The organism is Faecalibacterium sp. AF27-11BH (genome assembly GCF_003603005.1).
GTDB lineage: Bacteria > Bacillota > Clostridia > Oscillospirales > Ruminococcaceae > Faecalibacterium > Faecalibacterium taiwanense.
In genome coordinates this window covers 114,764-227,287 of record NZ_QVGS01000002.1, presented here as the reverse complement: position 1 = coordinate 227,287, position 112,524 = coordinate 114,764, and the positions used below count along the sequence as shown (strand labels likewise).

Annotated in this window: 117 protein-coding genes and 5 tRNA genes (2 of these 122 only partly in view); 20 read left to right on the top strand and 102 right to left on the bottom strand. The window is 56.6% G+C overall.

All coding sequences use genetic code 11. The annotated features are described in order from the left end of the window. Window positions 1-340, bottom strand: partial view of a glutamine--tRNA ligase/YqeY domain fusion protein gene (locus tag DWY76_RS03705; RefSeq protein ID WP_120079878.1) — the start only. 1,319 nt of this gene lie to the left of the window's left edge; the window shows 340 of its 1,659 coding nt (coding positions 1-340); its start codon is at window positions 338-340; its stop codon lies beyond the left edge, outside the window. Window positions 341-783: 443 nt separating this feature from the next. On the opposite strand from DWY76_RS03705, the gene DWY76_RS03700 reads away from it, so the two are divergent. The 4 genes from DWY76_RS03700 to DWY76_RS03685 all read left to right on the top strand — a co-directional run bounded on the left by DWY76_RS03700 (window position 784) and on the right by DWY76_RS03685 (window position 4,052). Further along, window positions 784-1,632, top strand: coding sequence for a YitT family protein (locus DWY76_RS03700; RefSeq protein ID WP_243111908.1), 849 nt, complete (start codon window positions 784-786; stop codon window positions 1,630-1,632). Window positions 1,633-1,718: 86 nt separating this feature from the next. After that, window positions 1,719-1,791, top strand: a tRNA-Pro gene (locus DWY76_RS03695). A gap of 440 nt (window positions 1,792-2,231) precedes the next feature. Beyond that, window positions 2,232-3,590, top strand: coding sequence for a citrate/2-methylcitrate synthase (locus DWY76_RS03690; RefSeq protein ID WP_120079876.1), 1,359 nt, complete (start codon window positions 2,232-2,234; stop codon window positions 3,588-3,590). 12 nt (window positions 3,591-3,602) lie between these two features. Next, on the top strand, window positions 3,603-4,052 hold the full coding sequence (locus DWY76_RS03685) for a winged helix DNA-binding protein (RefSeq protein ID WP_120079874.1): 450 nt from the start codon (window positions 3,603-3,605) through the stop codon (window positions 4,050-4,052). A 133-nt stretch (window positions 4,053-4,185) separates the two neighbouring features. Here DWY76_RS03685 and DWY76_RS03680 read toward each other — a convergent pair whose 3' ends face one another. The 3 genes from DWY76_RS03680 to DWY76_RS03670 all read right to left on the bottom strand — a co-directional run bounded on the left by DWY76_RS03680 (window position 4,186) and on the right by DWY76_RS03670 (window position 5,868). Then, on the bottom strand, window positions 4,186-4,893 hold the full coding sequence (locus tag DWY76_RS03680; protein WP_005942631.1) for an LrgB family protein: 708 nt from the start codon (window positions 4,891-4,893) through the stop codon (window positions 4,186-4,188). Beyond that, window positions 4,874-5,206: a CidA/LrgA family protein gene (locus DWY76_RS03675; protein WP_242702883.1), complete on the bottom strand. Its 333-nt coding sequence runs from the start codon at window positions 5,204-5,206 to the stop codon at window positions 4,874-4,876. Before DWY76_RS03675 ends, DWY76_RS03680 begins: the two co-directional genes overlap by 20 nt. Before the next feature lie 230 nt (window positions 5,207-5,436). Then, complete coding sequence (locus tag DWY76_RS03670; protein ID WP_005942625.1) at window positions 5,437-5,868, bottom strand: RrF2 family transcriptional regulator; 432 nt, start codon at window positions 5,866-5,868, stop codon at window positions 5,437-5,439. A 222-nt stretch (window positions 5,869-6,090) separates the two neighbouring features. On the opposite strand from DWY76_RS03670, the gene cysK reads away from it, so the two are divergent. Both cysK and DWY76_RS03660 read left to right on the top strand, forming a co-directional pair. After that, window positions 6,091-7,023 carry a cysteine synthase A gene (cysK, locus tag DWY76_RS03665; RefSeq protein ID WP_005942619.1) on the top strand — a complete coding sequence of 311 codons (933 nt, stop codon included), beginning with the start codon at window positions 6,091-6,093 and terminating at the stop codon, window positions 7,021-7,023. Window positions 7,024-7,116: 93 nt separating this feature from the next. After that, complete coding sequence (locus DWY76_RS03660) at window positions 7,117-8,061, top strand: tRNA-dihydrouridine synthase family protein (RefSeq protein WP_120079870.1); 945 nt, start codon at window positions 7,117-7,119, stop codon at window positions 8,059-8,061. 198 nt (window positions 8,062-8,259) lie between these two features. Here the strand turns inward: DWY76_RS03660 and DWY76_RS03655 are convergent, their stop codons facing one another. Next, window positions 8,260-8,505, bottom strand: a complete 246-nt coding sequence (locus DWY76_RS03655) for an IreB family regulatory phosphoprotein (protein WP_097774456.1) — start codon at window positions 8,503-8,505, stop codon at window positions 8,260-8,262. Between the two features lie 161 nt (window positions 8,506-8,666). Between DWY76_RS03655 and DWY76_RS03650 the strand changes: the two genes are divergently transcribed. The 4 genes from DWY76_RS03650 to DWY76_RS03635 all read left to right on the top strand — a co-directional run bounded on the left by DWY76_RS03650 (window position 8,667) and on the right by DWY76_RS03635 (window position 11,499). Continuing rightward, the gene (locus DWY76_RS03650; protein WP_120079868.1) at window positions 8,667-9,074 is read left to right on the top strand and encodes a 4'-phosphopantetheinyl transferase superfamily protein; all 408 of its coding nucleotides are present in this window, start codon (window positions 8,667-8,669) and stop codon (window positions 9,072-9,074) included. Between the two features lie 136 nt (window positions 9,075-9,210). Further along, on the top strand, window positions 9,211-9,561 hold the full coding sequence (locus DWY76_RS03645) for a type II toxin-antitoxin system PemK/MazF family toxin (RefSeq protein ID WP_005942608.1): 351 nt from the start codon (window positions 9,211-9,213) through the stop codon (window positions 9,559-9,561). 273 nt (window positions 9,562-9,834) lie between these two features. Beyond that, window positions 9,835-10,971, top strand: a complete 1,137-nt coding sequence (gene nagA, locus DWY76_RS03640) for an N-acetylglucosamine-6-phosphate deacetylase (protein ID WP_005942601.1) — start codon at window positions 9,835-9,837, stop codon at window positions 10,969-10,971. A 39-nt stretch (window positions 10,972-11,010) separates the two neighbouring features. Beyond that, the gene (locus tag DWY76_RS03635; protein WP_120079866.1) at window positions 11,011-11,499 is read left to right on the top strand and encodes a response regulator; all 489 of its coding nucleotides are present in this window, start codon (window positions 11,011-11,013) and stop codon (window positions 11,497-11,499) included. A gap of 1,369 nt (window positions 11,500-12,868) precedes the next feature. Here the strand turns inward: DWY76_RS03635 and DWY76_RS14160 are convergent. The 15 genes from DWY76_RS14160 to DWY76_RS03555 form a co-directional block, all read right to left on the bottom strand. Then, on the bottom strand, window positions 12,869-13,315 hold the full coding sequence (locus DWY76_RS14160) for a 3'-5' exonuclease (RefSeq protein ID WP_279221592.1): 447 nt from the start codon (window positions 13,313-13,315) through the stop codon (window positions 12,869-12,871). A gap of 114 nt (window positions 13,316-13,429) precedes the next feature. Further along, window positions 13,430-14,380, bottom strand: coding sequence for a type I-E CRISPR-associated endonuclease Cas1e (gene cas1e / locus DWY76_RS03620; protein ID WP_005942585.1), 951 nt, complete (start codon window positions 14,378-14,380; stop codon window positions 13,430-13,432). Window position 14,381: 1 nt separating this feature from the next. Beyond that, entirely contained in the window at window positions 14,382-15,014 is a 633-nt protein-coding gene (gene cas6e, locus DWY76_RS03615; protein WP_097774452.1) for a type I-E CRISPR-associated protein Cas6/Cse3/CasE, read from the bottom strand. Window positions 15,015-15,029: 15 nt separating this feature from the next. Next, window positions 15,030-15,692 carry a type I-E CRISPR-associated protein Cas5/CasD gene (gene cas5e, locus DWY76_RS03610; RefSeq protein WP_120079860.1) on the bottom strand — a complete coding sequence of 221 codons (663 nt, stop codon included), beginning with the start codon at window positions 15,690-15,692 and terminating at the stop codon, window positions 15,030-15,032. Next, window positions 15,692-16,750, bottom strand: a complete 1,059-nt coding sequence (gene cas7e / locus DWY76_RS03605; protein WP_120079858.1) for a type I-E CRISPR-associated protein Cas7/Cse4/CasC — start codon at window positions 16,748-16,750, stop codon at window positions 15,692-15,694. The genes cas5e and cas7e overlap by 1 nt, the downstream gene beginning before the upstream one ends. Window positions 16,751-16,752: 2 nt before the next feature. Next, on the bottom strand, window positions 16,753-17,367 hold the full coding sequence (gene casB, locus DWY76_RS03600; RefSeq protein ID WP_120079856.1) for a type I-E CRISPR-associated protein Cse2/CasB: 615 nt from the start codon (window positions 17,365-17,367) through the stop codon (window positions 16,753-16,755). Between the two features lie 12 nt (window positions 17,368-17,379). Then, window positions 17,380-19,014, bottom strand: a complete 1,635-nt coding sequence (gene casA, locus DWY76_RS03595) for a type I-E CRISPR-associated protein Cse1/CasA (RefSeq protein WP_120079854.1) — start codon at window positions 19,012-19,014, stop codon at window positions 17,380-17,382. Next, the gene (gene cas3 / locus DWY76_RS03590; protein WP_243111906.1) at window positions 18,995-21,685 is read right to left on the bottom strand and encodes a CRISPR-associated helicase Cas3'; all 2,691 of its coding nucleotides are present in this window, start codon (window positions 21,683-21,685) and stop codon (window positions 18,995-18,997) included. The genes casA and cas3 overlap by 20 nt, the downstream gene beginning before the upstream one ends. A gap of 636 nt (window positions 21,686-22,321) precedes the next feature. Then, window positions 22,322-22,981, bottom strand: coding sequence for a fructose-6-phosphate aldolase (gene fsa / locus DWY76_RS03585; protein WP_120079850.1), 660 nt, complete (start codon window positions 22,979-22,981; stop codon window positions 22,322-22,324). A gap of 29 nt (window positions 22,982-23,010) precedes the next feature. After that, a complete protein-coding gene (locus DWY76_RS03580; RefSeq protein ID WP_120020427.1) occupies window positions 23,011-23,943 on the bottom strand; it encodes a transketolase family protein in 933 nt (310 codons plus the stop codon). Then, window positions 23,936-24,757: a transketolase gene (locus DWY76_RS03575; protein WP_120020428.1), complete on the bottom strand. Its 822-nt coding sequence runs from the start codon at window positions 24,755-24,757 to the stop codon at window positions 23,936-23,938. Before DWY76_RS03575 ends, DWY76_RS03580 begins: the two co-directional genes overlap by 8 nt. Window positions 24,758-24,797: 40 nt before the next feature. Next, on the bottom strand, window positions 24,798-26,078 hold the full coding sequence (locus DWY76_RS03570; RefSeq protein WP_120079848.1) for a TRAP transporter large permease: 1,281 nt from the start codon (window positions 26,076-26,078) through the stop codon (window positions 24,798-24,800). Then, window positions 26,075-26,569, bottom strand: a complete 495-nt coding sequence (locus DWY76_RS03565; protein ID WP_120079846.1) for a TRAP transporter small permease — start codon at window positions 26,567-26,569, stop codon at window positions 26,075-26,077. Before DWY76_RS03565 ends, DWY76_RS03570 begins: the two co-directional genes overlap by 4 nt. A 90-nt stretch (window positions 26,570-26,659) precedes the next feature. Continuing rightward, window positions 26,660-27,748 carry a TRAP transporter substrate-binding protein gene (locus DWY76_RS03560; protein ID WP_120079844.1) on the bottom strand — a complete coding sequence of 363 codons (1,089 nt, stop codon included), beginning with the start codon at window positions 27,746-27,748 and terminating at the stop codon, window positions 26,660-26,662. 391 nt (window positions 27,749-28,139) lie between these two features. Then, window positions 28,140-28,871, bottom strand: coding sequence for a FadR/GntR family transcriptional regulator (locus tag DWY76_RS03555; RefSeq protein WP_120079842.1), 732 nt, complete (start codon window positions 28,869-28,871; stop codon window positions 28,140-28,142). Between the two features lie 355 nt (window positions 28,872-29,226). Between DWY76_RS03555 and DWY76_RS03550 the strand changes: the two genes are divergently transcribed. Beyond that, a complete protein-coding gene (locus DWY76_RS03550) occupies window positions 29,227-29,862 on the top strand; it encodes an RpiB/LacA/LacB family sugar-phosphate isomerase (protein ID WP_120079840.1) in 636 nt (211 codons plus the stop codon). 263 nt (window positions 29,863-30,125) lie between these two features. Then, complete coding sequence (locus tag DWY76_RS03545) at window positions 30,126-30,842, top strand: hypothetical protein (protein WP_207665817.1); 717 nt, start codon at window positions 30,126-30,128, stop codon at window positions 30,840-30,842. Window positions 30,843-31,066: 224 nt separating this feature from the next. Here the strand turns inward: DWY76_RS03545 and DWY76_RS03540 are convergent, their stop codons facing one another. From DWY76_RS03540 to DWY76_RS03460, 16 genes are all read right to left on the bottom strand, one after another. After that, window positions 31,067-31,951 carry a YitT family protein gene (locus DWY76_RS03540; RefSeq protein ID WP_243111917.1) on the bottom strand — a complete coding sequence of 295 codons (885 nt, stop codon included), beginning with the start codon at window positions 31,949-31,951 and terminating at the stop codon, window positions 31,067-31,069. After that, window positions 31,917-33,344: a family 1 glycosylhydrolase gene (locus DWY76_RS03535; protein WP_120079838.1), complete on the bottom strand. Its 1,428-nt coding sequence runs from the start codon at window positions 33,342-33,344 to the stop codon at window positions 31,917-31,919. The genes DWY76_RS03540 and DWY76_RS03535 overlap by 35 nt, the downstream gene beginning before the upstream one ends. 56 nt (window positions 33,345-33,400) lie before the next feature. Continuing rightward, on the bottom strand, window positions 33,401-34,999 hold the full coding sequence (locus DWY76_RS03530; protein WP_097800920.1) for a PTS transporter subunit EIIC: 1,599 nt from the start codon (window positions 34,997-34,999) through the stop codon (window positions 33,401-33,403). 194 nt (window positions 35,000-35,193) lie between these two features. Further along, window positions 35,194-36,021, bottom strand: coding sequence for a PRD domain-containing protein (locus DWY76_RS03525; RefSeq protein ID WP_120079977.1), 828 nt, complete (start codon window positions 36,019-36,021; stop codon window positions 35,194-35,196). Between the two features lie 452 nt (window positions 36,022-36,473). Next, window positions 36,474-37,397, bottom strand: coding sequence for an AEC family transporter (locus DWY76_RS03515; protein WP_120079834.1), 924 nt, complete (start codon window positions 37,395-37,397; stop codon window positions 36,474-36,476). 112 nt (window positions 37,398-37,509) lie between these two features. Beyond that, the gene (locus tag DWY76_RS03510) at window positions 37,510-38,937 is read right to left on the bottom strand and encodes a family 1 glycosylhydrolase (protein WP_120079833.1); all 1,428 of its coding nucleotides are present in this window, start codon (window positions 38,935-38,937) and stop codon (window positions 37,510-37,512) included. A gap of 16 nt (window positions 38,938-38,953) precedes the next feature. Further along, window positions 38,954-40,246, bottom strand: coding sequence for a PTS transporter subunit EIIC (locus DWY76_RS03505; protein WP_120079831.1), 1,293 nt, complete (start codon window positions 40,244-40,246; stop codon window positions 38,954-38,956). 35 nt (window positions 40,247-40,281) lie between these two features. Then, the gene (locus DWY76_RS03500; RefSeq protein WP_097777204.1) at window positions 40,282-40,587 is read right to left on the bottom strand and encodes a PTS sugar transporter subunit IIB; all 306 of its coding nucleotides are present in this window, start codon (window positions 40,585-40,587) and stop codon (window positions 40,282-40,284) included. A gap of 29 nt (window positions 40,588-40,616) precedes the next feature. Continuing rightward, complete coding sequence (locus tag DWY76_RS03495; RefSeq protein WP_097777203.1) at window positions 40,617-40,934, bottom strand: PTS lactose/cellobiose transporter subunit IIA; 318 nt, start codon at window positions 40,932-40,934, stop codon at window positions 40,617-40,619. Further along, the gene (locus tag DWY76_RS03490; RefSeq protein ID WP_120079829.1) at window positions 40,927-42,825 is read right to left on the bottom strand and encodes a PRD domain-containing protein; all 1,899 of its coding nucleotides are present in this window, start codon (window positions 42,823-42,825) and stop codon (window positions 40,927-40,929) included. Before DWY76_RS03490 ends, DWY76_RS03495 begins: the two co-directional genes overlap by 8 nt. A gap of 324 nt (window positions 42,826-43,149) precedes the next feature. Continuing rightward, a complete protein-coding gene (locus DWY76_RS03485) occupies window positions 43,150-43,977 on the bottom strand; it encodes a hypothetical protein (RefSeq protein WP_133300784.1) in 828 nt (275 codons plus the stop codon). Between the two features lie 175 nt (window positions 43,978-44,152). Further along, window positions 44,153-44,836 carry an RloB family protein gene (locus DWY76_RS03480; protein ID WP_120079825.1) on the bottom strand — a complete coding sequence of 228 codons (684 nt, stop codon included), beginning with the start codon at window positions 44,834-44,836 and terminating at the stop codon, window positions 44,153-44,155. Then, a complete protein-coding gene (locus tag DWY76_RS03475) occupies window positions 44,833-46,038 on the bottom strand; it encodes an ATP-binding protein (protein WP_120079823.1) in 1,206 nt (401 codons plus the stop codon). The genes DWY76_RS03480 and DWY76_RS03475 overlap by 4 nt, the downstream gene beginning before the upstream one ends. A 599-nt stretch (window positions 46,039-46,637) precedes the next feature. Then, window positions 46,638-47,771 carry a hypothetical protein gene (locus DWY76_RS03470; protein ID WP_165852556.1) on the bottom strand — a complete coding sequence of 378 codons (1,134 nt, stop codon included), beginning with the start codon at window positions 47,769-47,771 and terminating at the stop codon, window positions 46,638-46,640. Window positions 47,772-47,839: 68 nt separating this feature from the next. Next, window positions 47,840-50,506: a pyruvate, phosphate dikinase gene (gene ppdK, locus DWY76_RS03465; protein WP_120079819.1), complete on the bottom strand. Its 2,667-nt coding sequence runs from the start codon at window positions 50,504-50,506 to the stop codon at window positions 47,840-47,842. Window positions 50,507-50,614: 108 nt separating this feature from the next. Further along, window positions 50,615-50,842 (bottom strand): hypothetical protein, encoded by a 228-nt coding sequence (locus DWY76_RS03460; protein WP_242959193.1) that lies wholly within the window; start codon window positions 50,840-50,842, stop codon window positions 50,615-50,617. Window positions 50,843-50,928: 86 nt separating this feature from the next. On the opposite strand from DWY76_RS03460, the gene DWY76_RS03455 reads away from it, so the two are divergent. The 4 genes from DWY76_RS03455 to DWY76_RS03435 all read left to right on the top strand — a co-directional run bounded on the left by DWY76_RS03455 (window position 50,929) and on the right by DWY76_RS03435 (window position 57,468). Then, complete coding sequence (locus DWY76_RS03455) at window positions 50,929-51,687, top strand: DapH/DapD/GlmU-related protein (RefSeq protein ID WP_120079817.1); 759 nt, start codon at window positions 50,929-50,931, stop codon at window positions 51,685-51,687. Window positions 51,688-51,854: 167 nt separating this feature from the next. Further along, a complete protein-coding gene (pth, locus tag DWY76_RS03450) occupies window positions 51,855-52,433 on the top strand; it encodes an aminoacyl-tRNA hydrolase (RefSeq protein WP_097774427.1) in 579 nt (192 codons plus the stop codon). Between the two features lie 423 nt (window positions 52,434-52,856). Continuing rightward, window positions 52,857-56,330, top strand: a complete 3,474-nt coding sequence (gene mfd, locus DWY76_RS03440; protein ID WP_120079813.1) for a transcription-repair coupling factor — start codon at window positions 52,857-52,859, stop codon at window positions 56,328-56,330. Between the two features lie 19 nt (window positions 56,331-56,349). Next, window positions 56,350-57,468 (top strand): foldase, encoded by a 1,119-nt coding sequence (locus tag DWY76_RS03435; protein WP_120079811.1) that lies wholly within the window; start codon window positions 56,350-56,352, stop codon window positions 57,466-57,468. A gap of 63 nt (window positions 57,469-57,531) precedes the next feature. Here the strand turns inward: DWY76_RS03435 and DWY76_RS03430 are convergent, their stop codons facing one another. The 8 genes from DWY76_RS03430 to DWY76_RS03390 all read right to left on the bottom strand — a co-directional run bounded on the left by DWY76_RS03430 (window position 57,532) and on the right by DWY76_RS03390 (window position 64,434). Further along, a complete protein-coding gene (locus DWY76_RS03430; protein WP_120079809.1) occupies window positions 57,532-59,301 on the bottom strand; it encodes a sugar-binding domain-containing protein in 1,770 nt (589 codons plus the stop codon). Between the two features lie 494 nt (window positions 59,302-59,795). Next, the gene (gene tatC, locus DWY76_RS03420; RefSeq protein WP_120079805.1) at window positions 59,796-60,602 is read right to left on the bottom strand and encodes a twin-arginine translocase subunit TatC; all 807 of its coding nucleotides are present in this window, start codon (window positions 60,600-60,602) and stop codon (window positions 59,796-59,798) included. A gap of 2 nt (window positions 60,603-60,604) precedes the next feature. Further along, entirely contained in the window at window positions 60,605-60,808 is a 204-nt protein-coding gene (gene tatA, locus DWY76_RS03415) for a twin-arginine translocase TatA/TatE family subunit (RefSeq protein ID WP_005937852.1), read from the bottom strand. Window positions 60,809-60,899: 91 nt separating this feature from the next. Further along, on the bottom strand, window positions 60,900-61,508 hold the full coding sequence (locus DWY76_RS03410) for a twin-arginine translocase TatA/TatE family subunit (RefSeq protein ID WP_120079803.1): 609 nt from the start codon (window positions 61,506-61,508) through the stop codon (window positions 60,900-60,902). A 344-nt stretch (window positions 61,509-61,852) separates the two neighbouring features. Then, window positions 61,853-62,296 (bottom strand): Fe-S cluster assembly scaffold protein NifU, encoded by a 444-nt coding sequence (nifU, locus tag DWY76_RS03405; RefSeq protein ID WP_005937858.1) that lies wholly within the window; start codon window positions 62,294-62,296, stop codon window positions 61,853-61,855. A 2-nt stretch (window positions 62,297-62,298) separates the two neighbouring features. Continuing rightward, window positions 62,299-63,516, bottom strand: coding sequence for a cysteine desulfurase family protein (locus tag DWY76_RS03400; protein ID WP_097774421.1), 1,218 nt, complete (start codon window positions 63,514-63,516; stop codon window positions 62,299-62,301). Window positions 63,517-63,649: 133 nt separating this feature from the next. Continuing rightward, complete coding sequence (locus DWY76_RS03395) at window positions 63,650-64,090, bottom strand: hypothetical protein (RefSeq protein ID WP_097774420.1); 441 nt, start codon at window positions 64,088-64,090, stop codon at window positions 63,650-63,652. A gap of 20 nt (window positions 64,091-64,110) precedes the next feature. Further along, complete coding sequence (locus DWY76_RS03390; RefSeq protein WP_005937868.1) at window positions 64,111-64,434, bottom strand: rhodanese-like domain-containing protein; 324 nt, start codon at window positions 64,432-64,434, stop codon at window positions 64,111-64,113. 129 nt (window positions 64,435-64,563) lie between these two features. Between DWY76_RS03390 and DWY76_RS03385 the strand changes: the two genes are divergently transcribed. Next, complete coding sequence (locus tag DWY76_RS03385) at window positions 64,564-65,022, top strand: Rrf2 family transcriptional regulator (protein ID WP_120079801.1); 459 nt, start codon at window positions 64,564-64,566, stop codon at window positions 65,020-65,022. A 70-nt stretch (window positions 65,023-65,092) separates the two neighbouring features. Beyond that, window positions 65,093-65,168: transfer RNA gene (locus DWY76_RS03380), tRNA-Trp, on the top strand. Window positions 65,169-65,300: 132 nt separating this feature from the next. Here the strand turns inward: DWY76_RS03380 and DWY76_RS03375 are convergent. The 7 genes from DWY76_RS03375 to DWY76_RS03345 form a co-directional block, all read right to left on the bottom strand. Further along, window positions 65,301-65,376: transfer RNA gene (locus tag DWY76_RS03375), tRNA-Thr, on the bottom strand. A gap of 6 nt (window positions 65,377-65,382) precedes the next feature. Beyond that, window positions 65,383-65,456, bottom strand: a tRNA-Asp gene (locus DWY76_RS03370). Between the two features lie 213 nt (window positions 65,457-65,669). After that, window positions 65,670-65,745, bottom strand: a tRNA-Thr gene (locus DWY76_RS03365). Window positions 65,746-65,985: 240 nt separating this feature from the next. After that, window positions 65,986-67,362: a sigma-70 family RNA polymerase sigma factor gene (locus DWY76_RS03360; RefSeq protein ID WP_005937878.1), complete on the bottom strand. Its 1,377-nt coding sequence runs from the start codon at window positions 67,360-67,362 to the stop codon at window positions 65,986-65,988. Window positions 67,363-67,432: 70 nt separating this feature from the next. Next, the gene (gene fabG / locus DWY76_RS03355; RefSeq protein ID WP_173012890.1) at window positions 67,433-68,392 is read right to left on the bottom strand and encodes a 3-oxoacyl-ACP reductase FabG; all 960 of its coding nucleotides are present in this window, start codon (window positions 68,390-68,392) and stop codon (window positions 67,433-67,435) included. A gap of 262 nt (window positions 68,393-68,654) precedes the next feature. Beyond that, the gene (locus DWY76_RS03350) at window positions 68,655-69,137 is read right to left on the bottom strand and encodes a nucleoside deaminase (protein WP_120079800.1); all 483 of its coding nucleotides are present in this window, start codon (window positions 69,135-69,137) and stop codon (window positions 68,655-68,657) included. Between the two features lie 10 nt (window positions 69,138-69,147). Beyond that, window positions 69,148-69,537 carry a CPBP family intramembrane glutamic endopeptidase gene (locus tag DWY76_RS03345; RefSeq protein WP_097777160.1) on the bottom strand — a complete coding sequence of 130 codons (390 nt, stop codon included), beginning with the start codon at window positions 69,535-69,537 and terminating at the stop codon, window positions 69,148-69,150. Between the two features lie 210 nt (window positions 69,538-69,747). Between DWY76_RS03345 and DWY76_RS03340 the strand changes: the two genes are divergently transcribed. Next, window positions 69,748-70,605, top strand: a complete 858-nt coding sequence (locus tag DWY76_RS03340; protein ID WP_120079798.1) for a DegV family protein — start codon at window positions 69,748-69,750, stop codon at window positions 70,603-70,605. Between the two features lie 155 nt (window positions 70,606-70,760). Here DWY76_RS03340 and DWY76_RS03335 read toward each other — a convergent pair whose 3' ends face one another. The 8 genes from DWY76_RS03335 to DWY76_RS03295 all read right to left on the bottom strand — a co-directional run bounded on the left by DWY76_RS03335 (window position 70,761) and on the right by DWY76_RS03295 (window position 80,251). Then, window positions 70,761-71,534 (bottom strand): TSUP family transporter, encoded by a 774-nt coding sequence (locus tag DWY76_RS03335; protein WP_120079796.1) that lies wholly within the window; start codon window positions 71,532-71,534, stop codon window positions 70,761-70,763. A 50-nt stretch (window positions 71,535-71,584) separates the two neighbouring features. Beyond that, window positions 71,585-72,436 (bottom strand): serine hydrolase, encoded by an 852-nt coding sequence (locus DWY76_RS03330; protein WP_097774416.1) that lies wholly within the window; start codon window positions 72,434-72,436, stop codon window positions 71,585-71,587. A gap of 22 nt (window positions 72,437-72,458) precedes the next feature. Continuing rightward, complete coding sequence (locus tag DWY76_RS03325; RefSeq protein ID WP_120079794.1) at window positions 72,459-73,448, bottom strand: dipeptidase; 990 nt, start codon at window positions 73,446-73,448, stop codon at window positions 72,459-72,461. 15 nt (window positions 73,449-73,463) lie between these two features. Next, window positions 73,464-76,766 (bottom strand): DEAD/DEAH box helicase, encoded by a 3,303-nt coding sequence (locus DWY76_RS03320; protein WP_097777155.1) that lies wholly within the window; start codon window positions 76,764-76,766, stop codon window positions 73,464-73,466. Window positions 76,767-76,927: 161 nt separating this feature from the next. Further along, the gene (locus DWY76_RS03315; protein ID WP_120079792.1) at window positions 76,928-77,320 is read right to left on the bottom strand and encodes a metal-dependent transcriptional regulator; all 393 of its coding nucleotides are present in this window, start codon (window positions 77,318-77,320) and stop codon (window positions 76,928-76,930) included. A gap of 186 nt (window positions 77,321-77,506) precedes the next feature. Beyond that, a complete protein-coding gene (locus DWY76_RS03310) occupies window positions 77,507-78,061 on the bottom strand; it encodes a Fe-S-containing hydro-lyase (protein ID WP_120079790.1) in 555 nt (184 codons plus the stop codon). A 162-nt stretch (window positions 78,062-78,223) separates the two neighbouring features. Continuing rightward, complete coding sequence (locus tag DWY76_RS03300) at window positions 78,224-79,063, bottom strand: fumarate hydratase (RefSeq protein ID WP_005937916.1); 840 nt, start codon at window positions 79,061-79,063, stop codon at window positions 78,224-78,226. Window positions 79,064-79,078: 15 nt separating this feature from the next. After that, window positions 79,079-80,251, bottom strand: a complete 1,173-nt coding sequence (locus DWY76_RS03295; RefSeq protein ID WP_120079975.1) for a malic enzyme-like NAD(P)-binding protein — start codon at window positions 80,249-80,251, stop codon at window positions 79,079-79,081. 248 nt (window positions 80,252-80,499) lie between these two features. Here DWY76_RS03295 and DWY76_RS03290 point away from each other — a divergent pair, with 248 nt between their 5' ends. Beyond that, window positions 80,500-81,657, top strand: coding sequence for a trigger factor (locus DWY76_RS03290; RefSeq protein ID WP_242702885.1), 1,158 nt, complete (start codon window positions 80,500-80,502; stop codon window positions 81,655-81,657). A gap of 272 nt (window positions 81,658-81,929) precedes the next feature. Here the strand turns inward: DWY76_RS03290 and DWY76_RS03285 are convergent, their stop codons facing one another. From DWY76_RS03285 to DWY76_RS03070, 43 genes are all read right to left on the bottom strand, one after another. Beyond that, on the bottom strand, window positions 81,930-82,577 hold the full coding sequence (locus tag DWY76_RS03285) for a hypothetical protein (RefSeq protein WP_120079788.1): 648 nt from the start codon (window positions 82,575-82,577) through the stop codon (window positions 81,930-81,932). A 79-nt stretch (window positions 82,578-82,656) separates the two neighbouring features. Continuing rightward, window positions 82,657-83,271 carry a CDP-diacylglycerol--glycerol-3-phosphate 3-phosphatidyltransferase gene (pgsA, locus tag DWY76_RS03280; protein ID WP_120079786.1) on the bottom strand — a complete coding sequence of 205 codons (615 nt, stop codon included), beginning with the start codon at window positions 83,269-83,271 and terminating at the stop codon, window positions 82,657-82,659. An 18-nt stretch (window positions 83,272-83,289) separates the two neighbouring features. Continuing rightward, on the bottom strand, window positions 83,290-84,615 hold the full coding sequence (rimO, locus tag DWY76_RS03275; protein ID WP_097774406.1) for a 30S ribosomal protein S12 methylthiotransferase RimO: 1,326 nt from the start codon (window positions 84,613-84,615) through the stop codon (window positions 83,290-83,292). Window positions 84,616-84,653: 38 nt separating this feature from the next. Next, entirely contained in the window at window positions 84,654-85,163 is a 510-nt protein-coding gene (locus tag DWY76_RS03270; protein WP_097774405.1) for a RecX family transcriptional regulator, read from the bottom strand. Then, the gene (gene recA / locus DWY76_RS03265; protein ID WP_005937946.1) at window positions 85,164-86,345 is read right to left on the bottom strand and encodes a recombinase RecA; all 1,182 of its coding nucleotides are present in this window, start codon (window positions 86,343-86,345) and stop codon (window positions 85,164-85,166) included. A 117-nt stretch (window positions 86,346-86,462) separates the two neighbouring features. Then, window positions 86,463-87,437, bottom strand: coding sequence for a HemK/PrmC family methyltransferase (locus DWY76_RS03260; RefSeq protein ID WP_005937949.1), 975 nt, complete (start codon window positions 87,435-87,437; stop codon window positions 86,463-86,465). Beyond that, window positions 87,431-88,378 (bottom strand): DUF1385 domain-containing protein, encoded by a 948-nt coding sequence (locus DWY76_RS03255; protein ID WP_097774403.1) that lies wholly within the window; start codon window positions 88,376-88,378, stop codon window positions 87,431-87,433. The genes DWY76_RS03260 and DWY76_RS03255 overlap by 7 nt, the downstream gene beginning before the upstream one ends. 62 nt (window positions 88,379-88,440) lie before the next feature. Further along, window positions 88,441-89,865: a HAMP domain-containing sensor histidine kinase gene (locus tag DWY76_RS03250; protein WP_120079784.1), complete on the bottom strand. Its 1,425-nt coding sequence runs from the start codon at window positions 89,863-89,865 to the stop codon at window positions 88,441-88,443. Continuing rightward, on the bottom strand, window positions 89,862-90,569 hold the full coding sequence (locus DWY76_RS03245) for a response regulator transcription factor (RefSeq protein WP_005937958.1): 708 nt from the start codon (window positions 90,567-90,569) through the stop codon (window positions 89,862-89,864). The genes DWY76_RS03250 and DWY76_RS03245 overlap by 4 nt, the downstream gene beginning before the upstream one ends. A gap of 18 nt (window positions 90,570-90,587) precedes the next feature. Beyond that, window positions 90,588-91,895 (bottom strand): hypothetical protein, encoded by a 1,308-nt coding sequence (locus DWY76_RS03240; protein ID WP_243111904.1) that lies wholly within the window; start codon window positions 91,893-91,895, stop codon window positions 90,588-90,590. A 158-nt stretch (window positions 91,896-92,053) separates the two neighbouring features. Continuing rightward, window positions 92,054-93,664 carry a hypothetical protein gene (locus DWY76_RS03235; RefSeq protein WP_133300782.1) on the bottom strand — a complete coding sequence of 537 codons (1,611 nt, stop codon included), beginning with the start codon at window positions 93,662-93,664 and terminating at the stop codon, window positions 92,054-92,056. Between the two features lie 849 nt (window positions 93,665-94,513). Continuing rightward, window positions 94,514-94,855, bottom strand: a complete 342-nt coding sequence (gene rplQ / locus DWY76_RS03230; RefSeq protein WP_005921819.1) for a 50S ribosomal protein L17 — start codon at window positions 94,853-94,855, stop codon at window positions 94,514-94,516. A 23-nt stretch (window positions 94,856-94,878) separates the two neighbouring features. Then, a complete protein-coding gene (locus DWY76_RS03225) occupies window positions 94,879-95,838 on the bottom strand; it encodes a DNA-directed RNA polymerase subunit alpha (RefSeq protein ID WP_044953267.1) in 960 nt (319 codons plus the stop codon). A 113-nt stretch (window positions 95,839-95,951) separates the two neighbouring features. Next, window positions 95,952-96,554 (bottom strand): 30S ribosomal protein S4, encoded by a 603-nt coding sequence (rpsD, locus tag DWY76_RS03220; protein ID WP_005937973.1) that lies wholly within the window; start codon window positions 96,552-96,554, stop codon window positions 95,952-95,954. A gap of 20 nt (window positions 96,555-96,574) precedes the next feature. Further along, on the bottom strand, window positions 96,575-96,985 hold the full coding sequence (gene rpsK / locus DWY76_RS03215; RefSeq protein ID WP_005934894.1) for a 30S ribosomal protein S11: 411 nt from the start codon (window positions 96,983-96,985) through the stop codon (window positions 96,575-96,577). A 14-nt stretch (window positions 96,986-96,999) separates the two neighbouring features. Then, window positions 97,000-97,371 (bottom strand): 30S ribosomal protein S13, encoded by a 372-nt coding sequence (rpsM, locus tag DWY76_RS03210; RefSeq protein WP_005937976.1) that lies wholly within the window; start codon window positions 97,369-97,371, stop codon window positions 97,000-97,002. Window positions 97,372-97,453: 82 nt separating this feature from the next. Beyond that, window positions 97,454-97,567 (bottom strand): 50S ribosomal protein L36, encoded by a 114-nt coding sequence (gene rpmJ / locus DWY76_RS03205; protein WP_005921832.1) that lies wholly within the window; start codon window positions 97,565-97,567, stop codon window positions 97,454-97,456. A 35-nt stretch (window positions 97,568-97,602) separates the two neighbouring features. Further along, the gene (gene infA / locus DWY76_RS03200; RefSeq protein WP_005937979.1) at window positions 97,603-97,854 is read right to left on the bottom strand and encodes a translation initiation factor IF-1; all 252 of its coding nucleotides are present in this window, start codon (window positions 97,852-97,854) and stop codon (window positions 97,603-97,605) included. Between the two features lie 517 nt (window positions 97,855-98,371). Beyond that, a complete protein-coding gene (gene map / locus DWY76_RS03195; protein ID WP_097777145.1) occupies window positions 98,372-99,163 on the bottom strand; it encodes a type I methionyl aminopeptidase in 792 nt (263 codons plus the stop codon). A gap of 2 nt (window positions 99,164-99,165) precedes the next feature. After that, window positions 99,166-99,798: an adenylate kinase gene (locus tag DWY76_RS03190; RefSeq protein WP_005937991.1), complete on the bottom strand. Its 633-nt coding sequence runs from the start codon at window positions 99,796-99,798 to the stop codon at window positions 99,166-99,168. 114 nt (window positions 99,799-99,912) lie between these two features. Beyond that, a complete protein-coding gene (gene secY / locus DWY76_RS03185) occupies window positions 99,913-101,208 on the bottom strand; it encodes a preprotein translocase subunit SecY (RefSeq protein WP_005937994.1) in 1,296 nt (431 codons plus the stop codon). A 1-nt stretch (window position 101,209) separates the two neighbouring features. Next, on the bottom strand, window positions 101,210-101,650 hold the full coding sequence (rplO, locus tag DWY76_RS03180) for a 50S ribosomal protein L15 (protein ID WP_005934902.1): 441 nt from the start codon (window positions 101,648-101,650) through the stop codon (window positions 101,210-101,212). Window positions 101,651-101,670: 20 nt separating this feature from the next. Continuing rightward, complete coding sequence (rpmD, locus tag DWY76_RS03175) at window positions 101,671-101,856, bottom strand: 50S ribosomal protein L30 (protein WP_005934904.1); 186 nt, start codon at window positions 101,854-101,856, stop codon at window positions 101,671-101,673. A gap of 14 nt (window positions 101,857-101,870) precedes the next feature. Then, window positions 101,871-102,371: a 30S ribosomal protein S5 gene (rpsE, locus tag DWY76_RS03170; protein WP_005937997.1), complete on the bottom strand. Its 501-nt coding sequence runs from the start codon at window positions 102,369-102,371 to the stop codon at window positions 101,871-101,873. 19 nt (window positions 102,372-102,390) lie between these two features. Next, the gene (gene rplR / locus DWY76_RS03165) at window positions 102,391-102,750 is read right to left on the bottom strand and encodes a 50S ribosomal protein L18 (RefSeq protein ID WP_005938000.1); all 360 of its coding nucleotides are present in this window, start codon (window positions 102,748-102,750) and stop codon (window positions 102,391-102,393) included. Window positions 102,751-102,768: 18 nt separating this feature from the next. Beyond that, window positions 102,769-103,320, bottom strand: coding sequence for a 50S ribosomal protein L6 (gene rplF, locus DWY76_RS03160; RefSeq protein WP_005938003.1), 552 nt, complete (start codon window positions 103,318-103,320; stop codon window positions 102,769-102,771). A gap of 17 nt (window positions 103,321-103,337) precedes the next feature. Next, window positions 103,338-103,736, bottom strand: coding sequence for a 30S ribosomal protein S8 (gene rpsH, locus DWY76_RS03155; protein ID WP_005938007.1), 399 nt, complete (start codon window positions 103,734-103,736; stop codon window positions 103,338-103,340). 110 nt (window positions 103,737-103,846) lie between these two features. Continuing rightward, window positions 103,847-104,032: a type Z 30S ribosomal protein S14 gene (locus DWY76_RS03150; protein WP_005921866.1), complete on the bottom strand. Its 186-nt coding sequence runs from the start codon at window positions 104,030-104,032 to the stop codon at window positions 103,847-103,849. 17 nt (window positions 104,033-104,049) lie between these two features. After that, window positions 104,050-104,595: a 50S ribosomal protein L5 gene (gene rplE / locus DWY76_RS03145; RefSeq protein ID WP_005938011.1), complete on the bottom strand. Its 546-nt coding sequence runs from the start codon at window positions 104,593-104,595 to the stop codon at window positions 104,050-104,052. 17 nt (window positions 104,596-104,612) lie between these two features. After that, entirely contained in the window at window positions 104,613-104,927 is a 315-nt protein-coding gene (gene rplX / locus DWY76_RS03140) for a 50S ribosomal protein L24 (protein ID WP_005934911.1), read from the bottom strand. A 13-nt stretch (window positions 104,928-104,940) separates the two neighbouring features. After that, on the bottom strand, window positions 104,941-105,309 hold the full coding sequence (rplN, locus tag DWY76_RS03135) for a 50S ribosomal protein L14 (RefSeq protein WP_005938014.1): 369 nt from the start codon (window positions 105,307-105,309) through the stop codon (window positions 104,941-104,943). Window positions 105,310-105,350: 41 nt separating this feature from the next. Beyond that, window positions 105,351-105,608, bottom strand: coding sequence for a 30S ribosomal protein S17 (gene rpsQ, locus DWY76_RS03130; RefSeq protein WP_005938017.1), 258 nt, complete (start codon window positions 105,606-105,608; stop codon window positions 105,351-105,353). A gap of 12 nt (window positions 105,609-105,620) precedes the next feature. After that, window positions 105,621-105,806: a 50S ribosomal protein L29 gene (gene rpmC / locus DWY76_RS03125; RefSeq protein ID WP_005921879.1), complete on the bottom strand. Its 186-nt coding sequence runs from the start codon at window positions 105,804-105,806 to the stop codon at window positions 105,621-105,623. Further along, a complete protein-coding gene (gene rplP / locus DWY76_RS03120; protein WP_005938020.1) occupies window positions 105,796-106,236 on the bottom strand; it encodes a 50S ribosomal protein L16 in 441 nt (146 codons plus the stop codon). Before rplP ends, rpmC begins: the two co-directional genes overlap by 11 nt. Next, entirely contained in the window at window positions 106,236-106,940 is a 705-nt protein-coding gene (gene rpsC / locus DWY76_RS03115) for a 30S ribosomal protein S3 (RefSeq protein WP_005938023.1), read from the bottom strand. Before rpsC ends, rplP begins: the two co-directional genes overlap by 1 nt. Before the next feature lie 12 nt (window positions 106,941-106,952). Beyond that, a complete protein-coding gene (gene rplV / locus DWY76_RS03110) occupies window positions 106,953-107,288 on the bottom strand; it encodes a 50S ribosomal protein L22 (protein ID WP_005921882.1) in 336 nt (111 codons plus the stop codon). Window positions 107,289-107,306: 18 nt separating this feature from the next. Further along, a complete protein-coding gene (rpsS, locus tag DWY76_RS03105; protein WP_005921883.1) occupies window positions 107,307-107,573 on the bottom strand; it encodes a 30S ribosomal protein S19 in 267 nt (88 codons plus the stop codon). Between the two features lie 17 nt (window positions 107,574-107,590). Further along, window positions 107,591-108,421 carry a 50S ribosomal protein L2 gene (gene rplB / locus DWY76_RS03100; RefSeq protein WP_005938027.1) on the bottom strand — a complete coding sequence of 277 codons (831 nt, stop codon included), beginning with the start codon at window positions 108,419-108,421 and terminating at the stop codon, window positions 107,591-107,593. Between the two features lie 78 nt (window positions 108,422-108,499). Beyond that, the gene (gene rplW / locus DWY76_RS03095) at window positions 108,500-108,796 is read right to left on the bottom strand and encodes a 50S ribosomal protein L23 (RefSeq protein ID WP_005938030.1); all 297 of its coding nucleotides are present in this window, start codon (window positions 108,794-108,796) and stop codon (window positions 108,500-108,502) included. Further along, window positions 108,796-109,419, bottom strand: a complete 624-nt coding sequence (gene rplD / locus DWY76_RS03090) for a 50S ribosomal protein L4 (RefSeq protein ID WP_005938033.1) — start codon at window positions 109,417-109,419, stop codon at window positions 108,796-108,798. Before rplD ends, rplW begins: the two co-directional genes overlap by 1 nt. A gap of 14 nt (window positions 109,420-109,433) precedes the next feature. Continuing rightward, window positions 109,434-110,066, bottom strand: a complete 633-nt coding sequence (gene rplC, locus DWY76_RS03085) for a 50S ribosomal protein L3 (protein ID WP_005938036.1) — start codon at window positions 110,064-110,066, stop codon at window positions 109,434-109,436. 97 nt (window positions 110,067-110,163) lie between these two features. Next, the gene (gene rpsJ, locus DWY76_RS03080) at window positions 110,164-110,475 is read right to left on the bottom strand and encodes a 30S ribosomal protein S10 (RefSeq protein WP_005934923.1); all 312 of its coding nucleotides are present in this window, start codon (window positions 110,473-110,475) and stop codon (window positions 110,164-110,166) included. Window positions 110,476-111,365: 890 nt separating this feature from the next. Further along, a protein-coding gene (locus DWY76_RS03070; protein WP_120079778.1) for an NFACT RNA binding domain-containing protein crosses the window boundary here: on the bottom strand, window positions 111,366-112,524 show its 3' portion. It continues 596 nt past the right edge of the window; the window shows 1,159 of its 1,755 coding nt (coding positions 597-1,755); the start codon falls outside the window, past its right edge; its stop codon occupies window positions 111,366-111,368.

Genomic DNA, 112,524 nt, shown 5'->3' with positions numbered 1-112,524 from the left:
TGCCCTCCATGATGAGCTTTTCGGCATACTCGTAGCATTTATCAAAGTAGTCGCTGCCGTAGAAGATGCCGCCGTTGGGGTCGGCACCCAGCCAGTGCAGATCCTCGATGATACTGTTCACGTACTCCTCACCCTCGCGGGCAGGGTTGGTGTCGTCCAGACGCAGGTTGAACTTACCGCCGTACTGGTTTGCAATGGACCAGTTGATGTAGATGGCCTTGGCACTGCCGATGTGCAGGTAGCCGTTTGGCTCGGGCGGGAAGCGGGTATGGATCTCGCTGATCTTGCCCTCGGCCAGATCAGCGTCGATGATGTCGGTCAGAAAGTTTTTATCTGCCATGTGTTTTCCCCCTGTCAAAGGCACAAAGTGCCTATATATTCCATAATACTATATAATACACTATTCTGCCGATTTCTTCAAGAGAAAACCCTCTCAGTCTCGCATACGCTCGCCAGCTCCCCCGAGAGGGGGAGCTTAACTCCTCCAGTCACCTTCGGTGACAGCCCCCTCAGAGATGGGGCCCTTGGCAGTACGGTAAAGCTTTTCCTCTTTGCCAAAGGCTCCCTCCCCGAGGGAGCTGGCAAAGCCGTCAGGCTTTGACTGAAGGAGTTCTCCCATCCGAAAAATCCCCAATTCATGTTGTTTCCCACAACTTTTTCCCTATCCCTTGACACCGCCGTGCAAGGAGAGTATATTTTTGCATGGCATACAGCGCATTTTGCCGTGTTTAAAATAGGAGGAGCCCCATGAATAGTTTAAAAGAAGCGTTCAGCAGGAAAAATATGCTGAAGAATTTAAATTTCTTCGGTGAGCTGAATCTCGGCCTGATCCTGACGGCGGTCGGCATCGTTTACTTTAAAAATCCCAATCATTTTGCATTTGGCGGCACCTCGGGCCTGTCCATTCTGCTGGCAGACCTGTTCCCTAAGATCAACGTGGGCGGCTTTATGTGGATCATCAACCTGATTCTGGTGGTGCTGGGCTTTGTCTTTCTGGGCATCAAGACCATGGGCTGGACGATCTATTCTTCCTTTGCGCTGTCCTTTTTTGTGTCGGTGTGCGAGTGGCTCTATCCCGTCAACGTTTCCATGAGCGGTGATGCCATGCTGGATCTGGTGTTCGCCGTGTTCCTGCCGGCTCTGGGTGCGGCGATCGTGTTCGACATCGGTGCATCCACCGGCGGTACGGATATTGTGGCCCTGATTCTGGCAAAATATACCTCTATGGAGATCGGCAAAGCCCTGATGGTCAGCGATATCCTCATTGTGCTGGCGGCGGCATGGCGGTTCGGCATGGGCACCGGCCTTTACTGCATCCTTGGCCTGATCGGCAAGAGCTTTGTGGTGGACGGCGCCATCGAGAACATCCGCCTGCGCAAGGTGTGCACCATCGTGACGTCCAACCCGCAGCCCATTCTGGACTTCATCATCAAGGAAATGAACCGTTCCGCTACCGTGGAAAAGGCTTACGGCGCTTACACCCACCACGAGTTGAGCGTGCTGGTGACGGTGCTGACCCGCCGTCAGGCCCTGCAGCTGCGCAACTTCCTGCGGGAGAACGACCCCCGGAGCTTTATCACCATCGTCAATTCCAGCGAGATCATCGGCAAGGGCTTCCGCTCCTTTAATTAAAGGCACGGCAGGGCCACGCCGCTATTGACGAACCGCTCCAAAAACGATATACTATATTCCGGCGGTGCAGCAGTGCCGCCGGATGCCGGGGTGTTGCGCAGTTGGTAGCGCGCCTGCTTTGGGAGCAGGAGGCCGCGAGTTCGAGTCTCGCCACTCCGATATGACAAAAAGCCACGATGAACCGTTTACAAATGCGGTTTCGTCGTGGCTTTATTTGTTGCCAGTCCCCTGAGATTCGGCTGGAAGATACCTTATTTGTGCGTTACCATCTTAAAACCCGCCCCTGCGCTAAAGGGCAAATGCGCACCCGGCAGCTTTCCGATTTTGTTCTTTTTTTATTTACAAACAGTACCTTGACACCGAAATATCCTTTTTGTAATCTTAAAGAGTATTCTGAATGTAAGTGAATGCCGTCCCGAATCAATACGGTTTTTTCGGGCAGGACGGCAGGAAGTTTCTCCAGCGAATGTCCTGGGGTGGTACCCTGCTGCCACAGGCAGTAGGGCGGGACCGAAGTTCCGGGCTGTTCGCAGAGAAAGCTTCCTGATGGCCTGCCAAGTGAACACAAGCTGACGGCAATGGGAAAGGAGCAACTACCAATGGATCATCTGCAGAACGTAATGGGATACTTCGACCAGCAGCAGCCGCTGTGCGCCGAACACGACCGCATCAGCAAGGACCTGTACAAGGAGTTTGGCGTTAAAGCGGGCCTGCGCGACGAAAACGGCAAGGGCGTGCTGGCAGGTCTGACCAATATCTCCGATATCCGCGCCTTCCAGTATGTGGACGGGGTGAAAAAGCCTGCCGACGGTCAGCTGCTCTACCGCGGCTACGACGTGAAAGACCTGATCCGCGGGTCGTCCGGCAGCCGCTTTGCCTTTGAGGAAGCGGGCTATCTGCTACTGTTTGGTGAGCTGCCCACGCAGGAAAAGCTGGAAGAGTTCTGCCGCGTGCTGGGCGAGTGCCGCACCATGCCCACCAACTTTACCCGTGATGTGATCATGAAGGCCCCCAGCCACGATATCATGAACTCCATGGCCCGCAGCGTGCTCACACTGGCATCCTACGACCCCAAGGCCGGTGATCTGGAAATTTCCAATGTGCTGCGCCAGAGCATCCAGCTGGCCGGCATCTTCCCCATGCTGGCCGTGTACAGCTACCATGCCTATAACCACTACGAAAAAGACGGCAGCATGTACATCCACCGGCCGGACCCGGAGCTTTCCACCGCAGAGAACTTTTTGCGGATGCTGCGCCCGGATATGAAGTACACCGAGCTGGAAGCCCGCGTGCTGGATGTGGCATTGCTGCTGCACGCCGAGCACGGCGGCGGCAACAACTCCACCTTTACCACCCGCGTGGTCACTTCGTCTGGCACCGATACCTACTCGGCCATGGCGGCTGCCCTGTGCTCCCTCAAAGGCCCGCGCCACGGCGGTGCCAACCTGATGGTGATGCAGATGATGCAGAACATCCGCGAAAACCTGCACGACACCGAGGACGATGAAGAGCTGGAAGCCTACCTGAAAAAGCTGCTGCACGGCGAAGCATTTGACCGCAAAGGCCTGATCTACGGCATGGGCCACGCGGTGTACTCCCTCAGTGACCCCCGTGAGGTGGTATTCAAGGGCTATGTGGAACAGCTGGCCCACGAGAAGGGCCGCGACAAGGACCTTGCCCTTTACAACAAGATCGAGCACATGGCCCCGCAGCTGATCGCGGAGGAGCGCAAAATTTTTAAGGGTGTCAGCCCCAATGTGGACTTCTACAGCGGCTTTGTGTACGATATGCTGGGCATCCCCATGGAGCTGTACACGCCGCTGTTCGCCGTGGCCCGCGTGATGGGCTGGAGCGCCCACCGCATTGAAGAGCTGCTCAGCGCAAACAAGATCATCCGCCCGGCCTACAAGAGCCTTGGCGGCACCCACGAATATATCCGCCGCAATGAGCGGAAATAACAGGGAGGATGCATGATGAGCGTGGAACTGAAACATCACCCGGAAGAATGGTTCTTCCTGCACAATTTTGATATCGACAAGGTGTTCAGCACCATCCAGCGGGCGGATTACCTGATCTTATATTACATCAAGATGCAGGCCGAACAGCACCCGGACAGTAAGGTTTATCTGGCTGACCTTGCTGCCGTGATGGGCCTGAAGGTGACAGAGCTTTCCAAGGCCGTTGAAAAGCTGCAGGACAAGGGCTTTGTGGCATGGAAGACCGACCGTGAAGCGGGCCGCACCTATGTGGAGCTTTCCAGCAAGGCTGTGGAGCTGATGGCGGAGGAGCGCGCGTTCATGCAGCGCTGTTACGCCCGCCTGCGTGCAGAGCTTGGCGACGAAGAACTGCATCGTGCAGTAAGCACCATGCAGAGCGTGACGACCATCCTGAAGGATGAACGGGAACACAGCGGCGTATAAAAACAGCCTCAACGAAAAAATGAGATAGACTTCCCCGAAAGGGGTTGCCTATCTCATTTTTGTTGTAAACTGAGGTTCCCGGATCAACAAATAAATTCTACTGAAAAAAGCCAGAGCGGCTATTTTAAATCCTTTACCGGATCAGGTTCACAAACACCGGGCAGAGCACTGCGGTCAGCACACCGGCCACCGCAATGGAAAGGCCGCTCATGGCACCTTCCACCTCGCCCATCTGCAGGGCTTTGCTGGTGCCCACGGCATGGGCCGAAGTTCCGATGCCCACGCCCTTGGCGATGGGGTCGGTGATGTGGAACATCTTGCACACCGTCTCAGCCAGCAGCGCTCCCACGATGCCGGTAACAATGACGATCGCACCGGTCAGGGCAGCAATGCCGCCCAGCTCAGCGGCCACATCCATGCTGATGGCGGTGGTCACGGATTTGGGCAGCAGGGTGGCATACTGCTCACGGGTCAGGTCCAGCGCCAGTGCCAGCGCCAGTGCGCTGCCAAGGCTCACCAGCGTGCCCACCGAGATACCCGCAATGATGGCGGCGGCGTTCTCTTTCAGCAGGTCGATCTTTTCATACAGCGGAATGGCCAGTGCCACGGTGGCGGGCAGCAGCAGATAGTTCACCGGTGCCGCGCTGGCCTTGTAGTCCGCATACGGGATGTTGCACACCGACAGAAAGATGATCACAAAGATACTGCCCAGCAGCAGCGGGTTAAAAATGGCTTTGCCTGTCACCTTATTGATAAGGGTGCCCAGTGCAAACGCGGCCAGCGTAAGCAGAACGCCCCATGCTGCGGAGCCGGACAAAAAATCATTCAGCAGCTGCGTCATTGTCAGCCTCCTTTTTCTTGCGGCCGGTCAGAGCCTGCGTGGTCTTGCCTGCACTCACCATCACCAGCACAGTGACCGGGATAATGGCAACGAGGATGGGCAGCAGCATCTCGCCCATCTCTGCCCACAGTTCCATCACACCGGCGGCAGCGGGCACGAACAACAGCGGGAAGATGCCTGTGAGATAGGTTCCAACCTCTTTCACATCGTCCAGCTTTACCAGCTTGAAGTTCAGCGCTGCCAGCAGCAGCACCAGACCGTAGACGCTGGCCGGGACTGGCAGCGGCAGCACTACATGAAGGATCTCGCCCAAAAAACAAAACGCAAGAATGCGCGCAAACTGAAAAATATATTTCGTAGTAAAGTTCCCCTTTCCTCGATCAAAAGCGTAAATGGACACATCAAGGGTAAAGTATACCGCAGGAGCCCCAATCCATCAACCGTGATTCTGGATAAGAAAAATTGCACATTTTGCCGAGAACTGTGCAAAAAAAGCGCGCCGGTCAAGCCGGTGCGCCTTTTTGCATGTTATCAGAAATACCGTCAGATCACATAATCATTCCCGGCCTGATCAGGCCGGGCGAGATCGGCCAGTGTGATATTGCCGAAATAATTGGAGATCAGATCGTCCAGCCCCTTCCACATCTCGTAGGTGCGGCAGTTTGCCATGCGGGAGCAGGGGGTCGCATTGGGGGTCAGGCAGCTCACCGGCGCAAGGCTGCCCTCGGTCAGCATCAGGATCTCGCCCACGGTGTACTGATCCGGGCTGCGGGTGAGCCGGTAGCCGCCGCCCTTGCCGCGCAAGCCCTCCAGAAAGCCGTTCTGCACCAGCACCTTGAGGATGTTTTCCAGATATTTTTCCGAGATCTCCTGCCGGGCAGCGATCTCCTTGAGAGGGACATATTTTTCAGACTGATGCTCGGAAAGGTCGATCATCACGCGCAGTGCATAGCGCCCTTTGGTGGACACGATCATAATAGTGTACTTCCTTTGTTGGTTATAGATTGAGTTTTTAACCTATTATACAACAGGGTAAATAATATTTCAATCCCACTTTTTTCAAAAAATCCATTGACAACCGCACAGAACGGGTCTATAATACCATCAAACCCACAAATGATGTTGGTATAAAGGTTTTAGAACCGGGTCGTCCAGCAGGGCACATGTGCCCATAACTGTATCAGGGAGGAAACTACAATGAGCAAGATTTATACTGCCGCAGATCAGCTGATCGGTCATACTCCGTTGCTGGAGCTGACCCACATTGAAAAGGAGCAGGAGCTGCCTGCACACATCATTGCCAAGCTGGAATACTTCAATCCGGCCGGTTCTGTCAAGGATCGCATCGCCAAAAAGATGATCGATGATGCCGAGGAAAAGGGCCTGCTGAAGGAAGGTTCCGTGATCATTGAGCCTACCTCCGGCAATACTGGCATCGGTCTGGCCGCTGTGGCAGCCGCCAAGGGCTACCGCATCATCATCGTGATGCCCGAGACCATGAGCGTGGAGCGCCGCCAGCTGATGAAGGCTTACGGCGCAGAGCTGGTGCTGAGCGAGGGTGCCAAGGGCATGAAGGGTGCCATTGCCAAGGCCGATGAGCTGGCAAAGGAGATCCCGAATTCCTTCATCCCCGGCCAGTTCGTGAACCCGGCCAACCCTCAGGCCCACATCGAGACCACCGGCCCCGAGATCTGGGAGGACACCGACGGCAAGGTGGATATCTTTGTGGCAGGCGTGGGCACCGGCGGCACCGTGACCGGCGTGGGCCAGTATCTGAAGAGCAAGAACCCGAACGTCAAGGTGGTGGCTGTAGAGCCTGCTTCCTCTCCTGTGCTGAGCAAGGGCACCGCAGGCGCACACAAGATCCAGGGCATCGGCGCGGGCTTTGTGCCGGACGTACTGGACACCAAGGTGTATGACGAAATCATCGCCGTGGAGAACGACGATGCCTTTGCCACCGGCCGTCTGATCGGCCACAAGGAAGGCGTGCTGGTGGGTATCTCCTCCGGTGCTGCTGTTTATGCTGCCCTGCAGCTGGCAAAGCGCCCGGAGAATGCCGGTAAGAACATCGTGGTCCTGCTGCCCGATACCGGCGACCGCTACCTGTCCACCCCGCTGTTTGCAGACTGATCTTTCAAAAAGCTCGCTTCTCCCGTTCTGTGACTTCACAGGACGGGAGTTTTTTGTTACAATATCCCTATCAAACACTTTGGAGATTTGCCCATGAATTACTATGCTGCCCCCATGGAGGGCCTGACCGACCGGGTGTGGCGGCAGGCACACCAGAAATGGTTCGGCCCTGCTGGCAATGCCGACCGCTACTATGCCCCTTTCATCTCCCCGCCGGAGAACCGGGTGCTCATTAAAAAGAAGATGGCCGAGCTTGCCCCTGCGGCAAACCCCGGCGCACCGGTGATCCCGCAGCTGCTGGCAAAGGACGGCGAACTTGCCGCATGGATGATCGGCGAGCTGCGCGGCCTTGGCTACACCGAGGTGAACCTGAACCTCGGCTGCCCTTCCGGCACCGTCACCGCCAAAGGCAAGGGTTCCGGGATGCTGCGCGACCCCGTCAAGCTGGACGCTTTTCTTGCCGCCGTATTTGCCAATGCGGAAGGGCCTATCTCGGTCAAGACCCGGCTGGGCGTGGAAAAGCCGGAAGAATTTGCTGCCATTCTGGACATCTATAACCGGTATCCCATCTGTGAGCTGACCATCCACCCGCGTGTGATGCGCCAGCTCTACCGCGGGCAGGCCGACCGTGCCGCTTTTGCCGCCTCCCTGCCCGGGTGCCGGATGCCCGTGTGCTACAACGGCGATGTGACCACCGCTGCGGACCTGCACACGTTGGAAGCGCAGTATCCGCAGCTGTCCGGCATCATGGTGGGGCGCGGCATCATTGCGGACCCGGCGCTCTTCCGTGAAGCACGCGGCGGCGCACCGGCCGCACGGGAAGAGCTGCGCGGATACCTTGACGACCTCTACCACGGATACTCCGAACTGTTCGGCAGCGCCGGGTGCGCGGTGAGCCGCATGAAGGGGCACTGGTTCTACCTCATTCACAAGTTTGAGGGGGCCGAAAAGCTGGAAAAGCAGCTGCGCAAGGTGCGGGAACCGTGGGAATATGAGGTCGTCGTAAACCAGATCTTTACGCTGCCGTTCCGGCCGTAACGGTTGGAATGGCCTCCGTTTCGCTCTGGCCATTTTCAGCGAAAATTTTATTTTATATAGTTGCAATTCAGAAAGATCTGCGGATTTTTCTGAATTGCGTTTTCACCGGAGGGGCTGTAACGGTAAACGGCATCTGCATTCTATTATGAAAAAGCCCCGCCATCATAGCGACGGCGGGGCATGAGCAGACAAGCGATATCAGACGTTCAGATAACTGCGCAGCATGGCCTGCAGCAGATCGTCACGATCCACCTTGCGGATCATGGAACGGGCATTTTTATAGGTCGTGATGTAGGTGGGGTCTTCGGACAGGATATAGCCCACCAGCTGATTGACCGGATTATAGCCTTTTTCCTTTAAAGCATCGTACACCTGCTGTACGATCTCATGGATCTCATAGTCCTTTTTGTCGTGGATCGAAAAAATAGCGGTCTCGCCACTCACGGAATACACCCCCTTAGGAAGAACTACATTCATTGTACACGAATTGCGAGGAAACTTCAAGCTAAACAGACCGGATTTGCACAGTTTGCATAAAATTTCCGGTCCTGATTTTGCAGGCTGACGGCCTGCACCGCCGCAAATGCGGCAGAAGGAGGGCCTTTATGCTGTATGGCATCGGCTGCGACCTGTGCGAGATCGCGCATCTGGAAAAAAGCCTTACCGGCGCACACGCTGCAGCCTTTATCCGCCGGGTGTACGGCGAGGCCGAACGCGCTGCGCTGAGCCTTGACGAACCACTGCCCGCCGGGCGCAGCGCCACCCACCGGCTTGCCAGCGCCGCAGCCAACTTTGCCGCCAAGGAAGCCTTTTTAAAGGCGGCAGGCACCGGCCTGCGGGAGCCGTTCTCCCTGTGTGAGATCGAGGCTGTCCGGCTGGAAAGCGGTGCACCTGCCTATCATTTTTCCGGCCAGACGGCGGAATGGATGCAGGCCCATGGCCTTGCCGCCCGGCTCTCTCTGAGCCACGAGGGCGGCATGGCGCTGGCCTTCTGCACACTGGAAACTCTGTAAGCCTTTGTGCATACAATGGAATATCCCCTGCGCTGCATAACCGGCGCGCAGCCGGCTCATACTGAGAGCAAACGAAGATGCGCCGGACGCATCACATAAGCGGGGCGCATCCTCCAAATGCAGGGAGGGAGATTCCATGGAGGTACACAGAGGAGAAGTTTTTTACGCAGATCTTTCGCCGGTGGTGGGGTCGGAGCAGGGCGGCGTGCGCCCGGTACTGATCGTGCAGAACGAGATCGGCAACCGGCACAGCCCTACCGTGATCGCTGCGGCCATTACATCCCGGCTGGACAAAGCCCGCCTGCCCACCCACATCAATATCCGGGCAGCGGATACCGGCCTTGCCAAGGACAGCGTGGTGCTGCTGGAGCAGATCCGCACGCTGGATAAACACCGCCTGCGGGAGCGGGCCGGGCAGATCACGCCGGAAGATCAGAAACGTGTGGATCAGGCTTTGGATGTAAGCCTGGGGCTTACTTCATATTAAGGGGCTGTTGCAAAACAGCTCTCTGAAAAGATCATGCACAAAACCCGGAACCTTTTCTCGGCCAAAACGGCTCAAAAAGGCTCCGGGTTTCTGATTTTACGCTGTTTCTTTGTGCAAGCTGCGATCGTTTTTTCATTTTCCAGCTTAATTTTTTTGAAAAGGCGCGCGAAGGCTGGTTATTCCCGCCAGAAAATGCTATACTTTTCTGTAGAATGGTTGTGCTGTCGTGTGCAGCATATGCAGGTTTTATGATGATATCGGAGGGCTGATTATATGATCATCCAGAGCAAAAAAGTATGGATCGCCGACCAGTTCATTTCTGCCGCAGTCGAGCTGGAGCAGGGCAAGATCACCGGCATCTTCCCCTATGGTGAAAAGCAGGCCGATGTGGACTATGGCTCCAAGCGCATCGTGCCCGGTTTTATGGATATCCACTGCCATGGTGCCTACGAGTTCGACACCAACGACGCAAAGCCGGAGGGCCTGCGCTACTGGGCAAAGCATATCGTCTCTGAGGGTGTGACCAGCTTTCTGGCCACTACCGTCACCCAGAGCGTGGAGGTGCTGACCAACGCCGTGGCCAATGTGGCCGACGTGATGGAGGGCAGCTACGAAGGTGCCGAGATCCTTGGCATCCACTTTGAAGGCCCCTACCTCGATATGAAGTACAAGGGCGCACAGCCTCCGGAGTACATCGCAAAGCCCAGCGTGGAGCAGTTCAAGCACTACCAGCAGGCAGCACGCGGCCACATCCGCTATGTGACCCTTGCACCGGAACACGACGAAGGGTTTGCACTGACCCATTACCTGACCGGGCACGGCGTGGTGGTCAGCATCGGTCATAGTGCCGCCACCTATGAGCAGGCCGTGATGGCCTATGCCAACGGTGCCCGCTCCATGACCCACGTGTACAACGGCATGTCCCCCTTCGCCCACCGCGCCAACGGTCTGGTGGGCGCAGCCTACCGCATCCGCACCATGTACGGCGAGATCATCTGCGACGGCTGCCACTCCACCCCTGCTGCCCTGAACAACTACTTCATGAGCAAAGGCCCGGATTACGCCATCATGATCTCGGATGCACTGATGGCCAAGGGCACCCCCATTGGCAGCGAGTACATCTTTGGCGGCAACCATATCACCATCTACCCGGACGGCAGCGCCCATCTGGACAACGGCACGCTGGCCGGTTCCACTTTGAACATCAACAAGGGCCTGCGCATTCTGGTGGAGGAGGCCATGGTGCCCTTCAATTATGCACTGAACGCCTGCACCATCAACCCGGCACGCTGCCTGCATCTGGACGACCGCAAGGGTTCCATCCAGATCGGCAAGGATGCCGACCTTGTGGTGCTGGACGACAACTACGATGTGCTGCAGACCTACTGCATGGGCAAGGCCCAGCTGTAATTTCTGGCTGACGCGAACAAAGGATGTGTTAAACCCGTTATGATCCAGATCGCCTTCTGCGACGATGACCAAACAGTTCTGGACCAGCTCTCTGCCCTGCTGGAAAAATATCGCGCCCAGCGCTGTGTCCAGATCCAGTGCACAGCCTTTCACAGCCCGCTGGATCTGCTGGCCGAGATCGAAAAGGGCACCCGGTACGATATCCTGTTTCTGGATGTCATCATGCCGGCCGAAAACGGAATTACCGCCGCCAAGGAGATCCGGCAGTACGATAACGTCGTCAAGATCATCTTTCTCACTTCTTCCGCCGAGTTTGCAGTGGAATCCTATGTGGTGGGTGCCTATTTCTACCAGATCAAGCCCATCTGGGAGGACAGCTTTTTCCGTCTGACGGATTCGGTGATCGCCGAGTGCCGCCGCGCCGACCAGCGCAGCCTGATCCTGCGCTGCAAGACCGGCATCTCCCGCATCGATCTGGACCAGCTGCTCTACTGCAAAGTGCTGGGCCGCACTGCAGGATGCCACTGAGCTGGTCGTCACCCTGCCGCTGCTGCTGGCACTGGTGCACTGGATCGCGCCTTCGGTGCGCGCGCTGTCGCACTCTTCGCTCAAGCTGCAGCTGCAGTTCGGCGTGGACGGCAGCGCAGGTTTTTACCGCATTGAAAAGTCCGGCACTTTGCTCCGCCTGAAGGCCGAATAAAATCACAGTGCGCATTCGTTCCACCCTTAATACGCAAAACACCCCTCGGCTTCCGCAGCAGGAAACCGAGGGGTGTTTGTTATGCTTTATTTGTGTCGGGTCAAGCCCTTACGCCATTACTTGCGGGGATTCTTGATCGCAGCCTGGGCGGGCGATAAAATTGCAGAGTTCTCCTTTCCAGAAATATCATTTCACTTTTCGTTGCGCCCGTGGTTCTTTTTTGTAAGCCCCGCGTATGCGGGGAAAAGGCGGGCTTGCTGGTGGACGCACCGTAGAACACGGGATCACCCCCGCGTATGCGGGGAAAGCAAGTGGAGCAATGAGCGGAAGCGACATGGATAGGATCACCCCCGCGTATGCGGGAAAAAGCTGCAAAGCGTCGCAGGCACATCTGCGCAGGTGGGATCACCCCCGCGTATGCGGGGAAAAGGGTACGATGTAGTCAGCAGGCTTTGCCGCGTACGGATCACCCCCGCATGTGCGGGGAAAAGGTTTCTTCCACTTCACCCATGAAATGTTTGAAGGGATCACCCCCGCATGTGCGGGGAAAAGCATAATCGAAGCTACCAGCAGGGCCTTGAACGAGGATCACCCCCGCGTATGCGGGGAAAAGAACAGCGCTTCAGTTATACGCAATTGCAAGCAAGGATCACCCCCGCGTATGCGGGGAAAAGGAGAAGGTCAAGGCAATTCTCATCAAGAGCGGAGGATCACCCCCGCGTATGCGGGGAAAAGTCGGATTCGTCGTGCTTGTACAGACCGCCATAGGGATCACCCCCGCATGTGCGGGGAAAAGTGCGAGGCCTACGCCCGCATCCACGGCATGGTCGGATCACCCCCGCGTATGCGGGGAAAAGCGCTGGAAAACGGCGGCGGCTCTCTTGATGTCCGGATCACCCCCGCATGTGCGGGGAAAAGTCACTTTGCGACCAACTTTCACTTGAATAAGAGGGATCACCCCCGCATGTGCGGGGAAAAGTGGGACAAACTGCCGCGAGAAATCAAGCAGAAAGGATCACCCCCGCATGTGCGGGGAAAAGAGTGCGTCAATAGTGCAAGAAAACTGCCAGTTGGGATCACCCCCGCATGTGCGGGGAAAAGAGCCATTCTGTTTCGCCTGCTGTCGCTGCCCAGGGATCACCCCCGCATGTGCGGGGAAAAGACTAAAAAGATCCCGTAGCACCGTGCCTCCTGTTGCTATTGTACCGCTGTTTCCTTCAGTTTGCAATAAACCTGTTGTATCAGACGGCAGTCCGGCAGGGCGCGATGCTCCACTTTTTCTGCCAGCTGAAAATGCTGTGCCAGCGTCACCAGCTTATAATTTGCGATCCTTGTAAGGTTTCGGCGGGCAAGTTGTGCAAGGTCGATCTGGCGGTTGGTCGGTGCCGGAAAGCCATATCGTTTGCAGGTCATGCGCAGAAACTCCAGATCAAAGGCAATATTATGTCCCACCAGTGGGGCTTTGCCAATAAACAACAAAAAGCTATTCAGCGCTTCCCGTGGTTCTGTTCCCTGCTGCAATTCCGCAGCGCTGAGTCCTGTCAGGGCTGTGATCTCTGCCGGAACGTTTTCTTCCACGCAGACCAGCATTGTCAGCTCCTCCACCGGTACACCGTCCCGGACCCGCAGCGCTCCATATTCGATGATGGAATCGGACGCGGCTGCTCACATTGCCCACATAAACGCCCGTGTTGATCTCGCACAACCATTTGGACAGATCCCCGCGCAGTTTTGGCGGGCAGTTCGTCATGGTGAGAACTACGATGTTTCATCACCCTCTTCTTCAAAATAATTGATGCCGTTGGCCACAGTGCCCACTTTGTTGTCCCACAGATAAACAGCTTCCGGCTCCTGTTCCCGCTCATCCGCATTCAGGAGCAGATACCGGATATCGTGCACCATGCGCTCCAGAATATGATGCTCTACCATGGCATCCCGCACCCGGCGGCGCACTACGGCCGGCAGGTCGTCCGGAGCCTGTGCCGCCACTTCAAAGGCGATGGGAATGGTCACCTCGGCCTTGTACAGGTCGGCAATATCGTACACAAAGGAGCACTCGTGCCCCACATGAACAAAGCCAAGACCCGGGGCGCAGCCCAATGCCACGATCACCGCGTGCGCCAGACCGTACAAACAGGCGTGCCCGGCAGAAAGCGCCTGATTGACGGCATCTCCCGATGCAAAATCCTCCGGGCGGTACAGTCGGCCGCTCCACGGAACACCGGTATCCTTGGAAGCTTTGCGGTATACCTGCCGCACACGGCTGCCCTCGCGTCCCCGCAGCTGCTGCATCGTCAGCCGGGAGATATCTTCGTCCGGGAAACGGAGCTGATACATCTTGCGTACCACATCCAGGTGCTTGCGGGTGTTGCTGACAAGCTCTGCCTGCCGCAGCAACAGCTGCGAGTGGGTGGTCAGGGGACGGCCATGGGCGTAATACCGCACACCGTGCTCACCTACCCAGACAGCACCCACGCCCGTGTCACCCATAAGTTCCATGGCACGGTGGGTCACCCGTGTACCCGGCCCCAGCAGCAGCACCGAGATGCCCGCCGCCGGGATCTGAACGATCCCTTTTTCGTCTGTAACGGTGATTGCGCCGTCCTGTCGGCCAAGGGTGCAGTGTTCCAGATACAGAAAGGTCATCCGGTCTTTCACCTGCGGCAGCGCCTGCAGGTCCGGCCGGATCATGCCCGGCATCTCGTCCATCTCAGTTTCCTCCGCGCATAACGGTCATCAGTCCAAGGCCATAGGCCTTGCCGCGCCCCATGCCCTGACACAGCAGTGCCCGGAACTGCTCTGCATCGGTCACCTGCAAAATGCCCTCATAGGTCACTGCCAACAGGGTCACCGGCCGGGTGCCGTGCTTGGCAAAGTGCTGCCACTGCACCCGGGTCACGGTAAATTCCTCCTCCCGCAGGGCAAAGCCGTGCTTTGCGGCGCGCTCCAACAGCCACTGCTTCTGGTACTGTGTCGTGCAATGTGCGGCTACAGTTCCTCGCGCTGCGGGGTTTTGGGGGTCTTTGCAGCTTTTGGTGGGGTTTGCGGTCAGCCGAAACTGCCAGCAGCTGCCCGGCTCCACCCGCTGCAAAAGCGGGTCGTAGCTGCGGGTCTCCGCAGCCGCTCCGGTGCCAAACTGCTCCACCACGCCGGACAGCTCTGGCGCATCTTCGCTGAGCAGCAGCAGATACAACCGCTCTCCCAGACGATCCAACCGCCACAGTCTGCGGCGGCGCTCCCCTGCAAAAGCGCTTTCCACTGCGCCATGCAGTTTTTGCGGTGCCGACAGCGCAGCCATGGTGCTGCGGCGGGTGGGATCTAGTTCTACCCGTGATAAATACATTCTCTCGCCCCCTTTTTACAATTCCCGGAACGGGTCATGCTCCGTCTTTTCCGGGCTGTCCGGCACTTTCTGCCAAAGCTCCCGTACCGAGCGGTAGCCGTACTGCCGATGATGCGGGTCAAAGCTCACCGGCACATCCCGCTGCGGAGCCGTGCCCGGCTCCAGCGGGTCGGCGTCCAACAAGATCCGGCTCTGCCGTCCCGGACACAGGGGCGGTTCCGCTTGCAGCACCTCCTGCAAGCTGCCCGGGCGTACTCCCAGACAGAGCGGCAGGGTAGGCGGGCAGCAGCGGCGGCCGAGATACAGCGGAAACGCCGGGTGTAGCAGCGCCTGCTGCAGCTGCTGCAAAAGGGCGGCATCCTCGCTTTCAATACCGGCCAGAAACACGGCGTCCTGCAAATAATGGCGGTAGGTCACATAAGAGGTCTTTTCATCCTGCGTCTTTGCCGTGTGGTAGTCCACCAGCAGCTGCCCTTCCCGCTCCACGCGGACGCCGAACCGCAGCCCGGTCAATCGGAGCAGTGCTTCGCGCTCGTCCCGCCGCAGCCCCAGAGCTGCCGCCAAAAGGCCGATCACGCCGCTCTTGGTGGGTTCACGGCCCGTCTTGCGGGTCTCAAATTTGGAGTCCGCGCCCCACGCCTGTAAAGGCGCTGCCAGCCGAAGCAACAGCGTTGCCATTACCCCACCTCATTTCCGGCAAGTGCATCCCGGACAGCCTTTTCCAGTGCGTCCAGCATCGCCTTTGCCGTCTGCGCCGGAGCCAGTTCCTCCAGCCCGCTGCCCACGGTAAAGCTTTGCGCCGGGGCCTCGGCAAAGCTGCTGTACATCTGCTGCGCATACTGTGCCAGTGCCGCCTTGGAAGGCGCGGCATACCCCTGCGCACTGCGGGGCACGGCCCGCTCGAATGCGCCGCACAGGTTCACCGGCTGATCCTCCCGCAGGGTCACATATACCGCATCCGGCAGAGTGCGGTTTGCAAAGGTGTTCTGCTTGCCGGTGGGCATGGAGAAGAGGAACGCCTCACCAAAGGCCCGCACCGTTTCCGCGGTCTGCGCTGCACCCAGCTGCCCGGCCAGCTCCATCACGTTCACTGTGGCATAGCGGTACAGGGTGGAGGAGTTGTACTCCACCGTGCCCAGATGGCCTGCACCGGCGTTGTCCTCTGCTTGACAGTCATCCACGGCGGTAAAGTAATCGTACTCGTTCTGCACAGCATGAGTGGAGATGCTGTGCGCCACCTGCGCAGCGGCGTCATAGTTCAGAGAAGGCTCATCTGCCACCATGCGGCCAAACAGCGCCATGTCCATCGAGGGCGCTGCTTTCAGGGCATCCCGATACTGCTTTTTATCCGCAGAGCCCTCCACAGCCAGCTCTGCCAACGCCTTTGCCTGCGCAGTGCTCATGAAGAACAGTGCCTTGGTGCCCTTATCGTCGCTCTTGATGCCCGCATTCTCCAGCGCTTTTTTTGCCAGCTTGTCCGCATCCAGTTCCGGGGCCAGTGCAAGGATCTGCGCCTTCACCAGTTCTGCGGCCTTTTTAGTGCGCTTGCCCACGTCCAGTTGAGCATTCTCCGCAAAGGCTGCGCGCATGGCATGCTTCCATGCCTGTGAGGATACCCGGGCACGGGTCACACCGCCATACACGGCTGTTTTGGGGCTGCCGGTATCATCCCGGTTGATGCAGCTGGGCGGGACGGTCTGCAAAATGTGGAAATCAACATACAGGCGCTTATTCATGATCAATTCTCCTTTTCTTTCTCATCCGGTGCAGGCTTCGGGTCGCGGTACAGGTCCTGTCCCCACCGTAGACGAACATTGGCGGGGGTCTGCGCATATCGCGGGTCGGTGCATTGCAATTCATACAAGTCTGCCGCAAGCTGCGGATAGTCCAGCGGGATGCCGCCATCCTTTGCCGCGCTCAACAGCTGGATCATGCCCCGCAGATGGTGGCTGATCTCGGTGATTTCTTCTGCGGTGGCCAGCGCGTTGAACCGCCGGAGCACGCTAGCCTCGGTCCAGTCCTGTCCGGCACTGTTCCGCTCTGCCAGCTGCCGCACCGCACGCCCCAGTGTGTTGCCAGGGCAGTTCATGGGGCGGTCGTTCCCCTGCTGATGCATAGCATACAGGGTCAGGGCAAGGTAGACCGCCCACTCTGCCGCCGAGGGAGCACTGCGGCCCTGAAAGCTTTCCGGCATTCCCAGCAAAAAACTTCCCCACAGTTCCGGCAGCTCGCCGGGTGCGTGGCCGATGCCCCGACGCAGCTTTGCCAGCTCTGCCCGCCGCTGGTTGTCCGGCAGAGACTGAAGCCTGTGCAGCTGCTGCGCCGCATATAGTTTGACGTCCTGTGTTTTCATACAATTCCCCCTTTATGGTTCTGTTTTGGGATAGATCTCCCAAAGCTTTGCGCGAAAACAGTTATAGGCCTTTGGCGAGGTATACAGGATGGCGCGCTCGGTCTTTTTATCCTTATCCACCACAATGCGGTGTCCCTTCAGGGCGGCATTTCCGGCCTCCATCACCATCTGTTTTCCCAGTTTTTCCGCGATATTTCGCGCCTGCGCCTGCCAGCGCAGCGCTGCCTCATCCGGGTCGTCCTGCTCCGGGTCGATCGCCTGCAGCCACTGCCGAAAAGGCTGATCCACTGCAAAGTAGAATTGTGCACGGGCGTCCTCCGTTACCTTCTGCTTATCCTTGAACCCTTTCACTTTATTGTAGTCCAATCCCCCGGCAAGCTTCAGTTCCACGCACAGTGTGCCAATGTTTTTGGCAGTTTCTTCACAGCGCTGTACTTCCCGGCTTATCCGCACCGTCCATTTTCGGCCAAGATTGTTTAACGTTGCAAGTTGCATTTCCAACTGGTCAGTATACACATCCTTAACAGATGCTCCCTGATCGTCATATCGTATTCCGACCACACTAATCACGATTTGTTCTTTTTTGCTCAGGATTCGCAGACTTTGCAGCTTTTGATTCCATATCAGAACACCCGGTTTACGGCCCTCCGGGTCTAGCATGGCGGGAAGTTCTCGCCACAGCTGCTTTCCCATCTCATGCTGTTGCGGTTCATAGGTCACCTTTTCATTTTCCTTCGATGTTCTGCGCCAAAGAGTCATTTGCTCGCCAAACGCATTTTCGCTGTCCCAATAGTCTCCGCCCAACACCTCATACCCGACTACACCGGGCATTTCTTCTGAGCGTATCAGCAAAATGCGTCTGGATTGCAGGGTCAAAAGTTCTGCCTGATTTTTCGGCATCACAATCTCAACGCTCTGTTCCGTTCTGGCGTGCTCCCGCTCCCAGCAAGGCAGTTGCTTTTCCCGTAGAGCATCCTGCTCTGTCGAAAACGCCATATTCCGCAGCAGCGTTTCGTACAGATTTTTCCCCTTAACAGCCACAAACCCAATCTGCCCCAGCCAACCAACACCATGCCTTGGCTTATTGCCAGCCTTCGGGCGGCCGCCGCGTTCATCGTATCCATTTTGATAAATCAGCCATCGAGCTGCCTGTGCATAGGTGAGTACCGCACATTCTGCTTTTGAAATGTTCTGAAATAACGGCGTTTTATTACCGCTTTCCGCTCGTTCCCCGTTCAACTTTTTTCCGTCAAACTCAATGCCATTGCTAAGGGTCGGCACCTGCCAGAAGGGGTGTGTCGGGTGGAACAGCCAGAAGCGGTCCTTCCACTGCTCCAGGTAGTCCCGGACAGGCTCTGCCGGGAAATGCCCAAGCTGCCACAGCTCGCTCCAGCGCTCCAGTGCATCATCGCTCTGTGCCAGCGGTTGGGGTTTTCCCTTTGCATTCACGCGGGAAAACACGGTAAACAGCACCGCCAGCAGCAGCCGCAGCATGGCGGCATCCTGCGTGGGTATTTCGCCTGCCAGATCCACATAATCCTGCGCATGGAGCAGTGCGTCCGTCAAAGAAACTTCCTGCACCGTATTGTCTGGCCGACGAACCCGGACCCACGGCTCCGTCAACAGGTTAAATTCGATCTCCTTCATCCGTTTCCTCCTTTTGGTAGGTCAGGCCGTTTTCACGGTCATAACAAAGCTCCATGCCCGCAAGATGGGCGGTCAGGTTTTCGTCCAGTAGCAACACCAGCTCTCCGTGCAGCAGCGGAGACAGCTGCCACGCCGCAAGGCGGCTGCGGTTATCCGCTTCCAACTCCCGGATGACCCTATCCACCTTCCACGCTTTGCCGAACACCGCCGGGAGCCGCAGCTTCTGCCGGGCAATCTTCAGTGCCGTTTCCGGCGGGGGCGGGCTGTCAGCAGCTACGGCGCTGCCACCCTCCTGCCACGGCAGAAAGTGGATGCTGCCGTCTGCCCGACACTGCATTATAAGCACCTCTACCGAGGGGTCGCCGTCCCGCACTGCTGCCCGCGCTGCCGGGTCGGAGCGGGCACCCTCGTTCTGCATCCAGTCGTCCAGCGTATTCAACTGCGCCAGCCGGTGCGTTTCCGGCTGCGGCACAAGGTACGCCTCGGCGCGCGCTTTCTTTTTCTCCTGCGTCTGCTCATATACGCAGCGCATTTCCTCCCCCTGCGCTCCACCGGGAGCTTCCCGCTCCCAGCCGTAGACCTGCTGCACCAGCGGAGAGATTTCCTCCGGCAGCCGGATGCTCCGGGGCAGAAACTTCCGGGTGCGCCAGAGCAGCCACTGTCCATATACCGCCTCGCTGCCCGCATCAAAGGCATCTTCCCCGGTGTCCAGCACCGCGCAGCAGGCCTGCTGCAATGGGGCGGGGCGGCTGCGGCGGTGACGGTGCAACCGTCCGATGCGCTGCAACAGCAGATCCATGGGGCAAAGCTCTGTAACAAGAACATCCAGATCAATGTCCAGCGACTGCTCCATCACCTGCGTGCCCACCACGATCAGGTCGTTCCGGCGCTCCGGTTCAGAGCCCTTGCCAATGCGTGCCATCAGCTGGTTTTCCCGCGCTGCGCGGTCCGGCATCAGGAACTGCGCATGGAACAGCTGCACCTCTTTGTCCGGCAGGCTTTCCCGCAGCAGCTGCGCGATCTTCTGCGCTTTTTTGACCGTGTTGACGATCACTCCCGCGCAGCCGCCCTCTGCCAGCTTCCGGCGCAGCAGCGCGGGCAGCTCCGGCTCTGTGAGCGTGGTCAGCTGCACCGTTTTACCGGGTGCGTCTGGTGGGATGGCCGTCTGCTTTACCTCTGCGCCGTCCGTCCATGTCAGCAGCGGATAGCCGCAGCTGGTTTTCCATGGGGCGTCCGGGACAGCCTTTTTCTGCTGGTAAGCCTCGACCAGTTCCGCGCGCCGCCGGGCAGGCAGGGTGGCTGACAGCAGGATGACCGGCACCTTGTACCAGCCCAGCCATTCCAGTGCGCGGTCCAGATAGCAGTTCATGTAGGTATCGTAGGCGTGGCACTCGTCAATAATGACCACCTTGCCTGCAAGCCCCAGATGCCGCAGCATAACGTGCTTCTGGGCAAGTGCCGCCAGCAGCAACTGATCCACTGTGCCAATCACAAAGTTTGCCAGCAGTGCCTGCTTGTTTCCCCGAAACCACTGGTGTACCTGCACCTGATGCGCTTCCTGCGCGTCCTCCTCCAACTGCACCCCGCGCCCCTGCAGCCGCAGATAGCACTCGTTCAGTTCTGCCATGCCGTGTGCCAGCTTTATAGCCTGCGGCAGCGTCTCCTCAGACTGTGTGTCTGCCCAGCCAAGCAGCCGGGGAAAGATGCCGTTTGCCGTGGCCTGTGTGGGCAGTCCGAAAAAGACACCACCCAGCCCGAACCGGCTGGCCATGACCTCCGCAGCGGCCAGCGCCGCCTCGGTTTTACCCACGCCCATCTGTGCTTCCAAAATCAGGATGCCCGGTTCCGCTGCGGTATCCACAGCCTCCAGAACAGCCTTCTGCACTGCATTGGGCGCAAAGCCGAACCGCACCGCAAACTCCTGCGGGTCTGCGATGCCCGGCTGTGCCTCCCACGGGAAGGGCAGCGCCAGCTTTTCCCAAGCCCTGTCCACCCGCGCCGGGTAATCCTCCATGCTGCCCAACTCCTCTACCGGGATCAGGGGAAAGTATTCCGTATTGCTGGCGATCCAGTCTGCCATGATCAGAAGTCCGGTCAGAAGCACTTCCTCCTGCGGATTCAGATCATCCAACTCCGCTGTGTCGTCAAAGCCGCAGTCCTGCAAAACAGTCATGAGCAGTTCTGTCCAGAAGTCCTCCCAGACCTTTTTCTGTTCCTTGGGGTAGTAGTTGCTCTCCCAACCCTCTAACTGATCATCGACCGCCGCGCAGCTCTGTGGCTTGCCGTGGTGCGCCCCCACAATGGAGGCGATCCCGCCGGGGCAGTCATCCCACAGCAGGACTGCCTCGCCCGCCCGGGCATGCGGCGACTCCCGGCGGTTCTGTTCAGGACAGTCCAGCGGCGTCAACGTTTCCAGCCGCTGCCTCGCCTCCGGCAGGGTGCGCAGGATATTTGCCTGAAAGGCTACCGTAGCCTTGCCTATATCATGGATTCCACCCAAAAACCGGGCATGCGCGAGCAACGCTTCCTCGCGCTCAAAGCCCATGGCCCGTTTTACGCTTTCGGGGAGCCACTGCCGGACTAGCCGCTCCATGATGCCCGCCGTATCCCACAGATGCATCCAGAGCGGCAGCCACAGGCTGGTATTTTCCGGGTCCGTTTTACCGGCCAAAAGCCTTGTTTTATTCAACGTCCTTCGCATTTTTGCTCCTTTTCCGGTGTGTGTGCCTTCCATGTACCGAGCATAACAGATAATGTGTACTATAATCCGTACTTTTTGTATTTTATCTCCGCAAATGAAAAAAGCGGCACACCGGGTCGTGCCTCATCAAAACGAAGTGTCCTCGCAAGGTAAAGAAACCTGCTATTTATAGCCCGGTTCCGTTTTCTGTTTCAAAGATACGCTTCTGCCCTTCTGCTGTCAATGACTCTGCGCCAATTCATCAAAGCTACAAAAAAACGATTTCTTTTTTGTATAAAAAACCGCCCCGGCTTCCATTGCGGAAACCGGGGCGGTTCGTTTATTTTATTGGTGCTTTTTTAAGCCCTTACGCAATCACTTGCGAGGGTTCTTGATTGCAGCCTGAGCGGGTGCCAAAATTACAGAGCGTTGGGGAAGAATGATAATACGTTTTTATCTTCGCGCAAATCCTACTCCAGAAATATTTCCTGTTCGATCGTGACTCCGTATTGCAAAATCTTATCCTTTCTATGCAAAAAAGCTGCCGCACCGGAAAAACCGGCGCGGCAACTCTTTTTGCAGGAACCTGTACCGGCGCTACGGGACGCACCAGCCGCAGGAACACACTTATTTACCAAAGACGGCAACGTAGTCCTTCTGGAACTTTTCAATGCCGGCATCAGTCAGAGGGTGGTGGATCATCTGCTCCAGCACCTTATATGGCACGGTGGCAATGTGTGCACCGGCCAGTGCGCAGTCCGTGATGTGGATAGGATTGCGCACCGAGGCAGCGATGATCTCGGTATGGATGTCGGGGTAATTGCCGAACATCTCTGCAATGGTCTGAATCAGGTCGATGCCGGGCTGGCCGATATCGTCCAGACGCCCCAGAAAGGGGCTGACATAGGCAGCACCGGCACGGGCAGCCAGCAGCGCCTGATTTGCGCTGAAGATCAGGGTGCAGTTGGTGGGAATGCCCTCGCTGCTCAGCACCTTGATGGCCTTCAGACCCTCTGCCGTCATGGGAATCTTCACTACCATGTGCGCAGGATCCAGTGCGTAGATAGCACGGCCTTCCTCGATCATCCCTGCAGCGTCCAGCGTAGTGGCCTTGACCTCGCCGGAGATGGGGCCATCCACAATGGAGGTGATTTCCTTCAGGGTCTCGGCGTAATCACGGCCTTCCTTGGCGATCAGGCTGGGGTTGGTGGTGACACCGGCAATGATGCCCATATCGTTTGCTTTGCGGATCTCGTCCACGTTGGCCGTATCAATGTAGAATTTCATACCTGTATTCCCCTTTTTTCAGCAGACGCTCACTTCAGCAGCGCCTCGGCATGGGCTGCAATGTTCTCGGCGGTCAAACCGTACTCCTTGAACAGATCGGCGGGCGAGCCGCTCTGACCAAAACGATCCATAATGCCCACGCGGTCAAACTTGCAGCTGCACTTACCGGCAATGGTCTCGGCGGTCACACCGCCCAGACCGCCGATGATGCTGTGCTCCTCGGCAGTAACAACAGCCTTGCACTTATTGGCATAGGCCAGTGCAGTCTCGGTATCAAAGGGTTTGATGGTGTGGAAGTTGACAACAGCGGTGCTGATGCCCTTGGCCTCCAGCGCATCCGCTGCCTTCAAAGCTTCCGGGATCATCAGTCCGGTGGCAAAGATCGCCACATCAGAGCCATCCTTCATCACGTTGGCCTTGCCGGGGATAAAGGGGGTGTCCTCCTCGGTGTACACATCGGACACCGGACGTGCCACGCGGATGTACACAGGACCCTTGATGTCGATTGCTGCCTTAACCGCCTTACGGGTCTCAATGGGGTCGCAGGGTACCAGAATGGTCATGTTGGGCACAACGCGCATCAGGGCAATGTCTTCCACGGTCTGATGGCTGCCGCCGTCCTCGCCCACGCACAATCCGCTGTGGCTGCACGCCACCTTGACGTTGGCGTTGACGTAGGCAATGCTGTTGCGGATCTGCTCGTAGGCGCGGCCGGTACCAAACAGTGCAAAAGTGCTGATGAAGGGGATCAAACCGCTGTGTGCCATGCCTGCTGCAGCACAGGTCATGTTGGCTTCGGCAATGCCGAAGTTGAAGAACCGCTCGGGATACTTCTCGGCAAAGATGTTGGTCATGGTAGCGTGTGCAAGGTCTGCATCACAGACGACGACCTTCTCATTCAGACCACCGATATCACGCAATGCCTCGCCGTAGGCGACGCGCATAGATTTACTTTCAGCCATCTACTTCTACCCCCAGTTCTTTCATAGCCTTGATGTACTCTTCCTTATTGGGTGCCTTGCCGTGCCAGCCGACCACGTTTTCCATAAAGGAAACGCCCTTGCCCTTCACGGTCTCGCAGCAGATGAAACGGGGCTTACCCGGGGTGACGGGTGCCTGAATGGCATCCACGATGGCCTGAATATCATGGCCATCCACCTTGACGGTCTCAAACCCGAAGGCGGCAAACTTGGCGCAGGGATCGCCCACCGGCATGACCTGATCGTTGGTGCCGTCGATCTGCAGCCCATTGTGATCCAGCAGAACCACAAAATTGTCCAGACCGTACTTCACAGCGCTCTCGGCTGCCTCCCACACCTGACCTTCCTGGATCTCGCCATCGCCCAGAATGGCGTATACCCGGTAGTCCTTGTGCAGGTATTTGGCTGCCATAGCCAAACCGCCTGCCACGCTGACGCCCTGTCCCAGAGATCCGGTGTTCACATCAATGCCCGGCGTCTTGTTGCAGTCGGGATGGCCCTGCAGGTGGCTGTGCAGCTTGCGCAGGGTCCACAGATCCTCCCGGGGGAAGAAACCCAGATCTGCCAGAATGGCGTACTGTGCCGGGCAGCCGTGACCCTTGCTCAGCACAATGCGGTCACGATCCTCCCACTTGGGGTTCTTGGGGTCCACATGGGCAGTGTTATAGTAGATAGCCATGAGCATCTCCACCAGAGACAGTGATCCGCCCGGGTGGCCGGACTGGCACAGATACAGCATCTTGATAATGTCTGCGCGCAGCTGCTTTGCTTTTTCCTGTTGCATAGCAAGTTCCATAATATGTATCCCTCTCAATCAGATTTGAAGATGTACGTTTTTACGCAGCCGTTGCACCCAGCAGCATATCCGGCAGGAAGGTAACGACCTGCGGGAAGATACAGGTGACAGCCAGCGTGATCAACAACGGAACCAGGAAGGGCAGGATCGACTTGTAAATGCGTTCCAGCTTGATCTTGTTCACGTCCGAAATGACAAACAGGCACACGCCGAAGGGAGGAGTGACCTGACCGATCATCAGGTTCAGCACCACCACAACGCCGAAGTACACCAGATTGTAGCCCATGGTGTCGGCGATGGGCAGCAGCACGGGCAGCATCAGGGTCAGGATAGCGCCGGGCTCCATGACCATGCCAAGAATCAGCAGGATGATGTTGATAATGAACATGACAACCGCCGGGTTGGAGGAAACACCGGTGATGGTGTTTGCGATGAGGGCGGAGATGCCCTCCTTGGCCATGACGTAGGTAAACAGGGTGGAAGTACCGATGATGAACAGTGTGTTTGCAGAGGAGATGGCACTTTCCTTCAGGCACTGCAGGAAGGTTTTGAGATCCATGCTCTTATAGACCAGCACAGAGATGATCAGCGCATAGATGGTTGCCACTGCAGAGGCCTCGGTGGGGGTGAACCAGCCCAGCGTAAAGCCTGCCAGAATGATCACGGGGGTGATGCAGGCGGGCAGCGCATGAACAAACTGCCATGCCAGATTGCGCAGGTTGAAAGCGGTGCGCTCGTAGCCGCGCTTGACAGCGTAGATGTAGATGAGCACCATCATCAGCACTGCCATGACCAGCGCCGGGATCACACCGCCCATAAACAGCTTGGACACACTGACCGAGGCCGACGCGCCGTATATGATCAGCGGGATCGAGGGCGGGAAGATGGGGCCGATGACTGAGGAGGCAGCAGTAACGGCAGCGGAGAAATCATCGTCGTAGCCGTGGTCACGCATGGCCTTGATCTCGATAGCGCCCAGACCGCCGGCGTCGGCAGAAGCAGATCCGGACATACCGGCAAAGATGACCGAGGCCAGCACGTTGGCGTGACCCAGACCACCGGGAATCCAGCCCACCAGCTCGCGGGCGGTGCCGAACAGCTCGTCGGTGATCTTACCGGCGTTCATCAGGTTGCCCGCCAGAATGAACAGCGGAATAGCGATGAGCAGCCAGCTGTCAATACCGGAAACCATCTTTTGACCGATGACCACCAGCGGGTAGCCCAGAGACAGGCAGCCCAGCACGGCAGAGAAGCCGATGGACACCGAGATGGGAATGCCAATGATCAGAAATGCAACGAATGCAAGCAAGAAGAGGATCATGCGGCCTTCCCTCCTTTCTTAGCGGCAATGTGGCCGACCAGCATCTCAAGGCTCTTCAGCGCAATGAACGCACCGGCAATCGCCATAGGGATGTATTGGATGGTATAGTGAACATTGGGCATGGTGGCATAGGTGCGGGAGGCCACAAATCGGTACTGTGCATTGAAGGCCACGATCATCACGACGCCCAGACCCAGACCTATCAAATCGGTGATGTACCACACGATCTCGGCAGCAACACCATGCAGGCGGGTGACAAGGAAATCCAGCCGGATCAGACCGGACTTGTTGTACAGGGGGATGATGCCGATAAATGCCATCCACAAAAACAGAATGCCGCACAGCTCGGTGGTGGGCAGCCAGCTTTGGTTCAAAAAGTTGCGGCGGCACAGCTCGGTCACGATCAGTCCAACCAAGCCAAGGATCATTGCCATAATGATCCACTCAGCCACCTTGGAAATGGTGTCTGTGATCTTTGTCAAAACTTTCATGTTGCCATTCCTTTTTTAAAAAAGGCGCAGGCCCATCCGAAAATCGGCCTGCGCCGCTGCAAATACAACGAGCTTCGGGAGATTCCCGTCTTACTTATTGCCGTAGTTGTAGATGGTATCGACCAGGCTCTGATCATACCATGCCTCGCTGGCATAACGGGTGTAGTATGCGGGGATGTCCAGCTTCTTCTTGAAGGAGTCGATGTCCGGGTTATCGCAGAACTGCACGCCGCCCTCTTCCATGGTCTTGCGGGCAGTCACGTTATCCTCAGCGATGCAGTCAAAGCTGAACTGTGCAGCCTCCTTTGCCTTCTCGCGCAGCACATTCTGGGTGGTCTCGTTCAGCTTATCCCAAGCGATCTTGTTGGCAGCCATGGTGCAGCCCATCCACATATAATTGATAAAGCTGAAGTAGCCGATATCGTCCCAAGTAGCATTTGCTACTTCGTGGTAGGTGGCGTTGTCCTGTGCCTGTGCGGTGCCATTGCTCAAGGCGGTAGTCAATTCGGTCAGAGCCAGTGCCACAGGGGTAGCGCCCAGCGTGCTCCAGCAGTCGGTGTACATCTGGCTCTGGGGCACGCGGATCTTCAAGCCGATCACATCGTCGGCCTTCTCGATCTGACCCCAGCTCTTGACGGTGGAAACATGACGCATACCGTTGTCGCCCTCAGCCAGATAGACCAGATCGTAATCACCGAAGTCGGCAAAGATCTGCTCACCGATGTCGGTGCTGTTCAGCACCTCGTTGGCTTCCTCGGCGCTGGTGAACAGGAAGGGCAGATCCATGACCTTGGCTTTGTCGTAGAAGGAAGTAAAGCCGGAAGTACCTGCAAAGATCAGATCAATGGTGCCCATACGGGTGGACTCGATCGCCTCGGCATCGTTGCCCAGCGTGCCGCCGTACTGTACATCGCACTTGACTGCGCCGCCGGTAGCCTCTTCGATCAGCTCACCGTACTTGATGATGGTCTTGGTGGGCACGCTGTTTTCGCCGCCGGGGCTGTACAGGGTCAGGGTAGTGTTGGTAAAACCGGCATCGCTGCCGCCTGCAGAAGCTGCGGTGGAGCTGGCGGTGCTGGTGGTAGTGCTTGCGGAAGAGCCGCCGCAAGCGGCCAGACCCAAAGCTGCTGCGCCGATACCGGCGACCTTCAGAAAGCTGCGGCGAGAGATCTTTTTCATAACAGTGTCCTCCTGTTTTCTTGGGCAGAAGCATTTTTCGTGCAACTGCTTCTGCCGAATCGTTTGATTGACGAGAAGTCCGACGTTGTAGGATTGTAGGACAATCCATATCTGTGTTTATAGAATACCCTACTTTGCAAAGAATTTCAATTTCCAGAATTACCTAAAAATATATCATTTTTTTATCTCTTTGCACAAAAACTTGTATCTATGTTGCAAAACCTGCACAGATGTAGCAATTTTTCGTCTCAAAAGCGGCAAAACATGTTGCACTGTTCTACAATTTTGCAAAAAAGCACCAGCAGCCGCTCCCCCGCTTTCCAAAGAAGCGGAGCAGCGCCCTGCAGGTGCCTGCGTATGCTTTTTTTACGGGCTGTGCCCTTTTTTCCTCTTATAAGGAGACGTTTCCGTCCCTGGTCATGCTGATCAGATCCTGTGCCACCAGCTCCAGATGGCTGTGCATATAATGCTCGGCGGCATCAGCATCCCCTGCCTGCAGAGCCGCCAGAATTTTGGCGTGGGGCATAATGGCGTTCAAGGCGTTCTGGTTGTGCTGGAAGGTGCGCTGCCGGAAGTTTTTAATGCGCTCACAGGTCTGATGGTTGATCTTGATCAACAGTTGGTTCCGACTGGCTTTGACGATGCTGGTGTGGAAATTTTCGTCATACTTTGCAATGGTGGCAGCATCCTGTTTTTCCACTGCTTCGACAAATTTTTGATGGATGTGTTGCAGTTCCAACAGATCCTCGGGCTGGCTGCGCTCTGCCATCAGGCGGGCAGCCAGCGGCTCCAGTGCGTTGCGCACCTGCACGCAATCCAAAAGCTCCATTTCGTTGGCTCTGAACCACTGCACTGTCTGCTCTGTGCCCGCCTCCTTATCACTTGCCACAAAGGCTCCGCGCCCGGGGCGGATCTCCACAAGCCCCTTTGCCTCCAACAAGCGGAATGCTTCCCGCACGGTGCCGCGACCCACTCCCAGCTGCTTGCTCAGGGTCATCTCCGCAGGGAGCTTGGTATCCACTGCATAGGTACCGTCCACAATACGGTCTGCAATGACCTGCTCCACCTGCTGCACGATAGACACCCGCTTCAGACTGTTCAGTTCTGTTGCCGGTTCTGCCATAAGGACCAGCCTCCTCCTCTTTAATAATACGCAATAGGATATTTTTTGGTACAAAAACAGCCCCCGTAGCAGGGATGTGCAAAGCTGCGCTCCTGTCTTTCTTAGAACAATTATAGCGCGGTCTATTGTATGATGTCAAACACTTTTTGAAAAAACCGGTTGTTTTTTGAGCAAAGAGCTTTAATTGCCGTATTCCACCTGAAATTTGTGAATGAAACACGAAAATTCTTTCATAGTTTGAAAATACCTGTTGACATTTCCATGCGCAGTGTGTATGATAAAGGCAAGATGGATTGTAGGACATCATACAATCAAAAACACTGTCATGAATAGTCTGCATAAAGGAGATATCGTTATGAAGATCGCGCTTATCAACGAAAACAGTCAGGCCGCCAAGAATGGCATCATCGAAGCCGCCCTGAAGAAGGTGGTGGAGCCCATGGGCCACGAGGTGGTCAACTACGGCATGTACGCCGCCGATGACGCTGCACAGCTGACCTATGTGCAGTGCGGCATTCTGGCTGCCATCCTGCTGAACAGCGGCGCTGCGGACTACGTCGTTACCGGCTGCGGCACCGGCGAGGGTGCAATGCTGGCACTGAACAGCTTCCCCGGCGTCATCTGCGGCCATGTGGAGGATCCCGTGGACGCCTACACCTTTGCCCATGTCAACGACGGCAACGCCGTTGCCATGCCCTTTGCCAAGGGCTTCGGCTGGGGCGGCGAGCTGAATCTCGCGTACTGCTTTGAGAAGCTGTTTGGCTTCGGCCACGGTCAGGGCTACCCCAAGGAGCGCGTTGTGCCCGAGCAGCGCAACAAGAAGATCCTGGACGGCGTGCGCGCTGCCACCTTCAAGCCCCTGATCGAGTGCCTGAAGAGCATCGATCAGGATCTGCTGAAGGGCGCTGTGGCCGGTGCAAAGTTCTCTGAGCTGTTCTTCGCCTCCTGCAAGGACGAGGAACTGGCCGCTTACGTCAAGACCCTGCTGTAACTTACCGCACCTGCACGACAAGAAGTTCCGGCAGTACCTCCCTATTTATCATTTTCCCACACAGGGGTCGGTCTGACCCGGTCCCGGAAAAACCGTCAGCGCACGAGAGAAACTTCTCTTGCGGTGACGGTTTTCTTTTTGTCGGCATTGCCGCCCATGGCAAGGCGGCGACGCATGAGTCGTGTTCACTTTTCCGGCAATACCGCATTTTCAACTGGCGCAAACTGAAGGACGGAACGCCGGTCTTTGGCTACCAGTGCAATATGCGAACCGTCAACCCGACCCGTTCCTTCGTTCTGGAGCACAACATGACCCAGCAGCTCAGTTGCGACGCCATTTCCATCCCGGAGTGGAAGCTGGAACTGATGGCGAAGAAGATATTTGAAAAGGTCTGGGGCAATCAGAATAAAGCCATCCTTCGTGCCTGCAAGATGATTGAAAGCTGTCAGAACGGAAAAGCCGCCACACGAATGTCTGCTGCACCGATTCAGGGCCAGATCGAAAAAATCAAAAAACGCAAGCTGAACTACGCTGCCATGCGTGCAGACGGCGAACTGCCACGGGAAGAATATCAAGCCCTTTGCAAACAGGCAGATGACGAGATTGTCCGCTTGGAGCAGGAACTGAAAGCCCTCTCCCCTGCGCCCGAACCGCAGACGGTTTCCTCGGACATGAAAGTAATCTACGATTTTCTCTCTCAGAAGGTCGATGTGCACGGTGCCCGTCTTGCTCCCGAATTGATTGAGCAGTTCGTTGAAGTGGTCACCCCCTTTGCCGATTACGCCTACCGCTGGAAGCTGAACACCGGCTGCAAGAAGTCCAAAGAGGAGCGCACTGATCTGATGGCTGTATCGGAAAAGCCCATCCTTACCTTCACCATCGACTTTGAAACCGCCAAGCGTTACCGGGAAGCCAACAAGATGCCCCACCAGTTCCGCCGTGCAGCGTGGACCGACCTGACTGTGGAGGTGTATCTGTGATGCTTCTGGGAAGCAGCTCTATGTTAAACGCAATTCATCTCATACATGAGCGAACAAATAAAGCCCACCGCCAAAATTGACGGTGAGCCTTATTTTACGCTTGATTTTTAACGATAATTCGCTATAAGGTCCTTATGCTCTCGGGTTTTTAATAGCAGCCTGGGCGGGTGCCAAAATTGCAGAGCGTTCCTCGCTTCATTTGTTCTATGCGATCACCCTCAATCTCATAGCCTTTTTTCAAATCCGCCATGGATCAGAGGACCTACAAAGAATGTGACGAAGGCATTGGGATCTTGCTCGTGAATAATTTCCTGCAGCTCCCCGATTTCATACTTGTTCACGGCACAGAAAAGGATCTTCTTAGGGTGGTTGGTGTACGCACCGTATCCGTTCCAGAAGGTGACGCCGCGTCCCATCTTCTGCAGGATTTCAGTCTGCACAGTGGAAACATCCGTAAATATCAGGGCCGCCACATTGATGTTCTGATCGTGAAACCTATCTGCCACCGTATACAGGATTGCCACAAAGATGATGGAGTACATCGTAGTTTCCAAATCAAAAAGGAATAGGCAGACCGAAAAGAGAACCGCATTGACATAAATAGAAAGCCGTCCGCTTTTAAAATCCGGGTATTTCTTTACCAGACACATGCATGCAATGTCCATGCCGCCGCAGCACCCACTGCCCCGCAGCGCATAGCCGACACCTACACCACAGAGAATAGCGCCGAAGATACAGTTCAGCAGCACATCCTCCACAAGGGGTGCTTTGAGTGGCGGAAGTACTGAGAGAAGCAACGTCTGCACTGCTACCGAGAGCATGGTTTTGATGCAGAACCTGCGGCTCATGACCCGGTATCCTATCAGGAACAGCGGTACATTGATGAGGAAATTGATCATACCAACAAGGTTTGCATCACTGCGGATCGCAATGAATCTGCGCAGAAAAATCTCTATAATCTGAGCCAGGCCAATCACACCGCCAAAGTTGATACCATTGGGGGTGACAAACAGGTAGATACCCAAAGTCAGCAGTGTGGAGCCAAATATCAGATCAAAATACTGCTTATATGCTTTATTCATAGCATTCTTCCCGAATCTTCTGTGCATACCAGCCAAAAGAATCTTTTTTGTAGCGGGCGAGGTCTCCGGTGCCGTCGTTATGTTTATTTACATAGACCAGTCCGTACCGCTTATCCATTTCACCGCCGCCCGCGCTGACCAGATCGATGATGCCCCAGACCAGATATCCCATGCAGGGAATGCCGTCCTCCAGAACTGCTTTTTTCATCTGGGTGATATGAGCATCGAGATACTCCACCCGGTAGGGGTCATGGACGGAACCGTCCACTTCCAGAGTATCCTCCACGCCCAAACCATTTTCCACAATGAACAGCGGCTTGTGATAGCGATCATACAGATCATTCATGGTCACGCGCAGGCCGACCGGGTCGATCTGACGTCCCCATTTCGTGATCTGCAGATACGGGTTGCGCAGGGTAGTAATGGCGTTGCCATCCGCCACATTTTTCAGATGCTCCGGATCCGTGGAAATCAGCCTGGAGGAATAGTAACTGAATCCCAGAAAATCGCAGGTGTTCTGAGCCAGAAGTTCGTCATCACCCGGCTGTTCGTCCAGCGTGATGCCCAATTTTGCAAAGTAATTCCGGGCGAATCCGGAGTAACAGCCGTTCAATTGGACATCCGGAAAAATGTAATTTTTGTTGTTACTGATACGTGCTTCCATCACATCATTGGGGTTGCAGGAATAGGGATAAAAGCTTCCGGCCGCCATCATGCATCCGATTCGGAAATTCGGGTTGATTTTTTTACCGATCCGCACCGCGCAGGCACTTGCCACCAGCTGGTTATGCGCGGCATTGTACACGATCTGGTTGAACTCCGGGTCGTCCTTGTCCACCAGCAGGCCACCGCCCAGATAAGGGATGTGGGTGATCATGTTGATCTCATTGAAGGTCATCCAGTATTTTACCAGATTCCGGTAGCGGTCAAACACGGTGGCAGCGTATTTTTCATACAGTGCGATCAGCCTGCGGTCTGCCCAGGCACCGTATTTCCGGATCAGGGCTTCCGGCACATCAAAGTGGCACAGGGTGACCACCGGCTCTATCCCGTACCTACGACACTCCGTAAACAGCTCCTCGTAAAAACGCAGGCCATCTTCGTTCGGGGCGTTCTCTTCCCCGGTCGGATAGATTCGCGTCCATGAAATGGACAGACGCAGCGCCTTGATCCCGATTTCTGCAAGAAGGCGGATATCCTCTTTGTATCGATGATAAAAATCAATTGCTTCCCGGCTAGGATAATAATCGTACTGCGTTTCCAAAATGTTTCCCGGATGCAGCATGGCATTCCATCTGCCGTGGGCTGCATCCGGCAGAAAGTCAGCAGACGCAGGCAGCCTGCCGTCTTCCTGCCAGGCGCCCTCGCACTGGTTAGCAGCAAGTGCTCCACCCCACAAAAAATCGGACGTCAGTTTCATAATACCTCCAACGCCCCGGGACGCATGCGCTCCCCGGGGCGAACAAAATTTTGAGATCAGTGTTTCTTCAAGATTTCCTCGTCAAAGCCAAAGAGAATTGTAAGTACACAGGATGCTACAATCGTCACGATGATTGCAATAACCATAGCCACGATGGTATCCTCAAAGATCGGCAGGGCAAACAGGGAGGAAGAACCATACTCGTAGTTATGGGCACCCAGCAGAGCGGCCACGACACCACCGATGGCGCCGCCGAGGGAAACAGCCCACATAGGTTTCTTCAGCGGCAGGTTAAAACCGTAAATGGCCGGCTCGGTCACACTAGCAAAGATGCAGCCCACTGCAACGGACAGTGCTTCGGATTTGATTTCCTTGTCCTTTGCCTTGATGGCGATGCCCAGAGAAGCGCCGCCTTCTGCCATGTTGGACAGCAGCATACCGGGGCGGAACAGGGGATCAAAACCATTTTCCGACAGCAGCTGGATCATGGGAGCTCCCAAGGTCATGTGCATACCGGTCATGACCATGTAGGGGAACAGAGCCGTAAACAGCGCAACCGTGATGGGGCCTGCAATGTTATACAACCACAGGATCGCGGCGGTGACATAGGTGCCTGCCAGCTGACCCAGAGGCGCCAGTGCAAGGATCGAGACGGCATAGGTGGCGGCCATTGTCAACGTACCGACAAAGATAGGCTTGAACACACCGGGGATCACTTTGTTCAGGAATTTTTCCACATAATACGCAACGATTGCCAGCAGCAGCGCAGGAAGCAGAGAACTGCCGTATCCTTTCAGGGCAACATTGATACCAAACATGGTGACTGGATCGCCAGCACTTACAATAGCCGTCCATTCAGGAGCAACCAGTGCACCGGCCACGACCATGGAATATGTGGGGGTCGCGCCCAGTTTCTTGGCCGCTCCATAAGCGACCAGAATGGGCATGAAGTAAAACACCGCATTGCCCACGATGCTCAGCAGCGTATAGGTAGAACTGTCCGCAAAGGGAGCATAAACCTTGGAGATCAGCAGCAGGAACACCTTGATCATACCGCCGCCGATCAGTGCCGGAACCATAGGCTGTACGGCAGCGGAAATGTAACCAATCACTGCCTGCCCAACCGAAATCTTTTCGCCTTTCAGGTCACCGTCCAGTTTTTCGTCCACAGCACCGCCATCGCTGTAGCCCAGCTTCAGCACCTCTTCATAAACCTTCAGCAGATCCTTGCCGATGATGACCTGCAGCTGACCGCCCTGATAGGTGACGCCCAGCACGCCATCCAGATCATTGATGGCTTTCTGGTCTACCTTCTTGACGTCCTTGACCGTCATGCGCAGACGGGTCATGCAGTGAAATACGGAAGTAACATTTTCCTTTGCTCCAGCCAACGTCATGATATTCTGCGCCAACTGTTTGAAATCTTTTGCCATTGTAACATCCTCCAAAAAATCTTCCTGGATGGTAACGGACAGAATGTTCCGGTTCAGTTCCGTACCGGAAACCCCATCCAAACGGTTCAGTTCTTCTAGATCTGCCATACCGCTGTCTTTCACAGTGATATACAGGTGCTCTCCGTCAAAACGTTTTCGTGCAACATTGCCTTCACCACCGATGTGATGTATGATAGTTTGAAAGAATGCATCCTGTTTCATGGCTGATCCTCCTGATTTTTTATCTGAAAAACGATGCGGGCCCTGCACCGCTGTTCATTCAATATGTAATAAAAGATCCGGGCACAAAGCGCCTTCAAACTGCCTGAAAACGCAAGCGTTTTCAGGTCGGATGCGCTCTGTCCCCGGATCACGTCCCGCAAATGGCGAGTGCCGCTCCAAGCAACGGAAGCTGTTTATGTATTTTTCTGGCAGACGCGGTTGATATGCAACATCAAATAGAGAAGTTCCTCATCGTTACAGCACCAATTCTCCTGCTTTTGCAAGAAAGCCGCAATCTTTTTAGCACAGATATATGTTTTAGGGTAATCATTGGCCAGCATCTTTACCATGCTGCCGCTCCCCGTTTCGCTCTGAGTACCGCTCATCAGCCGTTGGATGAGATAGCGGATATGCATCGTGAACCGGTAATAACTGTAGCTGTCCTTATCCAGTTTCAGGTTCATTTCCCGCTCCACAATGGACTCCACGCCTTCCTGAATCTCCAACGCCTTTACGAGGGAATGGATCTCGCTGTTTTCGGTTTCAGCATTGATCAAATGCATTGCAATGCTGACCGCTTCGGAATCCGGAAGTGAGACCCCCGTGTATTCCTTCAGGATATCCAATGCTTTTACGCCCAGATCAAACTCATTGGGATACAGATGACGGATATCATAGGCAATGGGGATCGTCAGGTTCAATCCGCTGCGAAAGCGCTCCACCGCAAAGTTCAGGTGGTCGGCCAGCGTCAGCGGCAGGTTGGAGTTAAGGGTCGTATTCAGTACGACCTGCGCATCTTCTGTAATGTCGGCACTCGCCAGAAGAATCTCCTGCGGAAGAGTACTGATCATCTCAAAATAACGCGGGTCGATATCGTAAAACGTGCGGTCTATCCGCGACATATCCGTCAGTTCGTATGGAACCGCCGGAAACCCGATGCCCTTACCAATCACGATCAGTTCCTTCCCGCGGGAGTCCTGAGCAACAGCGGCACTGTTATTGATTTTCCGAACAATTCGCATAGCACCCATCCCTCTCCGTTTCGGATAAAGAAAAAACCTCGGACTGCAGTCACAATTATACCTGCAGGTATAGACGCTCTACCGAGCACTATCCTTTGTTCACAAGTACAACTGACGCTTCCGAGGAATCACGTGTTGTAATAAGATGTTAACATAAAATTCATAGAGATTCCATTCGCCTTTTTTACAATTTTATCGGTCATTTTTTGTGCATAAATACTTCTTCTTTTAACTTTAAACCATTCATAAGTCCACCACCTTATTCGACCGATGTACGCTTTCTTTTCTATTATTGGAACCTCTTTCCGCTTACAAAACAAGATGCAAAAAGCTCCTGGCCTCCATTACAGAAGCCAAGAGCTTTTATCTGCTTTATTCTATCAGATTTTATTTCCGGGGAGACTTAATCGCAGCCTGGGCGGGTGGCAAAATTACAGAGCGTTCGCACGTACTCACATCTGGTACAGTGCCACCATCAGCGGCATCGTGACGATACACAGCAGGGTCGTTACCACATTGATAGCGCTGGCGTAGTCTGCATCTTTGCCGTACACCTGCGCCATCTGGGTCAGTGTGGATGCGGACGGCGTGCAGATGGCAAGCAGTGTAACCAGCAGTATTGTTCTGCCCTCCGGCACTAGTGCTGCAAGGCCGCTGTATTTCAACAGTACGATTCCTATCAGCGGGATGCCCACCAGACGCAGCAGTGTGATCCACCATAGTCTGTGATAGCTCATCAGTTTTTTCAGGTCCATTTCTGCGATCAGCATACCGAGTATCAGCATTCCCATTGGACCAACCATGCTGCTGATCGAATCCACCGCATCCTGCACCGGTGCAGGCAACTGGATCTGCAGCAGGAACAGCAGCACCCCAGCAAAAATGGCGATCATGTTGATATTGGTCAGAATCTTTTTCAGGTCGATTCCTTTTTCTCCGCAGAGCTTCATTTTAGCATGGCTCCACAGCAGAAAAAGCTGCACCGAAAGAAATGCGCTGGTGTAAATGACCCATTCCTTGCCCAGAATAGCCGTCACAATGGGAATAATAAGGTTCCCTGCATTGGAATAGATCAGCGAGGTTTCCTCTACACCATCCAGTTTCAGCACCTTGCCCAGAAAGCCGACCACCACGATCAGCACCAGATGCAGCAGCACTGCCGTAGCCAGTGCCAGCAGCAGACCGTTCAGAATCTCGGGCTGATACTTCACCTGAAACGACGAGATGATCACACATGGCATGACCAGATACAATGAGATCATGGAGAGCACCTTGCTGTCCCGACTGCGGACGATGCCGCAGCGCACCAGCACAATGCCCAGAGCCATGACCAAAAACAGAGAAAGGATCTTTTTTGCCAGAATCAAACTTATCATATCGATATTCCTTTGCGGCAGCTGTTGTACGTGCTGCACCCTCACACAAAAAATCAAGTGCAGTATTTTTCTTGTTGTTTTGAAAAATACTGCACCGATCTTTTTTATTTGATTAGTCCTCGGCGGGAAGTTCCAGATCCTGTCCGTTGGAGGCGATCACCTTTTTGTAATACTCGAAGGAATCTTTCTTCCGACGCTGCAGGGTTCCGTTGCCCTGATTATCCTTATCCACATAGATAAAACCATACCGTTTTTCCATCTCGCCAGTGCCGGCACTCACGATATCGATGGGCCCCCACCAAGTGTAGCCGAAGATATCACAGCCGTCAGCCACAGCCTGCTGCAAAGCTTCGATGTGCTTTTTGAGGTACTCCATGCGGGCAGTATCGCGGATGCGGCCATCCGAGTCAATGGTGTCTGCCGTACCAAGGCCGTTTTCAGCAATGAACATGGGCTTCTGGTAGCGGTCATACAGTTCGTTGCAGACGAATCGCAGTCCCACCGGGTCGATTGGCCAGCCCCACTTGGATTTTTCCAGATAGGGATTGTCCGCACCTACGTGACCGCCCGTATTGGAGCGGATCTTCATGCCAGCAATGTGGGTAGAGGTCATGTAGTAACTGAAAGCCAGATAGTCGTTGGTGTTCTGTGCAATCAGCTCAAAATCACCCGGCTCCATCTGCACCTGTACGCCCAGCTCTTCCCACTTGCGATCGATGTAAGAGGGGTAACGGCCGCGCAGCATCACATCCGAGAAGAACAGCGAACGCTGACGAAGCTGATAGGTTTCCATCACATCCTCCGGGCGGCAGGTGTTGGGATATGCTGTGCTCAAAGACAGCATGCAACCGATCTTTGCACCCGGTATCATCTCATGGCAGGCTTTGACAGCCAGTGCATTGGCCACAAACATATTGTGTGCAGCCTGATACTGCCGCTGCGGTGCATTGACATCATCTGCCACCACCATGCCGGCTGCCAGATAAGGCAGCTTGAGGGTGTTGTTGATCTCGTTGAAAGTCATCCAGTACTTGACCTGATCCTTGTAGCGCTCAAACAGCACCTTGCAGTAGCGCTCAAAGAAGCCGACCAGCTTGCGGTTGTCCCAGCCGCCGTACTTTTTGACCAGCGCCAGCGGAGTCTCAAAGTGAGAGATTGTGATCACCGGTTCAATGCCCCAGCGGTGCAATTCCCGGAACATATCCTCGTAGTAGCTCAGACCCTTCTCGTTGGGCTCGGCATCGTCGCCGTTCGGGAAAATGCGACTCCATGCAATGGAGGTGCGCAGGCACTTCATGCCCATCTCGCCAAACATGGCAATGTCTTCTTTGTAGTGATGGTAGAAGTCGATGGCTTCATGGGAGGGATAGACGCGGCCCTCATGCAGCTCCAGCGCCGGGTCCAGCTTGATGAAACGATCTTTGCCGGTCTCCAGCAGGTCGCAGATCTCCAGGCCCTTTCCATCTTCCAGATAAGCGCCCTCGCACTGATTTGCCGCCAGTGCGCCGCCCCATAAGAAGTTTTTTGCAAAGGTTTTCACGGCAGTTCTCCTTTTATCAGTTCTGAGCGGCCTGCTCTGCTTCTGCCTGCTTATTGGCAATGATCATGAAGGGGACATACACCAGAGTTGCCAGTGCCAGACCAATAATCTGCACCACAACACCCTGCCAGCCGTGGCCAATCAGTGCACTCAGCAGCACGGGCGTACCAAAGGCAACGTCAACGGTGTTGCAGGGCATAAAGCCAATCGTGCTTGCAAACAGTGCAGTACCGGAGCACAGCATAACAGAGAGGATGGAGGGAATCAGCATGGTGGTGTTCAAAACCAGAGGCAGGCCAAAGACCATGGGCTCGCTGATGCCGAACAGTGCGGGGCCAATGGCAACTTTGGCAACAGCGCGATAATCTTCACGCTTGGACACCAGGAAGATAGCCAGGCAGACGGGCAGAGCCACCGGCAGGGCAACGAATGCGACCCAGAAGCCGTAGGTGATGGGAGAGGACGGGGTCTGACCAGCGGCCACAGCAGCAACGTTTGCAGCCAGAGCAGCAGCCAAGAACGGGTCACGCACAGGCTTGATGATCAGGTCGCCATGGATGCCCAGGAACCAGAATGCACGGCAGACCAGAATGATGATGAACAGACCGGCAGGGCTCTGGAATGCGTTCTCCAGAGGATGCTGGATGGTGGTGTAGATCCAGTCGGTCAGGTACTGGCCGCTGATCTGACGGAATGCGTAGCCGCCAATGGAAACACCCAGCAGAGTGAGCACGATGGGGATCAGAGAGTTGAAGGAAGTGGTGATCGCTGCGGGCACAGAATCCGGCATCTTGATTTTGAGCTTATCGAAGGTCATCAGGAAGGCGAACAGCTGGCTTGCCAGAATGGCGACCAGCATACCTACGAACAGCCCCTGAGAACCCAATGCTGCACCGGGCAGGCCACTGGCGGTACCGGTCTTGTCGTCCACCACCACAGAAACGATCTGCGGGCAGATGGTCAGGTAGGAAGCCAGTGCCATGATGGCAGAGATATGCTCCGGCACATTGTTTTTCTTGCCCAACTTGAGGCCAATCAGGAACACGATAGGCAGGGTCATGCAGGACAGCGTTGCAAAGTTTGCAGCGGTGAAGATGGGCTTCAGTGCTTCCAGTGCGGGGATCCACTTGGCAAGGCCAGTCGTAGTGCTGCACAGGATCGTATTGAACAGGCTCATAAACGAGCCAACGATAACGAACGGCATGTAGATGGTGAACGAATCCTTGATTGCACCAAGGAACTTGTTTTCGTCCACTTTTTCGGCCACCAGGCTCATGCCATCAACGAACTTGTCGCTAAATTTACTCATGTTTTTTCTCCTCCAAAAGGGATTTTCCAAACAACTCAGCCGTTGTTCACCAGATCCTCGGCCTGCTTCAGAATGGCAGCACCGTTGCAGCGGCCATAGGCCAGTGCATCAATGACCGCCACCGGTGCACTGTCACCCACAGTTGCCTTGACCTTGCGCTGCAGATGGCGCACCTGCGGGCCCAGCAGCAGCACATCAAAGTTGCCAACGTTCTCCGCAATCTTGTTCTGATCCACAGCCCAGATCTCATAGTCCTTGCCCTGCTCCTTTGCAGCGTCCTTCATCTTCTGGACGACGACGCTCGTGGACATTCCCAAGCAGCAAGCCAGCATGATTTTCATAACGATTCTTCCTTTCTTGTGTTCCGTGTTTATTTATGATTCTGCTTATAGAGTTCAATGAACTCTTCTGCAAAATCGATGGACATGATTGCCATGGTCAGGTGATCCTCTGCGTGGATCAGCACGATGTTCAGTTCCACGCTCCTGCCCTGAGCTTCGCTCTGCAGCATATCGTTCTGTACATCGTGCGCCTTGGCCATCTGCTCTCTTGCTTCGGCCAGATTTTTTTCGGCCTGTTCAAAATTGCCGTTGCGGGCCTCCTCGATTGCCATCAGTGCCAGCGATTTTGCATCACCAGCGCAGGCGATAATTTCAAATGCAACTTCGTACTTCTCGTCATCAACCATTTTCTTGTTCCTCCAGTCCTTGTTCTTTTTGTCTCAGCAGCCCCAACAGGACCTCGAACCGGCGCTCTGCGATCAATTTGCAGATGCAGGCTTCATCGACCATAAGCTGCGCAACAACCTGATAGAATTTTTGCAGTTTTGCGGTGGCATCGTCCGCGATGGACACCAGAAATACCACCTGTACCTTTGCTTCGCCCCACTGCACGGGCTTGTCCAGAATGGCAAGGCAGACGAAGGTATCTTTGCTGACTGCCTTCCACGGATGCGGCATTGCCACCAGCCCACCAAACGAAGTGGCGGCCAGCGATTCCCGCTTTTTCACGAGCTGTAAAAAATCATCCGGCAGCTTTTTTTTGCCACACACGAACCGGCACATCTGTTCCAGTACCTGCTCCCGTGTTTCGCAGTTGAGATGTGGCAGAAACAGCTCCGGGCTGAAATATTCTTCCACAGTCCCCTTTTTGCCCTGCATCAAGAGCTTTTTCATCTGGGTCAGTTCTTTTTCGGTGGGGAAGAACTGGATCTGTCGGATGGGCACCGGAACATAAATGGGAATAGGCACCGTGGAAAACACATAGTCGATCTTACTGAAGTTCACGCTCCGCAGCCCGATCACGTCACAGGTCTGTACCCGGCCCAAATTCTTGCCGAATTTCTGCTGGTAGCGGTAAGCCAGCAGCTGGGCGCTGCCTTTGCCGCTGGCGCAGACGATCAGGATGTTTTTAGGTGCCCACTCTTTGGCCTTCTGCCGTTCCAGTGCCAGCGCAAAGCTGACGGCGATATAACCGATCTCGTCCTCCTTGATGGGGTTCGGGCTGACGTCTTGCAACACGCTGCACGCCTGCGTGGCCATCTCGTAGGCCAGCGGATACTCCCGCTTGATATCCTGCAGGATCGGGTTCTTCATCCGCATCCCACTCTTGATCCGCGCCAGCAAGGGCACCATGTGCATGCACAGGCCCATGCGCAGTTCCAGATTGTCCCGGAAGTCGATGCGGAACGCCTCGTAGATATGCTCGATCATATCCGATACGATGCGGTTGACCTCCTGCGGAATCACCAAATTTTCATCCGAGGTCATTGCGTTTGCCCGGTACATCTGTTTGCCGTTCAGATGCATAGCAATGTAGTAGACCTCCGGCAGTGGAAAAGCCACGCCCGTCATGTTTTCGATCTGCACGGCGATGTGGCTGGCCACTTCTAGGATTCGCTCCGGAAGGTCTGCCTGCATGCCATCCGAGCTTTCTATCGCGTGCCCTGTGCGGATGCGCTCTACTGCGACCTCAAGGTGGACCGCCAGATTATCCAGCGCCATCGTGGACATGGCGAACTTTTCTTTTTCCAGCACCCGGCTGACCAGCTCCTGTATCTGCTGCTCGACCGGGCGGCTCTCGTCCCGCTGCGCCGCAATGCAGATCCTACGGTTCGTCTCACTGCCCACCACGCAGATGCCGTAGCCCGGTTTGCGGCGGATGCTCAGCCCGTATTCCGCCAGCTGCCGCTCCACTTCGCGCAGATCGTTGGAGATTGACCGCCGCGACACGAAAAACTGCTCGCTCAGATCATCCAGCTTGGAATAGCCATCCTTTTCCAGCAGATACTGCCTCAGCCGCTGTATCCGCTCCTGCGCGTCCTGCGGGATGCCGGCCCGTTCTCCCTGCTGTGGTTTGCTGCCCGACACATACGTCTGTGCATCCGTGATCTCAATGCCGAACCCCCTGCCGGGTTTGGCTGTGATGCAAAAGCCATTTTCCTGCATTTCCTTTGCGTAGGTCTTAATCAGGCTACGCACTGTTTTGCCGCTGAGTTTCAGCTGTGCGGCCAGTTCATCCGCCGTCATAGGGCCACTTTTGTCCAGTATTTCAGCGATCGTCCAGATCCGCTCGTCCATCTTTTCACCTCCCCCAGCCTGTTGATTAGCACATTTATTTTCTTATCACTGTTAAAATTATAGCATTTTTGCTCAATTCGTTCCACGTCCAGAATTTCCACATTCACTCCGGAAATTGTTGCATGTATATTTTACCGTTTGGATATTCTGCCAGTCAACACAAAAACCGCCCCGGCTTCCTGTTACGAAAACCGGGACGGTTCATATACTTTATTGGTGCTCTCTCAAGCTCTCACGCAATTACTTGCGGGGGTTCTTGATCGCAGCCTGGGCGGGTGCCAAAATTACAGAGCGTTCAGTTCAATCCACCTTCACTTGCCCTGTCTACTTAAGAGGCTCTCCATAGTTAGTATGGCAATGGCCATTGTTTTGCATCCCAAATTCAATATATTCTGAAAATGTCGTTCCAGAAATCGTAGTATTCGTCAAATGCATCACAACGGCTACTCCTGCCAAATCATCATCCCAAATTTCCTTATAAATAGCATTATTGGAATACAATTTCAGGCTTACATTCACAGAATCACCCGTTGCGAGCAGCGCTCCTATTCCTCCTTGCCCAGAATTTTGACATGCCACCAACTCTGTTTTGCCTTGGAATCCAACAATATCAACACTATCTACTTGAATATGCCGAATAATCGATTCCGAAATATTTTGCAGGGAAAATTCTACTGTTTTAATATACTTTATCTTCTCAACCGAAGAATCAATATTCACTCGAATTTCATTGATTTCATGTTGTACGGAATCTCCATAGTACGACCGAAGAATTCTAAACTGTTTAGCCTGCGGTGCATAGGAAAGTGCTCCACGATGAATCATTGTCGGTTTGCAAGATGGATTTGTCATTTTCACAACTGGCAACAGTTTTTGCGTCATTATTTTTTGAAGCTTATTATTTTCTTCGCTCAAACGCTCATTGACTCTCTGTGCGTCTTGTCCCTGCTCAACAGTGATAATGCCAAGTATAATGGTACCCAGCAAAGCTTGCAATCCAGAAACATAGGAAAGCGCATCTCCTGCCGACCATTCAGCCGAAAAAGCACTGGAAAATTTAAAGAGGGTATTAACCACGATTGGAACAGCGATCATTGAGATCGTAAGCAACGCAATCAGTAACCATTTATATTTTGCGAATATCTTCTTCACAAAGATCCTGCCTTTCATCTTTATAGCTGTAACTCAATTATACCGTCCCACCACTCATAAAACAAGAACCTCCCCTCCTCCACAGAAAAATGCCTATGGATTACATTGGGAAATCCATAGGCATTTAAAAACTTATTTTCGAGAAGGCATAATCACCCTTCTACTATAATAATGGTCACTGTATGTCCGAAAGATAAGGTTTCAGCACCTCAACCAGTTCGTAAACTTTCGTTCCGGGGGCTGACTCAGAGGGCTTCCGTCCTTCGTTTTGCTTGTCCAATCGCTTTGCATTGGCAATCGCAATGTCCATGTAAGGCCGCAGTACTTCATACATATCTGGGCGGTTCTTCTCGTAACCACCTGCACCGATGTTTTTCAGCCAATCGCTCAGCTTCGGCCAGTAACGAGATCTATCAATATCAGTGTCCATATACATAAAATGTAGCAAATACCACAGTTCTACGCACTGGTTCGACCATACAGCATGGTAAATTGTTTCACCCTGCGCACTGTATTCTTCGCACAGCTGTGCCACCATGTCAATATTTTCTGCCGGAAAATCATCTGTGTCATAGACAATCCAGACGTGCTTAAACACAATGCCGTTATTCTGAACGTATTGACGAGCTTTCATCAACAGATTCACCGTATTGTCGCCAATGCCCTCTACCTTTAGCTGGATTCTATCACGGTACTTAGAATTGATAATCCGTTGAATTGCGCCAAAATACTGCGGCTCGGTTTCTGTACCTTCAGATGCAATCAAGTGGTATTCCGGCTGAATCATCCTTGCCTTATCACGGCGATTCTTCATCCAGCTTTTCCCAAGGTCACTCTTTTTCGGAGGTTTCAGACTCATGCCCAGTCCCTCCCTGTCAGCATATTGGAAAGGTAGGGATCTGCACCATATCGACCTTCCAGATACTGCTTGTCAAAGGCCGCTGTGCTCTTGACGCGAGTATTGTCCTCCTGCCGGAATTCGTAAAGCGAATAAATCTCGCTCTCATGATTGTCATTCATTGCGGCAAACCAAATTTCATCACGGCGGAAAACAGTGTTTTTCATCGTAGTCAGGTCGTGAGAACTGAATAACAGTTGTGCGCCCTTCTTGTTCAGTTCTTGGTTCTTGAACATCTGAATCACATACCGGAGCAGCTTCGGATGCAGCTTGGCATCCAGTTCGTCCACAACCACTGTGCGGCCTTCCTGCAATGCTACCATCAGAACCGGCAAGGCTGCGATCATTTTCTTGGTTCCATCCGACTCTGCTTCAAAGGGAAGCTCGTAGACCTTGCCGTTGATCGTTCTTTGCGTGAACAGGTGCTTGCTATCTTCATCATAGCGATAACCGGACAAATCAATACCTACATCATTCAGTGCATGAATCAGGCTTTCCTTAGTCGTCTCACTCTTGGACACCAGCACAATGTTTTCTGCTCTGGGGTTTGCGTAGCTCTGTGTAATACAGGATTCAAACCAATTCTGCACTTCTGCAATCACAGGGATATTGTAGTTGATTGCCAAAAAAGAAAGATACGGCATCTTCGGGTTGACGTCCAAGTTGATGCTTGCCTTATTGATACTTGCACCCAATTCAATCTTCTGGCCGTCTCGTTCAAAAATCAGTCCTGTCTTCTTACCACCAAGTGTACGCCACAGAAGAGACTCAAAGACAATTTCTTCCTTGAGTGCAATGTAATACTGGTATTCCTTCTCGCCGACACGGAAGAACACCTGAAAAATCGTAGGTTCATTCGCAGAACTTTCATCCAGCATAAAGGGAGCCACACTGCTGCCCTGCTGAAAAATCATTGGCTGCCGATTCTTCTCCAATGCATGAATCGGCTTCACAACAAGGTTAATCAGGCAAAAGAATGCCTGAAGCAGATTCGTCTTACCGCCACCATTGGGGCCGTAGACTGCACTGACTGGAAGTAAGTCTTCTGCTTTCTCCTGTCGAATCAAGGCATCCTGAAACTCCGGAATCGCCATTGCACGGAAATCGAATGTGGTTTCATCCTTATAAGACTTAAAATTCTGAAAAGAAAACTGGCAAAGCATTCTTTCAACTCCTTCCTGTTATTAGTATACCTCATTTTCGATTTTTATTCCAGCATTTTAGAAAATCTCATTCTTATATAAGTTTTATAGAGTGAAACCGAAGAGTAAAAAGTTTTTATTTATACAAAAAACGGAGTTTCCCGCAGCATGGTATCACCTCGCAGATGTGAGTCACTTGTTATTATTGTACCTTCTGTCTGCTCACAAAACAAGATACAAAATGCCCGCTGGCTCTTGATAAAGAAAACCAGACCTGTCTGATTGGACGAAAACCACCCCAAATGTCGAAACTGGATTTACTGCGATCTGTAATGATTTTTTCATTTGTCACAATGAATTTGAAGGGCAGAGATCGGAAATACGCTGCCTTTGATCAAATCGCCCTATAAGAAAGCCCCAAAAAGCAGTTTATTATCATCCTATTAGATTTCGATCTATGGATAACAGTGTCATAAATCACCAGATAGAATGCTATGCGTTTTTATAGTAGTTGTTCCTCCTGATCAATTTCTATTTGATTCACAACATCCTGATAAATCACAAAATGAGGTGTTTTTTATGACAATGGCAAAGAAGCTCCCACTTTTAGCACCTTCCATTCATACGTTTGAAGTGAATGGAACGTATACCGATTGCGAAGCGAAACGCACAGTATTTATTTTATTATAATCCACCGTCGGATCGAGATGATATTCAGATATTATGCTTCGAATTTCCCGATCACACTTTTCTATTGCTTGACTCGCTTTTCTACATGCAACGCATTCATCCTTTGTCTTATATGGCAATTCAATAATTATTTTCAAATTCTCTCTTAATTCATCATATGCCCAATTAGCCTCATCCTTGGTTGATCCAAACAAATCCAACCATCTCATTTCAACCATCTCATTAGTAATTCTGATATTTGGATTATTCGCTAATGCCTCCATGCCTATTCTCAAAGCCATTCTCTGCGCATATCCAATTTCTGATGTCTTTCCTTTTTCTATCAACGTGACTACATCGTCTTCTTTTTCGCTTCCATAGTAACAACTGAAAATATCCTGTAGAAAAGACACATTTTCTTCAGTCAACTTAATGCGGTTGTCTTTACTCAGCAATTCATGTGCTCCAACCATACAATCTTTATCCTCATCGTAAAATTTTCCCATTACGATGTCGAACGCTTTATCCAATTTCTTTTTATAAAACGTTGTGTAGTTATTTATTCCTCCTTTCGCCTTACCCCCAACTTCATTTTTCTTTTTTCCTTTAACTCTGCCACAATCAAGCATTTCCGAACCATTTTCTCGCTCATTCCAACTTGAGATATAAAAACAATTTGCTTGCTCTGCCCATATTCTCAAAAGCAACTGCCTCATTGATGTTGTATTTTTCACTCTGCTTTCTTTAGGGATCTCATTATATATTTCATCAATAATTTCTATACAACTATCATTTATCTCTATTTCATCTGCATACAATCCCTTCATGATTTCTTCACGATCTTGTTTATATTTTTCTTCCAGTATTCTCAATTTTATATTTGCATTTTTTTGCACCCGTTGAATTTCTTCAACTGCGTATTTTTCAAACTTTTCAACCTGCTCATTGAATTCATCATCATTCCATGCTTGCCTCTTTATTGCCTTCCATCTTTCTCTCAATTCATTATTGCCATACTTCATTTTATTTTCCTCAATATGCTTTTCGATAAACAAACCCTCCCCGGCAAAACCATTCAGTTTCACCGGGGAGGGTTTATCATACGCTTATCTTCCCATGTTTTGCGCGATTAGTGCATCTTCATGCAACAATCTTACTTTCTTGGATTTTTGATAGCAGCCTGAGCAGCAGCCAGACGTGCGATAGGCACACGGAAGGGAGAGCAGCTGACGTAGTCCAGGCCGACGTTGTGGCAGAACTCCACGCTCGTGGGGTCGCCGCCGTGCTCGCCGCAGATGCCCAGACCCAGATCGGGACGGGTCTCGCGGCCGTCGTGTGCAGCCATCTTGACCAGCTTGCCAACGCCGATCTGATCCAGATGCTGGAACGGATCGCTCTCGTAGATCTTGTTCTCGTAGTATGCGCCCAGGAACTTGGCGGCATCATCACGGCTGAAGCCGAAGGTCATCTGGGTCAGGTCGTTGGTGCCGAAGCTGAAGAACTCAGCTTCCTTAGCGATCTCGCCGGCAGTCAGGGCTGCGCGCGGGATCTCGATCATGGTACCGACCTGATACTTCATCTCAACGCCGGCAGCAGCAATCAGTTCGTCTGCGACCTTGACCACAACGTCCTTGACGAACTTCAGCTCCTTGACCTCGCCGACCAGCGGGATCATGATGTGCGGGGTGATCATATGGCCGGTCTCAGCAGAGACGTTCAGAGCAGCCTTGATCACAGCGCGGGTCTGCATCGCAGCGATCTCAGGGTAGGTAACAGCCAGACGGCAGCCACGGTGACCCATCATGGGGTTGAACTCGTGCAGAGAAGTAACCACGTTCTTCAGATCATCGAAGGTCATGCCCATATCGGCAGCCAGCTCCTTGATGTCCTCGTCCTTGGTGGGCAGGAACTCGTGCAGAGGCGGATCCAGATAACGAATGGTCATCGGGCGCTCACCCATGATGCGGTACATGGCCTCGAAGTCACCCTGCTGGAACGGCTCGACCTTGGCCAGAGCAGCTTCGCGCTCTTCCACGGTGCGTGCGCAAATCATTTCACGCACAGCCTTGATGCGATCCTCTGCGAAGAACATGTGTTCGGTACGGCACAGGCCGATGCCCTCAGCACCCAGATCCACTGCCTGCTGTGCGTCGCGCGGGTTATCAGCGTTGGTCATGACCAGCAGCTGACGAGCAGCGTCTGCCCAGCCCATGAAGCGGTTGAAGTTCTTATTGCCGGTAGCGGCCACGGTAGCGACCTGCTCGCCGTAGATGTTGCCGGTAGAACCATCGATGGAGATCCAGTCGCCCTCGGCGAACTTGTGGCCATTGATCTCGAAGGTCTTTGCTTCCTCGTCGATCTTGACCTCGTTGTCATTGCCGCAGCCGGAGACACAGCAGGTGCCCATACCACGGGCAACAACAGCTGCGTGGCTGGTCATGCCGCCGCGGACGGTCAGGATGCCCTGAGAGACCTGCATGCCCACGATATCCTCGGGGCTGGTCTCCAGACGAACCAGAACGACCTTCTTCATCTTGCCGGACTTGACCATCTCCTCTGCCTCTTCAGCAGTAAAGACGATCTGGCCGCAGGCAGAACCGGGAGAAGCTGCCAGACCCTTGCCGACGACCTCGGCGGCCTTCAGGGCAGCGGCGTCGAACTGGGGATGCAGCAGGGTATCCAGCTGCTTGGGCTCCACGCGCAGGACAGCTTCCTGCTCGGTGATCATGCCCTCGTCCACCAGATCACATGCGATCTGCAGAGCAGCCTGAGCGGTACGCTTGCCGTTACGGGTCTGCAGCATGTACAGATGGCCATCCTCGATGGTGAACTCCATATCCTGCATATCGCGGAAGTAGTTCTCCAGACGGGTCGCGATCTCAACGAACTGATCGTACACCTCAGGCATCTGATCCTTCAGGTGGCTGATGGGAGAAGGAGTGCGCACGCCGGCCACAACGTCCTCGCCCTGTGCATTGATCAGGTACTCGCCCATCAGCTTCTTAGCGCCGGTGGCGGGGTCACGGGTGAATGCAACGCCGGTGCCGGAGCGGTCGCCAGAGTTGCCGAATGCCATCTGCTGAACGTTGACTGCGGTGCCCCACTCGTAGGGGATCTCGTTCATCTTACGATAGACATTTGCACGGGGGTTGTCCCAGCTGCGGAAGACGGCCTTGACAGCCTCGATCAGCTGATCGCGGGGATCCTGCGGGAAGGGACGGCCTTCGTTCTCCTCGTAGATCTTCTTGAAGGTGCCGACCAGTTCCTTCAGGTCATCAGCAGTCAGGTCCACGTCGTTCTTGACGCCCTTGGCTTCCTTCATCTTGTCGATCTCGACCTCGAACAGGCTCTTCGGGACCATCATAACGACGTCCGCGAACATCTGCACAAAGCGGCGGTAGCAGTCGTATGCAAAACGGGCGTTGCCGGTCTTCTTTGCCAGACCTTCAACAGCCTCGTCGTTCAGGCCCAGGTTCAGGATGGTGTCCATCATGCCGGGCATGGACTGACGTGCGCCGGAACGGACGGAGACCAGCAGGGGGTTCTGGTTATCGCCGAACTTCTTGCCGGTGATCTCTTCCAGACCCTTGAGGTGCTCAAAGATATCAGCAGTGATCTCGTCATTGATCTGACGGCCGTCTGCATAATACTGGGTGCAGGCGTCGGTGGTGATGGTGAAACCCTGCGGCACCGGCATACCGGCTGCGGTCATTTCTGCCAGACCAGCACCCTTGCCGCCCAGAGTATTCTTCATGGTGACTTTGTCGCCGCCGAAAGCATCATTGCCTTCGCTGAAGTAGTACAGATACTTTTTGCTCATGCGTTGTTTACCTCCCATTCGTGACTGCAGCACAGCTGCACCGCAGTCTCATCGTTTGCCTTGTCTTAAAAACTCGACCGATGAACATTGTTTGTGAATGCTAAACTATTATACCAGAAAATCCATTCCTTTCCACCATGCAAAATCCCGAATTTGTCTGTTATTTTTTATGCAAATCCCTTGAAATTTGCCAAGTTTTAAGGTAGTATAAAATGGGAGAAAGTTCGAGAGGTTTTTCGTTTTCTGACGCGGATTATCCGTCTGTTGGATACAACTTTCTATCCCTGTAATTTCAGCTTTTCTTTTTTGTCGGCGCAAAGCTTCTGTTGTATCCATCTTTGGATATGGATGCATCATTTTTCCGGGTCGGGCCTTATCATCCACCCGCCGGGAGCCGCCGTGCCGGAAGGGAGATCTATCGTATGGAAAATTCTGTTTCTTCTGCTGCGCTGAATGCAGCGCGTGAGCAGCTGGATGCCGCCGAAGCCGCCCGCGAGGTCATTCTGCTGCAGCACATCGCAAACGGCGTGATCATCGACAGCCGCACCGTGCAGATCGCACCGGACGTGGTCATCGCCCCGGGTGCCGTCATTCTGGCCGGTACCATCCTGCGCGGCAGAACGGTCATCGGTGCGGGCTGCATCATCGGCCCCAACACCCTCATTGAGGACAGCATCGTAGACGAGGGCAGCACCGTCAACGCCAGTCAGGTGTACAGCAGCCACATCGGCCCTCACAACAACATCGGCCCCTTCACCCATGTGCGGGTGAACACCGTCACCGACTACGGCGTGCATCTGGGTGCCTATGTAGAAACCAAGAACTCCAACTTTGCCCGGGGCAACACGGTGAGCCACCTGACCTACATCGGCGACAGCGATGTGGGCAAGTACTGCAACTTCGGCTGCGGCACCGTCACCTGCAACTACGACGGCAAGGATAAGTTCCGCACTACGATCGGCGATTACTGCTTCATCGGCTGCAACACGAACCTTGTGGCCCCCGTGAAGGTGGGCGATGGTGCCTACACCGCCGCCGGCAGCACTATCACCAAGGACGTGCCCGCACAGGCGCTGGGCATCGCCCGGGAGCGCCAGACCAATCTTGAGGGCTGGGCAGAGCCCAAGATGGAAGCCTACATTGCCAAGAAAAAGAAGCTGGAAGACGAGCAGAGCAAGTAAGCTGTCCGTTTTTCGCGTACAGACCGCTGCACAGGATGGCCCTGCGCGGCGGTTTTTGTTTGCAGGTGCATCTTTTTCGCTTATAATGTATATCTTTTTGCACGCGCGTATGTTATACTTAGGACTTGCATCGGACAATTTATCACAAAAAGGAAAATATAACACTCATGAATACAAATGACATCTGGCTGATTGCCGGTCTTGGCAACCCGGAAACAAAATACGACGGCACCCGCCACAATGCGGGCTATGCCGCGCTGGACTATCTGGCCGACAAGTGGGGCATTTCGGTCAGCAAAACCAAATTTGAAGGCCTGTGGGGTCAGGGCGAAGTGGACGGCCACAAGGTGGTGCTGCTCAAGCCCCTGACCTACATGAACCTTTCGGGCGACTCCATCGCCCCCACGGCGGGCTTTTTCAAGATTCCTGCCGACCACGTCATCGTTCTGTGCGACGATATCACCCAGAACCCCGGCAAGCTGCGCATCCGGCCCTCCGGCTCCGCAGGCGGACATAACGGCCTGAAGAGCATCATCGCCCGCTTGGGAGGGGAGAACTTCCCCCGCATCCGCATCGGCGTGGGTGCCAAGCCCCACCCGGACTACGACCTTGCCGCGTGGGTGCTGGGCAAGTTCCCGGCAGAGGATGCCAAGGCTCTGAGCGGCCGCTACCCTGATCTGGAAGCCGCCGCAAAGCTCATCATGGACGGCAAGCTGAGTCTGGCACAGAGCAAATATAACGGGTAAGAACCCCATTTAAAACGCCCTCCGCTTGCGCTCTGGGCATTTTCAGCGGAATTTTATTTTTATTGTTTGTGTTTGTCGCGGCCTGCGGGCCGCTCCAAACACATTTTCACCGAGTGGGGCAGCACTGGCAAGCTGCATTTATGTTCTTTGATGCATTTTGAGGTCACGCCCCCTCTCGTGAAAAAGCAGCAGAGAAAAGCCCGCAGGCTTTTCTCTGCTGCAAATAAAAAATAATCATTCCTCTGCCATTGCCAAAGCGCAACAGCGACGACCGCCGCCAGTGGCGGAAACAGGGAGGAGTTGTTGGGGCAGCGGCCAGCAAGATGCGAGCGCCGCTCAAGGCGTGAAGCAGATGCTGGGTGCCGCAACCCGTCTGCGGCGGCAATTTCAAATCGTCATCCCAGTAGGAAAGGAGGTTTTTCCATGTACGAAGCCTTACTCAAGGCCACACCGGAATATCAGAAGATCGCGGCCAGCTTTGCACAGCCCGGCCCGGCAGCGCTGTTCGGTCTGCCGCCTGCGGGCCGCGCGCTGCTGTACGCCGCGCTGCAAAAAGACCTTGGCCGGGTGCTGTGCATCGTGACCCCCGGCGAGGCCGAGGCCACCCACTTTGCGGACGACCTCAAGGCGTTGGGCCTTTCTGCCGCCGTGTTCCCGCCCCGGGACTTTATGCTGCGCCCAGTGGAGGGCGCGGGCCGCGAGTACGAGTACCGCCGCCTTTCGGTGCTGGGCTCCCTTGCAGGCGGGCGGCTGAACGCGGTCTGCGTGCCCGCCGAAGCCCTTTTGCAGTACACCGTGCCCCGGGATGAATTTTTAAAGAACACTCTTACCCTCAAACCCGGCATGGTGTACAACCGCGAGGGTCTTGTGGCCCGGCTGTTCGCCGCCGGGTATGTGCGGCGCAGTCAGGTGGACGGCCCAGGACAGTTCAGTGTGCGCGGCGATATCGTGGATATCTATGCGCCGGATATGCGCCAGCCTGCCCGCGTGGAGTACTGGGACGACGAGATCGATTCCATTTCCTCCTTCGATCTGCTCACCCAGCGGCGGGACAGCGCACTGGAAAAGATCTATCTTTCCCCTGCCCGCGAGGTGCTGTTCGGCGATACCACCGAGACTGCCGAGGCCCTGCGTGCCGCCATCAAAAAGGCACGCGGCCGGCACCGCACCGCACTGGAAAAGGCCACGGAAGCCGACCTTGCTCAGCTGGACTCCGGCCTGATGCCGGAAGCCATGGATAAATACTACGGCCTGCGCTATCCGAGCCCGGCCACCCTGCTGGATCATCTGGACACACCGCTGTTCATTCTGGACGAGGTGGGCGGCATCCGGGATGCCCAGAAGGCCACCGAGTTCCGTCGCAGCGAAGAGCTGACCGGCCTGTTGGAAGAGGGTGTGCTCTGCCCCGGGCTGGATGTACTCTACCAGACCATGGACGACCTTGCCGCTGCCGCCCAGAAGCAGAGCACCCTGCTGTGCGAGAACTTCCTGCGCGGCATGAACGAGTTCAAGCTGAAAGATCTCATCAACGCCGAGGCCTTTGCCGCTCCCAACTGGAACGGCGACCTTGTCTCCCTGCGAGAAGACCTTGACCCGCTCATTGCGCAGGGCTATGCCGTCACCCTGTTTTCCGGAACGCCCAAGGGTGCCGCCGCCCTCACCCGCGACCTTGCCGACAAGGGCTACTCCGTGAGCATGAGCCGGGATGTGCGGCCCACAAAAGGCATCGTACAGGTGCTGCCGGGCCATCTGACCGCCGGGTGCACCTTTCCGTTTGCCCATGCGGCGGTGCTGTCCAGCCGCAGGCACGGTCTGGAGGAAGAGACCTCCGCCGAGACCAAAAAGCGCAAAAAGAACAAAAACGCCCTTTCCAGCCTTTCGGACATCAAGCCCGGGGACTATGTGGTGCACCAGAGCCACGGCATTGGCATGTATGCGGGCATCCAGCGACTGGAAGTGCAGGGTGCCACGAAAGATTACCTGAAGGTGCAGTACTCCGGCTCGGACGTGCTGTATGTACCGGTGACCCAGCTGGACCTGCTGAGCCGCTACACCGCCCCCGGCGACGAGGAAAAGGTAAAGCTGGCAAAGCTGGGCGGTGCCGAGTGGCAGCGCACCCGCGCCAAGGTAAAAAAAGCCACCGAGGAGATGGCGCAGGAACTGATCGAGCTCTACGCCCGCCGCCGTCAGGCCACGGGCTACGCCTTCCCGCCGGACGGCGACTGGCAGCGGGACTTTGAGACCCGCTTTGACTACGACGAGACAGACGACCAGCTGAACGCCACCGCCGAGATCAAGCAGGACATGGAAAAGGGCTGGCCCATGGACCGCCTGCTGTGCGGCGACGTGGGCGTGGGCAAGACCGAAGTGGCCCTGCGCGCCGCCTTCAAGTGCGTGATGGGCGGCAAACAGTGCGCCATCCTTGCCCCCACCACCCTGCTGGCGTGGCAGCACTACAACACCATTCTTTCCCGCATGGAAGCCTTCCCCGTAAAGGTGGAGATGATGTCCCGCTTCCGCACCGCAAAACAGCAGAAGGAGACCCTCCGGGGCCTGCAGTCGGGCAGTGTGGACATCGTGGTGGGCACCCACCGGCTGCTGTCCAAGGACGTGAAGTTCCATGACCTTGGCCTTGTCATCATCGATGAGGAGCAGCGCTTCGGTGTGAAGCACAAGGAAAAGCTCAAGGAGAACTTCATCGGGGTGGACATGCTCACCCTTTCGGCTACCCCCATCCCCCGCACGCTGAACATGGCCATGAGCGGCATCCGGGACCTTTCCACCATCGAGCAGCCGCCCATCGAGCGGCAGCCCGTGGAGACCTTTGTGCTGGAATACAACGACGTGATCCTTGCCGAAGCCATGAAGAAGGAGCTTGCCCGGGGCGGGCAGGTGTACTACCTGCACAACCGGGTGGACAACATCGAAGCCTGCGCCGCCCATGTGAGCAAGCTGGTGCCCGGCGCACGCATCGGCATTGCCCACGGCAAGATGACCGAGGAAGAGCTGAACCCCGTGTGGCAGCATCTGCTGAACGGCGAGATCGATATTCTGGTGTGCACCACTCTCATCGAGACCGGCATCGATGTGCGCAACTGCAACACCCTCATCATCGAGGACGCTGACCGCATGGGCCTTGCCCAGCTGTACCAGATCAGAGGCCGGGTGGGCCGCTCCGGCCGCAAGGCCTATGCCTACTTCACCTTCCGGCGGGACAAGACCCTGACCGATATCGCCCAGAAGCGGCTCTCCGCTATCCGGGAGTTCACGGCCTTCGGCTCCGGCTTCCGCATCGCCATGCGGGATCTGCAGATCCGGGGTGCGGGCAGTCTTCTGGGCCACAGCCAGCACGGCCACATGGAGGCCGTGGGCTACGACCTCTACGTGAAGATGCTGGGGCAGGCCATCGCCCGGGCCAAGGGCGAACCCATCCGGCGGGACAAGAGCGAATGCCTTGTGGACCTGCGGGTGGATGCCTTCATCCCGGAGAAATATATCGCAGACGGCCCGGGTCGCATTGAAGCTTATAAGCGCATTGCCGCCATCCAGACGGCAGAGGATGCCGCCGATGTGCTGGACGAGCTCATCGACCGCTACGGCGACCCGCCGCCCTCGGTGAGCGATCTGGTGAACGTGTCGCTGGTACGCGTGCAGGCCAGCACTGTGGGCGTGACCGAAGTGACCCAGAAAAAGGACACCCTCACCCTGCAGCTGGAAAGTCTGGAGCTGCCCATGATCCGGGGCCTGCTGGTGGCCTTCAATGGCCGCGTCACCGCCGGTGCAGGCAACCGGCCCTATCTCTCGGTCACGCTTCAGCCCGACGAAAAGCCGCTGGAGCTGCTGCAAAGCATCCTCAAGGCGATGGCAGAGATCCTTGCCTCCGCCGAGCAAAAATAAACATCATAGGAGCATTGCCATGAAAAAGAAACTTCTCGCGCTGATCTGCGCACTTGCACTGGTGTTCAGCCTTGTGGGCTGCACCATTTCCGCCCCGGACACCGTGGGCAGCATCGGTGATTTTGAGATCACCTCCGGCATGTATCTGCTGGCACAGTACGGTGCTTACCAGCAGGCGGCACAGCTGGCCGGCACCGATCAGGACACCACCGACGTAAAAGCCTTCCTGAAAGAGACCATCACCACCGACTCTGACAGCGGCGAGACCGCAGTTGTGAGCGACTATGTGGCCCAGAAAACGCAGGAAACGTTGGAAACGCTGGCCGCTGTGGATGCCCGCTTCAAGGCGCTGGGCGGTGAGCTGACTGAAGAGCAGCTTTCCACTGCCGACCGTTATGCCCAGCAGATGATGGACCAGTACGGCGACACCTACACCGCCAACGGCATTGGTCTGGAGACCGTCAAGGCATATGAACGTCTGCAGGTGGAGCACACCGCCCTGCTGGATATGGTCTACGGCCTGGACGGCGAGACCCCAGTGGAGGACGACGAGCTGACCAGCCATCTGGACGACAGCATGTATGAGATCTGCTACATCAGCATCCCGCTGTACAATACCAGCACCTACGCCTTTGCGGACGATGACCAGAAGGCCGAGATGCTCAAGCTGGCACAGGCCGCTGCCGACAGCGTCAACGCCGCAGGCGGCGAGACGGTCTCGGATCAGGTGAGTGCCCTGCATGAGACCGCACAGAATGCCCTGCCGGACATCTACGCTGTGCTGGACGGCAAAACTTCCGACGACAGCGCCAGCGTCCAGACCGAGCTGCTGACCGAGAGCGATGTTGCTTCGGCCTTTACGCAGGACGGTGCTGCCGATGCTCTGCGCAGCCTTTCCTACGGCGAAGCCGCTGCCGTGCAGATCAACGGCTCCACCCTGCTCCTGATGGTGCGTGTAGACCCGCTGAGCGTTTCTTCGCTGGACGACCTGCGCAGCCAGATCCTGAGCGATATGAAGGGCGGCGAGCTGGACGACGCACTGGCCGCAGGCGGTGCAGAGCTGGCACACGATCTGGACAGCTCTGCCATGAACAAACTGCCCGCCAAAAAGATCGTGAACAACAGCGCCAACAGCTGAGAGCTGCTGTAACATAAAACTCCCTCAGTCATCGCTGCGCGATGACTGAGGGAGTTTTTTCTTTTACCGCGTCACTTTTGCGAACTCTGCGGCAAGGGCAGCATTCACCGAGCGGACGGCATTGGCATCCGGCTTGATCTCGGCCCGGTCATAGGTGAACAGACCGTTCACCTCATCTTCCACATCCGTCAGCTGGGTGTACACCAGCGCCGAGAGTCCTTTTTTGAGCTGCGGCAGCACCGTGCCCAATTGCAGCTTTTTGCAGCGGGCGGTCAGGTCTGCGCGGCTCTTGGCCGTGCCGTAGCCGTAGGTTTTGCCCGGTGCTTCGTGCCCCGGCATGGGCCATGCAATGCCGCCGTATTCACTCAGGGCCACAGTGCGCTTTCCGGGCTTTACATGCAGCGGATAGAAATAGTTGTGGATGGAGCACACATCTCCGCCGCCCTGATCATACCAACCGCTGGCCTCGTCCACAAGGCGGGTATCGTCCAGCGTGCGGATGGCCTGCACTGCCCCGGCCGCATCAAACTGGCCCCAGCCTTCGTTGAAGGGTACCCAGCAGCCGATGCACGGATGGCAGCGCAGGGCTTCCACGGTGGCTTGCAGCTCTTTGCGGTATGTTTCCCGGCTGGATGCTTTTCCGCGGCTCAGCAGGCTCCAGAGCGGCTCTGCGTCGGGCAGGCGGCGCACAAGGGGCTGCAGCACATTGGTCAGGTAGGTGACGAACCACAGGTTGTATCTGCTGCCGCCGTTCACCATGTCCTGCCAGACCACAAGGCCCAGCCTGTCGCAGTGGTAGTACCAGCGCTGCGGCTCGATCTTGGCGTGCTTGCGCAGCAGATTGAATCCCAGCGCTTTCACCTCGCTCAGCTCCCGCTCCACCGCCGCATCGGAAGGCGGGGTATACAGGCCCTGCGGCCAGTAGCCCTGGTCCAGCAGGCCGTTGAGCAGGATGGGCTTTCCGTTCAGGCAGAAGCGCAGCACGCCCCGCGCATCCGGCTCACAGCTCCACTTGCGCAGGGCAAAGTAGCTGTGCACGGTGTCGAACTGCTCCTCCCCTCCCTGCGTGGTGCCCACGGTCAGGTCATACAAAAACGGGGTATCCGGGCTCCACGGAAAGAAATGTTCCTCCGGGATGTTCAGCGTCACCTCGCCGTCCCGGTCCGCTTCGTCGCTGCCCCAGTCCTCGGCAATGGTCACGCCGCCAGCGCGCACCACGGCCCACAGGTTCACTGCACCTCCGGGCATGGAAGTATGGGCTTTCACGGTCACGGTGCGGGCATCGTAGTCCGGCGTGACCGTGAGCGACTGGATGTAGTTTTCCGGCACACGCTCCATCCAGACCGTCTGCCAGATGCCGCTCTGGGCCGGATAGAACATGCCGCCGGGCTTCAGGGTCTGCTTGCCCCGGGCCTGCGTGCCGCTGTCCGTGGGGTCCTGCACGGTCACCCACAGGCTGTTGCGGCCCGTATCGTTGAGCTGGGCGGTGACATCCAGTGTGAAGGGCCAGTAGCCGCCCCGATGGCCGCCCACCAGATGGCCGTTCACCTGCACCGCACAGGCATCGTCCACCGCGCCGAAGTGCAGCAGCACCCGGCCCCCTTCTCCCGGAGGGGGAGCAAAGGTGCAGTGGTAGTGCAGCCACTGGCCGGGCTGCAGGGTGCGGCCCACGCCGGAGGCCTTTGTTTCCGGAGAGTAGGGCACCAGAATGCTGCCGTCCCACGCAGCGGGGTATTCTGCTGTCTGAGTAATGGCGTACTTCCACAGGCCGTTCAGGTTCTCATAGCTGTCCCGGCGCATAGCCGGGCGAGGATATTCCGGGAGTGGGTGCATGGTTTCACCGCCTTTGATTTGTTGGTTTCATTCTAGCACAGGGCGGGTGGCTTGTATAGACTGAGCAGCAACGATTTGGAATTGCCGCCGCGTTCGCTCTGGACGAGTTGTGGCAGCGGCCTGCAGGATGCGAGTGCCGTCCAAGGCACGAAGCAGACGCAGGGAGCCGCAACCCGCCGCCTCCCGCGCCTCGAAAGTAGCGGAGACCTTGCTGTGTTGAACACACAGCATTTGCTGCGCAAACCGGTCTGCGCCTTGAAAGCCCCACCGGGGCTTTCATGCCCTACGGGCACCGCCGTCCTTTCTGGTACTCTTTTGTGCGTGCAAAAGAGTACATATTCGGCGGTAATGCCTTTTGCAAAAGCCATAGAATCTGCCCCACGCAATTACGCTCTGCACCGGAAGCATTTTCCACATACAAAAAGGCTACTGCACCAAATGGCGCAGCAGCCTTTGCTTTTGCAATGATAAAACAGAAAACCAGAAGTCAGAGCTTACTCTTCGTCCTCGCCCTCATCCTCGTCATCTTCGTCATCATCGTCCTCTTTCGGCTTATAGAAGATGCCGCTCAGGAGAATGCTGATGAAGTACAGCAGCACCATGGGGCCGGCCACCATGCACTGAGACACGATATCCGGCGGGGTGACAACGGCCGCGATGAAGAAGATGATCACGATGGCAACACCGCGCACCTGCTTGAGCAGCTGCGGGTTGATAATGCCCATCTTGGACAGGATGATGGTGATCAGAGGCATCTCAAACACGCAGCCAAAAATGATGAACATGGTCAAGCAGAGGTTGACATAGCTCTCGATACTGGTGGTGGTCTGGATGTACTCGGCACCCTCGATGCCGGTGCTGAGGAAACGCAGCATGAAGGGCATCATGAGCTTGTAGGCGAACAGCACGCCCACGCAGAACAGGATAAGGCCCAGCAGCATGACCAACTTGAAGAAGGTGCTCTCGCTCCTTTTCAGACCCGGCCTTGCAAATGCATAGATGTGGTAGAACGCCACCGGCACAGTGACCACCACGCCTGCCAGAATGGAGACGCGGAAATACTGCATCAGCTTTTCCTGCGGGGCAATGGAAACAAACTCGTAATAGTCGCGGCCCATGGCAGTGAGCAGATCGATCAGACGGTCGGCATATGCCAGCGAGACCACAACACCCACCACGAACACCACCGCGCAGATGATCAGCCTGTTCCGCAGTTCTTTCAGATGGCCGGTCAGCGTCATGCTGCCGTCCTCTGCCATGACTTCGGCTTTTTTCTTTTTGCGCTTAACGTTCGTAGCCACAATTACTCCTCGTCTTCGTCCTTCTTGGAAACCTGCTTCTCGGTCTTCTCCTCGGAATCATCGGAGCCTTCCTCGTCCTCCATGCCCTTCTTGAAGCCGTTGATGGTCTTGCCGAACATCTTGCCCAGCTTCGGCAGGTTCTTGGGTCCAAAGATCAGCAGAGCGACGACCAGGATAATCAGCAGTTCGTTAGTACCAATACGCATAATAAAAATCTCCTTTTTACTTTGCCGCGCCGCGTGGCGGGCTTATTGCATGTATCAGGCAACCGCGGGCGCGGGTGCATCCAGTAAGTAATCAGTCCTTCGGCAGAACATCATTCTGACGAGGGTCTTCCTCCACCGGCTCGGCCGCAGGAGCAGCCTCGGCAGCTTCCTGTGCGGGAGCCGCTTCTGCAGCAGGCTCGGCCTTTTCCTCTGCGGGTGCAGCGGCAGGCTCAGCCTTTTCAACCGGGGCGGCGGGTTCTTCGGCCTTCTCGGCAGGTGCAGCGGTCTCCTCAGCGGGAGCGCTCTCCTCTGCCTTGGCGGCAGATGCAGCGTCCTCTTCCAGCTCTTCCACCGGCTCCTCGGTCAGCTCGGTCACTTCCTCGGCGGCTTCTGCCTTGGCCGCTTCCTCCTTGCTGGTCTTGCCGATACCGGTAAAGCTCTTGGTCACATCCTTGACGCTGTTGTCGATATCCTTCTTGATATCGGTCAGCGGGGCTACAGCTTCCTTCAGAGGAGCTTGGATCTCATTCAGCGGCTCCACAACGTTCTTCTGGATCTCCTCAGAAGCAGCGCCGGTGTACTTTTTCAGTTCACGCAGCATCTTGCCGATCTTCTTTGCGTAGACGGGCAGCTGATCCGGGCCGATGAACACGAACGCCACGATTACGATGACGACAAGTTCCCAAAAACCAATTTTCATACTAACTCGTTTCCTTTCCTGTGCGGCGGGACGTTTTCCGGGGCCGACGCACCTGCATTGCAGTGCGTGCCGCGAACCGTTCTTTGCCCTGTTCTTCGTCCGCTTCCGTGGGAGTTCGGCGCTCTTTGCGCCTGTGTTGCCCTACTTATACCGAAAAGTGGTGAACTCATTCTGAACAATATATGAATTTTTCATGAACGAGTGCATATTCAGGGGGTTTTTGTAAACAAATAATATTTTACGCTTGCTTTATTACATTTTGGATAGGATACAACAGTGCAGTCTTTTGCAAAAAAAGAGGACACCGCACAAAACGGTGTCCCCTGAAGCGTTCTTTGCGGGGATCAGTGGCCGCAGCTCTCGCAGTGGTCGCAGTCCTCTTCGAGCTTACCCACGATGGGTTCCGGATCGATGCCCTGACGGCGGTAGTAGTCGGACAGAGCAGCCTTGACGGCCTGCTCGGCCAGAACAGAGCAGTGCACCTTGATGGGAGGCAGACCTTCCAGAGCTTCCACAACGGCCTTGTTGGTCAGCTTGAGCGCCTCGTCGATGGTCTTGCCCTTGATGAGGTCGGTGGCCATGCTGCTGGTGGCGATGGCGGCACCGCAGCCGAAGGTGAGGAACTTGACATCCACGATCACGTTGTTCTCGATCTTCAGGTACATGCGCATGATATCGCCGCACTTGGGGTTGCCCACTTCGCCCACGCCGTTTGCATCGGGGATCTCACCCACATTGTGCGGATTTGCAAAATGCTCCATGACCTTTGCGCTATACATGCTTGCCATAATTACTGCTCTCCCTTCAGGCTGAACTGGCGGGCCGTGTTCTGGCCCTGCAGCCACATACAACTCATAGCACGGCGGCGGGGGATCACTTCCTCCAGCACGTCGCACAGATATTTTGCTTCTTCCATGGTGTTCTGCGGGCCAAAGGTGAACCGCATGGAGCCGTGGCCGATCTCCTCAGGCACGCCGATGCTCAGCAGGACGTGGCTGGGGTCCAGACTGTCGGAGTTGCAGGCAGAGCCGGTGGAGGCGCAGATGCCGTGCATATCCAGATCCAGCAGGATGGTCTCGCCTTCCAGACCCGGGAAGCTGATGTTCACATTGTTGGGCAGGCGGGGGCTGCGGCCGCCGTTCAGGCGGGCTTCCGGGATGTTCTTGAGGACGCGGTCGATGACATAATCGCGCAGCTCGCTCTCGTGGGCCATGCGCTCATCCAGATGTGCCGTGGCGATCTCCAGTGCCTTGCCCATGGCAGCAATGCCGGCCACGTTCTCGGTGCCTGCACGGTGGCGGGCCTCCTGACTGCCGCCATCGATCAGGTTCTGGGGCCATACGCCCTTGCGGCAGTACAGGGCACCCATGCCCTTGGGGCCGTTGAACTTGTGGGCGCTCATGGACAGCATATCCACGCCCAGCTCCTTCACATCCACGGGGATGGCACCCACAGCCTGCACCGCGTCGGTGTGCATCCAGACACCGTGCTTGTGAGCGACCTCGGCGATCTCCTTGATGGGCTGGATGGTGCCGATCTCGTTGTTGGCCATCATGATGCTGACCAGCGCGGTATCGGGACGGATGGCAGCTTCCACGTCCTCGGGACGGATGTAGCCCTCGGCGGTGGGCTTGATATAGGTCACTTCAAAACCCATGCGCTCCAGTGCAGCCATGCTGTGCATGATGGCATGGTGCTCAAAAGCGCTGGTGATGAGGTGCTTTTTGTTCTGGCGTGCCTTGGTGAAGGCGGTGCCCTTTACGGCCCAGTTGTCAGCCTCGGAGCCGCAGCTGGTAAAGAAGAGCTCAGCCGGACTTGCATTGATGGCCTTTGCCACCTGCGCACGACCGGTGTCCACGAATTCCTTAGCCTCATAGCCCACACTGTAATGGCTGCTGGGGTTGCCGCAGGCACCGCTCAGGGCTTTGACCATCAATTCCAGTGCCTCGGGAGCACAGGGAGTGGTGGCAGCATTATCCAGATAAACCACTTTTTCCATGTTTTCCATAGGAATGATCCTTTCTTATTGAACGCGTCTGCGGGAGCCTTGCATGCCCTGTGCAGATGCGGAATCCTTTCAACGGATAAGTTATACCATATCATTCCCTAGTATGTCAATATGAATACTGGATTTTCGTGATTCAGTCACCTTTTTTGCCCTTTCCGGTCAGTTTTCCCAGTACCACCTTCCACTTGGGGTAGCCCCAGCGCTTATCTTCGGCAAAATCGTCCGCCAGCTTCCACGGAAAATTGCTGCCGTCAAAGTAAAGATTGCCCGCCTCGTCCACGCGGTCCAGCTTTTTGGGCAGATACGCCTCGTCGTAGTAGCTCTTGCGGCGGTCGGGCAGCACCCAGTGCAGGGTGCCGTCCTCGTCCATGCCGGATGCCCATACGCCGAACACGAAGGTTGCGGCTTCGCCGTAGCAGTGCTGCTCAAAGCGGATGGCACCATCGTAATAGAACTTGATGACCTCCAGCGTGCCGGATTCCTTTTTGCCGTCGCGGCCCAAGGTGGGGCGGTAGTCCTGCTGGTAGCGGCAGCCGCAGTGACTGCCGGCAAAATCTTTTGCGTGGAACGACATGGAGTTATCCTTCTTTCTTTTTAAAAATGCCCTTCAAAGTCGCCCTCGATCTCATAGGGCCAGCTCAGGATGCCGCCCAGATCGTACAGGCGGGTGTAGCCAAGGCTTTCCAGCTTGCGCACGGCATCGGCACTGCGGCGGCCGGTGCGGCAGTAGACCAGCCATACAGCGTTCTTATCTGGCAGCACCTCAGCCGCACGGCTCAGCACCTGACCCAGCGGCAGCAGCTTTGCGCCGGGGATGTGGCCCACGGCAAACTCGTCCGGCTCCCGGACATCTACAGCAGCCGCCTCGTGTGCATCCAGCAGACGGATGGCATCGGCAGCCGTGATCTTCTCACTCATACTCTCACTCCTTATAATATTCTCTTATCCATCCTATGATAGCAGACCTTTTTTGTTTGCACAAGAGGATACCTTTGCAAAATCCGAGCAACGTGCTATACTATAGGAAGCAATAAGGAGAGGATCGCCATGAAATTTTCGACCAAAAGCCGTTATGCCCTGCGCCTGATGGCCGAGCTGGCACGTTATGCGCCGGGCACCACCGTGAGCCTTAAGGAGATCAGTGAGCGGCAGAACCTGAGCCTGAAATATTTGGAGCAGATCGTGACCCCGCTGGCCCGTGTGGGCCTTGTAAAAAGCGAGCGCGGCAATCAGGGCGGCTACCGCCTGACCAAAGCCCCTGCCGACTACACCGCCGGCGAGATCCTGCGCGCCATTGAGGGCAGCGTGGCACCCATTCCCTGCCTTGGCAGCGAGACCAACGAGTGCCCCATGTGGGAGCAGTGCTTCACCCTGCCCTTCTGGACCGGCCTTGATGAGGTGATCAACCAGTATATCGACAGCGTAACGCTGGAACAGCTTTCCAGCCAGCTGCCTGCATCCGATAAAAAAGAAGGCTGTTGCAGCTGCGGCACGAAAAATGCCTGAATCTTGAAAGAAATGCTTGACATTCGCCTTTGCATCGGCTATAATAACAAAGCATTCAGCGAATGCCTATAGGGGTATAGCTCAGCTGGTAGAGCAGCGGTCTCCAAAACCGCGTGCCGTGAGTTCGAAACTTACTACCCCTGCCATAAACGCACAGGTTCTTCGGAACCTGTGCGTTTTGTTTTTGTACTCAAAGCAATCCGCACTCCGTCAGCCTGCTTTTGCAGTCATACAACAAAAAAACACCCCGAAGTCCTAAGGCTTCGAGGTGTCTGCTGTGGAGCTGCTATCCAGATTCGAACTGGAGACCTCATCCTTACCAAGGATGCGCTCTACCAACTGAGCTATAGCAGCAAATAGCGACCCGGATCGGGCTCGAACCGACGACCCCCAGCGTGACAGGCTGGTGCTCTAACCAACTGAGCTACCGGGCCATGATCGCTCAAGTTTCGCGCGGCGCTTACCGCCGGAACGTGCTTTATTATATCGAAAAAGCGTCCGCTTGTCAAGCATGAATTTACGAAAAACGCAAAAAAGCCTGAAAGAGCCGTTCAAAGCCCGCTCTGCCCTGTTCCGGACCCGCACAGCAGAAACGATCTACACAAAGAAAAACGCCCCGAAATCTTTCGACTTCAGGGCATCTGAGCTGGAGCTGCTATCCAGATTCGAACTGGAGACCTCATCCTTACCAAGGATGCGCTCTACCAACTGAGCTATAGCAGCGCAATCACAGCTCAGTTATAATACCACAGTTTCCACCGTTTGGCAAGAGGTTTTTGCAAAAAAATCTGGATTTTTGCAAAAAAGTCGTTTTTTACGAAAAAACTCCCCCAGTCTGCTTACGCAGACAGCCCCCTCGGAGATGGGGCCTTTGGCAGTACGGACAACTTTCCGGTTTTGCCAAGGGCTCCCTCTCTGAGGGAGCTGGCATCGCGCAGCGATGACTGAAGGAGTCTTACTTTATCACTCGATCAGGCCGTTCAGCAGGGACAGGCACTTGCGGCTGTGCAGCTTGCGGATCGCCTTTGCCTCGATCTGGCGCACACGCTCACGGGTAACGCCAAAGTCACGGCCAACCTCTTCCAGCGTACGGGGACGGCCATCGTCCAGACCAAAGCGCAGGCGGATGACCTTCTCTTCACGGGGGGTCAGGCTCTTGAGAGCCAGATTGATCTGCTGTGCCACCATGGCGCGGTCTGCGGCCTTGCCAGGGGCTTCGGCGTTTTCGTCTGCGACGAAATCGCCCAGAGAGGAATCCTCTTCCTCACCCACGGGGCTTTCCAGACTTGCCGGCTCCTGTGCCATGCGCTGGATCTCGCGCACACGCTCCACGCTCATATCCATGGCCTTTGCCAACTCTTCCGGGGTCGGCTCGTGGCCGTTCTGGTACACCAGCTGGTTGGTGGCCTGACGCATCCGGTTGATGGTCTCCACCATGTGCACCGGAATGCGGATGGTACGGGCCTGATCCGCAATGGCACGGGTGATGGCCTGACGGATCCACCAGGTTGCATAGGTGGAGAAGCGGAAGCCGCGGTCACAGTCGAACTTCTCGGCAGCCTTGATCAGGCCGATGTTGCCCTCCTGGATCAGATCCAGGAATGCCAGATTGTGGCCCACATGCTTTTTGGCAATGGACACCACCAGACGCAGGTTCGCTTCGCTCAGGCTGCGGCGGGCGTTCAGGCCATCGCGGCGGGTCTTGAGCAGCTCAGCGCGCTTTTCGTCGCTCAGGGGGCCGTTCTCCACAGCCTCCATAGCTTCCTCTTCGGCAGCCTTTTCCTCGGCATCCTCGCTGGGCTTCTCGTTGCCCTCCTCGTCCAGATCTTCGGTATAGCTGCGGCTGTTCTCATCCTCTTCAAACGAGAAGCGGGCGCTGTTCTTTTTGATGTACTCCGGCCCGCCGTACTTCTGGCGGTCGGCCTGCAGGATGTGCGCCGCCTCGGCACCGGCATGGATGCGGCGGCTCAGCTCCACCTCCTGCTCCGCGCTCAGCAGCGGGATCTGGCCGATCTGCTTGAGGTAGTTCTTAACGGGGTCGTCCAGCAGTTCGTCCATGGCAGCCTTCAGGTCTGCAGGGTTCTCCTCGCTCTGCTCTTCCTCGTCCTCGCTGATGCCCATATCATCGTTGTTGTTCTCGGCATTCTCGACCTCGGCCATGATGCTGTCCACATCCAGCGTAGGCTCTGCATCCTCTTCCAGAACCTTGATGCCGCGTTCTTCCAGAAGGGTGTAGAGCGTTTCCTCATCCATTCTGCACTGTGCAGCCAGCGCCTTGGCCTCCTTGGCCGAAATGGTGCCTTCGCCTTTCGTCAACAGTTCCTTTAAAGTCATGCCCATTTTGCTCTCTCCTTCTTGCTCCGGGGATGCTCCCGCCGGGGGAAATTCTGTAATAAAGTGTTCCTGCGCATCAGATCACAAGTCCTCCGTTCACGCCGAACACCTGACCGGTGATGTAGCCCGCACCCTCGCCGGCAAGGAACACCAGCAGCTGCGCCACTTCGTCTGCGCTGCCAAGACGGCCCACAGGGGTCTCTTCGGCCAGCGCGGCCTTATCCTCGGCGGTGAATGCTGCCATCATATCGGTATCAATGACCCCGGGCGCAACACAGTTCACTGTGATGCCGCTTGGGCCTTCTTCTTTGGCCAAAGCCTTGGTCAGGCCGATCAGGCCTGCCTTTGCTGCAGAGTAATGCACCTCGCAGCTGCCGCCGGTCTGGCCCCACATGCTGCTCACGGTCAGGATGCGTCCGGCCTTGCGGCGGATCATACCCGGCAGCGCCAGCTGACACAGGTGGAACGCACCGGTCAGGTTCACGTCCAGCATATGCTGCCACTCTTCCGGGGTGATGTCGGTGAACAGCTTCTGCTGGGCGATACCCGCATTGCTCACCAGCACATCCACACGGCCCAGTGCCTGTTCTGCGGTGCGGAACGCAAGCTCGCAGCTGGCGCGGGATGCCACATCGCACTGCACGGCGGTGATGCCGGGCAGCTGTTTTTCCAGCTCTGCAGCGGCTTTGGCATTGCTGTGGTACAGCACCGCCACGCGGTAGCCCGCCGCATAGAACGCCCGGGCCGCAGCGGCACCAATGCCGCGGTCGCCGCCGGAGATCAGCACACAGCGGCCATTGGCTGCTGCCTGCACGGTAGGTGCCGGTGTTTTCTCCGGCTCTTCCTGCACAGGCTCCGGCATTTCCGGCTGCGGCGCAGGCTGGGGCTTTTCCAGCACCATCACCCGGGTGGGTTCGTCCACCACGGGTGCTGCCGCCTTTGGCTTTGGCGGTACGGGCGGCTCCTGTGCAGCCTGTTCCGGCTGCGGCTCCTCACCCGACAGATTGAACGTCAGTTCAAATTCATCTTCGTACAAGAGTATAGTCCTCCTGTCGTGATCTCTGCACTGCAAAGGTATGCCGTGCAGGAGATGTCTGTGCGGCCCATCGCCGTCCGTTCAGCGTCCATTTCTTATCCGGTCAAAGTCCGGTGCTCGGCGCGGCAGACAGCTGCATAAGATGGGTTTCGACAAAACACCATTAAATAATATAGCACAATTTGCCGAAAAAAGAAAGTGGAAGCCGCCTACTTTTTACGCAGCTTCCACTTTTTTACGGTTTCTTCATATTCCATGCCGGTCATACAGGCGGTTTCCACTTCGGCCGGGCCGCAAGCCGTGCCCGCAGATCCTTGAAAAACGCCTGCAGCAGCTCCTGTGCTTCCTCTGCGCGCAGCCCCTGCTCCACCGCCGGGTGGTGGTTGAAGGGCATTGCAAACAGGTCAGTCACACTGCCGCAGCAGCCCGCCTTGGTGTCTGCCGCGCCGTATACCACCCGCCGGATGCGGCTGTTGATGATGGCCCCGGCGCACATGGGGCACGGCTCCAGCGTGACAAACAGCTCGCACTCCCACAGCCGCCAGCCGCCCAGCTTTTTGCAGGCGGCATCAATGGCCAGCAGCTCTGCATGATGCAGTGCATTTTTTTCGGTCTCGCGGGTGTTGTGGGCGGCAGCTACCACCTCGCCGTTGCAGGCCACCACGGCCCCCACCGGCACCTCGCCCAGTGCAGCCGCCTTGCGGGCTTCTTCCAGCGCAAGGCCCATCAGTTCAGAATCGGTCATAGGTTCCCCTTTATCCTGCTGCAAAAACCAGCAGATTATTCAATGTATGCAAAAGCATCCCCGGCCATACCCTGCCGGTGCGTTCACGAAGTGCGCCCAGCACAAGGCCGCAGCCAAGCGCCCACGCCATGCCCGCCGGGGTGCCGTGCTGCACCGCAAACAGTACCGCCTGCAGCGCCGCGGCCTGCCATCTGCCCAAGGGCTGCGCCAGCTGCTGGATGGCCCCGCGGAACACCAGTTCCTCCACGACAGGTGCAGCGATGCAGTGGTGCACAAAACTCAGCGCCCGCACATCCCACGCCGGGGCAGGCAGAAATGCCAGCACTTTGCCTGCCAGCAGGTAGGCCAGTGCGCAGCCGAACGCAGCCAGCAGCGCCCTTGTTTTTGCCTTTTGCTCCATGGCCTGCCCTCCCTGCCGTGCGGTTCTCAGCGCCTATCTTATCATAAGCAGCGGCTTTTACGCAAGTATTTTGCGCTGGGACGAAGCAATTTTCGCTCAGGTAATTGACTTTTCCCTGTGGATTCTGGTATAATGTTTCCCGACGTTTTATTGCAAAGCGTCGGGAAACATGACTTGAATTTGTTTTTACCGGAAATCCGGAGGTATTTTATGATCCGTATTCTCACCGATTCTGCGTCCGACATCCTGCCCGCCGAAGCCGAGCAGCTGGGCGTGACCGTGATCCCTCTGAACGTGACGCTGGAGGATGGCAGCATCCTGCGGGATGGCATCGACATGACCCCAACCGAATACTACGCCCATCTGGCCAGCTGCCGCAAGCTGCCCACCACCAGCCAGCCCAGCCCGGAGCTGTTCGAGAAGTTCTATCTGGAAGCCGTTGCCGCCGGGGACGAAGTGCTGGGCATCTTCCTGTCCCACGAGCTGTCCGGCACATGGCAGTGCGCAAAGCTGGCCGCAGACCTCGCCAATGTAGATAACGTGCTGTTTGTGGACAGTGCCACCGTGTGTCTGGGTGAATCGCTGCTGGTGCGTCTGGCCGTGCAGCTGCGTGACGCAGGCAAGACGCTGGTGCAGATCGCCACCGATCTGGAGCACGCCAAGGAGCACCTGCATCTGGTTGCCGCAATCGACGATCTGAAGTATCTGCGCAAGGGCGGCCGTCTGCCTGCCGCTGTGGCCGTCGCGGGCGGGATGCTGGGCATCAAGCCCCTCATCACCATCAAGGACGGTAAGGTAGCCATGGCCGGTAAGGCCCGCGGCCTGCCCGGTGCCTATGTGGCCCTGTTCAAGAAGATCGAAGAGCTGGGCGGCATCAGCCCGGACTTTGCCGCTGTTGCCGGTTATTCTTCCAGCCTGCGGGAAGTGCAGCCCATCGAGAACTACTTCCGTGAAAATCTGCACATGGGCGAACCGCTGGTGCGCCAGATCGGCTGCGTCATCGGCACCCACGCAGGCCCCGGTGCATTTGGTCTGGCATTCTTTGACAAAGGGTTGGTGCTGGAATAAGCGACCACCGAAAAAAGATCATCCGAGCAAAGTCGGGCAGCCTGCGGGCTGCCCGGCTTGTTTTTTGCAGCGGGAAACGGGCGCAAGCTCCCCCAGTCAAAACCTGACGGTTTTGCCAGCTTCCTCGGAGAGGGAGCCTCTGGCGCGCCCGGCGCTCACAGCACTGCGTCCGAGATGAGCTTGCCCAGCAGCAGCACCAGCACCACCAGCATCATGGGACGGATGAAGCGCGCACCCTTTTTCAGGGCGAAATGGGACCCCAGCAGGTTGCCCAGAATGTTGCTGACGGCGCAGGGGATGCCGATGTGGAACACCACCAGACCGTTCATCAGATAGGTGAACAGGCTGGCGTAGTTGCTGGCAAGATTCAGCACCTTGCCGTTGCCGTTGGCGGTGCGCAGGTCAAAGCCCATCAGGGTGGTAAAGGCAATGATGGCAAAGGTGCCGGTGCCCGGGCCCACGATGCCGTCGTACAGGCCGATGCCCAAGCCGATGCCCAGCGCCAGCAGGATCTTTTTCAGGTTCAGGGTGCCGTCGTCCCGGTTCTTGTCCGGCAGGTCGCGCTGCCACAAAATGACCACCGCCGCCACTGGCAGGATGAGGAACATCATGGTGCGCAGCAGTTCATCGCTGAGCAGCAGCACGATATGTGCCCCCAGTGCACTGCCCGCAAAGCTGCCAATGGCTGCAAGGATGCCCACCTTCAGGTTCATTGCACCGTTTTTGAAAAAGTTGACTGTGGCAAAAGTGGTGCCGCAGGCGGCGCTGAATTTGTTGGTAGCATAGGTGTAGTGGGGCGGCAGCCCGGCAAACAGATAGGCCGGCAGGCTGATAAGACCGCCGCCTCCGGCTGCCGAATCCACAAAGCCTGCAAAGCCCGTCATCAGAACGAGAAACGCCATCATCCATGGCGAGAGCGTGATCCCCATTGTTATAATTTCCTATATTTTTCCAGTTTTTTGTTTTTTGCACGTGCATTTCAGGACAGGGATAGCCGTCCCTCACAGGCCAGCACCTGATCCAGGATCATCCGCGAGACGCGGGCACCGTACACCATGGCGGGGTGTTCATTGTACTCGATGATATCGTGAAAGTCCTTGTTCATCAGCACGATGACATACTCGCCGTAGGGGGTGTGGACGATGCCGCCGTCGTTGCGGCAGGCGTTCATACTGCCGCTCTTGCTGGCTACCCAGATCAGCTCCGGCGCGCCGGTCTCCTCGCAGTCGAGGTAATACTGCGGGAAGTCGTGGGTCAGCATGGTGTTGTAGTGCTGCTGGCGCAGGATGGCAAGCATCTCCGCGCTGGCTTCCCGGCTGACAAGCTCCCCTTTTGCAATGCGGGCGAACAGCGCCGCGTAGTCGCGCGGCGTGGTGGTGCCAAGCCGGCGGTAGCGGTCAAAGTGCAGCGGATTGTGCAGCACAGTATGCGCAAAGCCCAGCTCCCGGATGCAGGCGTTGATGGTGTCCAGTCCCAGATAGTCGATGATCATATTGGTGGCAATGTTGTCCGAGCAAATGATCATCATGGTAGCGGTGTCCTTCACCTTGAGCTTTGCGCCCACGCCCAGCGCGCGCAGCATACCGCTGCCGTCCACGAACTGGCTCTGCTCATAGGTGATCTCTTCGGCAAGGTCTGCTTTGCCGCGCTGCGCCTGCAAATACAATGCAGCGAGAATGAACGCCTTGATGGTGGATGCCGTCTCAAATTCTTCGTCCGCGCCCACCTCCACGGTATGGCCCTGCAGATCGTCCACGAACACGCTCATTTTGCCCTGATAGCAGTACAGCTCCGCAGCAATGCGCTTTTCCAGCGTCATGTTTTTATCCATATCGGCATATTCTCCGTTGTTATTACAGGTTCTCCTCAAAAAAGCGCATGGCATTGCGGTAGTAGATGCCTTCTACCTCGTCCTCGGTAAAGCCCTCTTTGCGCAGGGCATCCGCCAGCAGCGGCAGAAAGGCAGCATTTTCCAGCTGGTGGGGGCCATCGATGCCATCAAAATCGCTGCCAAGGGCAATCATCTGTGCACCGCCTACCTGCTTATAGTGGGCCGCATGCTTTGCGATCAGCTCCACCGTGCTGCGGCAGTTTTCCGGGTGGGTGGGGTCGGTGTCCAGAAAGGGCGCATAGTAGTTCAGGCCAGCAATGCCGCCGCGCTCCGAAAGGGCGCGGATCATCTCATCGGTCAGGTTGCGGGTGTGGGGTGCCAGTGCGCGGCAGTTGGAGTGGCTGGCCGCAAAAGGCCGGGTGCCGTGCTCCACGATATCCCAGAAGCCCTTGTCCGAAAGGTGGCTCACATCCACGATCATGTGCATCCGTTCCATCTCGGCCAGAAATTCAAAGCCCTTCCCGGTCAGGCCCTTTTCGGTCTGGGGCACCAGCACCCCGCCGGGGTTCCGCTGCGGGCTTGCCAGCTCGTTTTCGTGGTTCCATGTCAGGGTCATCATGCGCGCGCCCAGCTCATACATCCGGCGCAGCACCCCCACGCTGCCCTTGCAGCAGGCGCCTTCCTCGATGGTGAGCATCCCGCTGATCTTTCCCGCCGCAGCATTCCGGCGGATGTCCGCCGCCGTGTACACCGGAGCAATTTTTTCCGGGTATGCCGCCATGATGCGCTTGAACTGGTCGATCTCTTCCAGCGCTGTCACCAGCGGGTCCGCTCCGGGCGTCTTATCACCCAGATTGACGAATGCTGCAAAGCACTGCAGCAGATAGTCGCCTTTCTGTAATTTTTCAAGGTCGATATGCAGATCGTTCTGCGCGAAGCTCTTGGGCCGGCCCGCATGTTCGGCTTTGCGCAGCTCGCTGAGGGTATCGCAGTGCAGATCCCAGACTTTCATGATGTTTTCTCCTCTTTATTCCTCTTGCAGCAGCTGCAGCAATTCCTCTGGTTTCATGGACAGGATCGCTCCGTCTGCCGAGCCGGTGACCGTCTCGGCAAGGTCCTGCTTTGCCTGCTGCAGCTCCACGATCTTTTCTTCAATGGTGTCCTGCGCAATGAGCTTGTACACCTGCACCGGATTGCGCTGGCCGATGCGGTAGGCGCGGTCGGTGGCCTGATTCTGCGCAGCCACGTTCCACCACGGGTCGTAGTGGATGACGATATCTGCCGCCGTCAGGTTCAGGCCGGTGCCGCCCGCCCGCAGCGAGATGAGGAACACGTCCGCTTCGCCGCTGTTGAACCGGCGCACAAGCTCTGCACGCACCGGCTTTGGGGTGGAGCCCTGCAGGGTAAAGTGGCTCACGCCCGCTTCGTCCAGCCGTTTTGCCAGCAGTTCCAGCATGGAGGTGAACTGGCTGAACAGCAGGATGCGGTGTCCGCCCTCCACAGCAGCCGTCACCAGCTCCATGCAGGCTTCCAGCTTGGCACTGCCGCCGTCCCAGTTGTCTGCCACAAGGCGCGGGTCGCAGCAGATCTCCCGCAGGCGCATGAGCACTGCGAACACCGCCATTTTATCCTCCGGCTTTGCAGCGCGCAGCTTTTCCCGCGCGTCCACCACAGCGGCAAGGTAGAGCTTGCGTTGCTGCTCGTCCAGCTCGATGCGGTGGAGATTCTCGGTCTTGGGGGGCAGCTCTTTGAGCACCTCGGACTTCATGCGCCGCAGGATGAACGGCCCGGTGAGCTGGTTCAAACGGCGCAGTGCGTCTTTGTCGTCCTCCTGCACGATAGGCTTTTCAAACCGGGCGCAGAAGGTCTTGTAGGGCGGCAGATACCCCGGCATCAGGAAGGAGAAGATGCTCCACAATTCGCCCAAGCGGTTCTCCACCGGGGTGCCGGTAAGGGCAAACCGCACTTTGCTGTTCACCCCGCACACCGCCTTGTACTTTTGGGTAGTGTGGTTCTTGATGGCCTGTGCTTCGTCCAGAATGCAGGCGTAGAATTGCTGCCCACTGTAAAGCTCCTCGTCCCGGCGCATCAGGTCATAGCTGGTCACCACAAGGTCGGCTTCCGCCCACTGCTTTGCCAGCTCTGCCCGGTGAGCAGCGTCACCGTCCACAGCCACGCAGGAAAGCTGCGGCGTGAACTTCTGGCATTCCTCCTGCCAGTTGAGCACCAGCGATGCCGGGCAGACGATGAGGCTGGGCAGGCGCTGGCCGCTTTCCTTCATGGCCAGCAGGTAGCTGAGCACCTGCACGGTCTTGCCAAGGCCCATATCGTCGGCCAGAATGCCGCCCATGCCGTAGCCGTCCAGCGTGCGCAGCCAGCGGTAGCCATCCCGCTGGTACTTGCGCAGCACATTGTGCAGGCTTTCCGGCGGAGTATACTCGCTGTCCTTCACGGCGTGAAAGCTGCGGCTGATGCGGCGGAACGCATCGTCGCGGTTGAAACGCAGGCCGTTCTGGCCCGAGAGCGCCCAGTCGAGACTGGGTGCACGGTAGAGCGGCAGCTCGGCGTGGCCGCTCTTGAGCTTGGCCCCGGAAAGTTCCAGTGTATCGTTCAGTTCGTCCAGCCCTTCCAGACTGTCGTCCAGCCGCAGCAGACGGCCGTCCCGCAGGCGGTGGTAGCGCTTTTTCTGGTGCAGGGAGCGCAGCAGGTCTTTCAGCTCTGCCACCGGGAACTCGCCGGTATCCACTTCCAGATCCAGCACACTGCCGTGCACCGAAACGCCCACCGTGATGCGGGGCGGCGCGGCCTGCAGGCTGCGGAAGGCATCCGTCAGGTATACTTCACCCTCGGCCAGCAGGGCCGGCACGCCCTCCTCCAACATGCGGTAGATCTCGTCCTCGTCAGCGGTGCCGTACACTTCCTCTCTGCCGCCCACACCGGGCTGCAGATAAGAGGCCAGCAGCCGCTTTGCCCGGCTCTCGGCGCGCACATCCCGCAAAAGCCCTGCCGGAGACGGCACGAACGGCGTGACCTTATCCTCCCCGTACAAAAACTCCGCGTGTGCTTCGATGCGGAAGCTGTCCGGTGCGTCCAGATAGAACTGCACCACCGGTTCCAGCGGGATCTGGTTCAGCAGCAGACGTTCCGGGTCCACGATGTTCAGCTTGCTGCCCAGCTCCGGCAGCACATAGCTGCAAAAGGCCGTGGCATCTGCGCTGGTAAAGAACAGGCTTTTGCCGCCCAGCGCCTGCAATGCGGGCAGGATGCGGGTGCACCCGGGCCGCTGCAGCCGCCAGAGCGTATCCTCGCTGAACAGGTAATCATAGTCAAGGCCCTGCACAGCGGAAAGTGCGGGTTCGCCTTCCACCTGCACACCGCCGCGGCGGCGCTCCACGGTCATGGTAATGACGGGCAGACCTTCCCGCAGCTCGTACCCGCCCAAAAAACCGGTATGCTCGTACAGCTGCACAAGGTCATCAAAGATCTCGCCGGTCAGGATCATGCCTCCCGCCGGGCCTTGTTCGGCCCCGCCGTACACCCGCACGGCGGCTTTGTCCATGCTCTGCCTTGCGTTCACCTGACGGCGCAGCAGCTGCAAAAGCGCACGGGACTCTTCATCAAAGGCATCCCACCGGTGCACAAAAGCCAGTGCCTTGCCGTAGCTGACGCTTTTGCCCATCTCGACGGCTTCCATCAGGTTCGGGATGCTTTTTACCACATACTGCCGCCCGCCGTCCGAGATGCGCAGCCGCAGCCATGGCTGTGCGCCGGGTACGAGGGTCAGCTCCGGTTCCAAATGGGCAAAGCCGGTGCGCTGGGCGGTCTCGTCCACACCAAGGTTTTCAAGGGCTGCTTCCTTGTAGGTATCCAGCAGCCTGCGGGCCTCGTGATCCGACACCGGCGTTTCGCCGTGCCACTTTTTGCCAAATAGCATTTCCAGCCCGGAGGCATAGCTGTCCCGCCGGGCCGGTTCCGGGGCAAGGCCCGCCGCGCCGCGCACAACACCGGGAATCGCATCCGGCTTTGCCGCCGGTGCAGGGGCATTCTTTTCGGCATCGTCCAGCAGCAATGCACCGATATGCTTGCAGTAGGTGCCCTCGCCGTTCTGGTTATACGGGCAGCTGCAGGACGCACTGACAAAGCTGCCGTTCTCCCGCAGCCATGCCTGCGTATAGTAATAGCTGCCGCCGCTGCCCTGTACCATGGCCGAAATATGGCGCACGCCATCGGCGTTCACGGTGCAGGTGCTCTGCTGGATGCGCTTGCGGTACTTCTTGGCCCGCTCAAAAATGTTATCGCCCAAAAGCGTGCGGATCTCGTCTGCATCCATGGCTGTTTCCTCCCGGTTTGGCTGTAAAACCTTCTTATCTTATAAGAATACCGCACCCGCACCCCGGATGCAAGAGGGATCTGCCGCCCAATTTCCATACAAAAAAATCCCGCTCCTTTTCAGGAACGGGATCATTTTACGATCTTGGAATGCTGCGGGGATCACTTGACAGTCTTGCCAAGCTCAGCATCCGTCTCAATGGCGCGCTCACGGATCTTTTCCAGCGTCTGCTCACTGAGGATATGCTCTGCCTTGCAGGCATCTTCGGCGGCGGTCTTTTCGTCCACGCCCAGCTGCATAAAGAAGTGGGTCAGCAGACGGTGACGGCTATAGATGCGCTCTGCGATCTCGCGGCCCGGTTCCAGCAGGGTCAGGTTGCCCTCGCCGTCCACCGCGATATAGCCGTTCTCGCGCAGCTTCTTCATGGCAATGCTGACGCTGGCTTTGGTAAAGCCCAGCTCATTGACCACATCGATGGAGCGCACTTTGCCCATACGCTGACTCAGCATCAGGATCGTTTCAAGATAATCTTCTGCGGATTGGTGGATCTGCATGGTATGTTTGCCTCCTGTCTGTGCCGGGATGCAAAGCACCACGGTTTCATATAGTACAAGATATCACACTTTTTGCCGATGTGCAAGCAATTCGCGGAAGTTTGTTAAAACAAACTAAATTTATCCTGCGCAAATCTGCTGTTTTGCCGTTTTTTAGTCGGCCGCGTTTTGTGCAAAGGCGATAAATTATTTTGCTTCCAGATATGCCGCCGGGCCGGACTGGTACAGGTCGCCGCCGTGGGCATCCAGGATCACCGTCAGCGGCATATCCTTCACAATCAGGCGGCGCACGGCTTCACAGCCAAGGTCCGGCCACGCGATCACTTCCAGCGTCTGCACGCTTTTTGCCATCAGCGCACCGGCCCCGCCAAGCGCTGCCAGATACACAGCCCCGTTGCGCACCACAGCCGCCTTTACGGCATCGTCCCGCTTGCCCTTGCCGATCATGATCTTGTTGCCAAGGTCCAGCAGACGCGGGCTCATGGCGTCCATACGGCCGCTGGTGGTGGGTCCCGCCGAGCCGATCACCTGGCCCGGGCGTTCCGGCGTGGGGCCAACGTAGTAGATGGCGCTGCCGGTCAGATCAAAGGGCAGCGGTTCGCCTTTTTCCAGTGCTTCGGTCATCCGCCTGTGGGCCTGATCGCGGGCGGTGTACACCACACCGGAAAGCAGCACGGTGTCGCCCGCCTTGAGCGGGGCAAGGTCCTCGACCGTGCAGGGAGTGGTAATTTTGTATTCCATAGCAATTCTCCTTTGGCATCCTCGCCCTCTCCGTCATCGCTCACGCGATGCCACCTCCCCCAAAGTGGGAGGCCTTGGCAGTCCACGCAAACTTTACGTCTTTGCCAAGGGCTCTCCCTTTGGGAGAGCTGGACGCAAAGCGGCCTGAGAGGGCGGAGACTCTTACAGTTCCGCGCTTGCACGGCGGGTCACATGGCAGGAAACATTCACCGCCGCAGGCAGGCCCGCCACATGGGTAGGCATCTGCTCAATGGCAAGGCCCAGACAGGTGGTCCTGCCGCCAAAGCCCTGCGGGCCGATGCCCAGCTCGTTGATGGCGGCAAGCAGCTCCTGCTCCAGCTGTGCGTAATAGGGGTCGGGGTTCGGCACATCCAGCGGACGCAGCAGGGCCTTCTTTGCCAGATACGCCACCTTGTCAAAGCTGCCGCCCACGCCGATGCCCAGCACGATGGGCGGGCAGGGGTTGGAGCCTGCCAGCTTCACCGTGTCCAGCACGAACTTTTTGAAGCCCTCCACGCCGTCGGCGGGCTTGAGCATTTTGATCTGGCTCATGTTCTCGCTGCCAAAGCCCTTGGGTGCCACCGTGATGCGGCAGCCCTCGCCATCCACCAGATGCACTGTGATGGCCGCTGGGGTGTTGTCGCCGGTATTGCCCCGGCGCAAAGGGTCTGCCACGATGCTCTTGCGCAGGTAGCCGTCGGTGTAACCCCGGCGCACGCCCTCATGGATGGCAGCTTCAAAGCTGCCGTCGATGTGCACATCGGTGCCCAGCTCCACGAACACGCAGGCCATGCCGGTATCCTGACATATGGGCAGGTTTTCTTCTTTTGCGGCGGAAAGGTTCGACCACAAAAGGTCGAGAGTGCTCTTTGCCAGCGGCCACGGCTCTTCCTGCCGGGCCTTGTCCAGCGCCGCCTGCACGTCCTGCGGCAGGCGGGTGTTGGCTTCGATGCACAGCCGTGCAACGGTATCCGTGATCTCCTGTGCGGAAATGGTTCTCATAAACGCTTCCTCCGCTTACAGACGGGCAACGCCGGTCTCGCGGGCAGCCTTTGCCACGGCATTTGCCACAGCTTCGGCCACGCGGGGGTCGAACGCGCCGGGGATGATGTTCTCCTCGCTGCGGTCGGCATCGGTGATGAGGTCGGCGATGGCGTAGGCGGCAGCCAGCTTCATCTCATTGTTGATGTCCCGGGCGCGGACGCTCAGTGCGCCCTTGAACAGGCCGGGGAAGCACAGCACGTTGTTCACCTGATTGGGGAAGTCGCTGCGGCCGGTGGCCATCACCCGCACGCCGCCGGCCTTGGCCTCGTCCGGCATGATCTCCGGGGTGGGGTTGGCCATGGCAAAAACGATGGCATCCTTATTCATGGTCTTGCACAGCTCAGTGGTCAGGATGCCGGGCTTGGAAACGCCGATGAACACGTCGGCACCTTCCAGTGCTTCCTTCAGGCCGCCCTTGACCTGACGGGGATTGGTCACCTCTCCCAGCCAGTTCTTGTGGGCTTCGGCGCTGTTGCAGCCCTTGTACAGGGTGCCGAACTGGTCCACTGCAATGATGTCCTTTGCACCGGCGGTCATGAGCATCTTGATGATGGCAGTACCGGCAGCACCGGGGCCGTTCAGCACGATGTGCACATCTTCCATCTTCTTGCCCACCACACGCAGGGCGTTGATGAGGGCAGCAGTAACGACGATCGCGGTGCCATGCTGGTCATCGTGGAACACAGGGATGTCCAGCTCACGCTCCAGTGTTTCTTCGATCTCAAAGCATTCAGGGCTCTTGATATCCTCCAGATTGATGCCGCCAAAGGTGGGCGCAATGGCCTTGCAGGCAGTAATGACGCTGGCAGCGTCGTGGGCATCGATGCAGATGGGGAAGGCATCCACGCCGCCGAACTCCTTGAACAGAACCGCCTTGCCCTCCATGACCGGCAGACCGGCTTCCGGGCCGATATCGCCCAAGCCCAGCACGGCGGTGCCGTTGGAAACGACCGCCACCATGTTGCCCTTGAAGGTGTACTTATACACGTCGTCGGGGTTTTCCTTGATCTTGCGGCAGGGTTCGGCCACACCGGGAGTGTAGGCGGTGGACAGGTCATCGCGGGTGGCGACCTCCACCTTGCTTACGATGCCCACCTTGCCCTTGTGGGTCTCGTGCATTTCCAGAGCAGCTTTATTGTAATCCATGGTTTTATCCTCCATTTACGTTACTTCACTCTTTTTATTGTAACAGAACCGCCCGCCCATTTCCACCGGTTTTGGTCACTTTTGCGCCTGTAGACGGGCAAAAGTGATACAAACCCGCCGCAGGATTTGTGGAAATTTTGCAAAGAACTTTCCTTTTGCCGTCAGAACGTATATAATAAATGAGTATCTGTTCTGCCTGTACCGGTCTTTTGCTGTGCATCAGGCCGATTTTTATGGAGGTATTTCTTTTGAAAAACAACACCAAAAAACTCCTGTGCATCCTGCTGGCCATCGCCGCAGCGGTGTGCGTCATTTTTGCCTGTTTCATGCTGACAAAGCACAAGCAGACCGACAGCGCTTCTTCGGCTGCCGCATCCGTCTCGCAGTTTGGCTCTGTTGCCGACTTCGACTACAAGGCCTTTGATTACAGCGATGGTCTGGACGAAAACGGCTATTGGAGCGGCATCAAAGCGCTGGACTATGTGACCCTGCCGGAGGACTTCGGCTCCATCGCCCTGAAGGAGAACGACCTGACCCCCACCGAAGATGAACTGCAGCAGCAGGTGGACAACCTGCTGAACCAGTACACCTCTTCCCAGCCCGTTACCGGCCGTGCCGCCCAGAGCGGAGATGTTGCCAACATCGATTACACCGGCACCGTGGACGGCGTGGCCTTTACCGGCGGCACTGCCACCGGCTACGACCTGACCCTTGGCAGCGGTTCCTTCATCGATGGCTTTGAGGACCAGATCATCGGCCACAATGTGGGCGATACCTTTGATGTGACCGTCACCTTCCCGGACGGCTACGGCGATTCCACCGATGCCGAGGGCAACACGATCACCCTCAGCGGCAAGGAAGCCGTGTTCAGCGTGACCCTGAACTCCATTTCCGAAAGCGTGACCCCCGAGCTGACCGACGAGTGGGTGGACTCCAACTTTGGCATCAGCGATGATCTGCACACCGCCGACCAGTTGCGCAGCTACCTTAACGATGCGCTGTATGCCACCAACTATGAGAACGCCATCGTGGACTACCTGATGTCGAACTCCACCTTCAAGGAGCTGCCCAGCGAGATCACCAGCTATTACATCCGCATGTTCCTGAACTACTACAACCAGTACGCCACCGCCTACGGCATGGATCTGAATGCTTTTGCCCAGACGCAGGGCTACACCGATGCCGATGCCATGCTGGCCGCATCCGACGCTTACTTTGAGCATCTGGCAAAGCAGGACCTGATCCTTCAGGCCGTGGCCGAGACCAAGAGCCTTGCTCCCACGCAGGAAGAGCTGGACGATGCCGAGAGCACCTATGCCGACACCTACGGTGAGAACCGTGCGCACCTGAACGCCCTGCAGTCCTGTGTGCTGGACTGGCTGGAAGAGAATTCCACCGTAGCGTAAAAACACAAGAACCATTTAGAATGCCCTCCGCTTTGCTCTGGGCATATTCAGAGGATAATTTATCTTTAATTTGCAGCTCCGAAAAGCCTGCGGGCTTTTCGGAGCTGCTTTTTCACAGGAAGGGCCGGAGCTTTCAGATGCTGTTTTTCTTTGCGGCCCCTTCTGTGAAAAATGCAATACCGGACAGACCGCAGTCTGTCCGGTATTGCTCTAATAAAAAATAGTATTTCCGCTATTTATGCCCAGAGCGAAGCGGAGGGCATTTCAAATCGTCAGGCTTTTTCTTTCTTCCCGCCGTTCAGCTTCCAGAGCAGCCATGCATAGAAGTAATTCATCAGCAGGATGGCGATGCACCACAGCACCGATGCCTGCACGCTCTGGTCATACACCTTCATGAAGGGATATGGCCCATCTACCACGCGCTGGATGTTCAGCCACAAAATGATGCCGCCGTACAGCACCGTGGGCAGCAGCGCCCACTTGACCGTACTGCGGGGCAGGTGCGGTGAGCGCTCCAGAAGCACAAAGGAGAAGATGGCCGCCAGCGGGTTGAGCAGATGATGGTACAACATGGAGCTGGTGCACAGCATGATGTACCAGCCGTTGCCGTCCTCATACATGGGACCCAGCACGAACACCACCGTGAGAAAGGTCATGGTCAGGCAGCAGGTGGCAATGTACTTGAGGGTGTGCAGCCAGCGCGGCAGTTCCCTGCCGGTAAAGATGCACACCAGCTGGCCCACCGCCACCATGGCGCAGATGCAGGCCGAAAGGATGTTGGAATCCTCGGTGTAAAAAATGAACATCTGCTCTTTGCCCCAATCCCAGCTCATGGGCAGGGCAATGGGCTCCGCCCAGACGATGAACAGGTTCAGTGCGATGGAGAGCAGGCGGCGCACTGTATCAGCAAATTTTTTCATGGAAAGCCTTTCCGTCTTGTAATATTTCCTCGAAAATTTGAAAAAGGGCAGGTCTCCCTGCCCTTTTTCAAAAAACGCTTTATTTTGCGGTGTTGATGAAGCTACGGTTGTCCCACAGGTACTTGATGCCGGAAATGGCCGTCACGGCAGCCACCAGCCAGCACAGCACCATGGAGATGCTGACCACCATGATCTGCCGCACGCCCTGCTCCGTACCGGAAGCAGACATGCTTGCAATGGACATGCCGAAGAAGTAGAAGATGATGCTCAGCATCTGCAGCACGGTCTTCACCTTGCCCCACATGTTGGCGGCGATCACCTTGCCGTCCTTGGCACCGGCGGCCACCATGCGCAGACCGGACACGGCAAACTCGCGGGCCAGAATGATGCACAGCACCACCGGGCTGCATACGCCGTCCCGCATCATGTAAATGAAGGCCACAGTGGTGAGCAGTTTGTCGGCCAGCGGGTCGGCAAACTTGCCGAAGTCCGTTACCATGTTCCACTTGCGGGCCAGATGGCCGTCCAGAAAATCAGTAAAGCTGGCAACAGCAAAGACGATGCCTGCGATCAGGTAATACGTCGGCTGGAAGGAGCCAGCCGCGATGCCGCTCAGGCTGGTGAGGGACACAAAGACCATGAACACCGGCACCAGCAGGATGCGGGTCAAAGTGAGTTTATTGGGCAGATTCATACAGATTCCTCCAATTTGTTATTTTGCAACAGTACCATACAGATCGTAAAGGTCGCTGTCGTCCACCAGAACATCGTAGAACTGGCCGGGGTACAGCGGCTCCTCGCTGGAAACACACACATTGCCGTCCACCTCAGGAGCATCGCCGGTAGTGCGGCACAGATACAGGCCGCTCTCCTCGTCGATGCCGTCGCAAAGCACATGCACGGTCTGGCCCACCTTTTCGGCCTGCTTCTGGGCCATGATGCCGGTCTGGATCTGCATCACCAGTTCGGCGCGCTTGTCCTTGGTCTCCTGATCGATCTGGCCGTCCATCTTGGCAGCAACGGTGTTCTCCTCGGCAGAGTAGGCAAAGCAGCCCAGACGGTCAAACTTTACTTCCTTGACAAAATTGCACAGATCCTCGAACTGCTCCTCGGTCTCGCCGGGGAAGCCTGCGATCAGAGTGGTGCGCAGGGTGATGCCGGGGATCTCGCGGCGCAGCTTGCCGATCACCTCCAGCAGCTCGGCGCGGTTGGAGCGGCGGTTCATATTCTTGAGGATGGTGTCATTGCAGTGCTGGATGGGCAGATCGAGGTAGGGCACCACCTTCTCATTGCGCTTCATGGCGGCAATGAACTCATCCGTGATGCGCTCCGGGTAAGCGTACATAATGCGGATCCACTCGAGGCCCGGCACCTTGTTCAGCTTATCCAGCAGCTCGCAGATGCTGCCGGGTTTGCCCCAGTCCTCGCCGTAAGCGGTGGGGTCCTGTGCGACCACGATCAGCTCTTTCACGCCCTCACCGGCCAGCCAGCGGGCTTCGGCCACGCAGTCGGCCATATCGCGGCTGTGCAGCGGGCCGCGGATGCCGGGGATGGCGCAGTAGTGGCAGCGGTTGTTGCAGCCTTCAGCGATCTTTAAGTACGCATAGTGGGCAGGCGTGCCGATGACACGCTTGCCGCCCAGCGGAAAGTCCTTTTTGGCACCGTAGCTTTCCAGATGATCCTCACCATGGAACAGGCGGGCCACGATGGTGTCGATGGCCTTGTTGGAGGCACAGCCCACCACCGCGTCCACCTCGGGGATCTCTTCCTCGATCTGGCTGCGGTAGCGCTCGGCAAGACAGCCGGTGACGATGACCTTCAGCTCCGGGTTCTGCTGCTTGTAGGAGCAGGCTTCCAGAATGTTTTCAATGGCTTCGGTCTTGGCGCTCTCAATGAAGCCGCAGGTGTTCACAAGGATCACATCTGCTTCGGCCAGATCGGCCACGGTCTCGTGGCCGGCAGACAGCAGGATGTGCACCATCACATCCAGATCGACCTGATTCTTGGGGCAGCCAAGGGAAATACACGCAATTTTCATAGGGGATGATACTCTCTTTCTCTTTTGAGGGGTGCTTTTTATTCTTCTTCCGCTCTTTTTATCGCTTCTTTTATGACCGAATACGCAAAACCGCGGCGCTGCAGGGCGGCCACCACAAGGTCGCGGCGGCCATCGGCCAGCTTTTTCATGTAGCGGCTGCGCACCAGAGCGGCGGCAGCTTCCAGCTCCGGGCTTTCGCCGTCTGCGTCCGGGGCATAGACGCTTTCCAGCGCCTGCTCGATCTGTGCGCCGGAAAGGCCCTTCTGCCGCAGGTTCTGAGCCGCCGCACGGCGGCTCTTGCGGGCGGCAAGCAGGCTGTGTGCCCGGGCTTCGGCATAGCGGTCATCGTTTACGTAATCCAGCTCCACCATCTCAGCCACAGCAGCCGCTGCAGCCTGCTCGGTAAAGCCATAGCACAGCCGTTCATACAGCTGTGCCGAGGACATCTCGCGCGAGGCCAGCGCATCCAGTGCGCGGGCGCGGGCCTTGGCCGGGTCGGCGCACTTTTCTTCTTCCTGCTTCGGGCGGCGGCGTTTATAAAAGGACATTTAGTCCTCCACCATGATATCCAGTTCGCTCTCGCTGCTGCGGGCAGGAGCCTTGACCACTGGCTCCTTGGCATCTGCAGCCTTGGCGGGTTCCTCGGCCTTGGCCGCAGCGCCCTTGCCTGCCGGGCGGCGGGATGCGTACAGCTTATCGGCATTGGCGCGGATCTGGCCCTCGATGTCGTTTGCGATCTCGGGATTGTCCTTCAGAAACTGCTTTGCGTTGTCGCGGCCCTGACCCAGACGGATATCGCCATAGTTGAACCATGCGCCGCTCTTCTGCACGATGCCCAGCTTCACGCCCACATCAATGAGTTCGCTCATCTTGGAAATGCCCTCGCCGAACATGATATCGAACTCTGCCTCACGGAACGGAGGTGCCACCTTATTCTTGACGATCTTGGCGCGGGTGTGGTTGCCGATGAACTGGCCGGAAGAGTCCTTCAGGCCCTCCACGCGGCGGATGTCGATGCGCACCGAGGCGTAATATTTCAGGGCGCGGCCGCCGGTGGTGACCTCCGGGTTGCCGTACATCACGCCCACTTTTTCACGCAGCTGGTTGATGAAGACGCAGACCGTGTTGGTCTTGCCGATGACCGAAGTCAGCTTGCGCATGGCCTGACTCATCAGGCGGGCCTGCAGGCCCACATGGCTGTCGCCCATTTCGCCCTCGATCTCAGCCCTCGGCACCATGGCGGCAACCGAGTCCACCACGATGGCATCGATGGCACCGGAGCGCACCAGTGCTTCGCAGATTTCCATGGCCTGCTCGCCGGTGTCCGGCTGGCTGACCAGCAGATTGTTGATGTCCACGCCCAGCGCTTCGGCATAGGTGGGGTCCAGTGCGTGCTCCACGTCAATGAAGGCCACTTCGCCGCCCTGCTTCTGGGCTTCGGCCAGAATGTGCAGAGCCAGCGTGGTCTTACCGCTGGATTCCGGGCCGTACACCTCAATGATGCGGCCGCGGGGCACACCGCCCACGCCCAGAGCCAGATCCAGACCCAGACTGCCGGTGGAAATGGCATCCACCTGCATGGAGGCGTTATCACCCAGCTTCATCACGGCACCCTTGCCGAACTGCTTTTCGATCTGGGCCAGCGCAGTGGCCAGCGCATCCTTTTTGGCCTCCGGCTCGGTCTTTTTGGTCGCCGGGGCAACGGTGTTGTTGTTCTGATTTTTTGCCATAGCGTGCTGCTCCTTTTCTTCCTGCTGCCCGCCGTGCGCGGGCTGTCCGTATACTTTCCAGTATAGTATACCACAAAATCAAAATATTACAACAAGAAGTTGTTTCTATTTTCACTTTTATTTTTCGGGTCTGTGGGCGATCATGCACCGGTCGTTGCCGCCAAAATCCTTGCGGCACTCAATGTCTGCCCAGCCGTTTGCAGCCAGCAGTGCCGCCACAGCCTGCCGCTGCTGCCAGCCGATCTCCAGCACCAGCGCTCCGCCGGGCCGCAGTGCATTCTGGTAATGCTCTGCAAGGGCACGGTAGAACACAAGGCCGTCCTTTCCTGCTTCCAGCGCCATGGCCGGTTCCTGTGCCACCTCCGGCTGCAGGTGCCGCATCTCCTCGGCGGTGAGGTAGGGCGGGTTGGATACGATCAGATCAAGCTGCCCTTCCGGCAGGCCCTGCCAGTATGTGAACAGGTCGCCCTCCACAGGCTGCACCGCATAGGCTGGCTTTGCCTTTGCGCGCAGAGCGTTCAGCGCCGGCCCCCAGTCAAAGGCCGGGGCATCTGCCTGCTCAAACGCGGTAGGCTCCAGCAAGTCCTCCGTCTGCCCGCCCTGCCCTTTCAGGGCGCAGCGGCAGTTCTTTTCCAGATAAACAAAGGCTTCCGGGCTTTTTTCCACGCAGGTCACCTGCGCCGCCGGGCAGAAGCGCTTGACGCCCAGCCCCAGACAGCCGGTCCCCGCGCAGAGATCCAGCACCCGGGGCGCTGCAATGCCCGTCAGGGTATTGGCAGCCGCTTCCGCTACCACCTCAGTGTCTGCCCGGGGGCAGAGCACCCCGGGGCCAACGGCAAGGTCAAAATCCAGAAAGCTCCAGATCCCGCACAGGTATTGCAGCGGTTCCCGCTGCTCACGGCGCGTGCAGAGGGCTTCCAGCTTTTCCGCTTCCTCCGTGGTCAGCACCCGGTCGGAAAGGCGGGCATCCCGCCCGGCTGCCACGCGGAACAGCTCCCGTGCATCGTAATCGGCATCCGGACACCCTGCAGCGGAAAGCCGGGCTTCCACGGCCCGCACCGCTTCGCGCGGAGTCAAACCAGCAATTACCATCTGCCATCCTCCGGGTCCTCGGGCAGCACAGGGGTCACAGCGGTAATGGCCACCTCGATCATGCTGTCGTCCGGTTCAAACACGGTCAGGTGCTGCACCCAGATGCCGGGCTGGCGGATGATACGGGTAGCAATGTTATCGGACCGGCCGCACCACTTGAGCAGCTCATAGCTGATGCCCATGACCAGCGGCAGAAGCAGCAGCTTGAACAGCACCCGCAGGCCGATGCTGCCCCACGGCAGCACGCTGTAGAGGAACACGCTGACGATGACCACCAGAATGAGGAAGCTGGTGCCGCAGCGCGGATGGAACCGAGTGTACTTGCGCACATTCTCCACGGTCAGCTCATCACCGGCCTCATAGCAGGCAATGGTCTTGTGCTCGGCACCGTGGTACTCAAACACGCGGTGGATCTCCTTCATCTTGGAGATGGCCACCATATAGGTGAGGAAGATGCCAACTTTCAGCACCGCTTCCAGCACCACCTTGGCCCAGCGGCCCAATGTTACAAAGTGGTTCACGCCGCCCACGATGAGGGTGGGCAGCACGGTGAACAGCAAAATCGCCAGCAGGCCGCCCAGTACGGCGGCACAGGCCAGCAGTGCGTCCTCTGCCTTTTTGCCCAAGTGGTCGCCCACCCATTTTTCAAAGGCAGTCTCTTCCTCTTCGGGGTCGTAGTCGTCACCCATGCTCACCTGAGCCGAGTACATCATGTAGCGGTAGCCCACGATCAGGCTTTCGATCATGGAGATGGCACCGCGCACCAGCGGGATCTTTGTCCAGATGCCGTGGTTCTTCACAGGGTCGATCTTGGTCTCAATGGTGCCGTCCGGCTTGCGCACGGCGCAGCAGATGAGCTTCGGGCCGCGCATCATGATGCCTTCCATCAGCGCCTGCCCGCCGACGCTGGTCTTGAAACGTTCCTTTTTGGGTTGATTCATTGGTTTCTCCTATCGGATCATATTTTTCCCGACCATTTTACCACAGAATTGTGACAAAATCTTCACGCCTTATGGTACAGCGGCAAGCCCAGTGTGACCACTGTGCCGCGGCCCAGCGTGCTCTTGATGTCCATGGTGCCGTCCAGTGCAGTCATGATGGAATCCACCAGCGCAAGGCCGATGCCGCTGCCGCGCACCGAATTGCTGCCCTTGTAGAACTTGGTCTTGACGTTTTCAAGGTCTTCCGGCGGGATGCCGCGGCCCTGATCGATGATCTCCGCAAAAGCCTTGTATTCGCCCGCCCACAGCTTGACCGTGATGCGCCCGCCGGGGGCCGAGTACTTGATGGCGTTGTCCATGATGTTGATGAACACCTGCCGCAGACGGTCCGGGTCGGCATAGACCGGGATCATCTCCTCCGGCTCGGTGTAGCTGAGCACAAGGCCCTCGCGCTGGATGCGTGCTTCACAGAACAGCACCGCATCGGTCAGCTCTGCCACAAGGTCCAGCGGGCGGCAGTCCATACGGATGCGGCCGTTCTGCAGACGGCTGAAATCCAGCAGCTCTTCCACCATGTTGTACAGGCGGCCCGTCTCATTGTTGATGATCTCAAGGCCCTTGCGGTAGTTCTCGTCTGCCGGGTCGTCCAGTGTACGCAGGGTCTCCACCCAGCCCCGGATGGAGGTGAGCGGCGTGCGCAGCTCGTGAGAGACGGAACTGATGAACTCGTTCTTCATCTTCTCGGTCTCTTCCAGCCCTTCGGCCATCTGGTTGATGGTGCCGCGCAGGCGGTCCACCTCGTCGTGCTCGTTGCCGGTGACCGGCAGGCGCACATCCAGCTCACCCCGGGCGATGCTGGCTGCGGTGCGCTCCACCTGCCCCAGCGGCACCACGATGCTGCGGATGAAGTACAGGCCGGACATCACGGTGAAAGCAAGGATCACCGCCGCGATCACAACACTTACCGCGAGGGCGTTCTTGATCTGCGCTCCCACAAGGGTCAGGCTGGTGACAAGACGCATCGCCGCCACATCCTCGGCGGCATAGGGCACCAGATAACAGGCCGCCATCACCAGCTCGCCGGACTGGGTGCGGTAGACCGCCACACCAAGGCCATCAGAAGCCTCCTGCGCCTGCTCAAAGTCGATGCCGGTCACAATGCCGTCCGCATTTGTGCCGCTGGAGGACGCAATGACCCCGCCATAGCTGTCCAGCAGCATGAACTCGTATTTGTCCTTATCGGCAAACTGCTCCACCATGCGGCGCAGGGCCACGCTGCGGGTAGCCGCCGTGCTCTGCACCGTATCGCCGGTGTACATTTTCAGCTGGCCGGACACCGAAGAGAACCGCCGGTACATGGTCTGCTGCACGCTGTTATAATAGCTGCGTGTGTAGTTGTACAGGAACATGGTTTCGGCCAGCAGCACCAGCAGCACGGTGATGAGCAGGTTGCCCCGCAGCCACCGGCGGGTGATCCCGCTTCTCATTCTTCCCATCTGTAGCCGTAGCCCCACACAGTAAGGATATGGGTGGGATGGCTGGGTTCATCCTCCACCTTCATGCGCAGACGGCGGATGTTCACATCCACGATCTTCACGTCACCAAAATAGTTCTCGCCCCAGACACCCTTCAAGATCTTCTCGCGCACCAGCGCAATGCCGGGGTTGCGGAAGAACAGCTCCATGATCTGGAATTCCACCTGCGTCAGCTCAATCGGCTGGCCTGCCTTGAGCAGCACGCGGCGGTTCTCGTCCAGCACAAATTCGCCGCTGGTGAGCATCCCCAGCGGGTTTTCCTTTTCTTTTTCGTCCCCGCCTGCAGTACGGCCGACGCGGCGGCACAGCGCTTTCACACGGGCCAGCAGTTCGCTTACGCTGAAAGGCTTGGTCATATAGTCATCGGCACCAATAGAAAGGCCGCGGATCTTGTCCTGCTCCTGTCCCTTGGCGCTGAGGATGATAATGCCGATCTTCTGATCGGTGCGGCGGATGGTCTCGCACAGGGAGAAGCCGTTCATGCCCGGCAGCATCACATCCAGAATGGCCGCATCGCAGCCCGGCTTCTTCTCCAGCAGCGGCAGAGCCGCCTCGGCGCTTTCGGCCTCCACAGCCTCCATGCCCGCAAGGCGCAGGTTCAGCGCGATCATCTCGCGGATGTTGGCTTCATCTTCAACGACAAGCACTCGTACCATGAACTGTTCCTCCGTTCTTTAGTTGAGCAGATACAGCGCCTTGGACAGGCGGTAATTTTTATCACGGATCTCCACATCCGGGGCAAGCTTCGCCTGCATCTGGCGGGATGCCACGATGCCAAGGCGGGTCCAGCCCTTCAGGCTGGAGGTGGTGCGCACCAGACGCAGGGTCATTATCAGCTGGTCTTCGTCCACCGTGCGCAGCTCCACTGCACCATCATATTGTTCGCTGTCGGTCAGTTTGAGGTTGCCCTCCCACTCCATGGGCAGCTCGATATAGCAGTTGGTCTCTTCGTCCAGCAGCCCGAAGCTTTTTTCCGGGTGCGGGCTGGTATAGTCCATCCACACGATAAAATCCATGCGGCGGCTCTGGCTCATGTTCAGCAGGCCCGCTTCGTCCGGCTGGGTGGGGATCTCCACGATGCCGTCGCCGTCCAGATCCTGACTGACCAGACTGGGCACATTGCGCAGGGATGCGGTGTAAAGCTTTTCGGTGCTGATCTGATCGGCAGGCACCATCTGCTGCGTGTCCTCGTCAAAACGCAGCAGCACGCTGGCCAGATTGTTGCCGGAAATGCCGGTCCAGCCATCCAGCACCAGATAATGCCTGCCGTCCGCACCCACACCCGCCGCCACCGAGGCGCAGCCGGCGAACCGATTGGCGGAAAGGCCCATAACAGCCACCTGCTGGAAGCTGCCCTCTTTATCCACGGTCAGCAGTTCGATCTGCACACCGCCGTCCTCCAGCGTAGACATCAGGATCAGATCCTGATTGCCGCCGCCGGTGATATCCTCCACCAGATACTGCTGGTACTGCTGCTCCAGGATCGTGGAAAGCACGCCGTCGGTGTAGGAATACACAGCCAGATAATGGTCGCCCTGTGCCGCTGTATAACCCACCACCAGTTGGGTGGCATCGCCGGGCTGCAGCTGGGCCAGCCCCACCGACTCTACCGTGTCTGCAAGGCCCTCTACATTCTGGCGCACATGCCAGATGTCGGCATCATCCTTCTGCAGGATGGCAATGCACACGTTGGAGCTTTGGGCGGTGGTGTAAAGCACGGCGGCATCCTGCCTGCCGTCACCGTCCAGATCCTGCAGCAGGAAAGGCGAAAGCAGGTCGCCCTGCATGGGATATTTGAGCTGTGCGCTCTCCCCCAGCCAGTCGTTCAGGGCAGTCTGCACATCGCCGTAATCGCCGGAAAGCTTGGGCGCACGCAGAAGCTCTTCCACCTGCACCTGTTCACCGGGCATGCTGCAGCCTGCCAGAAGCAGGCACAGCAGCACGCAAGCCAACCACCGGCCAAAATAATTCGGACGTTTCAACCGCTGCGCCTCCTCTGTGTGGAAAACTTGTCCGGCCAAAGGCCGAAAACATGCTATTGTCAGTATACCACGGGGCGGGCGCAATTCCAACACCCGAAAACGAGAAAAGGGGCTGCCGCACCACATTTGGTGCAGCAGCCCCCTCGGGGTCCTGATTTTTATTCTTCGGTCTTGTCAAACAAGCCTTTTTCTTTTGCGGCGTTCCAGGTCAGGCAGGTGCGCAGCTTGCTGACGGGGAAGGCCGGGTGGAATTTATTGTTGTCCGCATCGTCCTTCATCAGATCCTGCTCCACTGCCCAGCGGGCGGCCTTTTGTGCGTCGGTATCGCCCTCGTCGATGTCGCTGTAGAGGGCGGTGCTTACAGGCTCAGGCTTGCCGGCGTGCTCCCACAGCAGCTCGGCCAGCTCGATGCGGTTGGAGGGCATGGGGATGCCGGGCATATTGATGACGCGGTAGATGCCGGTGCCGGCTTCGTAAGCGATGACGCCCGCGGCAGCACCCACGACCACAGCAGAGAGCGCGCCCTGAATGTTGCCGGTATCGCTGGGTCCAACCGGGTCGGGTTCAGGAATGGGGTCATTCTCGAAGGTTGCCTTTACTTCCACGTTCTTATCCGGCATGGTAAAGGTCACCTTGGTGGGGTCGTTCTCGTCCGGGGTCGTCAGGAAGGTGTCTGCTTTCTGTTCCTCACCGCCTACCAGCACCGTCCAGCTGATGAAGTGCTGTCCATCCGGCACAGTGGCTGTCAGGTGCACGGTTTCACCCACCGGCACAGTGCTGCCGCTCGGTACGGACGCATCGCTGCCTTCAATGGTCGCCGTCACATGGTCGCCGACCCTCAGAGTGGGGTTCAGAGTGGGGTTGCTCGCAAAGTTTGCCTTTATTTCCACGTTCTCAGCCGGCATGGTAAAGCTCACTTTGGCGGGGTCGTCCGCGTCCGGTTTCAGGAAGGTGTCCGTGTCTTGCTCAACACCATTCACCGTCACCGTCCAGCCGGTAAAGCGCTCGTTGGCTTTCAGCGCCCTGCGCGTTGCTGTTACAGTATCGTCCTTAGCAGCTTCGGTCTTATCCACAGTGCAGTCTACAGCTTTGATGTTATACGGAATATTGCTATAATACGGTTCCGCCTTAACATTATAAGCGGGCATGGTCAGGGTCGCGGTGGTGTCGGTGCCATTCTTCAACAGCTCGGCAAGTTCTGTTTCGTCCGTGATTTTAGTCTCAGTACCATTTACGACTTTATACAGTTTCCAGCCTGCAAATGTCTTTCCTACGGGAGCATCTCCGGCAGTCAAAGTCACTTCAGTGCCTGCGGCCACAGGGGCATCCAGCACTTTGTCCTCAAGCTTTGCTGTGGCATTGTCTGTGGTCACAGTGTACAGCGGACGCACATAACCGCATGTATTGCAGTCATTGTCTTTTGCATCGGTGTAATCATGGGTAGTTTTCGCCACCTGTTCAGCCGTCAGGCCCGGGCAGTTTGCAGTAGTGCACTCCCTCCAGTGTTTGGTACCGTCATGGTTCCACTTGTAATTATGCCAATGCACATCCAGCGTAACAGAAAACTCAAACCCATCATCATCGACTTCGTAATCATAAGTAACTGTAGTGCTGTTCGCTTTCAAAATCCATGTTGCCGGGTCAACCGTACCGCCTTTCCAGCTGCCGGTGGTAACGCCATCTAACTCAAATTTCCCCGGCAGCTGATGCAGATCATATGTCCGATCGTCGTTCGCCAGAATTTGGTAGCGTTGGGAACCAACCTGCAAATCCCTGATTTTGGGGTTGTTTCTCAAATCCAGCGATGTCAGGCAATTATTATTGCACCGCAACCACCACAAGCTTTTATTTTCCCTTAAATCCAGAACTGTCAACTTGTTTTTGTTGCAATTCAAGCTTTCAAGTTTTGTGTTTTTGTTCAAATTTAATGACGTCAAACTGTTGTTATAGCATATCAACCGCTTCAGTTCCGGGTTTTCACTCACGTCCAGTTCCGTTAAATTATTGTCACTGCAGAATAGGTCGGTCAACTTCGAAAAGTATTTGAGTCCCTGCAGGCTTGTGCATCCGCTATTGCTTATCCTAATTTCCTTAACGGCATTTCTTTCCGTTTGGTTCAGCGCACCATCTTTATCTTTGTCAAAATTATCTGCTACATATTGTCTAAATGCTCCATCCGGGAAGTTTGTCGCATCAATAGCAACAGCGTCTTCCTCCGCCTGCGTGCTCACGCTGCTTTCTGCGCTGGCCGCAGCCGGCTGTGCCGCAAACGCGCCCACCGGCAGGGCTGACAGCATCATGCACACCGCAAGTGCTGCACTGAGAAGTCTCGTACTCTTTTTTCTCATGTTCTCTTCCCCTTTTCGTTTGTTATTTTGCAGGCACCCACCCCAAAAGGCACCGTCTGCTCTTTAAGTTTACCCCCCCCCCCATACAACATATCAAGAGGCATTTTGCTAGAAAATAGGTTCGAGTTTTTAGTGGAATTGTTAAAATGTTTACGGCTTGGCCTGATATTCCCGGTAACATTCAGAAGCAATGAAAATGCCACGCAAAAAAAGCCCTCTCCCATTGCTGGGAAAGGGCTTTTGAACACTGTATCAAACAGTCAGAGCAGATCAGACGAGCTCCAGAACTGCCATCTCAGCAGCGTCGCCGCGGCGAGCGCCGATCTTGATGATGCGGGTGTAGCCGCCGTTGCGGTCAGCGTACTTGGGGCTGATCTCATCAAACAGCTTCTTTGCAACATCTTCCTTGGTGATGTAGGCATAAACCTGACGCTTGGTGTGCAGGTCGCTTGCCTTGCCAAGGCTGATCATCTTCTCGGCCATGGAACGAACGTCCTTAGCGCGAGTGACAGTGGTCTCAATCTTGCCATTCTCTAACAGGTAGGTAACCATAGCGCGCATCATAGCGTTGCGGCTGTCGCTGGTTCTACCGAGCTTTCTGGTACCGGGCATCCCGTTTCACTCCTTAATTATTTTTAGTTATCGTCATCCGTGTTCAGCTTGAAGCCCAGAGAATCCAGCTTTGCCATGACCTCTTCCAGGCTCTTGCGACCGAGGTTGCGGACCTTCATCATCTCGTCCTCGCTCTTGCTGACCAGATCTTCCACCGTGTTGATGCCTGCGCGCTTCAGGCAGTTGAAGGAACGCACGCTCAGATCCAGCTCTTCAATGGTCATTTCCAGAGCCTTTTCCTTGTCGTCGTTGGTCTTCTCCACCATGATCTCAGCGCCGGCTGCCTCATCGGACAGGTTGACGAACAGGTTCAGGTGCTCGGTCAGCACACGGGCAGCCAGAGAAACGGCTTCCTGCGCATTGATCGTGCCATCGGTCCAAACCTCAATGGTCAGCTTGTCATAATCGATCGCTTGGCCAACACGGGTGCTCTCGACGTTGTAGTTCACCTTGAGCACAGGGGTGTAAATGCTGTCAACGGGAAGAGTGTTGATATCGTTCTTCTCGATGATAGCCTGTTTGTTGCGCTCTGCGGGCACATAGCCGCGGCCCTTATCGAAGGTCAGCTCCATGACGAGCTTGCCGCCCTCGCCCAGGGTTGCGATGTGCCACTCAGGGTTCAGAATTTCGATGTCGTCGCCCTGCTTGATGTTGTCAGCGGTGACCTCACAGGGGCCGACTGCCTCAACACGCACTGTCTTCGGACCATCGGTGTACAGCTTTGCAGCAATACCCTTCAGGTTCAGGACAATTTCGGTAACGTCTTCCTTGACGCCCTCAATGGTGGAGAACTCGTGAACCACGCCATCAATCTTGACGCTGGTCACGGCGACACCGGGCAGAGAGGAAAGAAGCACACGACGCAGGCTATTGCCCAGTGTGATGCCAAAGCCACGCTCCAGCGGTTCTGCCACGAATTTGCCGTAGCGGCCGTCCGGGGACAGGCTTGCCGTTTCGATTTTGGGACGTTCAATCTCCATCATATCTATGCCCTCCTTGTCAAACCGGCGCTGCCGCCGGCCCATTATTAAATTCTTTCAAAGAAAAGAATGCGAAAGTGAGCCGTCCACGGGGAAGGCCCAGCCTTCTTAATGGATTACTTGGAGTACAGCTCGACGATGAGGTGCTCTGCGACTTCGTAGTCGATATCGCTGCGCTCGGGCAGCTTTGCGACAACACCCTTCAGAGAACCGGTCTCACGGTTCAGCCATGCGGGCAGAGCAACAACGGGAGCCTCGGGGCCGGTCAGCTTTGCAAACTTTGCAGAGCTGCGGCTGGACTCGCGCACTTCGATCACGTCGCCAGCCTTCACCTGATAAGAAGGAATGTTGACCTTCTTGCCGTTGACGGTGAAGTGAGCGTGGGACACCAGCTGACGAGCGTCGCGGCGGGTCTGAGCAAAGCCCAGACGGAACACGACGTTGTCCAGACGGCACTCCATGATCTGCAGCAGGTTCTCACCAGTCTTGCCGGGGCGGGCCTCAGCACGCAGGTAAGCATTGTGGAACTGCTTTTCCAGAACGCCGTAGATAAACTTGACCTTCTGCTTCTCCTTCAGCTGAGATGCGTACTCAGACTGCTTCTTGCGCATGTTGCCATTGGAGTTGCGGGTGGTATTCTTCTTTGCATAGCCCATGACCGCAGGAGAAATGCCCAGGGCCTTGCAACGCTTTGCGATAGGCTGCGTATTCTTTGCCATAATTCAATTTCCTCCTTCGATCAGACACGACGGCGCTTCGGGGGACGGCAGCCATTGTGGGGGATGGGAGTCACGTCCTTGATCAGGGTGACTTCCAGGCCGGTAGCCTGCAGCGCACGAATAGCGGACTCACGGCCAGCGCCGGGGCCCTTGACGTAGACCTCAACGGTCTTCATGCCATGCTCGATAGCAACCTTGGCTGCGGTCTCAGCAGCAGACTGGGCTGCAAACGGAGTGCTCTTACGGCTGCCGCGGAAGTTCAGGGAGCCGGAGGAGCACCAAGACACTGCATTACCCTGCAGGTCGGTGATGGTGACAACAGTATTGTTGAAGGTAGACTGGATATGAGCCTGACCAGCAGCAATGTTCTTGCGCTCTTTGCGCTTCATGCGGACATTAGCGCCCTTCTTGGCATTATTTGCACTTGCCATTTCTCAAATCCTCCTTACTTCTTCTTGTTAGCGACAGTGCGCTTGGGACCCTTGCAGGTACGTGCATTGGTCTTGGTACGCTGGCCGCGGCAGGGCAGATTCTTGCGATGGCGGGTGCCACGGAAGGACTGGATCTCAACCAGGCGCTTGATGTCCAGAGCAACGTTGCGGCGCAGGTCGCCTTCAACGATGATGTTAGCCTGATCGATGTAGTCACGGATCTTAGCCTCTTCTTCCAGAGTCAGGTCCTTGACGCGGGTATCGGGGTTGATGCCAGTTGCTTCCAGGATCTTGTTAGCAGTGGTCTGGCCGATACCATAAACGTAGGTGAGACCCACCTGAACGCGCTTCTCGCGGGGCAGGTCAACGCCGGCAATACGTGCCATAGTAGTTTCCTCCAAAAATCATCCCATGTCAGTGTCGGGGTCTGCGCCGGGACTCTACGCACTTGACCCCCAGGCGCCCGAATTAGCCCTGGCGCTGCTTATGCTTGGGGTTCTGGCAGATGACCATCACGCGGCCTTTGCGGCGGATGACCTTGCACTTTTCGCAGATGGGTTTCACGGAAGGCTTGACCTTCATGATGTTGAACCTCCTTTTGGTTGATACCCTGGTGCTTATTTGGAGCGCCAGGTGATGCGGCCCTTAGAAAGATCATAGGGCGACATTTCCACGGTAACCTTGTCCCCGGGCAGGATACGGATGAAATTGGTCCGCAGCTTGCCGGAGATGTGCGCTAAGAGGATGTGACCGCTGGGAGTGAGCTTCCCGGTGTTCTTATCCTCGCTCAACATTTCCACCTTAAAGATGGCGTTGGGCATGGCTTCACGCACAATGCCTTCGATCTCGATAACGTCTTCCTTAGACAAGCTATTTGCCTCCTCATTGGATCTGCTCAGTTTGTCGTTGAACCTGAACCGGTGCCTTTGCCTTGGAACCCTGAAAGCGCCGCGGTTTTCACGTGCCTGCGCCCGTTTGACCGCAGCTTGCCGCTTCAGCGTTCTCCAGTTCCAGTGCCGGTCCACAGACGGACAGGCGGCGATGATCGCCACATACTTCATCTTTCGCGGCACAAAATCCGCAAAACGGGCAGAAAATCCCTGTCCGCCGAGGAAGTATCTGGCTTCCACAGCCATTTATAGATTATACACCTTTTGTTGTCAATTTGCAAGAGGTTTTTTCCGTATTTCCGATAAAAAATTCTCGAAATTCAAAAGCTGTCCTTTCTCTCCCCGGTCTTGGTTTTTCTCCACCGCAAAGATGAAACTTTTTCACCAAAAGTTGTCATAATTGCACAAACAGCAGGTCTGTCCCTGCAAAAACGCCGCCTGCGGCGGAGCATTTCTGCTCTTCACAGGCGGCGCTTCTCATATTTCAGGGATCAGCTTACTTCAGGCTGAACTTTTCCGGGTCAAAATCCGGGTCATCCCAGAAGCGGGTCATGATCTCAGTGTGATCCTTCAGGATCGCATTGGAGTGCTCAAAGTGCGCAGCCAGACCACCGTCCTTGGTCTTGACGGTCCAGCCGTCCTTGGACTGGGTGATCTTGCAGTCGTACTGGCAGATCATGGGTTCAATGGCAATGGTCATGCCGGGCACAAGGCGCGGGCCGCGGCCCTGATGGCCGTAGTTGGGCACTTCCGGGTCCTCGTGCAGCTCACGGCCGGTGCCGTGGCCCACGAACTCGCGGACGACCGAGAAACCGGCATCCTCGCAGTAGCTCTGCACGGCATAGCCAATGTCGCCGATGCGGTTGCCGGCCACAGCCTGCTCGATACCTTTATAAAGAGCAGCCTTGGTCACGTCCAGCAGGCGCTGTGCTTCCAGATCGACCTTGCCCACCGCATAGGTGCAGGCATTGTCGCCGTTGAAGCCGTCGATCTTGGCACCGGTGTCGATGCTGACGATATCACCGGGACGAATGACGATGTCATGCGAAGGGATACCATGGATGATGGTATCGTTCAGGCTGATGCAGGCCGTGCCCGGAAAGCCATACAGACCCTTGAAATTAGGGGTGCCGCCGTGCTTCACGATGAAGTCGTAGATCAGCTTATCCAATTCCCATGTGGTCATACCTGCTTCGATATGCTCACCGCCGTACTTCAGGGCAGCTGCGCTCAGGGCATTTGCCTTGCGCATGCCGTCCAGCTCTTTCGCATTTTTGATCTGAATCACGATTATGCCTCCAAAGCTTTCATGACTTCAGCCGTGGTCTCCTCGATGGAGGGGCAGAACTTGATCTCTGCCAGCTTGCCGCGGGTACGGTAGAACTCCACCAGCGGCTCGGTCTGCTCATGATATGCTTTCAGACGATCCAGCACGGTGGCAGGCTGGTCGTCCTTGCGGATGACGGTCTTGCCGCCGCACAGGTCGCACACACCCTCGACCTTGCTCTTCTTGTTGACGATGTGGTAGCTTGCGCCGCACTTCTCGCAGACGCGGCGGCCGCTCATGCGGTCAACGATCACATTGTCCTCGACCTGCAGCTCCAGCACCTTGTCGATACGGATGCCCATGGTCTCGATGGCCTCGGCCTGAGCGATGGTGCGGGGCACACCGTCCAGGATAAAGCCGTTTGCACAGTCCGGCTGAGCCAGACGCTCTTTCAGGATGCCGATGATGACCTCATCGGGCACCAGAGCGCCAGCGTCCATAAAGCTCTTTGCCTTCAGGCCCATCTCGGTGCCTTCCTTGACAGCAGCGCGCAGAATGTTGCCGGTGCTGATGGAGGGGATGTTCAGCTTGGCGCAGATGATCTCGGCCTGAGTGCCCTTACCAGCACCAGGTGCGCCCAACAGGATCAGATTCATAGGATCATTCCTTTCCTTTGCTAGAGGATGTAAACTCCAAAAAAGTAAAAAAGCACTGAAAAGTTCGAGCGTACTCTCCTTTCCAGTGCTTTCTCACATCTTAATTATTGTGGATCAACCAAGGAAGCCCTTGTGGTTGCGCATCGTCATGAAGCTGTCGAGGCTGCGGGTGGTATCAAGTGCCACACCAACCACGATCAGCAGGCTGGTACCGCCCAGCTGGATGCTCATACCGGTCAGGTTGCCCAGAATGATCGGCAGCACAGCCACCGCAGCCAGAAAGATGGCACCGATGAGGGTGATCTTGTTCAGGGTGCGGGTGATGAAATCGCTGGTCGGCTTGCCGGGACGGAAGCCGGGGATCGAGCCGTTGTTGCGGCGCAGATTGTTGGCGATCTCAACGGGGTTGTACTGGATGGCCACATAGAAGTAGTTGAATGCCAGAATCAGCAGCAGGTAGATCACAACGTACAGCCAGGAGGTGTAGTTGAAGGTGTGGAAGAATGCATACCACACCGGGTGTGCCTGCTGGTCGATCTGCAGGAAGCTGCCGATGGTGCCCGGGATGGACACCAGAGCCGAAGCGAAGATGATGGGCATGACGCCGCTCATGTTCAGCTTCAGGGGCAGATAGCTGTTCTGACCGCCCATCTGCTTGCGGCCTACCACGCGCTTTGCGTACTGAATGGTGATGCGGCGCTCTGCGTTGGTCATGACGACCACGAAGACCACAGCCACCAGTGCCAGCACGATCAGCAGCGGCAGGAAGAAGTAGTACTGGGGCTTGCCGGACGCTGCCTGAGTCAGCAGACCCTTGACAGAGGTGTACAGCGAAGACCAGTTGGAGACGATCGAAGCAAAGATGATGAGCGAGACACCGTTGCCGATGCCCTTGTCATCGATCTGCTCACCGCACCATGTGATCAGCTGTGCGCCGGCCACAAAGGTTGCGATGATGACGATGGCGGCAAAGATGCCGGCACCGCCGGAAACGTACTTCAGTGCGCCCATATTGCGGATCACGAAGTAGTAGCCGATGCTCATGATCAGAGCGACCACAGCACCTGCGTACCGGTTGATCTGCTGCAGCTTCTGCTGGCCGTCGGCTTCCTTTGCCAGATTTTCCAGCGCGGGAATTGCCACGGTGAGCAGCTGCACAATAATGGAGGCGTTGATATAGGGTGTCACACCTAACGCGAAGAGCGTGCAACGGGCCAGAGCACCACCGCTCATCATGTTCAGATAGGAGAGCATGTCGCCGTTTGCGAACATCTGCGTCAGCGCAGAGCCGGAAACGAACGGAACGGGGATGGCACAGCCCAGACGGTACACCACGAGGATCGCCAGCGTGAACAGGAGACGATTTTTAAGCTCGGGGATCTTCCATGCGTTACGGAATGTCTGGAACACCTTACATCACCTCAGCCTTTCCGCCTGCCTTCTCGATTTTCTCTTTGGCAGAAGCGGAATAGGCTGCGGCCTTCACGGTCAGAGCCTTGGTCAGCTCGCCGTTGCCCAGAACCTTAACGCCGTCCAGAGTCTTCTTGACCAGACCCTTTGCCTTCAGAGCCTCGGTATCGACGACATCGCCGGCATTGAAAGCAGCTTCCAGATCAGCCACGTTGACGATGGCGTACTGGGTAGCAAAGATGTTGTTAAAGCCAACCTTGGGCAGGCGGCGTGCCAGAGGCATCTGGCCGCCCTCGAAACCAGCGTGCTTCACGCCGGAACGGGCCTTCTGGCCCTTGCTGCCGAAGCCGGCAGTCTTGCCATTGCCGGAGCCAATGCCGCGGCCCTTGCGGGTCACAGCCTTGTTTGCGCCGGGAATCGCGTGCAATTCATGAAGTTTCATTATGCGTATACCCCCTGCTATTAGGCTTCGGTGACGCTGAGCATAAAGCCGATCTTTGCGATCTTGCCCTGCGTAGCGGCATTGTCAGGCTGAACGGTAACGTCGCCCGGCTTCTTCAGGCCCAGAGCCTCAGCGGTAGCGATCTGCTTAGCGCCGCGGCCAATCAGGCTCTTCTTCAGCTCGATCTTGAGCATCTTATCTGCCATGGTTTGTTACCTCCTTAACCCAGAATTTCTTTCACGGTCTTGCCGCGCTTCTCAGCGACAGACTCAGCGCTGACCAGGCCGCACAGACCTGCGAAGGTAGCAGAAACAACGTTGATGGGGTTGTTGGAACGCATAGACTTCGCACGGATGTCCTTGATGCCAGCAGCCTCAATGACGGCACGCACAGGGCCGCCGGCGATCATACCGGTACCAGGTGCAGCCGGCTTGAGCAGAACGGCGCCTGCGCCGTACTTGCCGACGATCTCGTGGGGGATGGTGGTGCCCTTCAGGGCAACCTTGTGCATGTTCTTCTTAGCAGCAGCTTCGCCCTTGCGGATTGCCTCAGGCACTTCGCCGGACTTGCCGATGCCGTAACCAATGGTGCCCTTGCCGTCGCCCACGACAACCAGAGCGGCAAACTTCATGATGCGGCCGCCCTTGACAGTCTTGGAAACGCGGTTGATGGAGACAACCTTGGTGATCATGCCGTCGTCTTCACGGTTTCTCATAGCCATAATGTGTTTCCTCCTCTCATTACAGCTTCAGGCCGCCCTCACGGGCGCCATCAGCCAGGGCCTTAACACGGCCATGATAAACGTAGCCACCACGGTCGAACACGACCTCGGTGATGCCCTTTTCCAGAGCCTTTGCTGCGATCTTCTTGCCGATCTCAGCAGCGGCCTCGACGTTGCCGCCGTTGCCGTTGAAGTCCTTGTCCATAGTAGAAGCCGACACCAGAGTCACGCCCTGCTCATCATCGATGATCTGAGCGTAAATGTGCTTGGCGGAGCGGAAAACATCCAGGCGAGGACGTGCTGCGGTGCCGCTGATCTTGTTACGAACACGGCGATGACGACGAAGACGAGCTTCGTTCTTGTCGATCTGCTTAACCATTGTCTTTCACTCCTTACCTTATTTCTTGCCCTTGCCGGCCTTGCCTTCTTTGTGCTTGACAACCTCGCCCTCGTAGCGAATGCCCTTGCCCTTGTAAGGCTCAGGCGGCTTCTTGGCGCGGATCTCGGCAGCATACTGGCCGACCTTCTGCTTGTCAATACCGGTAACGGTGAAGTGGTTGGGATCCTGCCACACGATGGTGCAGTCCTCAGTATCAGGAATGTTCACCTGATGAGAGAAGCCCAGGTTCATGACCAGGTTGGAGCCCTGCTTCTGGCAGCGCAGACCAACGCCCACGATCTCCAGCTTCTTCTCGTAGCCGTTCACAACACCGTTCACCATGTTGGCGATGTTGGTACGGGTCAGGCCGTGCAGGCTGCGGGCCTGGGGTTCGTCATTGGGGCGGGTAACCAGAACTTCATTGCCCTCGACCTTGACGGTCATCAGGGGATGATAGTTGGAATTCAGGCTGCCCTTGGGGCCCTTGACGGCGACGTGATGTGCTGCCTCATCGACAGTGACAGTAACGCCGGCAGGAATGACGATGGGTTTTCTTCCAATTCTCGACATTGTCTTTTACCCCTTTCTTACCACACGTAGGCCAGGACTTCGCCGCCGACGTGTGCAGCACGTGCAGCCTTATCAGTCATGATGCCCTTAGAGGTGGAAATGATTGCGGTGCCCAGGCCCTTCATGACCTTGGGCATATCCTCGCAGTTGGTGTAGATGCGCAGGCCGGGCTTGGACACGCGGCGCAGACCAGCGATAACGGGCTCGCCGTTAGCCTGATACTTCAGGGTGACAACGATGGTGCCCTGAACGGTGTCGTTCTTGACCTGCATGCCCTTGATGTAGCCCTCGTCAACCAGAATCTGGCAGATAGCCTTCTTCATGTTGGAAGCGGGGATCTCCACAGAAGGGTGTTTGGCAGTGCTAGCGTTGCGGATGCGAGTCAGCAGGTCCGCGATAGGATCAGTAATCTGCATTTGCCACTAACCTCCTTAGATTAGCTCTCGTTTGTTTTATAATGATACCGCCCCGAAACATCGTTGCCCCGGGGCGGATATCCGACAAATTATCCGGCCCTCTGGCTTGATTACCAGGAAGCCTTCTTCACGCCCGGGATCTCGCCCTTGTAGGCCAGCTCACGGAAGCACACACGGCACACGCCGTACTTGCGCAGCACGGAGTGGGGACGGCCGCAGATGCGGCAGCGGGTGTATGCACGGGTAGAGAACTTAGCAGGACGAGACTGCTTCAGCTTCATAGACAGTTTAGCCATTGTAGAAATCTCCTCCCTTAGTTGTTCTCTGCGAACGGAGCGCCCAGAGCCTTCAGCAGCTCCTTGCCCTCTTCGTCAGTCTTGGCAGTGGTGACAAAGCAGACATCCATGCCGCGGACTGCATCGACCTTCTCGAAGTCGATCTCGGGGAAGATGATCTGCTCCTTGATGCCGCATGCAAAGTTGCCGCGGCCGTCAAAACCGTTGCCGTTGATGCCGCGGAAGTCGCGGACACGGGGCAGTGCGATGTTGAAGAAGCGATCGACGAACTCATACATACGCTCACCGCGCAGGGTGACCTTGCAGCCGATGGGAGTGCCCTGGCGCAGCTTGAAGTTAGCAACGCTCTTCTTGGCACGGCACACAACTGCCTTCTGGCCAGTGATCTGGCCCAGATCCTTCATGACAGCTTCCAGGATCTTCTCGTTGTCCTTGGCTTCGCCGCAGGCAACGTTGATGACGACCTTGTCCAGCTTGGGGATCTGCATAACGCTCTTGTAACCGAACTTGGAGTTCAGAGCAGGAGCAATTTCATTGACATACTGTTCTTTCAAACGAGCCATTGTTCCTTACTCCTTTCTTACAGCTCAGCGCCGCACTTCTTGCAGACGCGAACCATCTTGCCGTCCTTCTCGACGTGGCCCACACGCACGGCCTTGCCGCACTTGGGGCAGATGGGCATGACCTTGGATGCGTACATAGCACCCTCAGCCTTGACGATGCCGCCCTGCTCGCCCTGACGACGAGGCTTGACGTGCTTGGTAACCATGTTCTGGCCCTCAACGATGACCTTGTTCTCAGAGGGGCTGACCTGCAGGACCTTACCAGTGTGGCCCTTGTCCTTGCCGCTGATGATCATAACGTTGTCGCCGGTTTTAACATGAAGATTATTCATTTTTAAAACCTCCTTACAGCGATTCCGGAGCCAGGCTCAGGATCTTGGTGTAGCCGGCATCACGCAGCTCGCGAGCAACGGGTCCAAAGATACGGGTACCCTTGGGGCTCTTGTCGGCCATAACGATAACGGCGGCGTTCTCATCGAAACGGATGTAGGAGCCGTCGTCGCGGCGGACGCCATGCTTGCTGCGCACGATGACAGCCTTCACAACGTCGCCCTTCTTAACGGAGCCGCCGGGGGCTGCCTTCTTGACAGAGCAGACCACGACGTCACCAATGTTTGCGTATCTCTTGCGGGTGCCGCCCAGCACGCGGAAGCACATCAGCTCCTTGGCACCGGTGTTGTCGGCAACTTTGAGATAAGTTTGCATCTGAACCATATCAGATATCTCCTTTCAAACTGTTCAAAGCAGCGGGCAAATTACTTTGCCTTCTCAACGATACGGACCAGGCGCCAGCGCACATCCTTGGACAGGGGGCGGCACTCCATGATCTCAACACGGTCACCGATGCCGCACTCGTTCTGCTCATCACGAGCCTTGAACTTGGCGGTACGCTTCAGGATCTTCTTGTACAGGGGGTGCTGCACGCTATCCTTAACGGCAACCACGATGGTCTTATCCATCTTGTCGGACACGACGACGCCGACGCGGGTCTTTCTCAGATTACGTTCTTCCATCGTTTAACCTCCTTACTGCTTCTCAGCCAGAACGGTCATCACGCGGGCGATGTCCTTCTTGACTGCTTCGATGCGGCCGGGGTTCTCCAGCTGGTTGATGGCATGCTGGAAGCGCAGGTTAAACAGCTCGGCCTTCAGGTCTGCCAGCTTGCTGGTCAGCTCTGCGGTCTGCATTTCGCGGAGTTCATTAGCCTTCATTGGTGCCATCCTCCTTCACGGAGTCCTCACGGACAACAAATTTGCACTTGATGGGCAGCTTGTGCATAGCCAGGCGCAGTGCCTCACGAGCAGTTGCCTCATCGACATCTGCCAGCTCGAACAGAACGCGGCCGGGCTTCACAACAGCGACCCAGTATTCGGGAGAGCCTTTACCGGAACCCATGCGGGTCTCAGCGGGCTTTTCAGTCACGGGCTTATCGGGGAAGATCTTGATCCACACCTTGCCGCCACGCTTGATGTAACGAGTCATGGCAACACGAGCAGCCTCGATCTGGGTGGAAGAGATCCATGCCGGCTCCAGAGCAACAAGGCCGTACTGGCCCTGGCACACCACGTTGCCGCGGGTAGCCTTACCGGTCATGCGGCCGCGCTGGACGCGGCGGTACTTAACACGCTTAGGCAGTAACATTACTTGTTGCCTCCTTCCTTCTTCTGAGCGGTCTTAGCGCTCTTCAGGACTTCGCCCTTGTAGACCCACACCTTGACGCCGATGCGGCCGTAGGTGGTAGCAGCCTCTGCAAAGCCGTAGTCAATGTCAGCACGCAGGGTCTGCAGGGGGATGGTGCCCTCGTGATAGCTCTCGGTACGAGCGATATCAGCGCCGCCCAGACGGCCGGAGCACATTGCCTTGATGCCCTTTGCGGGAACGGTTGCGCGATCGCGGGGGCTCATGGCATTGCGCATGCACTGCTTCATGGCACGGCGGAAGGTCACGCGGTTCTCCAGCTGACGAGCGATATCCTCAGCAACCAGCTGAGCGTTGGTAGCAGCGCTCTTGACCTCGATGACGTTGACGATGACAGTCTTGCCATACTCCTTGGTCAGCTTGTTCTGCAGAGCAACGCGCTCTTCGCCGCCCTTGCCGATGACCATGCCGGGCTTAGCGCAGTAGATGTTGACAGTTACGCGAGGAGCGGAAGTGGACGGGTCCACAGTACGCTCGATCTCGATCTTGGGCACACCAGCATCCTTCAGCTGAGCCTTCAGCTCAGTGCGGATCTTGTGGTCCTCGACGAGGTTATCGCTGAAATCCTTCTTGGAGGCAAACCAGCGGCTGTCCCAGTCTTTAATAACGCCGACACGAATGCCGTGCGGATTTACTTTCTGGCCCATTGTTTTCCCTCCTTACTCTTTCTCTTTCAGAACAACGGTCATGTGGCTGGTGCGCTTCAGGATGCGGTAGCCGCGGCCCTGTGCACGAGGCATCATGCGCTTCAGCGTCGGGCCGGGGCAGACGTAGCACTCGGCGACGTAGAGGTTGTTCTTGTCCATATTGAAGTTGTTTTCCGCATTAGCGGCTGCAGACTTCACCAGCTTCAGAAGGGGCTCACAAGCTGCCTTCGGGGTGTACTGCAGGATTGCCAGCGCTTCGTCCAGGGGCTTGTTACGGATCAGATCCATAACGATAGACACCTTACGAGGACTAATGCGGGCATAACGAAGAATTGCCCGAGCTTCCATGTTGTGTTCCTCCCTCTATTACTTAGAATTACCAGTGTGGCCCTTGAAGGTACGGGTGGGAACGAACTCACCCAGCTTGTGGCCAACCATGTCCTCAGTCACATACACAGGCACATGCTTGCGGCCGTCGTGAACGGCAAAGGTGTGACCAACGAATTCGGGGAAGATCGTGGAGGCGCGGCTCCAGGTCTTGATGACCTGCTTCTTGCCGGAAGCGTTCATCGCTTCAACGTGCTTCATAAGAGCAGCCTGGACGAAAGGTCCTTTTTTAATGCTTCTACCCATTGTCTTAAACTCCTCTCTTACTTACCTGCACGCTTCACGATCAGCTTATCGGAGCGCTTATGATGCTTGCGAGTCTTGAGACCCAGAGCGGGCTTGCCCCAGGGAGTCATAGGACCGGAGTGACCAACAGGTGCGCGGCCCTCGCCACCACCGTGGGGATGGTCGCAGGGGTTCATGACGGTACCACGGCTGCCGGGACGGACGCCCATGTGGCGCTTGCGGCCAGCCTTGCCCAGGTTGACGTTCTCGTGGTCGATGTTGGAAACCTGACCGATGACTGCGGTGCAGTTCACGGGCACGTTGCGCATCTCACCGGAGGGCAGACGAACCAGAGCGTAGCCATTCTCCTTAGCCATCAGCTGAGCCATGTTGCCAGCGGAACGAACCAGCTGAGCGCCGCGGCCGGGATACAGCTCGATGTTGTGGATGATGGTACCGACGGGGATGTTCTCGAAGGGCAGGCAGTTGCCGGGCTTGATGTCGGCAGACTTGCTGCTGATGACCACATCGCCCACCTTCAGGCCATCGGGAGCAATGATGTAGCTCTTGACGCCATCGGTGTACTCGACCAGAGCGATGAATGCGCTGCGGTTCGGATCGTACTCGAGAGTCTTGACGGTAGCGGGCATATCGGTCTTCTGACGCTTGAAGTCGATGACACGATACTTGGTGCGGTTGCCGCCGCCCTGATGACGGACGGTGATGCGGCCGGTGTTGTTGCGGCCGCTGTGCTTCTTCATGGGCTCCAGCAGGCTGCGCTCGGGAGCGACCTTAGACAGGACGCTGTAATCCGTGACGGTCATGCCGCGGCGGCCCGGAGTAGTGGGGCCATACTTCTTGATAGCCATAGTGCTATTCTCCTTTGTTTATCTTATGAATTATTATCGGGGTCATATCCCCATAGAGGAACCCTCGGCGGGTTCGGCTTAGACCATGCTGTTGAAGAACTCGATCTCCTTGGAGTCCTTGGTCAGGGTCACGATAGCCTTCTTGGATGCAGCGGTGTAACCGGCGTGCATGCCCTGGCGGCGGAAACGGCCGCGCACAGAGATGGTGTTGACCTTTGCGACCTTAGCGCCCGGGAACAGGACCTCAACGGCCTGAGCGATCTCGACCTTGGTAGCATCGGTAGCGACCTTGAAGGTGTACTTCTTGTCAGCGATGCCAGCCATGGAGTTCTCGGTAATGACCGGCTTCAGGATGATATCATGTGCGGTTTTCATTAGCCAAGCACCTCCTCGAGCTTCTTAGCTGCGTCGACGCTGATGATCAGCTTGTCGGCGTTCAGCACATCGTAGGTGTTCACGCTGCCTGCGAAGGTGGTCTTCACACCGGCAATGTTGCCAGCGCTCTTGACGAACTTTGCATCGACAGTCTCATTGACCAGCAGGTTCTTCTTGCCGGCGCCAACAGCGTTCAGCATTGCAACCACGGTCTTGGTCTTGTACTCATCGCAAGCGAACTTGTCAACAACGACCATGTTGCCATTGGCAGCCTTGTCGGACAGAACGCTCAGCAGAGCCAGGCGCTTGACCTTGTTGTTGATGTGGTAGTTGTAGCTGCGGGGCTTGGGGCCCAGAGCGACGCCGCCGTGAGTCCACTGCGGTGCACGGATGGAACCCTGACGAGCGTGGCCGGTGCCCTTCTGACGCCAGGGCTTCTTGCCGCCGCCGGAAACTTCCATGCGGATCTTGGTGTTCTGGGTGCCCTGACGCTGGTTGGCCAGGAAGTTCACCACAGCAATGTGGACAGCCTTCTCGTTCGGGGTGATACCGAACACGGCGTCGGAAAGCTCGATCTCGCTAACATGCTGACCGTTCATATCGACTACGTTAAACTTTGCCATTGTAGCTTTCCTCCTTACGCCTTCACGCTGTTGGCCAGAGTGATGATGGTGCCCTTGGAACCGGGGACCGCACCCTTGACAGCGATCAGATTGTTCTCGGTGTCAACCTTGACAACAGTCAGGTTCTGCACGGTGACGCGCACAAAGCCCATGTGGCCGGGCAGGCGCTTGCCGGGGAACACGCGAGCAGGGGTAGAAGTGGAACCGTTAGAACCTGCATGACGAGCAACAGGACCGGTGCCGTGGCTCTCACGCAGACGGTGCTGACCGTAGCGCTTGATAACGCCCTGGTAGCCCTTGCCCTTGGAAACGCCCACAACGTCCACCTTGTCGCCCTCTGCGAAGACATCAGCCTTCAGCACGTCGCCAACGTTCATTGCGGAAACATCTTCCAGACGGAACTCGCGCAGGGTCTTCTTGGGGGCAACGTTTGCCTTCTTGAAGTGGCCTGCAGCTGCCTTGTTGACCTTCTTGGCGGAAACCTCGCCGAAGCCCAGCTGAACAGCCTGGTAGCCATCGCTCTCGACGGTCTTCTTCTGCACGACGGTGCAGGGACCAGCCTCGATGACGGTGACGGGAACGACCTTGCCGTTCGCGTCGAACAGCTGGGTCATACCGACTTTCTTGCCGATAATGCCTTTAACCATTTTCTTTTCCTCCTGTAAAGGTTATTGGTTGGCAGCGCACGTCACTGCCAACATGACCCCTCGGGAAACGAGGGCATCGAATTTGATCGAGTGTCTTTTACAGCTTGATCTCGATGTCCACGCCAGCGGGGAGCTGGAGGCTCATCAGAGCCTCGACCGTCTTGTTGGACGGCTTCAGAATGTCGATCAGACGCTTATGAGTGCGGCTCTCGAACTGCTCGCGGCTATCCTTGTACTTGTGGGTAGCGCGCAGAACGGTAACGATCTCACGATCGGTGGGCAGGGGGATGGGGCCGGACACGCGTGCACCGGTGTGCTTTGCGGTCTCCACGATCTTCTCTGCTGCGGCATCGATCAGCTGAGCATCATAGCTCTGCAGACGGATTCTGATTTTCTCTTTGACTGCCATTGCTTACGCCTCCTGAAAAAATTGATTTTGCCCTAGGCGAGCCGATAAATTGCTCTACACAGTTCCGGGTGTTCCTCGATTTGGCACTATAAAAACCGGTGAACCGCATGGCAGTTCTCCCGGAAACATATTAGCAAATCAAATCCGAACATTGGTTCCGCCCGTTTCGCAGAGGAGTAACTTCTCTGCCGAGGGAACGTATTCCATCGCTGTCAGTAATTCTTTCGCCCGGTTCTAAGATCGGACATACTCCGCGGAAATAACCCATCGCAGCTATCGCCGGATGACAACCTCCCGCATCTACGCATATCGCTGGCCTGCACGACTTGTATCGCACAAGCCCTTTGCAGCCGAGAGTTATTCTATCACACCTTCGTGCATTTGGCAAGTGTTTTTTAGAAAAAAGAACGAATTTTCTTTTTTATTTTCTCCGTTTTGTCAAAGCGCGCATTTTCTGTGCAAGATGCACAATCCGCAGGCTTTTCTGCCGGTGGAAAACTCCCCTACCCCGCTTTTGCAGAGGTAGTATGGACGGTTTTGCTGCGGATTATACCTATTATACAAAAGGAAGCGGCCTCACCCTCTCAGTCACTTCGTGCCAGCTCTCCCAAAGGGAGAGCCCTTGGCAGTCCACGCAAACTTCATTTCTTTACCAAGGCCTCTCCCCTTGGGAGAGGTGGATGCGAACGTAGTGAGCAGACGGAGAGGGCGAGGCTGCTTTCCTGCCGCGCTGCTGCTTCCGCAGGAAGCAGGCGCTGCAGATGCCGGTCGCCTTTACGACCCCACCCGTGAAAATGGCATACCGGAGCGTCCGCAGACGCTCCGGTATGCCGAAAATATAAATAATTCTTCCGCTGAAGACGGCCAGAGCAAAGCGGAGGCCATTTAGATCATTTCTTTTTCAGCTGTTCCGCCAGCCCATCCCGGGGCGTGATGTAGACCGTGGTGTACACCTCGTACAGCACCATGCCGGGCTTGGCACCGCTGGCTTTCCAGATGTTCTTCACCTCGGTGGTGTCCACCGCCACTTTGGCGCCGGTGCCTGCCTTGTAGGTGCTGGAGTAGATGACTGCCAGCTCCGCGGCCTCCTGCTTGGTGGTGTCCGGGATCTCCTCGCCCCGGCTCATGACCACAACGTGACTGCCGGGGGCCTTCTGCACATGGAACCACAGGTCTTTGCCCCGGGCGGTGTGCAGGGTGAGCTTGTCGTTCTGGGCGTTGTTGCGGCCCACCAGGATCTCAAAGCCATCGGTGGAAGTGAACCGCAGGAAATCTGCAGGCTTCTGGCGCTTATCCCGCTGCTTGTAGTATTTCAGGTAGCCCTGACTCTTCAGCTCTGCCCGGATCTCGTTGAGGGCCGCCTCACCGGAAGCCGACTCCACCTCGTAGAGTACCGTTTCCAGATAGGCAATCTCCTTTTCACCCTCTGCCAGCAGATCCACCAGCATCCGGGCGGCGGTCTGCTTCTTTTTATAGTTCTTGAAGAAGTTCTGAGCGTTCTGGCTGGGGGTGAACCGCAGGTCCAGCGGGATGGTCACCTCTTTGCCCTCGTCGTACCAGTTGGGCACGGTGATGCTCTTCATGCCCTTCTGGGCCAGATAGAGGTTTGCCGAGAGCAGCTCACCGTACAGACGCAGCTTTTCGCTCTTGCCGCTGGCAGCAAGCTCTTCCTGACGGGCGGCCTGCTTGCGCACGGCGCGCTCGTACATATTGTGCACCGCCTTGTGCAGCTCCTTGCTTTTGGTGCGCAGGCGTTCCGCGCGGTCCTTCTCAGCGTAGTAGCCCTCCAGCATGGCGTTGAAGGAGGGCCACTCCTTTATAATATATTTTTCGCCGTACTGCTGCGGACGGAAGAAGGTATACTCGATGGGCTTGCCGCTGGGGTCGGTGACGCTGCAGGGCGTACCGCCGGTTGCGTGCTCTTCCTTCAGCTCGTCGATGGCGGCCATAAGCTTGCGCTTCTGTTCCTCGGTCAGCTCATTGGCGGGCAGATGTTCGCCGTCAAAGGCACGCCATGCAGCTTCGCGGCAGACCACCGGGCCAACACCG

What these genes read in the sequence shown, in the direction of transcription:
- rplO (WP_005934902.1), bottom strand. Translation starts at nt 101,650, where the DNA reads ATGAAACTTCATGAATTGCACGCGATTCCCGGCGCAAACAAGGCTGTG.
- rpmJ (WP_005921832.1), bottom strand. Translation starts at nt 97,567, where the DNA reads ATGAAGGTCAAGCCTTCCGTGAAACCCATCTGCGAAAAGTGCAAGGTC.
- rpsE (WP_005937997.1), bottom strand. Translation starts at nt 102,371, where the DNA reads ATGGCTATGAGAAACCGTGAAGACGACGGCATGATCACCAAGGTTGTC.
- DWY76_RS03550 (WP_120079840.1), top strand. Translation starts at nt 29,227, where the DNA reads ATGAAGATCGCGCTTATCAACGAAAACAGTCAGGCCGCCAAGAATGGC.
- DWY76_RS03295 (WP_120079975.1), bottom strand. Translation starts at nt 80,251, where the DNA reads ATGGATTACAATAAAGCTGCTCTGGAAATGCACGAGACCCACAAGGGC.
- DWY76_RS03410 (WP_120079803.1), bottom strand. Translation starts at nt 61,508, where the DNA reads ATGAAAATTGGTTTTTGGGAACTTGTCGTCATCGTAATCGTGGCGTTC.
- cas6e (WP_097774452.1), bottom strand. Translation starts at nt 15,014, where the DNA reads ATGTATTTATCACGGGTAGAACTAGATCCCACCCGCCGCAGCACCATG.
- DWY76_RS03360 (WP_005937878.1), bottom strand. Translation starts at nt 67,362, where the DNA reads ATGGGCATGACTTTAAAGGAACTGTTGACGAAAGGCGAAGGCACCATT.
- DWY76_RS03575 (WP_120020428.1), bottom strand. Translation starts at nt 24,757, where the DNA reads ATGGAACTTGCTATGCAACAGGAAAAAGCAAAGCAGCTGCGCGCAGAC.
- cas1e (WP_005942585.1), bottom strand. Translation starts at nt 14,380, where the DNA reads ATGGACGAGATGCCGGGCATGATCCGGCCGGACCTGCAGGCGCTGCCG.
- DWY76_RS03430 (WP_120079809.1), bottom strand. Translation starts at nt 59,301, where the DNA reads ATGCACCCACTCCCGGAATATCCTCGCCCGGCTATGCGCCGGGACAGC.
- DWY76_RS03495 (WP_097777203.1), bottom strand. Translation starts at nt 40,934, where the DNA reads ATGGTTGATGACGAGAAGTACGAAGTTGCATTTGAAATTATCGCCTGC.
- DWY76_RS03385 (WP_120079801.1), top strand. Translation starts at nt 64,564, where the DNA reads ATGAAATTTTCGACCAAAAGCCGTTATGCCCTGCGCCTGATGGCCGAG.
- DWY76_RS03570 (WP_120079848.1), bottom strand. Translation starts at nt 26,078, where the DNA reads ATGATCCTCTTCTTGCTTGCATTCGTTGCATTTCTGATCATTGGCATT.
- DWY76_RS03395 (WP_097774420.1), bottom strand. Translation starts at nt 64,090, where the DNA reads ATGTCGTTCCACGCAAAAGATTTTGCCGGCAGTCACTGCGGCTGCCGC.
- rplC (WP_005938036.1), bottom strand. Translation starts at nt 110,066, where the DNA reads ATGGTTAAAGGCATTATCGGCAAGAAAGTCGGTATGACCCAGCTGTTC.
- DWY76_RS03390 (WP_005937868.1), bottom strand. Translation starts at nt 64,434, where the DNA reads ATGAGTGAGAAGATCACGGCTGCCGATGCCATCCGTCTGCTGGATGCA.
- nagA (WP_005942601.1), top strand. Translation starts at nt 9,835, where the DNA reads ATGATCATCCAGAGCAAAAAAGTATGGATCGCCGACCAGTTCATTTCT.
- rplB (WP_005938027.1), bottom strand. Translation starts at nt 108,421, where the DNA reads ATGGCTATCAAGAAGTATGGCCCCACTACTCCGGGCCGCCGCGGCATG.
- DWY76_RS03540 (WP_243111917.1), bottom strand. Translation starts at nt 31,951, where the DNA reads ATGCACAGAAGATTCGGGAAGAATGCTATGAATAAAGCATATAAGCAG.
- casB (WP_120079856.1), bottom strand. Translation starts at nt 17,367, where the DNA reads ATGAAAACACAGGACGTCAAACTATATGCGGCGCAGCAGCTGCACAGG.
- DWY76_RS03525 (WP_120079977.1), bottom strand. Translation starts at nt 36,021, where the DNA reads ATGCGAATTGTTCGGAAAATCAATAACAGTGCCGCTGTTGCTCAGGAC.
- DWY76_RS03190 (WP_005937991.1), bottom strand. Translation starts at nt 99,798, where the DNA reads ATGAATCTGATCCTGTTGGGCGCACCTGGTGCTGGTAAGGGCACTCAG.
- cas5e (WP_120079860.1), bottom strand. Translation starts at nt 15,692, where the DNA reads ATGGCAACGCTGTTGCTTCGGCTGGCAGCGCCTTTACAGGCGTGGGGC.
- DWY76_RS03700 (WP_243111908.1), top strand. Translation starts at nt 784, where the DNA reads ATGCTGAAGAATTTAAATTTCTTCGGTGAGCTGAATCTCGGCCTGATC.
- DWY76_RS03320 (WP_097777155.1), bottom strand. Translation starts at nt 76,766, where the DNA reads ATGGATGCAGACGAGATCCGCACGCTTTTGGGCGATAACATTTTTGAG.
- DWY76_RS03250 (WP_120079784.1), bottom strand. Translation starts at nt 89,865, where the DNA reads ATGAGAAGCGGGATCACCCGCCGGTGGCTGCGGGGCAACCTGCTCATC.
- DWY76_RS03670 (WP_005942625.1), bottom strand. Translation starts at nt 5,868, where the DNA reads ATGATCGTGTCCACCAAAGGGCGCTATGCACTGCGCGTGATGATCGAC.
- cysK (WP_005942619.1), top strand. Translation starts at nt 6,091, where the DNA reads ATGAGCAAGATTTATACTGCCGCAGATCAGCTGATCGGTCATACTCCG.
- fsa (WP_120079850.1), bottom strand. Translation starts at nt 22,981, where the DNA reads ATGAAATTCTACATTGATACGGCCAACGTGGACGAGATCCGCAAAGCA.
- rplR (WP_005938000.1), bottom strand. Translation starts at nt 102,750, where the DNA reads ATGGTTAAGCAGATCGACAAGAACGAAGCTCGTCTTCGTCGTCATCGC.
- rplW (WP_005938030.1), bottom strand. Translation starts at nt 108,796, where the DNA reads ATGAAAACCGCACATGATATCATCCTGAAGCCGGTCATTACCGAGAAC.
- DWY76_RS03255 (WP_097774403.1), bottom strand. Translation starts at nt 88,378, where the DNA reads ATGAATCAACCCAAAAAGGAACGTTTCAAGACCAGCGTCGGCGGGCAG.
- DWY76_RS03565 (WP_120079846.1), bottom strand. Translation starts at nt 26,569, where the DNA reads ATGAAAGTTTTGACAAAGATCACAGACACCATTTCCAAGGTGGCTGAG.
- DWY76_RS03580 (WP_120020427.1), bottom strand. Translation starts at nt 23,943, where the DNA reads ATGGCTGAAAGTAAATCTATGCGCGTCGCCTACGGCGAGGCATTGCGT.
- DWY76_RS03350 (WP_120079800.1), bottom strand. Translation starts at nt 69,137, where the DNA reads ATGACCGATTCTGAACTGATGGGCCTTGCGCTGGAAGAAGCCCGCAAG.
- DWY76_RS03530 (WP_097800920.1), bottom strand. Translation starts at nt 34,999, where the DNA reads ATGAAACAGGATGCATTCTTTCAAACTATCATACATCACATCGGTGGT.
- rpsS (WP_005921883.1), bottom strand. Translation starts at nt 107,573, where the DNA reads ATGGGTAGAAGCATTAAAAAAGGACCTTTCGTCCAGGCTGCTCTTATG.
- rpsH (WP_005938007.1), bottom strand. Translation starts at nt 103,736, where the DNA reads ATGCAGATTACTGATCCTATCGCGGACCTGCTGACTCGCATCCGCAAC.
- pgsA (WP_120079786.1), bottom strand. Translation starts at nt 83,271, where the DNA reads ATGAATCTGCCCAATAAACTCACTTTGACCCGCATCCTGCTGGTGCCG.
- rplE (WP_005938011.1), bottom strand. Translation starts at nt 104,595, where the DNA reads ATGGCTCGTTTGAAAGAACAGTATGTCAATGAAATTGCTCCTGCTCTG.
- DWY76_RS03335 (WP_120079796.1), bottom strand. Translation starts at nt 71,534, where the DNA reads ATGGGGATCACGCTCTCGCCATGGATGATGGCGTTTCTCGTTCTGATG.
- DWY76_RS03480 (WP_120079825.1), bottom strand. Translation starts at nt 44,836, where the DNA reads ATGAGTCTGAAACCTCCGAAAAAGAGTGACCTTGGGAAAAGCTGGATG.
- cas7e (WP_120079858.1), bottom strand. Translation starts at nt 16,750, where the DNA reads ATGAATAAGCGCCTGTATGTTGATTTCCACATTTTGCAGACCGTCCCG.
- DWY76_RS03400 (WP_097774421.1), bottom strand. Translation starts at nt 63,516, where the DNA reads ATGGAAAACATGGAAAAAGTGGTTTATCTGGATAATGCTGCCACCACT.
- rpsC (WP_005938023.1), bottom strand. Translation starts at nt 106,940, where the DNA reads ATGGGCCAGAAAGTAAATCCGCACGGCATTCGTGTCGGCGTTATTAAA.
- DWY76_RS03515 (WP_120079834.1), bottom strand. Translation starts at nt 37,397, where the DNA reads ATGATAAGTTTGATTCTGGCAAAAAAGATCCTTTCTCTGTTTTTGGTC.
- DWY76_RS03150 (WP_005921866.1), bottom strand. Translation starts at nt 104,032, where the DNA reads ATGGCTAAACTGTCTATGAAGCTGAAGCAGTCTCGTCCTGCTAAGTTC.
- rimO (WP_097774406.1), bottom strand. Translation starts at nt 84,615, where the DNA reads ATGAAAATTGCGTGTATTTCCCTTGGCTGCCCCAAGAATCAGGTCGAT.
- rpsD (WP_005937973.1), bottom strand. Translation starts at nt 96,554, where the DNA reads ATGGCAAAGAATACGCAGCCTATCGCAAAGCGTTGCAAGGCCCTGGGC.
- DWY76_RS03270 (WP_097774405.1), bottom strand. Translation starts at nt 85,163, where the DNA reads ATGTCCTTTTATAAACGCCGCCGCCCGAAGCAGGAAGAAGAAAAGTGC.
- DWY76_RS03535 (WP_120079838.1), bottom strand. Translation starts at nt 33,344, where the DNA reads ATGAAACTGACGTCCGATTTTTTGTGGGGTGGAGCACTTGCTGCTAAC.
- nifU (WP_005937858.1), bottom strand. Translation starts at nt 62,296, where the DNA reads ATGGCAAGCATGTATAGCGCAAAGGTCATGGAGCATTTTGCAAATCCG.
- DWY76_RS03645 (WP_005942608.1), top strand. Translation starts at nt 9,211, where the DNA reads ATGGAGGTACACAGAGGAGAAGTTTTTTACGCAGATCTTTCGCCGGTG.
- DWY76_RS03340 (WP_120079798.1), top strand. Translation starts at nt 69,748, where the DNA reads ATGATCCGTATTCTCACCGATTCTGCGTCCGACATCCTGCCCGCCGAA.
- DWY76_RS03555 (WP_120079842.1), bottom strand. Translation starts at nt 28,871, where the DNA reads ATGGCAGAACCGGCAACAGAACTGAACAGTCTGAAGCGGGTGTCTATC.
- DWY76_RS03460 (WP_242959193.1), bottom strand. Translation starts at nt 50,842, where the DNA reads ATGGATACAACAGAAGCTTTGCGCCGACAAAAAAGAAAAGCTGAAATT.
- DWY76_RS03500 (WP_097777204.1), bottom strand. Translation starts at nt 40,587, where the DNA reads ATGAAAATCATGCTGGCTTGCTGCTTGGGAATGTCCACGAGCGTCGTC.
- DWY76_RS03690 (WP_120079876.1), top strand. Translation starts at nt 2,232, where the DNA reads ATGGATCATCTGCAGAACGTAATGGGATACTTCGACCAGCAGCAGCCG.
- DWY76_RS03310 (WP_120079790.1), bottom strand. Translation starts at nt 78,061, where the DNA reads ATGGAATACAAAATTACCACTCCCTGCACGGTCGAGGACCTTGCCCCG.
- DWY76_RS03315 (WP_120079792.1), bottom strand. Translation starts at nt 77,320, where the DNA reads ATGCAGATCCACCAATCCGCAGAAGATTATCTTGAAACGATCCTGATG.
- DWY76_RS03455 (WP_120079817.1), top strand. Translation starts at nt 50,929, where the DNA reads ATGGAAAATTCTGTTTCTTCTGCTGCGCTGAATGCAGCGCGTGAGCAG.
- mfd (WP_120079813.1), top strand. Translation starts at nt 52,857, where the DNA reads ATGTACGAAGCCTTACTCAAGGCCACACCGGAATATCAGAAGATCGCG.
- rpsQ (WP_005938017.1), bottom strand. Translation starts at nt 105,608, where the DNA reads ATGGAAGAACGTAATCTGAGAAAGACCCGCGTCGGCGTCGTCGTGTCC.
- DWY76_RS03650 (WP_120079868.1), top strand. Translation starts at nt 8,667, where the DNA reads ATGCTGTATGGCATCGGCTGCGACCTGTGCGAGATCGCGCATCTGGAA.
- DWY76_RS03330 (WP_097774416.1), bottom strand. Translation starts at nt 72,436, where the DNA reads ATGGATAAAAACATGACGCTGGAAAAGCGCATTGCTGCGGAGCTGTAC.
- rplF (WP_005938003.1), bottom strand. Translation starts at nt 103,320, where the DNA reads ATGTCGAGAATTGGAAGAAAACCCATCGTCATTCCTGCCGGCGTTACT.
- DWY76_RS03435 (WP_120079811.1), top strand. Translation starts at nt 56,350, where the DNA reads ATGAAAAAGAAACTTCTCGCGCTGATCTGCGCACTTGCACTGGTGTTC.
- rplD (WP_005938033.1), bottom strand. Translation starts at nt 109,419, where the DNA reads ATGGCAAAGTTTAACGTAGTCGATATGAACGGTCAGCATGTTAGCGAG.
- recA (WP_005937946.1), bottom strand. Translation starts at nt 86,345, where the DNA reads ATGGCAAAAAATCAGAACAACAACACCGTTGCCCCGGCGACCAAAAAG.
- rplN (WP_005938014.1), bottom strand. Translation starts at nt 105,309, where the DNA reads ATGGTTCAGATGCAAACTTATCTCAAAGTTGCCGACAACACCGGTGCC.
- DWY76_RS03680 (WP_005942631.1), bottom strand. Translation starts at nt 4,893, where the DNA reads ATGACGCAGCTGCTGAATGATTTTTTGTCCGGCTCCGCAGCATGGGGC.
- tatA (WP_005937852.1), bottom strand. Translation starts at nt 60,808, where the DNA reads ATGCGTATTGGTACTAACGAACTGCTGATTATCCTGGTCGTCGCTCTG.
- DWY76_RS03325 (WP_120079794.1), bottom strand. Translation starts at nt 73,448, where the DNA reads ATGAAAGTCTGGGATCTGCACTGCGATACCCTCAGCGAGCTGCGCAAA.
- rplP (WP_005938020.1), bottom strand. Translation starts at nt 106,236, where the DNA reads ATGTTACTGCCTAAGCGTGTTAAGTACCGCCGCGTCCAGCGCGGCCGC.
- DWY76_RS03475 (WP_120079823.1), bottom strand. Translation starts at nt 46,038, where the DNA reads ATGCTTTGCCAGTTTTCTTTTCAGAATTTTAAGTCTTATAAGGATGAA.
- rplQ (WP_005921819.1), bottom strand. Translation starts at nt 94,855, where the DNA reads ATGCCCGGTACCAGAAAGCTCGGTAGAACCAGCGACAGCCGCAACGCT.
- rpsK (WP_005934894.1), bottom strand. Translation starts at nt 96,985, where the DNA reads ATGGCAAGTGCAAATAATGCCAAGAAGGGCGCTAATGTCCGCATGAAG.
- DWY76_RS03545 (WP_207665817.1), top strand. Translation starts at nt 30,126, where the DNA reads ATGCGAACCGTCAACCCGACCCGTTCCTTCGTTCTGGAGCACAACATG.
- rpsM (WP_005937976.1), bottom strand. Translation starts at nt 97,371, where the DNA reads ATGGCACGTATTGCCGGCGTTGACCTGCCCCGCGAGAAGCGCGTTCAG.
- DWY76_RS03345 (WP_097777160.1), bottom strand. Translation starts at nt 69,537, where the DNA reads ATGGAGCAAAAGGCAAAAACAAGGGCGCTGCTGGCTGCGTTCGGCTGC.
- DWY76_RS03685 (WP_120079874.1), top strand. Translation starts at nt 3,603, where the DNA reads ATGATGAGCGTGGAACTGAAACATCACCCGGAAGAATGGTTCTTCCTG.
- DWY76_RS03660 (WP_120079870.1), top strand. Translation starts at nt 7,117, where the DNA reads ATGAATTACTATGCTGCCCCCATGGAGGGCCTGACCGACCGGGTGTGG.
- rplV (WP_005921882.1), bottom strand. Translation starts at nt 107,288, where the DNA reads ATGGAAGCTCGGGCAATTCTTCGTTATGCCCGCATTAGTCCTCGTAAG.
- rpmD (WP_005934904.1), bottom strand. Translation starts at nt 101,856, where the DNA reads ATGGCAGATAAGATGCTCAAGATCGAGCTGAAGAAGAGCCTGATTGGC.
- DWY76_RS03225 (WP_044953267.1), bottom strand. Translation starts at nt 95,838, where the DNA reads ATGATGGAGATTGAACGTCCCAAAATCGAAACGGCAAGCCTGTCCCCG.
- DWY76_RS03505 (WP_120079831.1), bottom strand. Translation starts at nt 40,246, where the DNA reads ATGAGTAAATTTAGCGACAAGTTCGTTGATGGCATGAGCCTGGTGGCC.
- DWY76_RS03285 (WP_120079788.1), bottom strand. Translation starts at nt 82,577, where the DNA reads ATGAAAAAATTTGCTGATACAGTGCGCCGCCTGCTCTCCATCGCACTG.
- rpmC (WP_005921879.1), bottom strand. Translation starts at nt 105,806, where the DNA reads ATGAAGGCTAATGAACTCCGCGAAATGCAGACCGCAGAGCTGACCAGC.
- DWY76_RS03300 (WP_005937916.1), bottom strand. Translation starts at nt 79,063, where the DNA reads ATGAGAACCATTTCCGCACAGGAGATCACGGATACCGTTGCACGGCTG.
- DWY76_RS03260 (WP_005937949.1), bottom strand. Translation starts at nt 87,437, where the DNA reads ATGGTAATTGCTGGTTTGACTCCGCGCGAAGCGGTGCGGGCCGTGGAA.
- DWY76_RS03245 (WP_005937958.1), bottom strand. Translation starts at nt 90,569, where the DNA reads ATGGTACGAGTGCTTGTCGTTGAAGATGAAGCCAACATCCGCGAGATG.
- casA (WP_120079854.1), bottom strand. Translation starts at nt 19,014, where the DNA reads ATGAAGGAGATCGAATTTAACCTGTTGACGGAGCCGTGGGTCCGGGTT.
- DWY76_RS03490 (WP_120079829.1), bottom strand. Translation starts at nt 42,825, where the DNA reads ATGGACGAGCGGATCTGGACGATCGCTGAAATACTGGACAAAAGTGGC.
- DWY76_RS03635 (WP_120079866.1), top strand. Translation starts at nt 11,011, where the DNA reads ATGATCCAGATCGCCTTCTGCGACGATGACCAAACAGTTCTGGACCAG.
- ppdK (WP_120079819.1), bottom strand. Translation starts at nt 50,506, where the DNA reads ATGAGCAAAAAGTATCTGTACTACTTCAGCGAAGGCAATGATGCTTTC.
- rpsJ (WP_005934923.1), bottom strand. Translation starts at nt 110,475, where the DNA reads ATGGCAGTCAAAGAGAAAATCAGAATCCGTCTGCAGAGCTATGATGCT.
- DWY76_RS03560 (WP_120079844.1), bottom strand. Translation starts at nt 27,748, where the DNA reads ATGAAAAAGATCTCTCGCCGCAGCTTTCTGAAGGTCGCCGGTATCGGC.
- pth (WP_097774427.1), top strand. Translation starts at nt 51,855, where the DNA reads ATGAATACAAATGACATCTGGCTGATTGCCGGTCTTGGCAACCCGGAA.
- rplX (WP_005934911.1), bottom strand. Translation starts at nt 104,927, where the DNA reads ATGAATAATCTTCATGTTAAAACCGGCGACAACGTTATGATCATCAGC.